Here is a 115,343-nt window from a genome sequence, read left to right on the forward strand (position 1 = left end):
CATAGATATTAGTGAGCTGGCCAAGCGCTCTGGGCTACCCGCCGCCACCCTACGCTTTTATGAAGACAAAGGTTTAATTCACTCTATAGGCCGCAACGGTTTACGCCGCGTATTCAGCAGTAAAGTGTTAGAGCAATTAGCGCTCATTGCTCTGGGACACAACGCGGGCTTTTCGCTAAGCGAAATCGCCGACATGCTCACCGCCAACGGCCCCGATATAGACCGCCAGCAACTTAGCCGCAAGGCCGATGAACTAGACCTACAAATCAAACAGCTCGGCGCCATGCGCAATGGCCTGCGCCATGCCGCCGCCTGTCCGGCACCGCAACATTTAGACTGCCCTAAGTTTCAGCAGTTGTTACGGGTAGTAGCAAAAAAGGTCATTCAGCCGCGGCGTAAAAGCCCAGCAACAAAGGTCTAGACTACACTCAGCTTGCTGCTCACCCATTGCCCAATAGACTATCAACCATGGCTACACTCACCCATTTGCTCAAAGACATACGCGCCTGCAGCCTCTGTGAGCCCCACTTGCCCTGTGGTGCTAGACCAGTACTGCAAGCTCATCGCAGCGCCAAAATTTTAATTGCCGGGCAGGCGCCGGGGCGTAAAGTACATGAGTCTGGCATCCCCTTTGACGACGCCAGTGGTGACAGATTGCGTGACTGGCTAGGGGTTAGCCGCCAGCAGTTTTACGACCCCAAACTTTTTGCCATAACCCCTATGGGCTTTTGCTACCCCGGCACGGGCCAGTCCGGCGACCTGCCACCGCGCCCCGAATGCGCCGCCACTTGGCGGCAGCAATTATTAGCCCAGCTACCCAATATAGAACTTAGCTTGGTATTAGGCCGCTATGCTCAGGCTTACCACCTTAGCCCTCAGCAGAAAAACCTCACTGCTACCGTGCAGGCCTGGCAGGTCTATTGGCCGCAGCAATTGCCCCTGCCCCACCCCAGCCCGCGCAATAACTTGTGGCTGCGCCGCAATCCTTGGTTTGAGGCCGAGGTACTGCCCGCATTAAAGCAACGGGTTAAACATTTGCTACAAGCGGGCTACTAATACCGCTACAATGGCGGCCTTATCCTAGATCATTACACAGCGAGTACAGTATGCGAGTTTGCGGCGTTGAACTAACCACTAGCGAGGCGAATATTTGCCTATTAGGCCAAGATAAGGGCGTGTTTGAAGTAGCCGACTGTCGCCAGCGCGTTTTCACCCTAGCCAAAACCGACAGCACTACCGCCATACGCGAGTTTCAATTTAGTTTTAAAAAGCTAATGGAAGATTACAAGGTGGATGAAGTAGTCATTATAGAGCGCGCCCCTAAGGGCAAGTTGGCGGGTAGTGCCATCAGCTTTAAATTGGAAGCCGCCATACAGCTGATTGATATACCGGTGACCTTAATGAACTACAGCACCATGAAAGAGCTGATCAAAAATAATAAAGTGGCGATAGACTTTAACAGCCTGGGCTTAAAAAAGTTTCAACAAGCGGCTTTTAATGTGGCTTACGCTTATCAAAACCAATTGCTGTATCCAGAGAAACCATAGGGCTGACAGCACCCTATAGGCTAGCCTTGGACACCGGCCTACGCCGGTGTGACCAGCGAGTAGCGTGTATTAACATTGCAGCATGTTTTCTACTCGCCGCTTTCAACTCCATATTTAATGTACTGCCGCCATTAACTCACAACAACACCAAATGATTAGGCAATTCATTTTTTTCTGCTGTGGCAGGGGCGTACTGCTTTAACAATGCACCACATTGTTCTATACAGCTGATAAACCCCTGCTGAGTATTACCGGCTTTAACCTGCGCAGTAAAAGCATCAATAATTTGCTGCCACTGTTTATCGTCTACCTGCTGCGCTATACCTCTATCGGCCAGTATTTCTACATAATGTTCAGCCTCGGAAACAAACACCAGCACCCCTGTTTCGCCTTTGGTGTGGTGCAAGTTATTATCCAAAAACTGCCGCCTGGCTAAACTGGAGGCACGCCACTGCTGTACTGACTTAGGCACTAAGCGCATTTTTATAAACGGTATACGAAAGACTAAAGCTGCGCAGGCAAAAGTCAGCCACTGAGCTTTGAGTAAATCTATGCCGTCCAACCACAGCGGTGTAAAGCGCAATAACACCGGCACTAATAAAGCGAGTAGCGCCGCCCACAAGGTGGGGATGTAGTAGTAATTGTCGGCCTGCTTAGCTAATACCGTGACTAACTCGGCATCGGTTTGCTGCTCTACTTGCTGTATCGCTGCGCTAATTTGCGCCAGTTGTTGTTCATTTAATGCTTTCATTACCAACCTCCCGACGCACCGCCGCCACCAAAACCACCACCGCCGCCAGAAAATCCGCCGCCGCCAAAGCCGCCGCCTCCTCTGTAACCACCACCAAAGCCGCCACTACCGTAATGGCTGCCATAGCGGCTGCTACTCATGCCGGTAGGTCGCATCATGCCTAACATAGGGCCGGCAATAATCAATAAGAAAATCAGCATCCAAAGTTTATCGGATTTTTTGCCGCTGCCTGCGCGTTTATTCATCACATACTTGCCTCCCAGGGCCTCAATAATGGCTTGCGCCCCCGCTTGTATGCCGCCGGGAAAATCACCTGTTTTGAATGCGGGCCTGATAATGCTGTAGATAATATTAGAGCTTATGGCATCGGTAAGCTGGCCCTCTAAGCCATAACCCACCTCTATACGTATCTTGCGCTCTTGCTGCGCGACGATTAGCAGCACGCCATTATTTTTATCTTTTTGGCCTATGCCCCAATGCCTAGCCAGCTGATAGCCAAAGCTTTCTATATCGTAGCCCTGTAGGTTGGGCAGGGTTACCACGACTACTTGGTTGCCATCGGCGTTTTCATGAGCCGTTAATAAGCTAGTTAAGCGCTGCTCATCGTCGGGGCTAAGTAGCTCGGCATTATCCACTACTCTGCCGGTCAATTTAGGGTAACTGATTTCTGCTAAGGCCAGAGTGCTTATCAACTGCGCAAGCGAAATCAGCGCGAGGTATTTGATGGACTTATAAATCCACATTAAAAGTTAACCTCGGGGGCTTGTTCAGCAGTTTCGTTGGTAGCCTGGTAGGTTTCACGTATGGGCATATCGCTGTATAAAAAGCTGTGCCATAAACGGCCGGGGAAGGTGCGGATTTCGGTATTGTATTTACCGACCGCCGCTATGTAATCACGGCGCGCCACACTGATACGATTTTCAGTACCCTCTAATTGCGACTGCAACGCTAAAAAGTTTTGATTGGCTTTTAAATCAGGATAACGCTCTACCACCACCATTAAACGGCTTAACGCGCTGCTTAACTGGCCCTGTGCTTGTTCAAATTGCTGCAAGGCTTGCGGGTTGTTAAGCACATCGGCATTGACCTGCATGCTACCCACTTTGGCTCTGGCCTCAACCACCGCCTGTAAGGTTTCGGTTTCATGAGCGGCATAGCCCTTTACCGTGGCTACTAGATTGGGCACTAAATCGGCGCGGCGTTGGTATTGGTTTTCTACCTGCGCCCAGCTGGCTTTTACCTGCTCATCAAAGGTGGGGATATTGTTAATACCACAGCCACTGAGTGCAATCATCATTAATAAGGCTATAAAACTTTGTTTTACAGTTTGTGTGTTCATGTGTGGTGCTCGCTATTCGCATGTGAATAAAAAACTATGTGGCACTACCTGCTTAACCAGTGTAGCTAAATGGCTAAACTAAATCTAAGCTTAATCGATACCGCCTTTATAAATCACAAACATAATACGCTATGCTTAAGCACTCTGTTAACCACATGATCAAACAGTGGCCTATATAATGACAATAAAAAAACACTGCCTCTTTATTTCGGCGCTTATTTGCCAAAACATGGCCTATGCCACTCCCTTGGAAGAAATAATTGTCACTGCTCAGAAACGCCCGGTCGCTATGCAGAAACTCGGCCTAAGCATGCAGGCCATTAGCGGCGAGCAGCTTACCGCCCAACGCATAGGCAGCGCCAGGGATATACTCAGCCAGTTAAGCAATGTTAGCCTCAATGAGGTCAACCCGGTTAATACGGGCTTTACCTTACGTGGCGTGGGCACTAATAATTTTCATGGCAACGTCAGCCGAGCGGTGGCAATTTACCAAGATGAAATAGTGGTCAACCACCCTTATAGTGGTGTTATCAGCTTATTTGATATGCAGCGGGTAGAGGTACTGCGCGGCCCGCAAAATGCCCTGTTTGGCCGCAATGCCATAGGGGGTGCGATTAATTATATTAGCGCTAGCCCTAAAACTGGCGCTGCGCCACAAGGCTATATCAACGCCAGCGTGGGTGAGTACGGTTTATTTGCCAGCCAAGGGGCTTTAGGCTTTACCCTTAACGATGAGCATGCCATGCGGCTAGCCTATGCCAGCGAGCAGCGCGATGGCCTGTTTCGCAACCAAGCCCCCGGCAGAGTTGGAGAAAAATTAGGCGGCGTCGATAAACAGGCCTGGCGCGCACAATGGCTAAGCGAGCCCAGCCCCCACACCGCAATACTGGTTAATTGGCATGGCAGCCGCATGCAGGGCTTAGGTATGGGCAATAAGGCCATAGGCCTAAGAGACCCAAACGATGCTAGCAGCCCCTGCTCAGCTGCCGAGCTTAGCCAACCCGATTTTGAAAGCCGGGTGAATTGTGTCAGCGCTAGCGGCAGTAATCCCTCCACCGATGATTGGCATACGCTGTATGACGTTTCACCCGCCAAGCAAGATATCGCCAGCCAAGGCGGCTATATCAAAGTAGTACATGATTGGCCGACTATGACCCTAACCAGCATCAGCGCCCTCGATAAAACCGAGGTAGAATTTTCTGAAGATTTAGCCGGTGACAGCAGCCTGCGTATGATTGCCTTTCAAGATTCCGAATTTGAGCAAATCAGCCAAGAGCTGCGCCTAGCTAGCAGCCACGAGCAAGCTTGGCAGTGGTTGATAGGTTTGAATTATTTTAAAGAAGACATCTTACAGGCCACTAATGTACGCAGAGTTATTATTGCCAATAACGCGCCAATTACCGCCTCTAATATTCTTGATCAAGATAATGAAGAATACGCACTATTTGGCCAACTCGATTACCATATCAACCCAAAAACGACTTGGCATATAGGCTTGCGTTATAGCCATGATGAAAAATTAGCTGATTCGCGCTTTGGCTTAGTGCTTACCCCCGAAGCCTTATACCCCGCCGACACATTTATTAGCCAAGCACTGGTACAAGAACTTAGCGGCCCCAATCCCGCCGCCTGCCAACCCGGGCTGTTGCCTTGTGTATTTATGCTCAATAATCTTAAACAACGCTTAGAGGAACTCGGCGGCAATATCAGCGTAGACCATCAATATAAAGACAATATTTTGCTCTATAGCAGCTATGGTCATGGCTATAAATCTGGCGGTTTTGATACCCGCGCCTTAGCGGCTTTTGCCGGTACCGCCAACACCCCGGTAGAGCCAGAATACTTAGACTCCATAGAATTTGGTTTTAAAGCCAACTCAGTTGATCAACAGTTGGCCATTAACGGCGCGCTGTTTTATTACCTATGGCAGGATTTACAAACCTTTGATGTGGTTAACGGCAGCCCGGGTTTTGTAAACATTCCCAAAAGCATTATCTATGGCTTAGAGCTGGAGAGCAGCTGGCAGGCACCTGCGCAGTGGTTAATACAAGGCTCCATAGGCTGGTTACACAGCGAAATTAAAGATGCAGGCCAGCTCAGCAATATAGATAAAGGCCACGAATTACAAAACACCCCAGAGCTAAGTTTTACTGGCGCTATCACTAAAACCATTAACGGCCATTATGGCGAGTGGCAAATTAGAGGCGAGAGCCGCTATGTTAGCAGCCAACTTGATAGCTTGAAGTTTTCCAACGACCTATTTAGCAAACGAGACAGCCAGCTTTACTTTAACCTTAGCACTAGCTTTAGCCCCTATAACACAGGGCTAAGAGTCAGTTTATGGGCCGATAATATCAGCGAAGAAAAAACCTGCATACAGCAAAGCAGCTTGGATAACCCGTTAGTGGCCAGCCCCACCGATCTGAGCTCTACCCTCACCTGCGGCCCTAGCTCTGGCCAGCGCTTAGTGGGCATGAGTATTTATTATGAACAATAACAAACTAGCCCACCCTTCAATATGAAAAGCCTTAACAACAAACTAATACTCGATAAACATAAAATTATTATCGGCACCGCCTTGGCGTGGGCAGGCATACACATTATCACTATGGTAGCCCGCTCCATTAAATTGGGTGTAGGCCATGTTTTTACTATCAGTCCTCTATCGGTACTGTTCTGCCTGGGTTTGTGCTACGCCTTAAAAAAAGGCGCTGCTGAAAAACTAATTGCCACGCTACTGCTAATCAATATAGCGGCCGTGCTGTTGTTATTCGCCTATAACTCCGCGGGCTTTAAAGGCCCGGTTATTTACTTGATTGCCATCTTGCCTTTAATGGCATTTTTATTAATCGACCAAAAATCAGGCTGGATATTTTCTTTTTTAACCATAAGCTGCTTCGCTATATTTGCTTATCTAAATGTTCAGGCCTACCCCTTTCCGGAACCCAAATTACAAGGCAACGCTTTATATATAGGGAGGGCCGTGTCCATCTCATTTTTGGTTTTTATTATTAGCTGGGTAGGTTGGTTATATCAAAAAACCTATCTGCAATTTATAGAGTCTATAGAAAATAAAAATAAAGAGCTGATTACAAAAGATCACTATAAGTCTCAGTTTATCTCCCATATATCTCATGAATTTAGAACCCCACTCAACGCTATTATAGGCTTTTCGAAAAAGTTGCTATCACTAAAAGACCAACAAGAAAGCAACCGAGAAATAGAGGCGCTTAAAGCCATTAATAGAGGCGGTAAAAACTTGCTTAATATGGTCAATAACTCTTTGGATTTAGCGCAAATAGAGTCAGGCGAGCTGACATGTATCAAGTCGCCACAAAATATCAGGCAATTAATTAATGAAACCATCAATGACATAGAGATTTTGGCTGAGCAAAAAAAACTCACCCTGCTTATTCATGACAGTAGCTATGATGAGTTAAAGATCAACGCCGACCCGCTTAAAATAAAACAAGTGTTAAATAATCTAATCGCCAATGCCATTAAATACACTGAACAAGGCGGAATCACAATCACACTGGGGAAAACCACTTTGGGCCCGCAAGCTAATCATGACTTTATCACTATAGCGATTAGCGATACGGGTTCCGGCATAGAGGCCAATGAGCTAGACTCACTGTTTAGTCGCTTTACTCGTTTAAAAAAACATGCCAATAGCGCCATAGACGGTGCGGGCCTAGGCTTGAGCATTGCCCATGAACTGGTCAAGCTACATCAGGGATTTATCGAGGTTGAGAGCCGGGTCAATAGAGGCAGTTGCTTCACAATATTTTTGCCACTAATAAATAGCAAGGAGCTGTAATGCTGAGTATTTTGCTGGTTGAGGACAACAAGGAAAACCAACTGCTAGCGTCTTGGATTATTGAAGATGCGGGCTACGCCCTGGACATAGCCGATTCCGCCGAAGCAGGCCTACAACAGATGAGCCTTAAACATTACGACCTAGTATTAATGGATATATCTCTACCCGGTATGAGCGGTAAAGACGCGGTTAGGCTAATACGCAAAAACCCAAAACTAAAACACATACCGGTAATCGCGGTAACTGCTCATAGCGCCCAAACAGAGCTTAATGAAATTAACCAGTGCGGCTTTTCAGCGGTGCAGTTCAAGCCTTTAGATGAAAATTTATTGCTGCAAGCGATTAAACAAGCAACAGCAAGTTAACTTTAACACTACTAGGAATGCACTTATGGCCTACCTCTTCTTGAGCACGGCCTACAAACCCTAAGCACCTTGCTAAATTATTATTTATCGCAAGGTCTAGTCACTGTTTTTTTGAACCTAATTTTAGGAATAATCATCGGGGCAGTTACTGCAACCATACTCAGCTTATGGCCGAACTCAAACGCTAAACCTTAAAATAACACGCTGTACTAATAAGCCAGTACCGCTTTAATCATCTCTATGTGATTATGCAGCCAGCGTTGGTTTACCGGCCCCCAGTCACTAATGCGGTAGTGGCCACTTTTATTAGCACCTACAAATTCACAATGTATATCTATTTCAGCTAAAGCCGCGACAGTATCTTGTGCAGTACGCCTGGGCATACCGGTATGGGCAGTAATGGCCGGCACCGTAGCTATGCCGTTTTCAATTAAATAAGCCACATATAAACGACGATAAAAACTGGTTTTGGTTTTACTGTGTGTCATGCTATGCCCTTAATGGCAAACCTATTTACATTGTTAATGTTTAAACGAACCATGGTTAAACACTGGCGAACTGCTATGCTGTAAATGGCCCGTTATACAATAAAAACTGATTTAAGGAACCACTATGCCCTATTCGCCAGACATTATTGCCGAACTTAATATATTGGCTCAGTTTAATTTACACTCTAACCAAGAGGGAATTAAAGTTCACTCTTCAGCAGGCCCAGAGGCCATTGCCGCCACTCAGCGTTTATATGCCAAGGGCCTAATTAGCCAAGCCGATGGCGGTTATTTAACTAGCTTGGGGCTAACCGCCAGTGAACATACACAAAACTTATTACAGATTTTAAAACCCGAATAAATCCCGCAATAGTTATTTTTGCACTGACTCCTTGTTAAATCTCTGTTCCCAAAAGTCAGCATTTTTTATACCCAAAGCTTTGGGGTTAAAGGTATAGGCTTTAACCCCTTGTTTTTTCTGACGCTCATAATCTCTTAGCGCTTGCATTGCGGGCTTAGCCATAAAGAAAATAATAAGAATGCCCACTATGTTCAGCCACGCCATTAAGCCCACCCCAACATCGCCTAAGGCCCATGCCAAATTAGCCGTTCTAACCGTGCCATAAAAAGTGGATGCCACAACCACAAATTTCAACACAGTTTTCAAACCTTTGAGTTTTAAATGGCGCTGCAAATAACTGACATTGGTTTCAGCGATATAGTAATACGCCAAAATAGTGGTAAACGAAAAGAAAAATAATGCCATCGCCACAAAGGGGTTACCCACACCAGGGAACATACTTTCTACCGCTGTTTGGGTATAGGCGGGGCTATTGGCAGCAATATCAATGGCAATATTAGTTACTAACATCATATCGCCAGCACCGTGCACATTATAAGCACCGGTAATTAAGATCATAAAGGCGGTTGCCGAACAAACAAATAAAGTATCTATATATACAGCAAAGGCCTGCACCAAACCCTGCTGCGCAGGATGTTGTACCTCTGCCGCGGCGGCAGCATGTGGGCCCATGCCTTGACCGGCCTCATTGGAATACACACCGCGCTTTACCCCCCAACCTATGGCTGCACCCACCCCTGCCATGGGGGTAAAGGCATCGCTAACAATCATACTGAAGATGGCAGGTAGCTTCTCTATATTGAGTCCTATAATCATACAGGCGATAACAATATAGCTGAGCGCCATAAATGGCACTACCACTTGGGTGAAGTGAGCGATACGTTTAACGCCACCAAAAATAATAAAACCCAACATCAGCACTATCAGCACACCAGTTAAACTTTTAGCGATGCTGAGGTCCCCCATAAAAGTACTAATGGTCTGGCCAGACCCAAAAGCAATATCTATAGCATTACCAATGCTGTTGGATTGCACCCCGGGTAATAACACGCCGCAGGCTATGATGGTGACTATGGCAAAAATCCAGGCATACCAGGTTTGGCCCATGGCTTTTTCTATATAGTAGGCGGGGCCGCCGCGGTACTGGCCCTCAAACTCTTCTTTATAAATCTGCCCTAAAGTACACTCTATATAAGAAGTAGCAGCGCCTAAAAAAGCCACCATCCACATCCAAAATACTGCGCCCGGGCCACCAAAACCTATAGCGGCGGCCACACCGGCAATATTACCTGTGCCGACCCTACCCGATAACGATACTGTTAAGGCTTGAAAGGATGATATACCCCGCTTAGAACTGTGCCCGGCCACTAGCAAGCGCAACATTTCTCCAAACTGCCGCACCTGCACAAAGCGTGTTAATACAGAAAAAAATAAACCTGCCCCCAGGCAAAGATAGATTAGTGCCGGGCTCCAAATAATAGTATTGAGCCCATCAACATAATTTTGCATACGGTTTCCAGTAGGTATCGTTGTTATTATTTTTCAGCTGGCACAGCTAGTACTTCGCGCAGTACGACGCTATGCAAGCGCATAAAGCCACTAGCGAGCAAGTTTATCAGTACTGGCCAGCCATCACTACCGGCTAGCGCCAGCCTAGATGGCTATGCTTCCTCATAATAGCTTAAGGCTGACTTTCCGCCTGCTCTATGGCTAGGCGGCAATGCTTTAAGGCCTGGCCTATATATTTTTCGACACTGGATACCGACACCTGCTTGGCAGCGGCGATTTCGCTGTAGCTATAGCCCTTAATACGCTGCCATAGCAGGGCCTGACTGCAATTTATAGGCAAGGCACTGAGCGCTTGGGTGAGCGCCTGCAGCTGCTTTTCTAGCTCTAATTGCCGCTCTGGGGTACGGCAATCCAGCGGCTCTATAGCCTCGCTGTCGGCAAACTTATGATATTCACCGTTAACATAATTGCGGTGTATGGTTTTTTGCCGCAGCTGATCTACCAATAAATTGGATGCGGTTTGATATAAATACGCGCTGGGCGTACGCAGCTCGCCTTTATCGATTAAGGGCTGCACCCGCATAAATGCGACCTGCGCTATATCTTCGGCATCCTCTCTAGCTTGGCCTTTGGCCATTAAAAAGCCTACCAGCTTATCGCGCTGCTCGCGGTATAAATCACTAAAAGCAGAACCTAGGGCTGGTGAGTTGAGTTGATAAATCACCGTAATGGCGACGGAAGGGTTATGACTAGGTTGTGAGTTTATCGCGTCCTGCGGCATGCACTGCTTTTGATTCGCTACTGCCATGGATAGACCTATTATTGTTGTTTTATCTAAGGTTTAAAATCACAACAAAGTCTACGGCTAGCGTTTGCCAGTATGAATGTGCAATCTGGCTGTTTTCTTTACAAATAGTTTGCAAATAGGCAAGCCCACCAGCAATTTGCCAAGCACCGACAAAAATGACAACTTAGCCGCTTTTAGCAGCATTTTTGGCCTTTATTCAGCCACAATGTCATGTCATTATGGCCAGCGCCGATAATAATAATGAACAAATCCCAGGGATTTCTATGCCTCATGCCAATCATGAAAGTGCCTTGCAGCTGCTGAACAGCCAGCAATTTGCCGAAGCCGAAAGCTTGTTACGCAAGCACCTACAGCTACACAGTGATGACCATATCGCCCTCACACTGTTGGGCCATAGTTTGATTAAGCAGCAACGCCTGGCGGGCGCTATACAACTATTTAAACGGGTGTGCGAACTTAAGCCCAACCTAGCCGATGCCTATGGCAATTTAGGCTTGGCCCTGCAACAGCAGCAAGACTTTAGCCAGGCCATTGCGATGCTAAAAAAAGCCGTAGCGCTGGATGACAATTACCACGACGCTTGGAATGCCTTGGGCAATCTATTGATGCATACCGGCCAGCAACAGGAAGGCGCAGCGGCACTGATACGCGCCGAACAAACCGACCCCTTTGCCCCTGCTATGGAGGCCGTCGCGCAAGCCATGAGCAAACAAGACTATGCTCAAGCCGAAGCGGGCTGCCGTGAAATTTTACAGCGCCACGGCCACCACCCCGGTGCCATTGCCATACTGGCGCAGCTGGCTACCCAGCAAAAGCAATGGGCTGCCGCCGAGCAAATGCTGCAACATGCTTTGGACTACTCACCGTTTAACCTGGGCTTGTGGCATAAACTAGCCGAGGTGTCCTCCCATGCGGGCAAGCATGAGCAGCGCGTATACGCCGCCCAACAATGCGTGAATATCGCCCCAGACCAAGCCCATTTAGCATCCATACTGGGCAGCAGCTTGGCTCACGCAGGTAAATACCAGCAAGCCTTGGACGCCTACGAGCGCGCCGCCCAGCTAGACCCCGCCGATGCCAATATACAAATACAACGTGGCCATATACTTAAAACCCTAGGCCGGCGCGAACAGGCCATACAAGCGTTTCGCCATAGCATCGCGCTAAGAGAGCAAAACGGCGTAGCCTATTGGGCGCTGGCAGATTTTAAAAACTTTGATTTTAACGCTGACGATATCGCTGCCATGCAAGCTATAGCCAAGGACGAAACCGCCGCTGCGGAACATCGCTCGCAAGCAGGCTTCGCCCTGGCCAATGCCTTAGAGCGCCAAGCAGACTACGCGGCAGCCTTTGAACACTACCTGCAAGCCAATAAGCTGCGCCCCAATGCAGACTTTGATGCCCAGCAATTGCAAAAACACGCAGCCGAAGGCCGCGAACTATTTGGCCGGGCGCTATTACAAAATAAAACCAGCCTAAGCCCCAACGGCCCACGGCCAATTTTTATCGTAGGCTTACCCCGCTCGGGCTCTACTTTGATAGAACAAATTCTTGCCAGCCACTCCGCTATAGAAGGCACTATGGAACTGCCTAACTTACCGCGAGTGATGGAAACCCTTTATCAAGACAGCCGCCAAAGCGGTATGAGCATAGAGCAGTTTTTTGAGCGCATACCCGCCGAAAACCTAAGCGCTTATGGCCAAAAATATTTAGATGACACCGCCATTTTTAGAAACGGCGCGCCCTATTTTATAGACAAGCTGCCCCCCAATTTTCGTTTAGTCGGTTTTATACACCTTATTTTACCCGAGGCGATTATTATTGATGCCAGACGCCACCCCTTAGACGCTGGCCTAAGCGCCTTTAAGCAACACTTTGCTGCGGGCCATGAATTTAGTTACGACCTGCACAACATAGGCGCTTACTACAATGAATATTTAAAGATGATGGATCACTGGGACCAGGTGTTACCCGGTAAAGTACTGTGCCAACACTACAGTGAGATGATTAATAACACCGAACAAAGTGTTAGGCGCTTATTACAGCATTGCGGGCTGGAGTTTGAAGCGGCCTGCCTAGACTTTCACAAAAACACCCGCGCTGTACACACCGCCAGTAGCGAACAGGTAAGGCAGCCCATCTATAAAACCGGCGTAGGCCATTGGCAAAACTTTGAACCTTGGCTGGGGCCTTTACTCGATAGCCTAGGCGAAGAAACCCTGGCTAGATTTGAATAGCTCAATAAAAAAACGGCGAGCAATGCTCGCCGTTTTAATTCAGCTTTAGTTAGTAAGTAAAGTCTAAACGTACGGTAAAGGTACGCTCATCACCGTAGTACACATATTGCTCCAGCCCTGCATCAGGGCTGTTTAAACGTGAACGCTTGTACTCGGTATATTCCTCATTGAATAAATTACTTACATACATGCTTATGGTCGCATTTTCATTGGCACTGATAGAACCCGACAGATCCCAAGTAGTATAGGAATCGGACTCATCTTGTTCCAGTGCTCTAAAATGTGATTTATAGGCACCATAACCCGTAGCGGCTAAGCGTAGGCTGGCATCTTTACCGTAGGCGGAAAACTCATAGTCTAATGCCGCATACCAGTTATACTCTGGCACCATGGTCATCTCATCACCTTTCTCCGCAGCTAACCAAGGTGCATCCGCGGTTAATTTTGAATCGGTTTGTGAGTAATTGAAGGTACCCGTAAGCTGCTCGGAGATAACATAAGTTGTTTCAATTTCGAAACCTTCAGACCTGGCCTGGGCAGCATTACCGTAATATGAAAAACCACAGGTAGCCATATAAACATCTGTCTGCACATCGTCCCAATCTATTCTATAGATTGCAGCGCTAACACTTAGACGCTTATCTAGAAACAAACCCTTAAGGCCCAGCTCTTGGTTTTCTATAGAATCACTGTCATACACGGGCTTAAAGTACTGGGCAACAGGATCATTCCTGCAGCTTTGCGGCACGTTAGATAAACTACTACCACCAGGACGATAACCTTCTGAATATAAGTAATAAACAGATATATCTTCTTCAGGACGATACGAGACGCTGTATTTTTGTCGATTACCATCAGCGCTGTCTTGATTGGAAGTTAGGGCTACATCCTCACCTACCCAAATACCTGATTCAATAAACTGCTCATCCCATTCAAAATCAAAAAAGCGAACACCACCGGTGAATTCCCACTCACCTATAGAGGTGTTTAGGGTATAGGTTAATTCACCAAATAAAGCGGTTTCCTTAAGCTCATTTTTAATGGTGTTGATGTTATAGTTTTTAGTGGGGTCGCCATATAAGGACTGGCCTAACTGATCAATAGTCTGGGGGTTGCCATTGGCGTCATCCCAAATATAACCCCAATAATTACTGCCCCATATGGCTGAAGCTATAGCTAAAGCTTCGGGGCTACCCTCATGATATTGAAACTGCTGATCGGGCGTTTTGCCTAACTTACTTTCATCATAGTAAAAGCCCACCGTCCAATCTATGGGGCTATCTTGATTTATGGATTGAAAGCGTAGCTCATGAGTAATGCGCTCGCCGGCAGGCATGTCTGCACCGGTATCATCATCAAAATCGTGATTAATAATCCAGGTTTTTACCAAATCGCCAGTATCGCTGCGGCTCCAATTATCCAAGCTTTGATCTTTTTTATCGCGCCATGACCCCACATAAGTCAAAGCAGCTATATCGGCAATATTGTCGTGGGTAAAATGGATATTAATCATATCCACTTCATCCTCTTCCCATTCGTCTACCCTTTCCCAAATAGTGAATTTATCGGGCTGGCCGCGGCCTAAAGTCGATGGTTGACGACAATCTGGCCGCGATTGACCCGCCTCGCAACTGCCCCCGTAATAGTCTATAGCCACATCGTAACCACTCATAGCGGCGGGGTTAGGAGTAAGCTCGGCGGTGTAATAATTTGCTGGCGCAGATGCATCGGCATACTCATAACCTTCGGTATACTCCTCTGAATGGGTGTAACCAACAATTAGCTGAGCCTCCTCACTGATGTTCCAAAGCAATTGCGCCCGCAACCAACTATCTTCCTCGTAGCCCGTATTACCGGTGGCGGCATTTTCGATTTTTCCCGGTTCATAGCTGGCATTAGCAACTATGCGCATGGCAACATCATCACTTAAAGGCACGTTCACACCTAAGTAAGCGCGATTACCGGTACCCTCAACATTTTTCTCTTTGCTTACCTGTATAGAGCCAAAAATTTCAAAGGCCTCAGTAGAAGGCTTATTAGTAATAACCTGTACTGTGCCACCTATAGCATTGGAGCCCCACAATGTCCCTTGCGGGCCGCGTAAGACCTCCACTCTCTCTGTGTCGTAAAGGTCGCCAAAATCAAAGGGCACACCATCATAGAACGTTGAGGTAGTGCCGGGGGAGCTGTCATTACCGCCACTTAACCCCCTTAAAATAAGTTGCGACCCCGTTGTTGCACCACCCGCAACCGTGCGGAAAAAATCTTCTTTATTGATTAGGTTGCGTTTTTGTATCTCGGCTTGACCAATGGTGCTTATATTCATGGGCACCTCTATCAGCGTTTCATCTCTTTTGCGCGCCGATACGATTACTTCTTCCAGCTGCATTTTTTTATCTTCTGCAAAGCTGGGCAAGCTAGCCCCGCCCGTGGCCACCAAACTGCCAGCTATCACGGCGCGTATCGCCGTGGTTAATTTCGGTGCATTCATGTATGTCCCCTTGTTACTATTTTTATAGGATTATGTGTTGGAGCCCCTAGCTCCTATCCATCCCTTAGATATTCAGCACAATCGCTGAGCGAAACAGGGGCTCCTTAGCTACATGACGAGCAGGATTTAAAACACCGTAAAAATCTTTTTAAGCAGGGAGGCAAACATCTGTAAGCCCACTAAAACCGGGCATAGTAGAAAATGAAATAACAAGCCGAAAAGCTATGCCAAATAAAAATGGCACGGCGTAGTCATTACATTGGCTAAATAAAGAAGGGGGAAAGCGCCTTATTAAACCTGGTTAATAAGGCACAAAATCCAAGGAGTAATTAACGGTGGTGGCCAAGACTTTTTCGGCACCAAAGTTAATCAGCCTAAGCCGGGATAGAATTTTTTTATTGAGCGCATCATCCCCCAGCTCACTGGAGACCAGTTTGATGGCAGTGATTTGGCCGCTGGGGGCTATCACCATTTCAAACACAAAGCGGCCTTGCAGGCTGGGGTCTGACCTTAGCGCGCGGTTATATATAGAGAAGATACGGCTTTTGTTTTTATCCATCACCCGCCGTATAGACTCATCGCTGCGGCCAGAGGCTTGCACCGCACCCGCTTGCGCCTGTTCGCTAACGGCTACCGCATCGGCATTGTCCACCTTGGTAGTTTCACGCCCCGATAAAGCGGCACCGCCGGTGTTGCGGCTGAGCTTGGCGGTGGCTATGCCACCACTGCCCTGCGCAGCCTTGCCGGTAATCACCGAGCGCTCTACTTTGGCGGCACTTTGTTCGCCGCTACTTACGGGCGTATTGTTAAGGTTTTGCACGTCTAAGCTGTCGCGCATATCCATTAAGTCATCTTGAAAGGCCAGCAGGCCCGACACCTGGGCTTGCTCGCGGGCTTTTTTAACCTCGTCCACTACCTTGGTTTTTAATTGGGGCTTTTCTTTAGGCAGCTCTTTAGGTTTGGTTTTGGGCTGCTCTTTTTTAGGCTCAGGTTTTTTCGGTTTAGGTGGCGGGGGCGGCGGTGGAGGCAGCTCCTTTTTTTCCATAATCACTTGCGCTAGCTGTGGTGGCAGTGCCTCTTTTTTCTCGCGGCTAATTTCTTTTACCGGCATAAAGGGCACGATAATCGCCACTAGGCATAAAGCAATCAAACCATTGCGTACAAAGCGCTTAAAGCGGGCATCATCGGCCTCGGTGGCCGACCAGGGTAGCTGTAGCTCTGGGCCTCTCATTAGGGCTGCAGTCATCTAACCCTCCACCGTGCTGTTTTCAACAGCCGCAGGGGCAATATGGTTAACAGCCAGGTTAATATCGCGGTAATCATTAGCCGAGCAGGTAGTCATGATTTTTTTTAGCAAGCTATAGGGCATGCCCTCGTCGCCCATAATAATCACGGCGCGGCCCAGTTTTTTCTCGCGCTCGCTTAAGTTAGCACGGCGCTGTGCTTGATATTGCAGCTCTTTTGCCAGGGCTGTGATGGTGGCTTCATTAATGCTGTCATCGGCATTAAAGGCGGCGCCCAAGCGCTGGCCTTGCATAATTATGTCTTTATCGCTGATTTTAATGGTGAGGCTAAGCTCGGGTTTTTTCTCGGCCACAGATTCAGGCAGGCTGATGTTTTTATCGCTGGACAGCACTTCTACATCGCCGCTGTTAACCATCAGGAAGAACACCAGAATGGTGAATATATCCATTAGCGATACTAGGTTTAATTTAGGCTGGCCACTGTGGCGCTTGTGGTTGCGGGCCATGCGCTTGGCGCGTAGTGAGCTTTTCATGATTCGGCTCCTACGGCTTTACTGGTATCTGTATTAGCTGGCGCATCCCCAAAGGAAATATCCGGAAACAAAGCTGCATCCACTACCGAGGCAGCGACTACCGCCTGATAAGAGCGCACGGTATCCATAGCGCTGATGATGGTTTGGTAGTCGGTATCGGACTCAGACAATATGGTGATATTTTTTTTCTCTATGCCTTTTTCAAGCAGCCTGCGCTTTACCTCCTGCAAGGTAAGGCTAAGCAGAGCAAAGTCGTGCTGCTTTTCTTCGGCTTCGTCGTCTACAGCTTTTTTATAGATAGTTTTAACCGGCACCCCTTGCGGGAAATTAACCAGTAAATAATCCTGCCGTATCACTAGCTCTACTTGGTGGTTTTTTTCATAATTGGCCGCCTCATTCAAAGCGGACTCCGGCAACTTAACATCCACCACCGTAATTTGTGAAAACACCATGCCCAACAACAGCACCGGCACCAGCACTATCATCAGGTTCATAAAGGCTGTGATATCGAGATCGGCATCGTCGATTTTTTTGCGCCTGAATTTTCTCATCATGAAAAACTCTTTTAGTCAGGCTTATTTATTATCGGCTTGGCGGGTGCGTACCACTTGTTTGTTGCCCAGGGCGTTTAACACTTTCACCCCGGCCATTTCTAAACTATCGACTATCTCTGAAGTTTTGGTTTGCAATAAGCTGTGAAACAACAATAAGGGTATCGCCGAGATCAAACCAAAGGCGGTGGTATTCATGGCCACCGAAATACTGTTGGATAATAAGGTCGCTTTTTCGGCGGGGTCGGCATTGGCCACCGCACTAAAGGCTGCGATCAAACCTATGATGGTACCTAATAAACCCAACAGCGTTGAAATATTAGCCAGCGTTGCCAAATAGGGTGTGCGCTTTTCTAAGCGAGGTAAGGCTTCCATGATGCCCTCTTCCATGGCGTACTCTACATCGTCGCGGCGGTTGCTGGTGCTAAAGCGGGCCAGGCCTGCGCCTACGATTCTATACATAGGTATGCTGGAGCGAGTAGAGCCCTCCACGATTTTAGCGTACTCACCCTTGTTTAAAGCGGGCAATAGCTGATCAAAGGCTTTTTTATTGGCCCCTTTGGCGGCGGTTAGCACTAACCAGCGCTCTATTGCTATAGCCACACCTATGACTAACACCACGGCTATAGGGTACATAAAGGCCCCGCCAGTCTGAAAAAAACGCAAAATTGTATCTAACATATCCATGATCAATCCTATTATGACTATCGCTGTAGCAAAAGAAGGGTAAAAAGTGAGGCGCTAGCTTTTTACGCTTTTATTATTAAATTATTAAAAATGCGGTCGCAAAACACCACCGCTGTTTGTTAAAACTGCTAACCCTATGGCATTTTAAGGGCTTTTAGCGGCGGCTTTGTCGGCTAATTGCTGTTTAAAGCGCAGCTCGCGTAAAAACTCTTCTCTATCTATGCGGCTAAACACATCGCTGGTAATGCCCTGCATAGGCTGATAATTAAGCTGCACTCTATCGGCTTTTTGCCAGGGCATAATATATAACACTTTCGGTTGCTCCTGGTTACCTTTGACGGTGCTTTGTAAGGTAACCACCGGCTGCTGAGCCAATGCCGACAAAGGCAACAGCAGCGCACACAATACTATCGCTGGATAATTTTTCATCCGGCAGCCTCCTGTTTTTGTAGTCGCCGCTCTACATCAATCACCCAACCCTGCACCTGTTTATAGGCCTTATCGGGGCTAAAGTCGGGCTGGGCTTGCTCGCGCAACTGTAAATACTGCTGATAATGCTGCTTGGCATCGGCTAAGCGCCCCATGTATAACTCATATAAAATGCCTAGGTTACGGTGGCTATCGGCATCATACTGCCATACCGCTATGGCTTTTTGATAATAGTTTTCGGCATCACTAAAACGGCCCTGCTGCCTAAGAAAAATAGCGTAGCGGTTGTAGGCGCTTAAATTATTTTTATTGACTTGTATAGCCTTGCGGTAATACTGCTCGGCCTGTTTCGGCTGGCCCTGTTGCTCGGCCACTATGGCCAGGTTTAATACTGGCCCTGAGTACTCGGGGTAGTGTGCAACTATCCACTGCAAATGCTGTTCAGCCTGCTGCCACTGTTCAGCCGCCATAGCCTCACGGGCAGCGGCGTAAACTTTTTTGGCCTCGCTGGCGGCAGGCTTGGCCTGTTGTTGATAAGGGCTGATTAGGGGTTGGGCTGCGGCCTGCTCTGTATTGGCCCCGGGGCTGACCTCTGAACTAGTCCCAGCCTGCTCTGTTAGCGAGCTACAAGCCGACAGCAGTATAAGCAGCGCTAAGCCGCAATAGTGAGAGTAGTTAGCCATTAGTGTATTGCCTCCATTAAATATTCTACGCTTTCTTCCTTGTTGTAACGGGCGGGCAATAGTTGTTTTAATGCGCTAAAGCTTTCTTTTACCCAGTCATCGTAGACACCGTTCCAGCTATTTTCTATGTTTTGCTCGTGTATGGCTATGGCTTTTTCTTCAAAGGGGTAGGCTTGTTCTTCCAATAGAATTTCGTATTGCTCTAACGCCAGCTCATCCAAATTACCGGGGCGCTCTGAATTAATTAAGTCACGACTAAGCTGACCATACACTGCCGCTAAACGGTATAGCGATAAGGTAGCAAAGTCGGCCACGCCATAGCTTGCCGTTTGCTGGTAACGCTCTAGTGCCAGATTTAGGGCCTTTTTCTTTTTTTGTAGCGAACGTTTAATGGGCAGGGTGAGCTTGATAGATTTAAAGGCTTGATAGGCATCATCGGCAAACACACTGGAGGCCATGGCCGCTAAATAACGTGAACGCTCGCTGCGCTGCTGTTGATCCGCTTTTATTATGCGCTTTAACCAAAAGCGGCGCTTGCTATCCTCACCTGCTGCCAAATACAAGTCATTAAGTTTGTTCATGGCTTCTAAATTAATAGCAACAGGTTGCTTATACCCGTGGGCATAGTCGCGGTAATGGCTGATGGCCTGGCTGGCATTGCCCGCTTTTTCGTATAGCTCTGCCGTTAAAAACAGTAGCTGGGCTTTTTGCGCTGGGTCTTGTTCGTTGTGATAAACCACGGCTAATTCATCGGCGGCCAAGCCCCACTGCTCAGTCTCTTGATAGATAACCGCCAGGGTCGCGCCCATGCTTGCGGTTAAAGAGTGCTGGGGGTAGCGCTGGCGAAAGTCCAGTAATAGTGCGGCGGCTTTATCCCAGTCCTTAATTGCATAGTAACTATTGGCGGCATCATATTGGGCGTTAAGCCTTATGCTGCTATCGGGCGCTTTAGCCATCACCCGGCTAAAATGCTGTGCTGCGATTAAATGCTGATTAGCGGCCAAGGCTTGCTCGCCCTGCTTGTAAATACTGGCGGCATAGCGCTCGTTGAGATCTTTAAGGCGTTTATCCTTGGTGGGTAATAATGCCAGCACTTCGCTATAGCTGGTTTCAGCATAAAAATAATCTTGGGTATCAAATGCACTTTGCGCTATCACCAGCCATGCGGAAATGACTAAATGCTTATCGCTGCTTGCTTGATAAAGTCTGTTGCCCGGCGTCAGCGCTAAGGCGGTATTGATTGCTTGTTGATGCTGCCCCAAAGCCAGCTGCGCCTGAGCGCTGTTAATTTGTATAGCTGGGCTGCGAGTATCGCTGGGGAAGGCTTGCGTAAAACGCAGGCTGCTATCAATTTTTGCTTGCGCGATAGCCTGCTGTGTAAGCGCGTAGCTCTCATCGTCCGATGCGGGCAGCGGTAATTTGTCATAGGCCAGTATGGCGGCATAGCCCGCCTCTGCAGCTTTATCGCTGTGGCTATAGTGATAGGCTACACGCTCATAGCTGTCTATGGACGCCTGATAATTACCAGACTCGTAGTAGGCCTCGGCCAATAAAAACAACATATCTGCAGCACGCTCATGGCGCGGGAAGCTCTCTACAAATAAGTCGTAGTAGTGAGCTGCGGTTTGATAATCTTGCTGCTCTTGCGCCTGCTGCTTGCTGTCGGCCTGTTGCGCCAGTGTGTGATAGTAAGAGGCCAGCTCGGTCATATAGTTTTGCAGTTTGTCATCAATGGCGTTTTTAATAGCGCCACTGCGGCTTTGCCAGTAACCACCCGCGTGTTGGTTATCGCCCACAAAATTAATTTTGCCCTGTAATACCTCTTGCCTAAAACCACCCTGCTGATACACCTCTATTTGGGCAATTTGATATTGGTAACGCTGATCCGCCTGGGGGTAACGTTCCACAAAAGCCTGATAGCTGTCGGCACTGTCTTTATAGCGCTGCAGGTTTAAATAATAACTGGCCAGGCTTTGGTATAGCTGCGCGGCATAATGGCGCTCACCCATACGGTCTAAGGTTTCGTTTAAGCTTTGTACGCCCTCTAGGGTAGAAAAACTCACGCTTAACATGCGCAGGCTGTCATTGACCATCTCTTGGTCGCCGCGCTCCCGGGCTATCCCCTCACCGGCATACTGCAGCATTAAATCCAGCGTTAAAACAAAGTTTTCTATAGCATCATCATAATGCGCTGACTTAAAGCGCGACCACGCCAACATATAGTGGGCGTTTTGATAATACAGGCCTTCGCCTCTGGCAATCACATTGCTATAGCCTTGAGCTGCCGCTTGATATTTGCCCGCCGAAAAATTACTTTCCGCTAAACGAAATTGTGACTCCACATAACGTGACGAGTCTTGGTGCTCAACTACCAAGCCATTTAAAATGGCCAGGGACTTTTCTTGCTCGCCGTTCATTTCATAGGCACGGGCCAGCTGGTATAAATGCTGATCGCGCTTAGCATCCTGCGGGTTATCTGCCAATAGGCTTTCATAGGCGGCAATAGTAGCGGCAAATAATTTTTGCTCACTGCTTGTGCTTTGCGCTAGCAAGGCTTCGCTGCGCTGCATTTCTATACCTGCCAAACGGCTATTAACTTGCCGTTTCACTTCGCGGTCGTCACTGGCCTGTAGCGCAGCTAAATATAGCTCACGTAATTCCTCAAGATTGGCGCTAGGTAATTGTTGGCTTTTGACTGGTAAATAGGCAGGTTGCAAATCGGCTAAGGTAGCAATTTGTTCAGCCTGCTCACCGCCAAACATAGAGCAGGCCGAGAGGCTAATACTGAGCGCCAGCAGCGTGGCTTTATTCATTGCTCTATTCACTACTCTATTCATTGCTCGCCCCCGACTGCGCGGCGGGCTGTTGCTGGCTACCCAAATCGTAAAGTCGTGCGATGGCTAAGGTGGCCCTGGCTAAATACTGTTGTAACTGCTGTTTTTGCTGCGCCAATTCGGTGATGGCCAGCTGCCTAATGCTATCGCTGGTTTTGCCAAGCTGAGTATCAATTTGTGCTTGCTGCTGGGCCAAGCGTTGTTGCAGTTGCTGTAACCTAGGGCGAAATGGCGATACCGCTTTTTCACCCACCGCTGCCTGTAAATGCACAATAGTGCTTTGCGTTGCGCTTAGGTGTTGATCCAACAGCGTTAACTGTTTGCTTAACTGCCAGCGATTATCGGCATAGCGCTCCTCTGTGCGCCACGACAAAACATCCTCGTAACGGCTAAGTAATTCACGTTCTACGCTAACATCCTGCCCTTGTTGGCTTAACTGCGCTATACGCTGATAGGCTCGGTCTACGATTTGCCACAATTCAAAATCATCCCCCTGGGCAACACTGCGCGCAGGATCAATAGTTTCGGCTTGTTGGATTTTTTCCGCCAAGCTATTACGCAAGGCTAATAATTGTTGATAGTGTGTTTGATAATTTTTTAATTGCCCACCCTCGGTAAGCTGCTGCCAGTAGTGTTGTTGTTCGCCATCTACCGCCAATAAATTCTCATGCCTTTTTTGCAACTGCAATACATGCTTTTTAAGTACGCTTAAATCGTAGTAGTCACGCAAGTTTGCTTGAAAACTATGCTTGGCGATTAAATGGGTAAGGTAAATACTGTTATTGCTAATAGGCGGCAACTCACGCTTGGACAACCAGCTTTTATTTAACCCCGTTAGTGAAAACAACTGCTCTAGTGGCTGCCCGCTAAACTGGCCTATCGCCGCATCTAATTGCTGAATTTCTTGTTGATACGCTTGCGCGGCCTGCTGGTATTCGCTTAAAGCCTCACTTAAGCCGCCCAGTTTTTCATAGGCATAGGGCAGTGCCAACATAACCTCTTGCACGGAAGGTAATAGCAGCGACTGTTTTCTTAAAGCCTGCCAAGGGGCCAGTGCCTGCGGGTAATTTTCGCGCTCACTTTCTGCCAGGCCATAACCTAATAAAGCCTTATCCACTACCAAGCTGTTTAAGCTGACCCGCCTAAAGGCTTTAACCGCATTAACATAATCTTGCTTCGCCATATAGGCGTAGCCTGCGGCGGTATTGGCTTTATCTTTTAGTGCCTGTTCGCCCTTGTGGTTTTGCATTAGGGTATGGGTTTGTTCATAAGCCGCTATGGCCGCTGGCCACTGCTGCTGCGCTGCGTAACTAGAGCCCAGATTAAAATAATAATAGGGCCAATAAATGGAGTGCTCTGGCACCGCCAACATACTTTGCCGCGCTAACTTAGGCTCACCCAAGGCTAGCAACATGGTGGCTTGTAAATAATGGGCTTGTATTTGTAACGGCGCGGGCTGTTCGCTGGTAAATAAACCGCTGGTTTTTACCGGGCTGATATAACTTAGCGCGTTTATGGCTCTAGCATAATCACCTTGTTGGTAAATGAGTTTACCCAAATAAAACCAAGCTTTATTTTTTTGCGCCTCACTTAATGTTATTGCATCGCGGTGTTGGCTTTGGCCACTTAACAACTGGCTAAAAATGGCTTCGGCCTGTCTATCCAAACCGTAGGACAAGCTAATGCCGCCCTTTAATAATTCGGCATTGCTTTGGTGATTGGGCAAAGCCTGTAAATGCTGCGCCGATATCAACTCTAGTAGCGCATTAAAATAGTCTTCTTGATAGAAATGGTACAGGGCTACGCCATAGCGCAAGTCTTTAACCGTTTCAGCTTGCAGGGAAAAAGGCAGCGACAATAAAATACCGGCCGCGCAGTAGCGAGCGGTTTTAGCCCATTGCTGTACTGTTGCCCATCGCTGGGCCAGGGAAATTATGTTCAAGGATTTAACTACCACTCTTTGACAACAAATTCCGGTTGCTGCAAGGCGGTGGAATCAATAATTTTTAGCTCTAGGTGTTTGGCGTCGCTGTCTTTAGTAAAAGTAATATCAGTGGCGCGTCTAAAGTTTTCACCTTGAGGGCCAAAGCCAGTAAACACCGCCACTACCTCGTGCTCACCACTGCGCACATTGCCTTGGTATAAACGCTGTATGGCTCCACGGCGCAGGGCATCTACCTGGCTGTCGGTGTATAAATAAGAGGACACCATTTCGCCATCAACCATTAATTTAACCGCATCCAGCTTAAAGTATTGCCCCACATCTAAAGACACATAAACCGACAGCTGCGTTTCTGCGGGGAATAATAATTCTTCTTCTAAAATAAACAGGTCTTTGTTGAGTTCTAACACCTGCTCTTTAATGCTTTGCACGTCATCAACCAACGCCTGCTCTGGCTGGGCGCTGGCGCTGCCAGCCGCGAACAGAATAAAGCTAAACAGCCAGCAAGCACTGGCTTTGCTGGCTGTTTTGCCAAATAAAACATTGAACATAGGATATAAACCTTGTTTGTTATTATCGGGTTAGGGTGGCGGGGTAATATAGCCACCTGACACACTGGCTAAAGGTTGAAAAGCGATATAGCGCTTACGCTCATCAACGGTGGCCCCTAAGCTTTGGCTGGGGAAGTATCCGGCATTAGCAAAACTGACCTCTTCTCCGTGTAAAGCCATGTAGTTGAGTATGACAGTTTCTACTAACAGATTCACACTGTTTGCGGCCGGGGTGGCACCGGTTTCTACCGAGGCATCGGAGCGCATCCAACCTATTTGTTGATGCATTAGCGGGTTGCTGGGCATTTGGTCTAATAGTGCTGGCCTGCCCCCCATGGGGTCTATCACCAAAAAGAAAGACGCAGCAGTAGAAGAATTATCCCCCGTCCACACGCCCTTCTCTATGCCATTGACCATTTCTATCATGCCGTTACTGGCCACCGAGCCATCGCTAAACACATACAGCATTAGCGGAGTGTTTTTTTGCATGGCGTACTCTATGCAAGCGCCTATGCAGCGGCCCGCGCGTAAATCCCGCGCCTCGCCGGTGCGCCTGTCGCCGGTGTGGTAGTCGTAGCCACCCATCTCTATGGTGCCAGCACCAGCGTGGCCGTCTATGACCAACTTCATCACCGAGGCGGTTTTTTGAAACTCTCGGTCACCATCAAACTCTGCCTGGCTAAAGATGCCGCTGCTGCCAACGATAATCGGGTCGGCCGAGGGGTCTATCACATTGGGATCGTTGTATTTTTCCAGAGTATCGGCGCTGCGCAGGTACTCGCAGCTGATACGCTCTTTTAATTGCGTATCTTGGCTGGTGAGGGTATTGCTCATATCCAATTTAAAATCGGTGATGTGTTTCATGGCCTCCATCACCGCCACCACGTCTTCGGGGTTATCCAATAACTGGTTGAGATCACCCACATCCACTAAGCCTCTAGCATCGCTGGCTCTGTCGATTTTGGTGGGGCGTATCTCAGGGTTGATATACATGGAAGGGGCCATGGAGTTGCCACCAGACTCGGTATTTTCTGAGCCTACCAATTGCACTAACTGCCCTCTTAAACCCGCTTGGTAAATCCCGTACATGGGGTTGTGGGGATTATTACCGGTGTCATTATCGGAGCGGCCGGGTATGACCGCGCCATTGGTGGCGGCCTGTGCCGCTGCTGAGGCGCGCTCTTGTATACCCCGCAACATGGCGCTTTCGCTATGAAACAGCAGGCCTAGGGAGTTATCACTAAAGTCACCGGCATCGTTAGGGGCAATATCCGGCGTTAAACCCAGCTTTTGGTAGCCCGCCGTGCTTAAAGGATCCAACTGACCACCGGGGCCGCCCACCAGTACATTAGAGCCCGAAATATTCGCCCCGCCCGCCAAATCGAAACAGATAAAGGGGATTTTTCTACCGGTTAAGTTGGAGAGCTCGCAACTGCTGGGGTTGTAATATTTATTCAGCAAGCCATCGGAGATGCCGTGCGCGCGCGAGCCCATTAAGCTAAAAATAGAGGTACCCAGCATCATGCCGCCACCGGCTTTAAAGCCCTGGGAGATAAACTCGCGGCGGGTTTTAGGACGGCTGTGATCGGGGTGTTTTAACGCCTCATCCAGGCCAAAAGTTTTTTTGTTACTCGCCATAATGTGTACTCGTTAATGTATGGTTAAGGCGCCGCTGGCCAAAACTGCGGTACAGGCCCCTTTTACCACCTCTGCCGTTTTTGCATCGGGGCAGGGGGCATTATTTAAACAATAGCGCAGGCCATCTTTTTTATTGTGCTTGCTCATGTCGGGGTCGGGTACATAATTACTGCCATCAAACACATAGGGGTGGTTGTCATTAATATCGGTTATTAAAGTGACCACTCTATCGTAAATACCGGTTCTGGCTCCGGCGCTTAGCAACCCCGTATTCATACTTTTATCAATTAAGGGGTCAACGATATTGCCGCCCCAGTAGGTCTCACCAATTATGGTTTCATCACTCATTTGTGGGTGGGTAGAAACGTTGCCACTAAAATCAAAACCGGGGAACAAGCTCGCTCTTAAACCGGCATCCTGCACCAAGGCATCACAATAAGCCGCCGCCAATTGCGTTACCGCCATTTGATGGGATGACATATAGGCCTGAAAACTATTGACCGAAGGCAGCTGCTCTTTTAAGGCCGTAAAGGTTTCAGACACGGTTTTACCGGTAACCGCACTGACCGCCGCACTGGCACTGGACACGCCGGTAATACTGGCAAAGCTTTGGTTAATTTGATCAAAGGTACGCACAATAATATCCGACACATCATCAATACCGGTGGCAGTAAACGCATAGCTGGCGGCATCATCGCTGCCATCATCAAACACACTGGTATTGCCGTTAATATTTTCAAAAGCTAAAAAGAACACATCGGGGTCGGGGCCGTTGGGGCCAAACTCTTTGGCGATTATGGTGCCCTGCTCCGACAACACCTGCGCCGGCTGGCTAAAGCCCACATCGCTAAAGGTGCTGCTATCCACAGTAACATTAAGGTTGCTAAAGCTCTGGCCCACTAGCGCCAGCTGGCCATTAATCCCTAAACGTAAACCCTGTAAGTTAAAGCTTAACGCCGAGGGGCTGGGGTTTAGGTTAATAAAGACTGGCCTGGCAAACAGGTAGCTGGCGTTGTCGTACTCGCTCACCTCAAACACGATATAACAGTAATCCACCCGGCTGGCACCGCTGCCCACATTGCAGTTGCCGGGGTCGTTAATATGCTCGGCTATGCTAAATAACATATAGTATTTTTGCCCCACCCCCACTGCGTAGTTGGCAGCAATTTGCGCCTGGGTTAAGGCGCGGTCATGCACGGCAGCCATACGCACTGCCCCCTGCCAAGGGCGGTTACCGCCCACGCTATTACCTATGGTGAGGGCAAAACCGGCATTCCAGTTGTTAAGCTGGCCGCCGCCCACAGGGTCAGTTAGGCCCATATCTACACCATTCACATAGAGCTTGCGGCCCTCTAAAGGAGTGTAAGTAGTTACTACATGCTGCAATGCGGCCTGCGCCGCCTCTTGGGCACCTAAGGTGGACAGTATAGGCTCGCCGCCATTGCCACTACCTACACTACTGCGCACCGCCAGGTTGTAGTTATACAGCGATTGCGACAGCATAAAATTGCGGCTGGTATTGGAGCCCGAGTAGGCCACTATCCAGGCATCTTCCTGGCTGACATTAAAGGGGACTACCCAGGTCTCTATAGTGTATTCGCCGGTTAGCGATAGCTGGCCACTAAGCTTGGTGCTGGTTTCCACCGCACCCTGGGCGCGACCGCCGTCAAAACGCATACCCCAACCGCTCATCCAGGTATGATCGCCGCTGGCGGTCAGTACGATGGCTGGGTCTACTCCGCTGGTGTCGGCTACGGTTATACCCTCACCCTCTCTAAATTCCCACTTGGCCAATAGCGAGCCTTCGACCCGGCCGCCGGTGCTGGCCACTATGCCATCGCGTACTAGGCCCTGGGCCGCACTGATTTGGGTGGTGGCTAAGTTGATGCCTACTGCGGGCACCAAAGCAGCAAGGCGGCTGATGGCATCGGTAAACTCGGTAGCGATGGTGCCACAATTGCTGCCACAGTTGTGGCGCTCCTGTGCCACCCGCACCACTATGCGTGACTCGCTAGGGCTGGACAGATTAATTCTGCCGCTTAGGGCATCGTAGGCGATGTCATTATCGGCACTGGCAAAGAAAGGGGATTGCGCCTGGGCACTGGTATCAGAGTGACAACCCGCACAATAACTGCGCAATAAGCCCATCAGTTCAGCACTGTCGCTTAATGGCAGCAAAGCCGCCGCATCCGCATAAGTGTCTGGCAAACGCTGGCTGGGGGCGGGAGCGTAATAGGTACGCGGCAATAGGGTGACACTGGTTACCCCCTCAGCCAAACCCGCCGCCCAACGCTCTATATAGGCCTGTATGGTCACCGCACAGGTGGCATCGCCACCGGGTATCCAGCAGTTATGGCCATTGGCCACCCGCTGCACCACTTTGGATTTGGCCGGGTCCGCTAAATTCACCACGGTGTTGGCGGCCTGCCAAGCCAGGTTAACATCGTCCTGATTGACAAAGTGGGTGGGCGCACCGCCGCCGGGGGTATGGCAGGAGCCGCAGCGGTTGTTTTTAACCAGCTGGTCGTAAAAATTAATTTTAAAGTTTTGTATCTTGCTGCTGGAAGGCGAGGGGCCACTGTAAACAAATTCGGGCTCGCTTAAGTCGCCACTGAGGTCGTTTTCTCTATCGCTACCGCCACCGCCGCTGCCGCCACTACAGGCTGCAAGCATGGCCGCTAGGGCCAGCAATAATAGAGACTGGGCTGAGCCTATGATGGTTTGTTTATTCTTCATGCCTCTAATCCCTGTTATAGATGGTTAGCGCAGGCCACGGCCACTTCAGCAAATACACGCTTCATATTGCCGCTGGCATTAAAGTTGGCGGCTATGCTGTTAACGTCGGCGCTATCGGCGGGGCCGGGCTCGCGGCCACAAACACTGCGGTAAGTTTTTTTCACCTGGCAGCTAGTAAACGCTTTGCTGTGGGCCAGCTCCCGACCTAAAGAGCTAGCCCCTATGCCTTCGGAATACTGCGGGTTTAAAGCCAGATTAGTGCCATCATCTATGGCGGGGTTAAGCCAACCTATGCGCTCGCTGTTATCACCTAGGCGCCAGTAGTTGGTCCAGTGGTCATTAGGGGTGACGTAGCCGGGGGCAAAGGTGGTGGCATTGATCAGGTATTTGGGCTGTACCGCACCGGGGGTGTATAGCAGTTGCCCCAGCTCTTCGCGTTGCTCTTGGCTGGCACCGGGCATATCCGCCTCCGTAGGGTAATCATATTGATGATAGGCATAGGCCTGCGCCATGGGGTCCATACCGCTGTGGCAACCCACACACTGATTTAAAAACAGCGTGCTATCTAAGCCGGGGCTGCGGGATACATCTTGGCGTATGCGGTCGGAGGGGCGAGTGGTGTCTTTAAGCTGCTCTAAATCCATGCACAGGTGGTTAACCAGGGTATACCTAAACATGGCCCTATTCGTACCGTCTATAAAAAAGGCTCTGGCGGCAGCACGGGTGGTTTGCACCCCTGCGATACCTGCGGTGGCTATGCCCGTCACCGAGGATTGCGGCTGATACTGTAATACGCTGTCGTCGCCCATATTGGCGGCGCTATTTTCTAAAAATTCGTAATGGTTGTTATCACTATTATTGTAAGCGGGGATGCCGGGTATATTGCCGGTGTAAATAATATCCCCCGATAATAGCTCTCTAAAATCCACCATGATGGAAGGCGTGTAGGTATCGGTAGCACCGCTGTCGCGCACCATGCCTATTACCGTGGCGCTATAGTCATTAAGCGGGGCAAAAGCATTAAAGCTCTGATTGGTGGCGGGGGTAATCCAGTTTTTCACCACCACATTGTAAAAGTTACCATTGGCCGCTTCAGCGCCGCTGCCTATATCAGGCGCTCCATCCATAGCGTATTCTGCGGCCTGTACGGCATTGCCGGCAGTAATTGCAGCCGTCATGCGGTTAAGCATATTTTCGCTGGGGGGGGTGCCCGTCAACCTATCGTGTATTCTGCGAGCCTGTTCGCGTGGGCCTGCCATGCTTAAGGACGGCAATATAGCCGCTACCATTAACATCGTTATCCAAGCTTTCATCTTCTCTCCCGAAGAATGTGGGGGCCAATAATCTATTGCTACTTATGCCAGCTAAACCGCTAAACTACTCCGCTTGCAGCATGGCGCGCGCATCATAGCGGCACAGCAGTAATAATAAAGGGTGCATGGGAAATAATCGTGACCGCCAGCACAAACCCTACAACAATGTTATAAATTATTACCCCTGGGCCAACACAGGGGATAAAATGCGGCCATTATTAATAAAGCTGGCGCTAGCAGGCCTATTTGAAACCTATAATCAGAAGGAACTCTGTAACCATGATAGCTTTCGCTTTACACCTCGCAACATCAGCGCAGGCTAATCACTAATCGCTTATGAATAGCCTATTGCGCCTCAGTGGCATTAGCTCACTAATATTACTGTGCGCCTGTACCGGTGGCGGTGGAGATAGCAGTGACACCATCTCAGCCGACGATGCCGACCCGGTTACTGTGACCCTACCCATAGCCTATGTAAAGCGCCCCCTGCCCAGCACCCCGCCTAATATTAAAAACCCCACCGCCTTTAACCCCGGCGCCGAGCTGATAGTGCGCAACCCTTCGGGCTTTAATGGTGAGGAGATTGAGCTCAACAGCAAAATACGCGCTATAGTGGCCGCCGAGCTTAGCGTGAACAGCAATAGTTTACGCATAGATATCAAAGACTTAGAAACCTCATACAACGGCAAAACCCTACTCTTTGCCGCCAGGGTAGTGCCCAGCCCCATAGCTACCAACCTGGAATTTACCACCTGGAACCTGTGGCAATACGATTTTGACAGCGAGCAAGTCAGCTATGTGATGGCCTCGCCGCTGCTGCGCAACGAGGGTATGGAATATGGCAGCGCCCAAGATACCGCCCCCCATTTTTTAACTGACGACCGCATCGTGTTTAGCTCTACCCGCCAATTTATAGAGCAGAGCAACCAGCTAGACGAAGGCCGTGGCCAAATCTATTCCACCTTTAGGCAGGGGCTGGCCGCAGGGGAAGAGGAACCTTCCTCGGTGCTGCATATTTTTGACCCCGATGACCTCGCCGACCCCATTACCCAAATCTCTTTTAACCGCAGCCACGACCTAGACCCTGTGGTGCGCAGCAGCGGCGAGATTGTTTACAGCAAATGGATAAGCACCCCCGGCAACGATCAAATCAGCCTGTTTAGAGTTAACCCCAGCGGTAGACATACTTCTTTATTGTACGGCTACCACAGCGGTGACAGCGGCTCCCCCGGCACGCAAATTGAGTACAGCCAAGCCCGCGAACTGGCCGATGGCCGCCTAGCCGCCATTATTAAAGTGGCCGACAGCCCCACCTTGGGGGGCAACTTAGTGGTCATAGATGAAGAGAACTTTGTCGACAACAATATAGGCGTTTGGCCCCAACTCAATCGCAGCGGCCAGGCCCAAAGCACCCTCACCGGCTTAAACGTACGCACCGATACCCTGCGCTCTACTGGCGGCCAGTTTGCTGCCTTTTACCCGTTAGATGATGATGAGCAACGGCTGCTGGTAAGCTGGAGCCCCTGCCGGGTCATGGTAGGCAGCACCCCCACCCCCTGTAACGTAGTGCCGCAAAGCAGCGGCGAAGTGCTGGCACCACCGCTATATGGGGTATGGTTGTACAACCCCAATAACGACACCCAGCAGCCGGTAGTACTAGGTGAAGAAGGCTATTACATCGCCGAAATCGTCGCCGGTGTTGAGCGCCCCTACCCCAGCATCGCGGCGGAATTAGGCGAGGTAAACAGTGACCTGGCCACCGACAACCAGGCCCTGCTAGTGATAGACAGCGTTTACGACCTGGACGGGTTGGATATTTCACCCGCTGGCATAGCCAACCACGCTACCCCCGGCAGTGCCGATTTTCTCAACCGGCCGGTGCGCTATATGCGCTTTACCAAACCCATACAAGACACTTTTGAAGATATTTTAGACCCGCCCAACTACGCCCTTGGGGTTAACAGCAACCAACCCATGCGTGAAATTTTAGGCTATGCCACGGTAGAGCCAGACGGTTCAGTCGCCGTGGCCATACCCGCCCATACCAACTTCACCTTTAATTTTCTCGACCAAAACGGCCATAAAACCAGCACCCCGCGCCATAACTACTGGCTGTATGCCGCCCCCGGCGAAGTCATACACTGCAGCGGCTGCCACGATGCCGCCAGCACCGTACCCCATGGCCGCAGCGACTCGCGGGTGGATTCATCCAACCCCGGTGCCAGCAATTTAGGCTCGCACTTGGGCTACCCGGTTACCAACCCCAGCTTATACGCCAATGCTGAGGGCCAAACCATGGCGCAAATTTACTTGCAGCATAACCCCCCTAGGCAGCTTACCCTCAACCCCGGCTACATAGATGTGTGGAGTGACACTAGCCTGGTGGCCGCCGAAACCGCCATAGATTACAGCTACCCCGCCGACTGGAGCGACGAAGACAGCCTACCCGCCGGCACAGATAATATCCCCGCGGGTAAATCCATGGTGCTTAAAAATCTGGATGAAGATAAGCCCAGCCGCATAGTGATTAACTACGAAGATCATATACAGCCCATTTGGGAGCGCGACCGAGTCGATGCCCTTAGCAACACCGTCACTTGTACCGGCTGCCACAAAGAAGCCAGCGGCGTGATCCCTCCCGGCCAATTGGATTTAACCGGCGTACCCTCAGACCTCAACCCCACCGAGCATATGCGCTCTTACCACGAGTTGTTTAGAACCGATATTAAACACGCGCTAGATGGCCCCGGCGGCAATGTCGTGAATAGAACCCGCACCTGTGTGGTTGATGTGCTCGATGCCGACGGCAATGTGATAGGCACTACCAACCAAACCGTTAACATCACCATAGGCGGCAACCTCTCGGCGGCGGGCGCCAGCAATAGCAGCCGCTTTTGGGGCTGCTTTAATGCCGGTGTCTGTGGCCGCAATAATATTGCCGAGCCAGCGCTGCCCGCTAACTGCGTTGAAGACCAAGACCCCAGCCTATCAGCACCTACTTCGGGTACTTATGACCACACAGGGCTATTAAGCAATGCCGAATTGCGGTTACTATCTGAGTGGCTGGACATAGGGGCGCAGTACTACAACAACCCCTTCGACCCTAGAATCGTGCCCTAAGCACCCAATAATAAAAGCGCTGTGATAAAACTAACTAGCTACACCACATTCTTATTTTTGCTACTAACACTGAGTGTTAGTGTTAAAACCTTAGCCGATAGCGAGTATTTTCAAGCGCAAATAGCCGAGCCCTATCTCAATATCCATCAAGGGCCAGGTAAGGGTCACACCGTGTTTTACGTGGCTGAACGCGGCGAAACTATTAGCATTATTAAAAGCAAAACCGACTGGTACAAAGTAGAAACCGCTAATGGCATACAAGGCTGGGCCCACGCCAGCGCCATAGCCCTCACCTTGGATAGCCGCCAACAACCCTTAGATATATCACTGCCCGACTTTGCCAGCAGCCAACACCGCACATGGGAAACCGGCCTACAAATAGGCGACTTTGGTGGCAGCGATGCCCTTAGCGTGTACGGCAGTTATTTTTTAACCGACAATCTTTCTATAGAGGCCAGCTACTTAGAAACCTACGGCCTCACTAGCAATGGCAGTGGCAGTTTTATAGGCATCAGCCACCAGCCCTTTCCGCAGTGGCGCATCTCACCCTTTGTGTCAGTGGGCGGCGGAAGATACCAAACCCAGCCCAAGTCCAACTTAGCGGCCACCAAAAAACGCAACGATAATGTGAGCTATACCGCAGCAGGGCTGCGTATGTATTTAGCGCAACGACTGTTATTGCGACTGCAATACAGCAATTATCTAATAATTTCTAACCGAGACGATGACGAAGAAATAGAAGCATGGACATTAGGCATAAGCGCATTTTATTAATTTTAACTTGGCTAAGTTTTTCCAGCGCAGCAGTAGCGCAGGACGATAACGAGCAGGTTATTATCCCCGACATAGATCGCCGCGAAATCGGTGTAGACGCCATAGACAGCGAAAACTTCGCAATCAGCGTACACGCCGGTGTGATTAGCATAGAAGATTTTGAGACCACCGACTTAGAGCTATACCGCTTTGCCTGGCATGTTAGCGAATATATCTTTTTTGAAGCCAGCTACAGCAAAGCGCAGGGCGATTTAACCAGCTACGAAGAGTTGGTCGGCGGCACCCCGCTATTTGTGGAAGACCAGCGCGAATTTACCCAAACCAATATTGCCATAGGCTTTAATATACTACCCGGCCATATTCATTTTAGTGACCGCTTTAATTTTAACTCCAACTTTTACCTCACCCTGGGTGCCGGTAATACCGAGTTTTTAGGGGATGACTGGGCCACTATTACCTACGGTGGCGGCTATCAATTATTACTGACTGATTTTTTAGCGGTGCATATCGACGTGCGCGATCATATTTTTGACCGCGAAACCTTTGGCCGCGAAGAAACCACCAACAATATAGAGTTATCTATGGGTTTGAGTTATTTCTTTTAAACACTAAGCAATACTAGATTTTGTAACAGCTACTGTATCGCCATATATAACGAGGCAGCACTATGAAAAAGTTTTTATTGATTCCACTGATATTATTATCTGCTCTGGGCCTGGCCCACGCCGAAAGCCTGAACAAGCCCGCGCCAGACTTCACCTTAAAAAGTAATCAGGGCAATAATATTCGCCTACAAGAATTAAAAGGCAATGTGGTATTGGTTAATTTTTGGGCCTCCTGGTGTGGGCCCTGCCGTAAAGAAATGCCCGAGCTGGATAAACTGCATAAAAAATATCAACGCCTAGGCTTTACCGTACTAGGTGTGAATGTAGAAACCGACAGCGCCGCTGCCAATGGTTTGTTAAAAGATAATCCGGTGAGCTTCCCCATACTCTACGACACAGAAAACCGCACCAGCGAGCTTTATAATGTTAATGCCATGCCCACTACTGTACTGGTAGACCGCGACGGCAATATGCGTTTTATACACCTGGCCTATCAGGCAGGTTATGAAAAAATGTACGAAAAACAAATCAAACAATTAATACGCGAATAATATGAGCCGTTTCATTTTACTGCTACTGCTAGCCGCTAGCGCGGGCTGTTCTATTCAGCCCTGGGTAAAACCTTATGAGCGCCAAAACATGGCCGACCCTATTATGAGTTTTGAACGCGACCCGGTGGCTGACACTTACACCCATCACGTATACCAAGCCCGTGAAGGTGCCCGCGGTGCCGAAGGCGGCGGTGGAGGTGGCTGTGGCTGTAACTAAACTCATCACACGCTGCGCCGCACTGGCGCTGGCAGCCTGCCAACTCAGCTATGCGGTAGTGCTACCCGAAGAGCGGGTAGATGCGCTATACCACAGCTACGATGGCGGCGGTGTCACCATAGACGGCCCCTCGGTATTAGTGCGTAAAAACTTTGCCGAAACAGTTTCGATTAGCGCTAACTACTATGTGGATAATGTCAGTAGCGCCTCTATAGACGTAACCACCAGCGGTGCCAGCAAATACACCGAGGAGCGCACCGAATACAGCGTGGGTGCCACTTATTTAGTCGATAAAAGTTTACTCTCGGCGGGCATTACCCGCAGTGATGAAAACGACTACCAAGCAGAAACCAGCTACTTTAGCATTAGCCAAGATATGTTTGGCGACTTAACCAATATCAGCTTTGGCTACGCCCGCGGTAATGACATCGTAGGCCAAAACGGCAATGACGATTTTGAAGAAAACATAGACCGGCAAAACTACCGCTTTGGCTTAAGCCAAATACTCACCAAAAATCTCATTATGGGATTTAACTATGAAAACATTAGTGACGAGGGTTTTTTAAACAACCCCTACCGCAACTACCGTTTTTTAATTAACCCCTTAGATGCCAGCCAAGGCTATCAATTATCCCAAGAGGTATACCCCAGTACTCGCACCAGCGACGCTGCCTCACTGCGCCTGGCTTACTACCTGCCCTATAGAGCCGCTATTAAAGCCGAATATCGATTTTTTACTGACGACTGGGGCATAGAGGCAAAAACCTATCAACTTAATTACACCCACCCCATAGGCGAGCACTGGGTGTTTGATATTAAGTATCGTACTTATGAACAAACTCAGGCCGATTTTTACAGCGACTTATTTTTATTTGCCTCGCAGGATGAAAAAGATTATCGCGCCCGAGACAAAGAGCTAAGCGACTTTGAAAACACCACTATAGGTTTGGGGATTAGTTATTTTTTACCCAGCTACAGCAAGCACATAGCAAAAAGTAAAATTGCCTTACAGTGGGATTATATAGAGTTTGACTATAACAACTTCACCAACCTGGACGACGACAGCGCCGCCATAGGTGAAGAAGAGCTGTATCAATTTGATGCCAATGTCATTAAATTTTATTTCAGCATTTGGTATTAGGGCGACAGCAACAAATCCGCTGAGTAATGCAGCAGGCCTTGGTCATCAATAATAATGGCATCTATGCCCGGTAATTGATTGATTAAGGCCAAACCTTTTTTTACCCCCAATACAAATACCGTAGTGGATAGTGCATCACTATCCACCGCCTTATCGGCCAATACGGTAACACTTTGTACTGCCCTAGCCGACTCTGCGGTTTGCGGATTAATAATATGGTGGTGGCGTATCTCACCCTCCATAAAAAAACGCTCGTAATCACCCGAGGTAGAAATAGCGGTATTGGCCAGCGGTATGCGCAGCGCGTGTTGATCTTTTTTACGCGGGTGCTGTATGCCCATAACCCAAGGCCGGCCATGTTTATCGCCCAACACGCGGCTATCGCCACCGGCACTGACTATGGCTGAATGTATGCCGTGACTTTGCAGCAGTGCTATGCCTCTATCTACGGCATGGCCCTTGGCTATGCCGCCTAAATCTATGCTGATGCGCGCGTCTTTAAAAAATAAACTGCGGTTTTTTTCATCCAATACTAGGTTGTGATAATTAATCGCCCCCTGCAATTGTTGCCGCTGTTGCGCACTGGGTTTTTTGGCGCTGCGAAAACGATAATACTGCGACACCGAAGCAAAGCTAATATCAAACGCCCCCTCACTTAAACGTGAATAATATAAGGCCTTGCTAATTAACTGCTGCAGCTCTTCAGAGATAAGCACCGGCGCTATTGCGGCCTGCCTATTAATCGCCGCTAGTTCGCTGTGTTCATCCCAGGGATTCATGGCCTTGTCTATACGGCGCATCTCGGTAAACACTGCCGCCATGGCGCGCTGGCCTTGTTGCTCATCCTCGGCCCACAGCTCCACCGACACAGTGGTGCCCATAATTGCTTGGCTATCGCTAAACCAGTCGGCACTGGCTACAGTGCTCAACAACGCCCATTGCAGCGCTAGGGCTGCGAGAAAATATTTGTTTTTTGGCACAGGCTAATCCGTTTCCGTTTTTTAACTAGCTGAAACTATAAATTAGCCCGGCGGTAGTGGCTATGCCTAATCCCACAGAAACGAAAAAATTCGAGATTAAATACCATAAAAAAACCCGGCGCCGATAAACGGGGCCGGGCTTGCTATTGACTAATAGCGATTACATCAACGTTTCGGCTTTATAGGGGAAGCCCTTCTCTACATACACATAGCGGTTAGAGGTAAAGCCATTAAACTCGGTGGCAGTAGACGAACCATAACCACCCATCAGACCAAACTCTATCCAATCGCCTTCGGCCACATCGGCAGGTAAGAGCGGTTGGTGAGCAAACTTATCCAGCGAGTCGCAGGTGGGGCCCCATACGGTAAAGGGCTGCTCGTTGCCGCTGTGCTCTTCGCCGTTTCTAAATACGCGCACCGGATGCACGATGGGGGAAAATAACTGCTCCATAAAACCACCGTAGATACCGTCGTTAAGAAACACGGTGTTATCGGCGCGCCTATGCTTAACTCTGGTTAGCAGCGAAATGCTAGAGTCCACTAAGGCACGGCCTGGCTCACATACCAGAGTGCAGCTGCGGCTATCGAAGTGCTCGTTAAAAGACTGGCCTATAGTGGCAAAAAATTCTTCTAAATTGGGCAGCTGTTCGCCTATGTAGCGGCTAGGGAAACCACCGCCCACGTTTAAAGTTTCTATAGCCACACCGGAGCGCTTAACTATGCTCGCTGCGGTTACTATGTACTCGCTATAGGAGCCAGTCTTGGCGCATTGCGAACCGGGGTGAAAGGTAAGACCACAGCGGTAGCCGGCAGCCTGTACTTTTTGCAGCAGGCGTATGGCCTCTTCTTCATCGGCACCAAACTTGGCACTGAGGTCGTACTTAGCATTATTGGTAGGGATTTTAAAGCGCAGGGTTAGCTCTACATTACTATCGTCACCAATGACCGAGCGTAATTTTTCAAACTCTAATTCATCGTCAAAACAAAAACTGCGTACGGCGTACTCATTGTAGGCCTGCTCAATTTCATAGCGCGCCTTAACGGGGTTGTCATACAGTAAGTTGGCTTCGGGCATAATGCCGCGCACTAAGGCGATTTCGGCAATCGAGGCAACATCGTAAGCGCCTACGCCGCTGGCGGCTAACTCTTTAACTAGCTCTGGGGTAGGGTTAGCTTTTACCGCATAGGCGATAACACCGGGGAAGCCCTCTAAAAAACGCTTAGCCTGTCTGGCTAAGGCCTCGGTAGATAGGCAGTAAAAGGACTCCAAGGGCGCGGCTTGCTGGATAAGCTGGGCGGTATCGCGGTAACGGTTAGACATTTTCAACTCCATCAACAGATCATCTCGGGGTAAGCTTAGCGCTAGTCATCAAAGCATAGCCCAAAACATTTAGGCTCAAACCACTGGATAATAAAAACACTACATAATTTAAGCTGCACTGTAACGCCTCCCTATAAATAGACAAGCCAAAAAATGTTAATGGCAGGTAAGGAATTGTAAATAGGCCATAGGGCATAAAAAAGCCACAGCGGCTTTGGCGGCTGTGGCTTTGCTGGTTAGTGGGTTGGCTTATTTAGAAGCGCTGGCCAAATCGCACCCCGATTGTTCTGGGCCTATTAACACTGGTCACCCCTTCATCTATAGAGGCATCATAACCGGCATAGACCTTATTCAGCTCTGCCCGTTCGTCGGTGGCATTATCAATAAAGAAATCAACGCTGGTATTATTGATAGTAAAGCCTGCCGCCAGATTTAACACCTCATAGGAGGACTGTTTAGAGCGCACACTGACATCTAGCTCACTCCAACTGTCGTCGGTGTAGGAAAACGCCGCCTGACCATAAACGTTAAACTCACCCACATCAGTCGCATAGCGAGCTATGGCCGTGTATTGAATTTCAGGGACAAAGGGCATTTGTGTTCCCGAAGGGGCCAGCACCTCACCGTCATTAATAATGTCATCGTCCAATTCAGCATCATTATAAGAACCGGAGAATTTCAAAATTAATTCATCGGTAGCAGCAAAATCAATATCAAACTCTAAACCGTTTACCGTAGCCTGACCGGCATTATAAATAATCGTTAGGTTTGAGACGTCAAAGTCTAAAATACTGTACTGGAAATCATCCCACTGCACTTGATAGATGGCACCATTAAAACGCAGGCGCTTCTCTAGCCAACTGGTCTTCCAACCAAACTCGTAGTTTTTGGTAAAGTCTTCCTCATAACCCGGTATGCCATCTACACGCGCACGGTTAACACCACCCGCCCTATAGCCTTCTGAGTAGGTGATATAAATCATCAAGTCATCGCTGATGTTATAGGTAAGGTTGCCCTTCCAAATAGAGTCTTCATTGGATTGTTTACCGTCTAATATCTTGGTATCAAAACAAGGGTACTGGGGCACATTAGCGCCAGCACCTTCTACAAACTGGCCGTTAATATAATCCCCCGTACAGTGACCAATAAAACCATTAAAACCATACAGTTTATTGTCATACTCATAATAACGCGCTCCCACTAGCGCGGTAATATCTTCAGTAATATCAAAGCTTACCTCACCAAATATGGCTTGATCTTGATCATTACGAACTTGATGAGTTTGCCAAGTGGTCTTGCCGCCGGGTATAACTGAATCAGCCGAGTTCATATCGGGGACTACCCACTGTAGGTCAAATTCATGCTCTTGCTCTTGATAAAAGATACCGGCGATAAAGCGCAGGCGCTCATCTTGGGAAGACTGTATACGTAGCTCATGACTGGTGCGATTAAAATTCTCGTCGCCATCTACATACTGGCTGGGATTGGCGCAGGTCGTGCCATCGGCCTGATAATAAAGACAGTCGTAACCATAGTAGGCATAAACATCTTCTAGATACTCGGCATATCCGGTGTAATCATATTCAGATATACGATCTCTATCCAAATAAGCTCCGGCATAAACCAAGTCTAAATTACCCACCTTACCCTCTACGGTGAGGCTGGCTTGATACCACTCTTCATCGTAAAAAGTATCAAAATATTCTTGGGTATTAAGGTCGCCCAATTCATCGGGGTCATGACTGAAAACACCGTTGGACTTCATTTCTTGATAAGTGATGCCGGGCGTTACCGTCCAGCGATCATTTAAGTCGACTTTTAATAAAGCCCGCATACCGGAAGTGGTGACATCATTAAAATTTTCTTCGGCTTTAGATGTTGCCGTAAGGCCGCTAGCAGCAAAAGTTACCGTTCTTTCAACATTATCAATATAACCGCCAGCTTTATCATGCCAGCCCACTAAACGCAGGGCGGTATTATCGGCTAAAGGAATATTCACAAAGCCTTCTAAGGTATAGCCCTCATCACCATGCTCAACTTTATTACCGGAGACATCGTAGCCTGCTTCAAACTCACCCATAACTGGCTTATTGGTGATGATTCTTAAGGTGCCTGACTGGCTGCTCGCACCGAAAAGCGTGCCCTGCGGCCCAGCTAATGTCTCTATGCGCGCAATATCATAAGCGTGCAGGTCTAAGACCTCATTGATTGTAGTGATGGGTTGTTCATCTAAATATACCCCCACACTAGGCATAGAGGCTGAATGGTTACCATCACCACCGCTGCTAATACCTCGCATATAGACTTGGGCTACACCGGGCCTAGTCGTGTCAAAAGATACTGTAGGTAAAAACTGAATATAGTCATCGAAGCCTTTCACATTGAGGTCACTAAGCGCCTCACCACCCAGAACCTGCACAGAAACAGCCGTATCCTGCAAATTAGCATCACGCTTTTGCGCGCTGACTATAACCTCTTCCAACACAGGTGCTGCGTTGATGGCATAAGTGGGCAGCAATAAGGCCCCGGCCAACAACTGACGACGGCGCTGCTGCATAAACGCAGCTAAGCGTGTTTTTGGTATTTTGCTCCAGTATTCATGTATCAATCCCCGTTATTGTTGTAGCTATTATTGTTAGAGAACTGAACAGCGGCCGCGTCCTTGCTTAATGCTATCGCAGCTCATAATTTGTACTCTAGACCGATTCCGTTAAGTTACAAGCCGCCTATAGAAGCCTTATCGGCACAAATGTAAATATAATGTAACATCCGCTGCGAACTTTGCAGTGTACCCCCTTATTAAGCGATACTATTAGCCGCCTGAGCGCAGTCACAATAATAAAACAGGAAGCCCTATGAGCACCGCCGCCAATAACCCCGATGCACCCACCATAGATAGTCTTAACCACAGTGATGCGGCCCTACCCGCCAGCGCTAAAAAACATCCTGAGCTAGTAACAGCCGCCGAGCACCTACAGCAAGGCGAGCTCTCCAAAGCCGAAACTCTAATTCGCGATGTTTTAAAAAAAGATCCTACAGATGTTTCAGCTATACGCCTGTTGGCGGATTTAGGCATACGCCTTAATCGTTTTGACGATGCCAAATTATTATTAGAGCGCTGCCTGCAACTGGCCCCCGATTTTCATTTGGCCAGGCACAACTACGCCTCGGCGCTAATGCGCAGCCAAAAATTAGAAGCAGCCTTAGAGCAAGCCGAAAAATTACTCAGCTTAGATGCCAATAACGCTAACTATTTATTGCTAAAGGCGACCATCTTGGTACGCATGGGTGATCATCTTAGCGCCCTGCCTATTTATGAGCAGGTGTTTGCACAATACCCTCATCAAGCCAAAGCTCAACTCAGCTATGGCCATATTTTAAAAACTTTGGGGCGGGTAGACGAAGCCATTAGTGCCTATAGAAAAGTCATCAAACTAAGGCCAGAGCTGGGCGAGGTGTACTGGAGCTTGGCGAATTTAAAAACCTTTAGATTTAGCGATGAAGACATAGCCGCTATGCGCCAGCAAGTTACCGAGCAGGGCGGTAATGCCGAGGATCAAAGCCACCTGGCCTTTGCCCTAGGTAAAGCATTGGAAGATAAAAAGGAGTTTGATGAATCCTTTAAGTTTTATCAGCGCGGTAACGCTATACGCAGCATAGGCCATGTGTATAGCCCTAAAAAAAATATGCATAACGCGGTAAGGCAAATTCACACCTGCAATGCAGAGTTTTTTAAGCAACGGCAAGGAGTGGGCTGCACAGCTAAAGACCCTATTTTTATAGTCGGCCTACCCAGAGCAGGCTCAACCTTATTAGAGCAAATACTGGCCAGCCACTCACAGGTTGAAGGCACCGCTGAATTACCGGATATTATTGCTATGTCGCGAATGTTAGGTGGCAAACTAAAAAATAATCCCGCATCAAAATACCCCGAAATTTTAGCCGACCTGCCCCCCGAACAATTTAAAGCGCTAGGCGAAAGCTATTTAAAAACGACTCGCATACAGCGCAGTGACACTCCGTATTTTATTGATAAAATGCCCAATAATTTTATGCACATAGGTTTAATCCATTTGATTTTACCTAACGCCAAAATTATTGATGCTAGGCGCCACCCTATGGCGGGTTGCTTTGCGGGCTTTAAACAATTATTTGCACAGGGCCAGACCTTTACTTATAAACTGGAGGATATAGGCCACTACTATCGCAACTATGTTAATGTCATGGACCACTGGGACAAAGTACTACCCGGCCGCGTATTGCGCGTGCAATATGAAGATATGGTGGCCGATGCCGAAACCCAAATACGCCGGCTATTAGAGTATTGCGAGCTGCCCTTTGAAGAACAATGCCTGCGCTTTTACGAAACCGATAGAGCCATACGCACCCCCAGCTCTGAGCAAGTGCGACAGCCTATTTTTAAAGAGGGCTTAGAGCAATGGCGTAATTATGAGGCGCATTTAGGGCCGCTCAAACAAGCCTTAGGGCCGCTGTTAGAGCGCTACCCCATATAAAAGCTGATTCGCAATACCCGCCATATTTGTAACAATTTTTTTACAAGCTTTTCAGGACAGCTTTAATATTATTGCATAGACTTAGCAGCCATCTTTTACAGCCCCTCTGCTGAATGGTGTGCACTATGCCCAACATGACTTTTGAACAATTACTGCGCAATGGCCAGCCTATTATTCTCGATGGCGGCTTAGCGACGGAGTTAGAGGCGCAGGGCTATACACTTAACTCTAAGTTATGGTCGGCTGAACTACTACTCAATCAACCGCAGGCAATTATCAACGCCCATCGCGCCTATTACGAAGCCGGTGCCAACTGCGCTATCACCGCCAGTTATCAGGCAACCCTTGCGGGCTTTATGAGCCTAGGCTTAAATGCCGAACAGGCGCAAGACTTAATACTGTCATCGGTGCGCTTAGCCATTACCGCACGCAGTGAATACTTAGCCCAGCACCCCGATAACAACAGACCGCTATTGGTCGCTGCCAGCGTAGGCCCCTATGGCGCACCTTTAGGCGATGGCTCCGAATATACCGGCAACTACGGCGTAAGCGATGCCAGCCTGGTTGAATTTCACCAGCAACGCTTGCAATGGCTGGATCAAAGCGGTGCCGATGTATTAGCTTGCGAAACCATACCCAGCCTACAAGAAGCCAAGGTTTTGCACTCGCTATTAGCCCAATGCCAAACTCCAGCCTGGGTGACTTTTTCCTGCCAAGATGGCCAACATTTAAATGACGGCAGCCCTATTGAAGCCTGCGCCCAACTCTTTGCTCAGCACCCCAAAGTGCGTGCTATAGGGGTTAACTGCAGCTCGCCACTGTTTATCAATGAATTAATTAGCCGTATCAAACAAACCGCGCCAGCGCTAGCCGTTGTGGTTTACCCCAACTCCGGCGAACACTATGAGGCCAGCACTAATAGCTGGCACGGAACAGCTAGCCCACTGGAGTGCGGTGAGGCCGCAGCCAGCTGGCAACAAAGTGGCGCGAGTATTATAGGTGGCTGCTGCCGTATGGGGCCTGAGCATATACGGCAAATTCAACAGCACTTACAAGCTTCTTCTCCAGTTTCCAAACTGTAAATTTTTAGGAATTATTTTATGTTTAGCAAAGCCATAGTTCGTACTCCCTGCCCCAATTTAATTGCGGGGATCAGCTCAGCTAATTTAGGCCAGCCCGATTATGCGCTAGCCCTAGAACAGCACCAGCAATATATAAAAGCTTTAGAGCAATGCGGTTTAGCAGTGACGGTATTGCCCGCTGACAATGACTTCCCCGACTCCTGCTTTGTAGAAGACACGGCGTTGTGTACGCCTAACTGCGCCATTATTACCAACCCCGGCGCAGCCAGCCGCCAAGGCGAAGTGATAGACATGGCAAGGCATATACCCAACTTTTACTCGGCCATAGAAACTATAGAGGCGCCCGGCACAGTAGAAGCGGGCGATATTATGATGGTGGGCAACCACTACTACATAGGGCTATCGGCTAGAACCAACCAACAGGGCGCTGAGCAAATGATTGCCCACTTAGAAAAGTACGGCCACAGCGGCTCGGTGGTTAGCTTGTCTGAAGTACTGCATTTAAAAACGGGGCTGGGCTATTTAGAAAATAATAAGCTCTTGGCCTGCGGGGAGTTTTTAACGAAGCCGGAGTTTCAACAATACACCTTGCTGGAAGTAGACCCCAGCGAGAGCTACGCAGCAAACTCAGTCTGGGTTAATGATACAGTGTTAGTGCCTGCCGGCTATCCAAAAACCCAGCAGTTGATAGAGGATCAGGGTTATAAAACCTTGGCGGTAGATGTATCAGAATTTCGTAAAGTGGATGGCGGCTTAAGCTGCTTGTCGCTGCGTTTTTAAGCTGCGCGCTTATGCCATGCAACACTTAGGGGCGGGCTTAAGAATATAGCCGCCCCTAAGCTCTTAGCTCAACGCCCATTTAATAGTGCTCGAATCTCTGCGAGCTGCTCTTGACCCTCTTGGAATATTTCATGGGTTTGCTCTGGGCTGAGAGCAATTTTTTGAAATGCCGGTATGCTAGAAGCCTCATCAGCAGCATCCATACTGCCACCGCTTTGGGTAGCATACAGAGAGGCGACTTGCACCAAACCACAATAATCCAGCTCATCCTCTCCTTCACGGTGGCGCAGCCAGTCGCCATACTCCCTGGCCACAGCGACTAACTCGGGGGCGAAATCCCATTTCTCTAACACCATGCCACCTACATGGCCGCTGAGTAACATAATCACCGAATCCAAATGTTGCTGGTCAGTACTTAAATCATAAAAGTGCTCAGCAAAGCTGATAATCACCAGTTCGCCTATGCGATGTAACACCCCGGCCAGCATAGCCTCGTCTTCATTAAAGGTGGGCAAGTGCTTGGCCAGTACAAAACTAAAAGCGGCCACTTCTATGCTCTGTTTCCACAGCCGCTCCATGCGCTCTATAGTGGTGTGGGAGTCAGATTTAAATAAAGATAAAACCGCAAAGCTGGTAACCAACTGTTTGGTGGTTATTATACCTAACCGCGATATCGCGGCCTGGGTGTTAGTACAACTGGAGACGCCTCGGTATAGCGGGCTATTTGCGGTTTTTAATAATTTGGCGGCAATCGCTGGGTCGGTATTAACCAAGGCGGCAATATCCGCTAGGTTACTATCTTTATCGTCGGCTTTTTCACGTATTTTCAACGCTGTCTCGGGCAAACTAGGCAACACAAAACGCCCAGCGGCCAACTCTTGCTGAAACTCGTGCAGCAATATGCGGCCATCTTCCCCGGCCTGCGACTTCATATCACCCACCACAAAGCCATTAGACTGGTCGTTCATGCCCCTTTGTAGCTCATCTAATACCGACTTGCTCAGTGAGAAATACAATATATCGCTTGCAGCTACGGCCCGGTACATTCTGGGGCGCAAGCGTGCAATAGGTAGCTTGGCGCGGCTGTCGCTAGCATTCAACATTTGCTTGCGGCCATCTTTGGCTTCCAGGCTAATCTCACCTTGCACCAGGTAATATTCATCTATATCGATATCGCCTACATCAAATAAAACACTGCCTTTGGCGGCGAGTTCTATATCGATATAGACTGCTATTTGAGCAAATAGCTCTTTATCTAAACGATCAAAAGGAGAGTATTGCGCAATTAATGCTAAATTTTTTTTGCTTTCCATAACTCAGTGTTATCACCTGTAGATTGCTATTCACTATAGATGATAATAACGGTTACGACGCCTATTCAAAACAAAAAAACCCGGGCATTGCCCAGGTTTTGTAGATTAATTAAAAACTAAGCTATAGAAATTAAGCTTTCGCTTTTTTGCGACCCCAAATTAAGCCCGCTAAACCTAATCCCAATAGGCCTAAGCTGCTAGGCTCGGGAGTACGAATAATGGTCTCCTGTACTTTGATGTCGACAAAAGCTGCGGTAAACGAATCCGCAGTTAAGCCACCGGCACGCAGTTGATTTAAATCCCATGCCGCACCACCAGTGCCAAAAGCTAATAAGGCATAATCGTTCCAGCTAGAGTTGCCGCTACCATAAGCCCCTGCACAGGTAGTAAAACCACCACTACCATCGGCCTTGTAGCCGGTACCATCACTGTCCATACCTAAGGCTACTGAGTTATCGCCACAGTATATGCTGGAGTTAATAACCGCATTTAATAGCGCTTTATCGCTGGCTAAATCGGCTGCCATAGAGGCATAGCTCAAACCTGCATCATGGGTATCGCGATCTTCGTCAGTGACTAAAATAATATTTCTTACTGAATTGGCTTGGCCGGTATAACCTAGAGCGGTATTAATGCCTGAGTAGCCATCCTCAAGAAAGCCATTGAGTAGTAAGCCCCCGGTAGCCGTATTAAACTCTGCCGCCGTACCAAACTCACCACCACCCACTAAATGACTATGACCGCCAGTGTGACCGCCACCACCGCCAAAACCGACTAATCCATATTGCGCGCTAAACGGATCAGCACCCGCCTCTGCGGCTAAGGCTGTATCCAGTGAGGTTATCATACCGCCTATCCATGCGTGCTCCCCACCCATCGAGCCGGACTCATCGACCACAGTTACGATGTCTGTCGTAATAGCTGTAGCGAATACCGGTAATGCTGTTGACGCTAATATAGCCACAGCTAACTTTGTGAATTTCATTTTATTGATCTCCCTTTAATAAATGTTTTTGCCAAAACAATACATTTCATTGCTGACTGGAGGTCAATATTTGCAATAACTAGACCAAACGGATTATTACAATAAAAAACAAAGGCTTAGTAATTCATCTAGCCGCTAGCGTAAAACTATCCGACACGGCAAAAATGCAGCGCTACTGTTTTTAATTAACTGTAGGAATATTAAAAACCCTGCTTATTTCTGAGCAGTTTTTACAAGGCTTTTATGTGATATAAGTCACAGTATTTATTTTGTTGGCCTATATATCCCCTTAAAATCGCTCAAAACAAGGTGATTATTTTTTCGACAGTCGCCAACTATTTTTTTAATAGCCGCTCTATGCCGTCCAACTGTATTTTCATGGCTGCAATTTGCTGCGCCAACTCTTCGCGCTCTTGATGCGCCTGCTGTACATCCTGGCTATTTTGCTCGGCGCTCATCACTTCTAAAATAGCGCCCACCATCATATTTAAAAACACAAAAGCGGTGAGAAAAATAAACGTGAGATAATAGACCCAGCTAATCGGGTAGACCGTCATGGTTTCATACATCACATCCGTCCAGTCTTCAAAGGTTGCAACCCTAAACAAGGTGAGCATGGAGATGCTGACATCATCCCATAGCACAGGGTTAATTTCTTGAAACATCAGCGAGCCTATAGCCGCATAGATATAAAAAATTATAAACATCAACAAGGCTATATAACCCATACGCGGTATGGCTTTAAGCAAGGAGTTAATTAAAAAGCGCAGCTCTGGCACTACCGATACCAAACGCAACACTCTAAACACCCGCAGCAAACGCCCCACCAACACGGCATCGGCATTGTCTAATGGTATTAAGCTACCGACCACCACCAAGGTATCGAACACATTCCAACCATCACAAAAAAACCGGCGCTTTTTTTCGCATACGGCAAACCGCAAACAAAGCTCTATTAAAAAGAATACGGTAACCGCCCAATCTAGCGCCCATAATATTTGTTCGGCAACGGGTGGGATATCATAGGTTTTGGCCCCTATCATCAAAGCCGATAACACAATAATAAAAATCACCAAGCCCTGAAACCATTGGCTGGATTCTAAAAACTGTAAATATTTTAAAAATTTCCATGAAGAGGGTGAAGGCATGGCAATATTTTTCATCGAGGGTCTACGCGCAAGATTTTAATTTAACAGCGCTGAGAAACAACGCCATAGAAAGACACTAAGAACAATTTGGTGTGGCGCGCCTGCTGGCTAACGCCACTCACATATTATTGTTTAAAAACGATTAACTCTATTCAAGCCATCCAGTGCCGCCACTCTATAAGCCTCTGCCATGGTGGGGTAGTTAAAGGTGGTTCGTACAAAGTATTTTAAGCTATTGGCTTCGCCTTCCTGGCTCATAACCGCTTGGCCTATGTGGATAATCTCTGAGGCCTCAGCACCAAAACAATGTATGCCTAAAATCTGTAAGCTATCAGCGTGGAATAATATTTTTAGCATACCCACACTTTCGCCGGATATTTGCGCTCTGGCGGTATCCTTAAAAAAGGCTCTACCCACTTCGTAAGGTACTTTTGCAGCGGTAAGTTCGTTTTCGGTTTTACCTATAGAGCTAATTTCAGGCAGGGTATAAATACCGGTAGGGGCCTCGGTAATAAAGCGGCTATTTTCGCCACAAATATACCTTGCCACTGAGCGGCCTTGGTCATAAGAAGCGCTAGCCAAACTGGGCCAGCCTACCACGTCACCTATAGCAAAAATATTTTCCACGTCGGTTTCATAATGCTCGTTAACCGATAGCTGGCCGCGATGATCGGCGTTTAAGCCTATAGACTCCAAAGCTAGGCTATCGGTATTACCGGTGCGGCCATTACACCATAGCAAAGCATCGGCATGTATACGCTTGCCCGACTCCATCACCATGGTAACGCCTTCGTCGGTAGCTTCTACTGACTTGTAAACCTCGTCGTGTCTTACGGTGACACCGCCTACCCGCAGGTGGTAACTCAAGGCATCGGAAATCTCGTCGTCCAAAAAGGACAGCAGCCTATCGCGGTTATTGATTAAATCGACCTTAACACCTAAGCCAGAAAAGATAGACGCGTACTCACAACCAATAACACCCGCGCCATAAATAATTAAAGTTTGCGGGGTATGCTGCATACTTAATATGCTGTCGCTGTCATAGACACGCTCATGACTGAAGTCGACATTTTGTGGATTATAAGGCCGTGAACCCGTGGCAATAATAATTTTATCGGCGGAGATTTTTTCAACTGCCCCCTCACCGGTTTTAACAATAATGGTGTTGGCATCTTCAAAGCTGGCCACACCTATATGCAGGTGTATGCGGTTATGTACGTAAAACTCCGAACGCATATCCACCTGCCTGGGGATCACTTGCTCGGCCTGTTTTAGCACCTCAGGGTAGCTGGGCCATAAAGCCTTGCCAGCGCGGTGAAACAGGGGGTTGCTGTTAAAACGTATAATTTGCTTCACCACATGACGCAGTGATTTAGAGGGGATAGTCCCTTTGTGGGTGCAATTGCCACCGACCATGCTATAGCTTTCAATCACGCCCACTTTCATACCCGCCTTGGCCGAGGTAATGGCTGCACCCTCACCCGCAGGACCTGAACCTATTACTAATAAATCGTACTTATAACTCGGCATATAAGGGAAATCTCTACTAATCAACAAAAATGAAAGGGGCAATTTTAACACAGCTGCCCATGTTTTTGAGCACTGTTAAGGCTAGGGCGCTAAGCGCTCTATAGCCCAGCTATCGTCGGCTTGCCTGGTGTACTGAAAGCGGTCATGTAAACGGTTGGCACCGCCCTGCCAAAACTCAATTTGCTGGGGCACCACGCAGAACCCCCCCCAAAAATCGGGCAGCGGAATTTTACCATCCGCAAACTTGGCTTTCATATTGGTAAACTGTTGCATTAACAGCTCACGGGTAGACACCGGCCGACTCTGGTGAGAGGCCCAAGCCGCTAATTGGCTTTCGGTGGGACGGGATAAGAAGTATTTAGCTGCCTGCGCGGCTGGCACTTTATGGGCCACGCCGCAGATTTTTACCTGCCGCTCTAACTCATGCCAGGGAAAATGCAGGCTAATGCGGTTGTTTTGCGCCAGGTCCTGAGCTTTGCGGCTGCCGAAGTTGGTGTAAAACACAAAGCCTGCCTGGGATACATCTTTTAGCAAGACTATACGCTGAGAAGGCTGACCTTGGCTGTCTACGGTTGCCACAGTCATGGCGGTGGGGTCTTTAAGCCCGGCAGCCACGGCCTGCTCTAGCCATAAGGAAAATTGATCGAAGGGGTTATCGCTAAGATCTTTGCGGTGCAAACCGCCCTGCAAATAATCACGGCGAATAGCGTCTATACCCATAATAACTCACCCAATACTCAAGAAATAATTGGGGGCGATTATACATGAGCGGACGCATTAATAAGTGAAATTAATACGCCCGCGCAACGCTTTGGGGGAAGGTTTACTCAATCACTACCGATACGGTATTTGACAGTGCGCTGCTCACCCCCGCGGTATCGTAGGAAGCGATGGAAAAATGATAGGTATCAGGCTGCTCAGGCCAGTAAATATGGGCCGTTTCAGAACCACTGGGGACGTTAATCACCTTATCCGCGCCAGAGGTTTCAGCCACCACATATATATCATAGCCACCCAGTTCACTCATGGCTAAAGCACTACCATCAGCGCGGGTAGTGGGGGCCTGCCAGGTAACCGTAATAGACTTAGCTTGCCATTCTGGAGCTGGATTTTCTGGCTCTAACTCCACCAAATTTACCGTCACCAAAAAGCTGGCGGCCACGGAATTGCCCGACTGATCCACCGCATTACACTGCACAGAGCTCTCACCTACAGCAAATAAGCTACCAGAAGCCGGCAAACAGCTCACCGCGGTATCGCCATCCACAGCATCGATTGCAAAGGCTTGATAAGTCACCGCTACGGGCTCAGCAGTCGTGGACTCAACCAGTCTATTTTCTGGCAATGTTAGTGTAGGGGCGATGCTATCCTGCACATTAACGCTAAAGCTAGCTTGGCTGCGATTGCCACTACTATCTACCGCACTACAATTCACCTGAGTCTCGGCTAGTGGGAATAAAGCCCCGGAAGCAGGACTACACGAATAACTGGGCTGGGCATCTTTATTATCGCTAACATTAACGCTATAGCTAACTACGGCACCCGCCGCAGAGCTAGCCTCTACCGTCATATCCCCAGGCACTTCTATAGATGGCGCAGCCCTATCCTTACCGCCCTTGCCACCACCTTTACCCCCTTTGGCGGCCATGGCCTGTTGACCCGACAAGATTAATATCACCAACAAACAAATAATACGCATAACAAACTCCAACAACTGTTACTACTGGGTTGGAGTGTATAGAGGCCAGCCCGCCTAACAACTTGTGTTAGCGGCAATTGTGAAGTCGCGCATAGCGGCTGAGAATTAACGTGATTAAGTCGATATTTTAAGCAATGACGGGATAAACCCTTATAGACCGGCAGCCCTTGCCAAGAGCAGGCTAAAGACGCTCAGCCCCGTAACCATAATCAATAATATGGCCAGTAATTTTAAAGGCTTAAAGGGTTTGCGCTCTACCGAGTTAACGCCACGCTGCAAAAAGCCATCAACCTTTAACTGGTCTTCAGGTGATAATTGTCGTTTATTATTCATCACAGTCTCTTGTTAAAAAGGCGGTTAAGTTGGCGATTATCGCAAATATTGTGGCTAAGCACACGGTTTAATGGCTGTAGCAAACATCGCTATCTCAGTAAAAAAAGTTTAGTCGTTGGCATAGTTAGGAGTTTTGAACCCGGCAATGGCACAAGGTCATTACCTGCCTATCGTGATGATATTAGAGCGAAGTTTTCTGAACTTTAAAATCGGCACTCGTATGATGCCAGAGGGATGAGCCGGGTGCTGTCGCGAAATATAAAAGGGCTGGCCGGGGTAGCGGATGAGACAGCGTAGCGCCTTAAGGCTCAGTAGCGGACGCGGGCGTCTTTTTAGATAAAGGGGGGAGGGGACAGGCCATGTAGCGATGGCACCCGGCTCAGTCATCGGGTTTAGTAAACCACAGTGCTGGCCTAAGCTTTTCCCAGCAAATGAAGAAGCATGCTCGTTGGAATACATAGTGAGAAGTTTCTAACCCGGCAATGGCACAAGGTCATTGCTCCATGATGGCGGCCCTCCGGGCTGCCTTCACTCCCGCCTGAGCCCGCCTCCCCTGCGGGGAAACCAGCCGGTCTCAGGCGCTCACTCAGCGCTCATCTTTTATATTCCGCAATAACCTTCTGCCATTACCTGCCTATCGTGATGATATTAGAGCGAAGTTTTCTGAACTTTAAAATCGGCACTCGCATGATGCCAGAGGGCTGAGCCGGGTGCTGTCGCGAAATATAAAGGGGCTGGCCGTGGTAGCGGATGAGACAGCGTAGCGCCTTAAGGCTCAGTAGCGGATGCGGGCGTCTTTCTAGATAAAGGGGGGAGGGGCCAGTCCATGTAGCGACAGTATCCGGCTCAGCCATCGGCGTAATTAAACCTCACAATCAGCAAAGATTTCTCAGGCAAAAAAAGCTCCTACCAAGGCAGGAGCTTTTTCATCATTAATTAATAAGCCCGAAGCTAAACGATTTGGTCTAACACCTGCCCCGGAGCATTGGCCCCAGAAACATTCTCTGGGGTGGACAAATTACTACTTAAAAAGTTACTGCTGCGCACCGACTCTATGCGGCTTTTGCGCTGCGCCTCTGCCAGCTCGCGCTCGCTTTTAGCCTCGGCTTTTTCAGCGGCCGCTAAACGCCTTTCCTCTGCTTGCTGGGCTCTGAGCTCCGCTCTGGCCGAGATGGCTACTCTTGCGGCACTGGCCGCTACCCGCCTATCTTGGCCAGAAGGATCTGCCGGTGCCAAAGCCGCTCTACGCACTTGCTCGGCGGCTTGTATGGTCTGTAGGGGGTTATCTGCGTTCGCAGGCAGTGAGATAGACACTTCGCCACCTACCGCGTACTTCACCCCATTGGGGCCGGTTTCATAACTATAGGAAGGTGCCCCCGCATACTGCCCGCCAACGCTAGCATGGGCCGCCTCATGAGCTCTGACTTCGGCATCTCTGGCTCTCAGCTCTCTTATTTGAGCGAGCTCACTTTCATCTAAATCGTCCTGCTCTGACCCCGCCTGCTGCTCACCTTGGCGGCGCGGCTCATCGCCTACCCGCTCTTTTTTATCGTCGTTTAATGCCGCTTCTTTTTTGGGAGGCTCTTCAACAGGGGAAAATAAATCGTCTTTGGCTTCTAGATTTTCTAAGCCTACAGCTTCCCGCCCGCTGGTCGCAAAGGGGGACACGGTATTGGCATTGGAGGGGAAAGTATTAACGCCTATGCTGCTAATCATGATTGCTTACATTCACGTTACTGTTTACGGGCAAATACGCTATTGCGGCTAAAGCTATCAGCCTATACAGCCACTAAACCACAGTATCAATAAGCGTGCCCAAGGTTTCATCTGCTGTTTGTACCACCGCCGCTGAAGCCTGTACTTGCTGCTCACTTCGCAGCAGCTCTACCGCACCTTCGGTAATCGCATCCAAGCCACTGCTGGCTGGCGCTGTCGCCTCATTGACGGCATCTACCGCCTCGGTATCGGTGGGGGTAGTCACTGATGCGCTAGCTATTTTTTGGGCGGCACTTTGTGCGCTGTTTTGGCCAGCCTGTATACCTGCTAAACCTGTGGATAGTACGGGGTTCATAATGACTCCTAGAAAGAACCGGTAAGTACGAGCTCGGTGAACAAACTACCAAGCGTCGTCAGCCTGCTCATAATTTAAGCAAAGTATCGCCGCAAACGCTAGCGCTATCTGTGATAGCCTGCACAGCAGCAAGACATAATAGCTATATAAAACAAGCGATTAGCCACTGGCGGTTCTTAGCCTTACCCACACGGGCTAGGCTAATAAGGAGATATCCAAGTATTGTGAAGCCACTTTGCCATTGGCATTGTCTAAATGTGGCACTGCACCTAGGCAAGGCGCGGGTATTAAATCCTTTAGGGTTGCGAAGTTTTCTTCATAACAACTCATCTCAGGGTCTATGCGATTGGCCACCCAGCCCGCCAGCGGCAGGCCATCTCTTTGTATGGCCTCTACAGTTAATAGGGCATGGCTAATACAGCCCAGCTTCATGCCCACTACTAGTATCACCGGGGTATTCAGCTCTTTGGCCAACCCGGCCAGCGTCTCCATCCTGTTTAAAGGCACTCGCCAGCCGCCGGCACCTTCAATAAGTAAAAAATCACTGGCCTGAGTCATCACACCGCGGCAATAGCCGGCCAATTGCGCCACTCTCAGCTGCTTGCCCAGTTGCTCGGCGGCTATATGCGGGGCGATGGCAGGCTCCAAAGCGATGGGGTTAACCTGCTCATAGGGTAAATCACCTGACATGGCCTGCTGCAGCAACAGCGCGTCACTATTGCGCAACCCGCCCTCACTGTGTTCACAGCCTGCCGCTACCGGTTTGATGGCTAGAGTTTTTAAGCCTTGTTGATTGGCCGCCTCTAACAAGCCAGTGGCGACTAAGGTTTTACCGGCATCGGTATCGGTGCCTGCGATAAAATATTTTTTACCCATGTTGTGACTCTTCGCTGGTTTCTAAAGGCTTGGCTACCACCCCGTACCACACCTGATAAGTGGCTGGCAGCATGCCCTGTGGATTGCGGTATTGCTCATAAGCTGCCAACAGCGCTTTAATGCGCTGCTTGCCGGTTAAGCCCGTAGGCCTGCCGGCATTAACATTGTGCGCACCCAAGGCTTTTAGCTCGCGGGTCAGCTGATTGAGCTTGCTGTATTGCAGCTCTACCGTTTGCTCTTGCCAGTGCTGCACGGCAAAACCGGCTCGCGCAATGGCTTGTGTGACTACGGCTTGTGCTAAGAATTGATTAACATGCACATAGCTGTCCACTTGCTGCCAGGCGCTGCGTAATTCTTTTAGCGTATCGGGCCCCAAAGTGGCAAACACAAAACGGCCGCCGGGTTTTAATACCCGAAAAATTTCGGCGAATAAATCTTGCGGTGCTTCGCACCACTGTATCGCCAAGCTGGAAAAAATTATATCTACGCTGTTATCGGCCAGGGGCATAGCTTCGGCATCACCGCATAAAAAAATGGTGGACTCTAAATCTCTGTGGCCGCGAGCAAATTGCAACATGCCTTCGGCCAAATCAAAAGCCACTAATTGCTGGGGCGCTAATTGCTGCTGCAGCTTAGGTAAAAAATAACCGGTGCCGCAACCTAAATCCAGCACCCGCTCTGCGCCTGTAGTTTTGGGCAGATAGCTTAATAGCTGTTGGCCTATATCTCTTTGTAAACCTGCCACCTCATCATAAGTGGAAGCGGCCTTAGCAAAAGATTTGGCGACCGAAAGCTTGTTGCGTTTTTTTTCGCAACAACTTTCGTGGCTAATGGCAACGGGGTGGCGCTGCATAAATGCGCTTATCGCTGCACAGCACTTTTGCGCGTCACTGACTAAGGGCACATGGCTGGCACCACTAATCACTTGCAGCTCTGTCGCCAGCGGTTCTAAATTACTGGCGCAAGCGACCGGTACCAATTGATCGTGCTCGCCTAATATGCAAAGCACTGGCTGCGGCAAATTTTTAAGTGCTGCGCGATTGTCGATGTCCACCAATAAACGCAAGGCCGCGGTTAAGCTATTAGCGCTAGGCACTTGCTCATCACTGAGCTCACGCAGTTTTTTGACCAGGTTTTTTTCATCATCACTGCCCTTGGCCTGTAATAATAAAAAGCGTTTTAAACAAGCCGCTGGCGAGCGCTCGGCCAGTTGATAAAACTGTTGAAAGATTTCATCCGCCATGGCCTGCGGCCAGCCCTCTTGCTGCACAAAAACCGCATTGCTAGCAATGCTAATCAGCCTTTGCACGCGCTGGGGAAACTGCGCCGCCAACTGCACCGCCAACATGCCCCCCAAAGAAAATCCCAACACCGTATAGGGCGCGGGCATCAGCTGATTAAGCTGCGCCAATAATACTGGCAAGGGCTGGCTGGGTACGTCAACACTACGGCCAAAGCCCGGCAAATCTACCAAGGTAATATGATAGTTTTCATTGAGCTGCGACAGGCAGGGCTGCCACACGCTGCTGGCTATACCCCAGCCGTGTAACAGCAATAAATGTTCAGCATCGGCCAAGCCATTGCGTGCGGCTAAGGTTTGATAATGCATTAGCACAACTCGGCCATGATTTGGGCCAAGGCCACTACTAAGTCGTTGATATGCTGCTCGCTATGATCGGCTGTTAGCGTAATACGTAAACGGGCCGTATTATTGGGTACTGTCGGCGGCCGTATCGCCCCCACCATAAAACCTTGCGCCGCCAGCGCTTGGCTAATGGCCAAGGCTTTGGCACTGTCGCCTATTAACAAGGGCTGTATAGCGGTGTCCGAAGGCATTAAAGCGATGCCTTGGGCCTGCGCTTGCTGTTTAAAATGGCCGATTAAATGCTGTAGTTTTTGCCTGCGCGCACGGTCATCACGTATAACCGCCAAGCTGGCTAGGGAGGCTGCCGCTACCGCTGGTGGCAAGGCGGTGGTATAAATATAAGGGCGGGCAAATTGAATCAAAGTTTCTATTAACACTTCACTGCCCGCGACAAAGGCGCCGAAGCTACCGGCCGCTTTGCCCAGTGTTGCCATTAAAATAGGCAGCTGTTGTTGATCTAGCTGAAAGTGTTCAGCGCAACCTGCGCCCTGCTCGCCCAACACACCAAAACCGTGGGCATCGTCCACCATTAGCCAGGCATTTTGTTGCTGCGCTAAAGCCGCTAACTCGGTAAGCGGTGCGCAGTCACCGTCCATACTAAACACGCCGTCTACCACTATAAGCTTTCTTGTGGCAGTGCTGGCGCTAAGTTTTTTCGCTAGGCTGGCCACATCATTGTGCAAAAAGCGTTGAAATTTAGCGCCGGATAATAAACCGCCATCTAATAGCGAGGCGTGATTTAATTTATCTTCAAACACCGCATCTTGCTTGCCCACTAAGGCATTAATAATACCCAGGTTGGCCATATAGCCGGTGGAAAACAGCAACACTCTATCGCGGCCGGTAAAGGCGGCCAGCTCTTCTTCTAACTGATGATGCAAACGGCTGTGGCCACATACTAGATGCGAGCCGCCACTACCTACCCCATAGTCATTAGCAGCTTGCTGAAAAGCCGCAATCACTTGCGGGTGATTGGCCAAGCCCAGGTAATCATTGCTGCAAAAATTGTGATAATTTTTACCATCCACGCACACGCGCGCGCCCTGTGCGCTTTCTAACAGGGGGCGTGATCGGTACAGGTGCTGCTGCTTGCGCTGGGTAAGCGCAGCAGCGAGGGAATCTAGCGGGCTCATTGCGAGAGGCTAAAACGGCCAGCGGTTTACGCGCTGGCGTCGTAGAAGAACTTATCGTTAGTGGCCTTTTCTACATCTTCTAGCAAACGGCCTTCTAACTCATCATCGCAGTGCTGGCCGTCTCTGTCTTCGGGCTTAATACCTAAACGATCAAACAACTGTAAGTCTTTGTTGGCTTCGGGATTGGGAGTGGTTAATAATTTTTCGCCGTAGAAAATAGAGTTAGCACCGGCAAAGTAGGCCAAGGCATGCATCTCTTGGTTCATGGCTTCGCGGCCCGCCGATAAGCGCACATGAGATTTGGGCATTAAGATACGCGCGACTGCGATGGTGCGTATAAAATCAAAATTATCCAAATCTTCTAAATCGGCAAAAGGGGTACCCTCAACTTTGACCAACATATTGACCGGCACCGACTCGGGGTGCACAGGCAAGTTGGCTAATTGTATTAATAAACCGGCGCGATCTTTGGCCGACTCACCCATGCCCACTATGCCGCCGCTGCACACTTTCATGCCGGCATCGCGCACATTGGCCAGGGTATTTAAACGGTCGGAGTAAGTGCGGGTAGTAATAACATCGCCGTAGTATTCGGGCGAGGTGTCTAGGTTGTGGTTGTAATAATCTAAGCCCGCTTCTGATAGCTCCTGTGCTTGATCGGAACTTAGCATACCCAAAGTCATGCAGGTTTCTAGGCCCATGGCCTTCACTTCTTTAACCATGGCGGTGACATAGGGCATGTCTTTTTTCTTGGGCGAACGCCAGGCCGCACCCATGCAAAAACGGGTAGCGCCGGTGGCTTTAGCGGCGCGAGCTTCGTTGATGACTTTTTCTATTTCCATCAACTTTTCTTTTTCTAGGCCGGTATCGTAGCGGTTGCTCTGCGGGCAGTACTTGCAGTCTTCGGGGCAGGCACCGGTTTTAATCGATAACAGGGTGCTGACCTGCACTTGGTTGGGGTCGAAGTTCTCGCGGTGTACGGTTTGCGCCTTAAACAACAAGTCGTTAAAGGGTAGGTCAAATAGGGCCTGTACTTCCGCTAGGCTCCAATCATGGCGTAATTCGGTCATGTTTATACTCGCAGGTTATTCCAACGTATCAACGCTATGGGTAAGATACTGGCCTATAGCGGTTATCTAATTATCTCTACTTAATAATCTCTTACTTATTAAATGCGCCTAGGGCATGCTCATCTAGGATACAGAGCCGCCTATCATAAGCATTCATCTAAAGCTGTCAACCTGAAAGGACTCTCATGGTTAACAAGTTATTTGCCCGTACGCTCGCCTTTATTAGCCCCCAGCACTGCATACTTTGCGACCAACACTGCCCAGGGCCGCTGGACTTATGTGCCCCCTGCCAGGCTGAGCTGCCCTATTTGCAAGCACCACTCTGCCAGCACTGCGCCTTGCCACTGGCTAATGAGGGCGAACTAAGCTGTGCCAGATGCCTAAAAAAGCTCCCTAGTTTCAGCACCTTAGTCGCAGGCTGGCGCTACCAGCATCCCATAGATGAGCTAATAACCGGCTTTAAATATCAAACCAAGCTTAGCCACGGCAGGGTGCTGGGCCAGCTATTGGGCGCGCGCATACGCCAGCTTTACGGCCATAGCCCACAGCCCGGCTTGCTAATACCCACTCCGCTGCACTGGCGGCGCTGGTGGCAGCGCGGCTATAACCAAAGCGAGCTTTTGGCACAACAGCTGAGCAAGCAGCTAAACATCCCCATACACCGTGGCCTGCGCAGGCAGTTGCACACCCCCAAGCAGCAGGGGCTGAATGCGGCGCAGCGCCAGCGCAATTTAAAACATGCTTTTAAGGTCAACAAGCAGCAAACGCTACTGGGCCAGTGTGTAGCCGTAGTCGATGATGTGGTCACCACCACAGCCACCGCCGAGGCCATGAGCCGCTGCCTGTTAGCCGCCGGTGCTGCCGAGGTGCATATCTGGTGCTTGGCGCGCACGCCCATAGATTTGTAAGCCATGGGCCGCGATTAGCGGTGTATAGGCGGGGTAACTTTAGTATCATCGCTAGCCTCCTAAGCCACAGCAATAACACCGTATGCGCTTAATTTTATTATTCATAGGCTGCCTGCTGGCCAGCCATAGCTGGTCGGGCAGCGCTCATATTGCGGTAGCAGCTAACTTTAAGCTCACACTAGAGCTGTTACAGCAGCGCTTTCAAGAAGTTAGCGAGCACCAACTTATTATCAGCGGCGCGTCTACCGGGGTGCTGTTTAATCAAATCACCCACGGCGCCCCCTACCATGTTTTATTGGCCGCTGATGAGCTGCACCCGCACAAGCTAGTACAACAGGGTTATGGCCTAGCGGCTAGCCGCTACACCTACGCACTGGGGCAATTGGTATTAGCCAGCCGCAGCACCGCGCTGGCTACGGCTGATGAGCACTTTATTCGCCAACAGCTTAGCCAGGCCCAAACCATAGCTATCGCCAACCCCAAGATCGCCCCCTACGGGCTGGCGGCGCAGCAAAGCCTTAGCCACTTACAACTGTGGCAGCCACTGCAGGGGCGATTAGTCAGGGGCAATAATATTAGCCAGGCGCAGCAATTTTTAATGACTGGCAATGTGGATTGGGCCTTTATCCCCCTTTCGCCTCTGCTGGCTGAACAGGGTATAAGTTACTGGCCCATACCCGCCCATTGGTATCAAGCCATACGGCAGCAGGCAATACTGTTACAATCGGGGCAAAATAATTCGGCCGCCTTAGCCTTTATGGCCTTTTTACAATCCGACGACGCGCTAGCCATTATTGCCCAACAGGGCTACCGGCTACCTGAGCGACCCTAATTTATGCTGCACGCCCATGACATCGCCGCCATAGTCCTCACCCTGCAGCTAGCCGCAGTGAGCACGGTGATTTTATTAATCCTAGGCACGCCTTTGGCCTGGTGGCTGGCCCACAGCCACAACCGAGCAAAACCATTGTTTGAGGCTATAGTGGCCCTGCCCTTAGTGCTGCCACCCACGGTTTTGGGTTTTTATTTGCTGCTGGCCTTTGCCCCCGACAGCCCTTTTGGCCAGCTGTGGCTGTCGGCTACCGGTCACTCACTAGCCTTTAGCTTTAGCGCCCTGGTAATAGGCTCGGTACTGTATTCGCTGCCCTTTGTGGTGCAGCCCCTGCAAGCCAGCTTTGAGCAATTGCCGGTTAAACTATTAGAAGCCGCCAGCACCCTGGGGGCCGATTTTAAAGACCGCTTTTTCAGCATCGTACTGCCCCTGTCGCGGCGCAGTTTTATTACCGCCGCCAGCTTGGGCTTTGCCCATACTGTGGGGGAGTTTGGCATAGTGCTGATGATCGGCGGCAATATACCCGGTAAAACCCAGGTGCTGTCTATCGCCCTGTTCGACCGGGTAGAGAGCCTGCAATTCCAACAGGCCCATATACTAGCCGCGGGGCTAGTAGTGTTTTCGCTGCTGCTATTAACGGTGGTTTACCGCATTAATAAACCCACAGTGCTAACGGCGGCGCGGCAATCATGAGTTTAGCCTTAGCTTTTAGCTTACAGCGCGATCGCCTGCAGCTACAGATCAATGCTGAGCTAGCCAATAGCGGCGTCACCGCGCTGTATGGCGATAGCGGTGCAGGCAAAACCTCGCTGCTGCGCTGCATAGCCGGGCTGGAGCAAAACGCCCAAGGCCGTATTAGTTTTAACGGCCACACGTGGCAGGATGAGCAGACCTTTACCCCCAGCCACCAGCGCCATATAGGCTATGTGTTTCAAGATGCGCGGCTGTTTCCCCACCTCAGCGTGCTGGGGAATTTACAGTACGCCTATCAACGTAGGCACAACAATGGCCAGCTGTTTAGCCTGCCGCAGGTATGTGACTTTTTAAAACTACAGCCCCTGCTCTCGCAAAATCCCAATACTTTATCAGGGGGCGAACAGCAGCGGGTGGCAATTGCCAGAGCTCTGCTCAGCCAGCCGCAATTACTATTAATGGACGAGCCGCTGTCAGCCTTGGACCAATCTAGCCGCGACGAGGTGCTGGCGGTGTTAGAGCAACTGCCGCAGCAAATCAATATACCGGTGATTTATGTCAGCCATAATATGGATGAGGTTAGCCGCCTAGCCGATCAGCTCTGCCTGCTGGAGCAGGGTAAAATTATTGCTCAGGGGCCGCTGTTAGATTTATGCCATCGTCTGGATTTAACACTCAATCAACAAGAGCAAGCGGCCAGTTTATTACAGGGCCAAATCACAGACCGGGACAGCAAATATCAATTGGCCGAATTCGCCCTTAACAGCTCAACTGAAAGCTCGACAGCCTCACTTTACTTGCACTGCGAACACGCCCTAGGCGAGCAATTGCGTTTACGCATACCGGCGCGGGATGTCAGCATTAGCCTCAGCCATCAACAAGACAGCAGCATACTCAATATTTTACCGGCTCAGGTGGTAGAGCTTATGCACCCCGCAGGGGCGGCTCACGCCATGGTTAAACTATTAGTGGGCGAGCAATACCTGCTGGCCAGAATTACCTATAAATCACTAGCACAATTACAACTCAGCCTAGGCCAAACTGTTTACGCACAAATAAAAAGCGTGGCCCTACTCAACAAAGCTTTGGACTATTAAATGGCCGACCATGACGAACAACTACATCCCTACCAAAAACTCACCCCCGAGTTAGTGCTGGATGCCATAGAAAGCACAGGACTAATCACCGACCTGCGCATCTACCCTCTTAACAGCTATGAAAACCGTGTTTACCAAATCGGCATAGAGGAAGGCGAACCCATCATCGCCAAATTTTATCGCCCCGAGCGCTGGAGCGATGCGCAAATTTTAGAGGAGCATCAATTTGCCCAGCAGCTAGTGGAGGCCGATGTTCCCGTCATCGCGCCGCAGCAAAACAGCGCCGGTGAAACCTTGTTAGAGTTTCAAGGCTTTAAATTTTCACTGTACGAGCGCCGCGGCGGTCGCGCCCCTGACTTAGGCGATTTAGACAGCCTGCATATGCTGGGCAGGCTGGTAGCGCGCATACACGCCGTAGGTGCTACCCAAGACTTTCAGCATCGCCCCCACTTAGACATAGATAGCTTCGGCACTCAGAGCTATCAATTTATTAGTGAAAATTTTATCCCCATGGAGCTGGCCACCGCCTACAACAGCCTGTGCGAAGATTTATTAAAAGCCATTAAAGAATTATTCTCGCAAGTGCCCTACACCCCCATACGCACCCACGGCGACTGCCATGCGGGCAATATCTTATGGCGCGATGACAGCCCACACTTTGTAGATTTGGACGATGCCCGCATGGCCCCGGCCATACAAGATATATGGATGTTTTTATCTGGCGACAGGCAGCAACAAACCGCGCAGCTGTCAGAATTAGCCGATGGCTATAATGAGTTTTATGATTTTGACCCGCGCCAGCTGCCCCTGGCCGAAGCCCTGCGCAGCTTGCGCATTATGCATTACAGCGCTTGGCTGGCGCGACGTTGGCAAGACCCTGCCTTCCCCCATAACTTCCCCTGGTTTAATTCTTTGCGCTATTGGTCGGATCATGTATTAGAATTACGGGAACAATGGGCCCTGCTCAACGAACCACCACTACAAGTCTTTTAAACGGCTCACTGCAGCACAGGTTTTAATGTGAAAAAATTTTTACTGTTATTACTATTTCTTTTTTTAGTTTTGCTATCACTGCCCCTAATAGGCTGGTGGATGAGTTTGCAGGCGCAGCCCAGTGTTAGCTTTGCCAGTGATCAATACTCAGGGCAAGAGCTAGGCCGCATACATCAATTTATCCAGCAGAGTGAATCTACCCCTACCCATAAGCGAGTGGAATTTAGCGAGCAGGATTTAAATGAACTGCTTAGGCACAGCAGCCAACAATTTAAAAAACATCTGGGTTTTACTGGCCACGTTAAGCTGCACCCCCAACGCAGCGAATTACTACTGAGTATTAACACCCACCTGCCTCTGCGCCCCTACCTCAATCTACGCATAGACTTTAATACCCAGGGCAAAAATCTTATTTTATTAGGCGGCCAAATAGGCAGCATAGAACTGCCCCAGCAAAGCGTAGAATTACTGGTCAATATGACTATGCCCTATGCCCAGCAGCATCCACAATACACTAGCGGCAGCCAGCTATGGCAAACCATAGAAGCCATCACTATTAGCGAAAAACATGTCGCTATAGATTTTAATATCGATGAAAAAGTACAAGCGCAATTACAGCACCAACAATTAGAATTATTTATAGGCAAAACCGCATTGCAACGGCTGCCCTTTTATCAACAAGCTATAGAGCAACAATTTGCCAATCGTTTAGGCCAGCGCATTAAGCTTTATGAAGTTATGCACGCCATGTTTAACTTAGCGCTAAGCCAACCCCAAGCCAATACGATTGACGATAGTATTGCCGACAATAAGGCCATCTTATTAGCGCTATTTTTACACACTGCCGACCGTGAAGATTTTGAGTTACTGAATCTCAAGCAACACGTTAACCTGCCCCAGCGCCCCATAGAGCTAACCATAGAGCGACGCAAAGATTTAGCCACTCACTTTTTAAGTACCGCGGTTATTACTCTGTTTGCTAACAGCTCTATCGCCGACGCTATAGGTTTGTATAAAGAGTTACAGGACCAAAATGGCTATAGCGGCTTTTCCGTTTCTGATTTAATCGCCGACCGCGCTGGCAGTTTATTTGCCAGCCAATTAATCGACCCGCAACGAGCACAAGCACTGCAAAAAGCCATAGCCCTGAGCCAGCAAGAGCACGACTTTTTTCCGGTCACTTATCCGCTGGCCTCACAGCTGGAGCAGCAGCTGCACAACCACTCGGGTAACCAACAAGCCATGCTGGCGCATATAGAGCAGCAAATAGACCAGCACGCCCGCAGCGTCGCCATTTACCAATCCGCCACCCTACCCTAAGCGAATCATTTGTGAGTTCAGAAATCATTAGCAACGCCAAGCCCGTGATCAGCAACCAAAACGGCCCCCACGAGCAAATCCCCCACTTGGTCGCCCGCCACTTGGCCGCGCCCTTTCGCAAGCCCTACCCGGACTTCAGCCTGCACGCCTTTGAAGAAGCCAATAACTGGCTGCAGCAATTTAACCGCCCGATTATTTTTGACTCCTACTGCGGCGTAGGCGAAAGCACAGTAGCACTAGCCAAGCTGCACCCCGAAGCCAGCGTAATAGGGCTGGATAAATCCCTGCACAGGCTCAATAAACACGACGAGCACTACCGCGCCAGCGGCGTGGATAACTATTACTTATTGCGTGCCGATGTCGATGATTTTTGGCGTTTAGCGGTGGATGCCCAGTGGCAACTCAGCCACCACTATTTGCTATACCCCAACCCCTGGCCCAAATCTGCTCATATCAAGCGGCGCTGCCATGGCTCACCACTGTTTAGCAGCTTGCTAGCCTTAGGTGGCCGCATAGAGCTGCGCAGCAACTGGCCGCTGTATGTAGAAGAGTTTGCCTGGGCATTAAGCTTGGCGGGCCACCCCGCCAGCGCGCAGGCCTTTGTACCCGACCCAGTGATCACCCCCTTTGAACGCAAATATTTAGCGGCCCAGCAAACACTTTATCACTGTATTTATAGCCTCAAGCGCTAGCTAGGCTACGCTTAGGTATAAATACCTAGTTTATCCAGCAGCAATACCCCCTAGTATGACTGCTTGATCGCGTAATACAGCCATAACAATAATGATTTTTAGCTTACCCGATGATTTAGACAGCGACACCTTAGCGGAGCTAATCACCGCCATTCATGAGAGCCTGGATGAGCTGGAGCCAGCCCTGGAGCATTTGGCTGCCCACCCCCAAGACGATGAGCAACTTAACGCGCTATTTAGAAACCTGCATACGATTAAGGGCAACCTGCGTATGTGCATGCTCAGCCCTTTCAGCGACTATGTACACGGGCTAGAAGAAAGTGTTTCCGAAGTGCGTGAAGGGCGCCTGAGCTTTAACAAATTATTCACCGCAACCTACATACTCGCGCTAGATCAGCTGCGCTATCACCTAGATTTACTGCAACAGCAATCCGCCTGTGATACCGCTGCGCTAACCGCCATTGGAGAAAGATTTTTAGCCATTGCCCGCTGCGGGCATAGCCCTGCCGCCCAAGAATCCATACAACAATTATTTATGGAATTAGAAACCGGCGATATAAACACCAGCCACCCGGCAATCTGCGCAACATTGGCCGACGACAGTGAGGCAAGCTTGCCGCAGCAGCAATTGCTTTTTTTCCGCGCTAGCGCCGAGCAACTGGCCTTAAAAATTAGCGGCAACCCTGCCCTGTATCAACAAATGGTAGAGCTGGCCGAAGCTGCGCTACCTCATCTTCCCAGCGATATTGATAGCCAACAGCTAGTGGCAGCCATTTATATGCATGACTTAGGCATGGACACTGCCGCCGGCGAACAAGCGCAAGCCCTAGACCAGCACCCATACACCGCTTATCACTATTTGCTTAAACAACAAGGCTGGCAGTTGGCTGCCGAACTATGCCTGCAACATCACGAAAAATGGGATGGCAGCGGCTACCCGCAACAGCTACAAAAAAAGAATATTCACATGGGGGCTCAGCTTATCGCCGCCCTAGACTATTTTTTTGCACAACAGGCGCTATATCCACACTTAGCCTGCGCACAAGCCAGCATCAATGCTTTAATCGCCTGTAACCGAGAGCTAGGTTTGAGCTTTTCACTAGCCGTAATCCACGCCCTCAACCTAGCCGTAAAACAGGTTTATCTTAGCCATAAAATCCCCCCGCTAAGCGCGGCATAAGCACAGCCCCGCTCAACAGACTTTGTGCTATAAAACCTCGCAATTGCAGCTATACTTTAGACTTCTATAGTTATACACAGCTCATAACAACCAGCATAATCACTACTGTCGCCAATGGCGACAACCTTGGACTATTTGATGATAAAAACGATAAGCACCAGCCTACTACTGTGCCTGCTCGCGGCCTGCCAAAGCAGCCCTGTGGCCACAGACTATGATACCAGCACCGACTTTAGCCACTATCGCTATTATCAATTAACACCCAGCAAAGCCGATGAAAACGCGTTAATGCAAAAACGCTTACAAGCTGCCATAGAGAAGCACATCTCACTGACCGGGCTGCAAAAATCCCAGCAACAACAAGATCACACCTTATTAGTCAGCCCACTACTGCGCTCCCAGCAACGCACTCAGGAGCCCAATTCCAGAGGCGGCATAGGACTAGGTAGCGGCGGTGGCGGCTCATTTTTTGGGGTTTCACTTAGCGTGCCGCTAAGCAGTGAAACCCTGGTCAATGATGTCAGCATTAGCGTCACCTTATTGGATGCCCAAACCAGCAAAGTGGTATGGCAGGGCAATTATGCCTTTACCGTCGATGCCGATGACCCCGCCGCTGCTGATGAAATGGTAGACAAAGCTGTCACTGATATTCTGGCCTCCTACCCCCCTAAACCTAGCGACTAAGCCACTATGAAGAAAGCTAAGCTTTACTGCTACTACCTCGTTAGCTTTTTATTGCTTAGCAACCTTAGCCTTGCCAATCTACCGCTAGAAAAAATTCGCATGCAATTGCGCTGGCACCATCAATTTCAATTTGCTGGTTACTATGCCGCTAAACAGCAAGGTTATTACCGACAGGCCGGCTTTGATGTGGAAATTATTGCCGGTAATAAAAACCGTCAGCCAGTCGCTGAATTATTAAATGGGCGTGCAGACTTTGCCGAGGGCAATAGCGAAGTACTACTGGCCCGATTAAAGGGCCAACCCTTAGTCGCCCTAGCCGCTATTTATCAACGTTCGCCCTCTATACTAATCACCCGCAAAGACAGCCAAATAAACAGCACCGAGGACTTAATTAACAAAACGGTGATGTTAGTCGATGGCGTGGACTCACAGGATGCAGACCTACTGGCTATGCTTTATGCCTCGCATAGTTCTTTAGAAAATATCAATATCATCCCCAGCTCGTATAACATCGCCGATTTATACCAAGGCAAGGTACACGCTTTTAATGCCTATATTTCCAATGAACCTTTTTATTTAGAAGAGCGCGGCATAGCCTATACCGCGCTAAAGCCTGAAGACTACGGTATAGATTTTTATAGTGATATTTTGTTTACCTCCCAAGCTATGGCGAAAAATAATCCTGACAAGGTACAGCGCTTTGTCAACGCTACCTTAAAAGGCTGGCAATACGCCTTAGACTACCCCGAAGAAATTATTCAGTTACTTAAACAACAATACCAAAGCCCAAAGTCGCTGAACCATTTACGCTATGAAGCCAATATGGTGCGCAAACTGATTATTCCGGAACTAATAAGCATAGGCCACATACACCCAGGTAGGCTTGAGCGTATGGCAACAACCTTTCAAGACTTAGGTATGATTGACAACACAGCTGCGCTGTCGGGTTTTGTTTTTAACCCCAGCACTTGGCAGGACCGCCTGTTTGGCTGGTGGCCCTATTTTGTCGCCATACTCGCCTCATTAATTGCAGCATTATTGGTACAGGCATACACCAATAAGCGTCTTTCTGGCGAAATAGAACGGCGAAAAAAAGCGGAGCAAGAATTAAAAAAATTAGCACTCACGGATCACCTCACCAAACTACACAACCCTCGCAGTTTTCACCAATTATTAAGCGCCGAACTCAAACGCTCACAGCGCAACCAAAGTAGTTTTTCATTAATTGCTATAGATATAGATTTTTTTAAAGCCGTTAATGACCAATATGGCCACCATATAGGTGATGAGGTACTGCAACATGTGGCCCAAATACTGTGCACTAATCTACGCGAATCCGATATGTGCAACCGCGTGGGCGGCGAAGAATTTATTATTATTTTACCTGACACCCCCGAGCAAAGGGCTTTAGAGCTGGCTGAACGCAGCCGATTGGCCATAGAAAAATCCCCTTTTATTAAAGGGGAAATTTATATAGGGCTAACCATGTCCTTTGGCGTCACCCAGTGGCAGCCGAAGGACGAAATAAACGACACGCTGGAAAGAGCCGACCAAGCGCTATACTACGCCAAGCGCCACGGCAGAAATCGCGTACAGTTATTTAAGCCTGAAATGGCTGTTGCCCATGCTAAAGAGAAACAGCAAAGCAGGCCCCGTGTTACTGCCGATAATGGCGCTGGCACTACTGGTGATACTGCGCCGATAGTTCATGCACCGCGTTAATAAATACGCCGGCATGCTCTGGGTCTACTTCAGGGGTAATACCATGGCCTAAGTTAAACACATGGCCATTACCCTTACCAAAGCCGGCTAAAATATTTGCCACCTCTTCGCGTATACGCGCAGGCGAAGCGTACAACATACTGGGATCCATATTGCCCTGCAGGGCGACTTGATCACCCACTCGGGCTTTAGCCTGAGCAATATCCGTAGTCCAATCCAAGCCCAAAGCATCGGCACCGGTTGCAGCCATAGACTCCAACCATTGGCCGCCGCCTTTGGTAAATAAAATCACCGGTACTTTACGGCCTTCGCGCTCACGTATTAAACCATCGACTATACGCTGCATATAATTCAGCGAGAATTCTTTATAAGCGGAGTGTGATAAAGCACCGCCCCAGCTATCAAAAATTTGTACCGCTTGCGCACCCGCTTCGATTTGCGCGTTTAAGTAAACGATTACCGAGTCGGCCAGCTTAGTTAACAGTTGATGAAAAACTTCTGGCTGGTTGTACATCATTTGCTTGGTGCGGCGATAATCTTTGCTAGAGCCGCCCTCTACCATATAAGTGGCCAAGGTCCAGGGGCTGCCAGAAAAACCGATTAGCGGTACGCGACCATTGAGCTCTTTGCGTATGGTGCTCACCGCGTCCATGACATAGCCCAGGTCTTTATGCGGGTCTATAACTTGTAAAGCCGCTATGGCTTTTTCATCTTGGGTAGGTTTTTTAAAACGCGGGCCTTCGCCGGTTTCAAAATACAAGCCCAAGCCCATGGCATCGGGGATGGTTAAAATATCTGAAAATAAAATGGCCGCATCTAAAGGATAGCGCTCTAAGGGCTGCAGAGTCACTTCACAAGCCAGCTGCGGGTTCATGCACAGCGACATAAAGTCACCCGCTTGCGCGCGCGTGGCGCGATACTCAGGCAGATAACGACCAGCTTGGCGCATCATCCATACCGGAGTAACATCCACGGGCTCGCGGTTTAGGGCGCGAAGAAAACGATCATTTTTTAATTCAGACATAGTTGTTTACACTTCTAAAAAATCTAAAATTCCTTCGGCGGCTTGTCGCCCCTCCCATATAGCGGTTACCACTAAATCGGAGCCGCGCACCATATCACCGCCAGCAAAAATTTTGGGATTGCTGGTTTGAAATTTATAAGGCTGTTGCTCGGGAGCAACCACACCCTGCCAATCATTGAGCTCTACTTCATGCTCTGCCAACCACGCGGGCGGGCTGGGCTGAAAGCCAAAGGCCACTAAGACTACATCGGCAGCAATAATTTCTTCGCTGCCTGGCACCACTTCTGGGCGACGGCGACCATTTTCGTCGGGCTCACCCAGCTGGGTACTCACCACTTTTACGCCTTCGACTTTACCGTTGCCTACGATTTCTACCGGCTGACGATTAAACAAAAAGGCTACGCCTTCTTCTTTGGCGTTGGCAACTTCACGGCGCGAGCCGGGCATGTTTTCTTCATCGCGGCGATACACGCAGGTTACTTGGCTGGCGCATTGGCGTATGGCGGTGCGGTTGCAGTCCATGGCGGTATCTCCACCACCCAGTACCACAACCCTTTGCCCGCGTACGCTAATATAGTCGCTGGGGTTTTTCTCAAAGCCCAAGTTACGATTTACATTGGCCACTAAAAAAGGCAATGCATCGTAAACACCGGGCTTATCTTCACCAGGAAAGCCGCCCTTCATATAGCGGTAGGTACCCATGCCCATAAACACGGCATCGTACTCAGCCATTAATTGCGCCATTGTAACATCAGTTCCCACCTCGGTGTTGAGTTGGAAGCTAATCCCCATACCCTCAAACACCTCGCGGCGACGGGTCATTACCGATTTTTCCAACTTAAACTCGGGTATGCCAAAGGTTAATAAACCACCAATCTCCGGGTATTTATCAAACACTACGGGTTTGACGCCGGCGCGCACCAGCACATCGGCACAGCCCAGCCCCGCAGGACCAGCACCGATAATGGCGACTTTTTTGTCGGTCCATACCCGCTGGCTTAGGTCTGGCCGCCAGCCCATGGCCAAGGCGGTATCAGTAATATATTTTTCGGTGGAACCTATAGTCACCGCACCAAAACCATCGTTAAGGGTACAAGCCCCTTCGCACAGTCTATCTTGCGGGCACACTCGACCGCAGACCTCTGGCAGGGTATTGGTTTGATGGGAGAGCTCGGCCGCTTCAAATAAATTGCCTTCGGCCACCAGCTTTAACCAGTTGGGTATAAAGTTGTGTACTGGGCACTTCCACTCACAATAGGGGTTACCACAGGATAGGCATCGATGAGCCTGCTGTTGCGCCTCGGGCTGCTGGTAGGGTTGGTAAATCTCTACAAACTCCTGGGTGCGAGCTGTCATCGCTTTTTTAGCAGGGTCTTGTCGACCTACATCAACAAATTGAAATACATTGTTTAAACGTTCTGTCATGGTTTTACTCACTCTATAATTCGGTATTGGCCTGTGCGGTTTTACTCAGGCCGTTGTTTGGTGCTGGCCAATAAGGCATCCAGGCTGGCCGCTTTTGGGCTCACCATCCAAAACTTACCGATATAGTCTACAAAGTTATCCAGTATGTACTGCCCCCACTGTGAACCGGTTTCGTCTACAAACTCCCTGATATTGCTACGCAGGTGATGCCTATAGGCCTCCATAGATTCGACATTTAAACGCTGGATTTGCACCAACTCGCTGTTGTATTTATCTACAAAGCTGCGGTCTTCATCTAACACATAGGCAAAGCCACCGGTCATACCGGCGCCAAAGTTAACGCCAGTAGCACCTAACACGGTGACATTACCGCCGGTCATATATTCACAGCAGTGATCACCGGCACCTTCTATAACCGCATGGCAACCGGAGTTGCGCACCGCAAAGCGCTCACCAGCACGGCCAGAGGCAAACAATTTGCCACCGGTAGCACCGTATAAGCAGGTGTTGCCCATAATAGGGGTGTCTTGCGAGCTGTACTGTACGCCAGCAGGTGGGCGCAAAATAATTTTGCCGCCCGCCATGCCTTTGCCTACGTAGTCATTGGCATCACCCTCTAGGTGCAGCTCTAAACCACCGGCATTCCACACTCCAAAACTTTGCCCGGCCGTGCCGCTAAGCTTAAGTGTTATGGGCGCATCGCTCATGCCGTCGTTGCCGTGATGCCTGGCAATTTCACCGGATAAGCGCGCGCCTATAGAGCGATCGCAATTATTAATGGTAAAAGTAAATTCACCGCCGCGCTTTTCAACAATGGCTTGCTGCGTTGCCGCCAACATAGCCTCTGCGGTTAAGCCTTGATCAAAGGGCTGATTACTGGCTACCTGGCAAAACTCTGGCTGCTGGGTTAAAGCTTGGTCTTTATGCAGTATGGCGGAGTAATCTAAATGCTTATGCTTGTCGGTATGGCCCGGCAATTTAACCAGCAAATCGGTGCGGCCAATTAAGTCGGCCAATGAACGCACGCCCAACACCGCTAACCACTCGCGGGTTTCCATGGCGATAAAATTAAAGAAGTTCATTACCATTTCTACCGTGCCTATAAAATGTTTATCGCGCAGATAATCATTTTGGGTGGCGACACCGGTAGCACAATTATTGAGGTGGCAAATGCGTAAAAACTTACAACCCAAGGCCACCATAGGTGTGGTGCCAAAGCCAAAGCTCTCAGCCCCTAATATTGCCGCTTTAACAACATCTAAACCGGTTTTTAAACCGCCATCGGTTTGCACCCGCACCAAACCGCGCAAGCCATTAGCACGCAATGCTTGCTGTGCTTCCGCCAAACCCAGCTCCCAAGGAGAGCCCGCATAACGTATGGACGCCAAGGGGCTAGCGGCCGTGCCGCCATCGTAGCCGGAAATAGTAATTAAATCGGCATAGGCCTTGGCCACACCGGCAGCGATGGTACCTACCCCTGGCTCAGAGACTAACTTGACCGATACCAAGGCACTGGGGTTGACTTGTTTTAAGTCAAAAATCAGCTGCGCCAAATCCTCTATGGAATAAATATCGTGGTGGGGCGGCGGTGAAATTAAGGTTACCCCCGGCACCGCATAGCGCAGGCGCGCAATGAGGGCGTTGACTTTACCACCGGGTAATTGCCCGCCTTCGCCGGGCTTAGCCCCTTGAGCGATTTTGATTTGCAGCACTTCGGCATTCACTAAGTAATGCGGTGTTACCCCAAAGCGGCCTGAGGCTATTTGTTTGATTTTTGAATTGCGCTCGGTGCCGTATCTTGCCGGGTCTTCACCGCCCTCGCCAGAATTGGAACGACCGCCCAAACGGTTCATGGCCATGGCCAAAGCCTCATGGGCTTCGGGGCTTAGTGCCCCCAAGGACATGCCAGCGGAATCAAAACGCGGCAGTATGTTTTCTATAGGCTCTACTTCGTCCAAGGGTATGGGCTTAATATTTTCAGCAAAACCTAATAAATCTCGCAAGGTTGCTATAGGCCGCTTGTTAACGCTGTCGGCATATTTACCCCATAATTTATAGTCGCCAGCTTGCACTGCTTCTTGCAGCTGATAAATAACATCGGGATTAAACGCATGATACTCCTGGCCATGCACATATTTTAATAAGCCGCCTTGCTCCATGGGTTTGCGTGTTAGCCAGGCCGTTTTTGCTAGCAAGATTTGATCTTGCTCTAGGTCGGCAAAACCAGCACCGCTAATGCGACTGGCAACGCCACAGAAACATAAATCAATCACCTCTTGCGCTAAACCTACCGCTTCAAACAATTGCGCACCACGATAAGAGGCAATAGTCGCTATGCCCATTTTCGATAGTATTTTGAGCAGCCCCTTGTTAACACCGCGACGATAGTTGCGATGCATTTGTATAGGGTCACCTAAAATCTCGCCACTGGCTAATAAATCATCCAGCACGCTGTAGGCCATATAGGGATAGACTAAGGTAGCGCCAAAACCTATTAGGCAAGCAATTTGGTGGGAGTCCCGCGCCGAGCCTGTTTCTACGATGATATTGGCATCGCAACGCAAGCCCGCTTTAATCAAGTGATGATGTACTGCCCCCGTCGCCAATAAACTGTGTATGGGCAGGCGCTGTTTTGCCAGCTGCCTATCACTCAATATGATCAGGGTGTGGCCCTGCTTAACCGCCGCTTCGGCCTGCTGGCATAGTTCCTGTATGGCCTGTTGTAAATTTTTTGCTGCAGGCTCATAGCATAAGTCTAGGGTTACCGCGCTATAACCCGGGCGCTCTATGTTGAGTAGGGCTTTAAATTTATAGGCCGATAATATAGGCGAGTTAATAACAATACGTTCGGCATGCGCAGGCGATTGCTCAAAGACATTTTTTTCTGCCCCTAGGCAGCTTTCTAAACTCATCACTATAGATTCGCGCAAAGGATCTATAGGAGGGTTAGTCACCTGAGCAAATTTTTGCCGAAAATAATCGTAGAGGCCGCGCTGTTTTTGCGATAACACCGCCATGGGCGTGTCATCCCCCATAGAGCCCGTAGCTTCGTTACCACTATCCGCCAAGGGCCGCAGCACTTGCTCGCGCTCTTCAAAGCTGACCTGAAACATTTTTTGATACACCGCTAACTGCTCATTATTTAACAGTGCGTCGGCCTTGGCGCCACCCAGTGTTGATTCTATTCTGGCGGCACCATCGCGCAGCCATTGTTTATAGGGGTGAGCTGATTTTAATTCTGTTTCTATGGTTTCATTATTTAATAACTGACCGGTTTCGGTATCGACTGCAATAATTTGGCCCGGGCCTACTCGGCCTTTTTCTACTACTTCTTCGGGCTTGTAGGGATAGGTACCCACTTCGGAAGCCAAGGTAATAAAGCCATTGTTGGTAATGATATAGCGTGCCGGACGCAGGCCGTTTCTATCCAACATACACACGGCATAACGTCCATCGGTAAGTACTATACCGGCCGGGCCATCCCAGGATTCCATATGCATGGAGTTGTATTCGTAAAAAGCCTTAACATCGGTATCCATCCTATCCATGTTTTGCCAGGCCGGTGGCACCAACATGCGGGCGGCCCTAAATAAGCTCATACCGCCTGCCACTAACAGCTCTAACATATTATCTAAGCTGGAGGAGTCGGATCCGCTTCTATTAACCAGCGGTGTGATACTTTCTAAATCAGGCAAGCGCTCACTGATAAATTTATAGCGGCGGGCTTCGGCCCAGTTTCTATTACCCTCTATGGTATTAATTTCACCGTTGTGGGCTAGCAAACGAAAGGGTTGTGCCAAGGGCCAACGGGGCAGGGTGTTGGTAGAAAAACGTTGGTGGAAAACACAGATGGCGGTTTCTAAACGCGGGTCGGCTAGGTCCAGATAAAACTTGGGTAAATCTACCGGCATTACCAAACCTTTGTAGGATATGACTTCGCAAGAGAGGCTACACACGTAAAAATTTTCATCGCTGGCCAGCGCTTTTTCTATTTTACGGCGCAATAAAAATAGCAATAAGGCAGCTTGCTCTTTGCTATGGGCCTGCATATCAATAAAGCACTGCATAATGGTAGGCATGGTGGAAAGGGCAATATCCCCACAGACACTGCTATCCACTGGTACAGTACGCCACGCCAGTAGCGGTAACTGATCTTGAGCGGCCAAATCGGCAATTACTTTTTTACTGGCCTCAGCTAATACCGGGTCGGCACTTAAAAAGATTTGCCCTACGGCATATTGCTCAGGCAGGGCTACGGCCTGCTCGGCCTGCAACGCGGCCCGCAAAAAGCCATCGGGCTTTTTCATCAGCAAGCCACAACCGTCGCCGGTTTTACCATCAGCGGCTATGCCGCCTCTGTGGGTCATGCAGGTTAGGGATTCTATCGCGGTGGCTAATAGCTTATGGCTGGGCTCACCTTGCATATGAGCAATAAGACCAAATCCGCAGTTATCACGAAATTCATCCGGTCTATAAAGGCCTACAGTCATACTTCTCACTCTCTACTGATTATCATCCAATTTTTAAACGCCCAACACACAAAGCCCCAATACTTAAAGGTTCGATACCTGAAGACTTGATGCTTAAAAGGTCGATACTTATTGCGGTGAAGCATGGGCTTTTGGCCCAGCTTGTTGGCGCGGGGCTAGCCATACTACACATTAAGTGGGAGACAAACAAATTTAAAACAGTTGAAAACTCTGTTTTAAGTCTTTAAAAAGGCTTTTCAACTGCTGTCTAGCGAATTTCTGCCTGTATGCCCGACAGGCTTCTAGCCCAGGGCTTTTGCCGCTGCAAGGCAGCGGGGAGACGCTTAATTGCAGCCAGGGCTTGCTCGCGGCTATCGTAGGGACCCACTAACACCACGTACCAAGGCTGCCCCTTGAGCGTGGTGGTTAAGTAGGTGATGGGTAACTGCCCCTGATAAGGGCTACTAAAGTCTTTGGCGCTCTGCTCTTTGCGGGTGCCCAATAACTGCAGCATATAGGCGCTGCTAGGCATATCCAATAGGCGCTGCTCTTTGGCGGCAATGGGTTTGCTAGTGGTTACGGGCCGCTGAGCAACTGCAGGCGAGGCAGGCGTGTTACTGGCTTGTGGTTTTGGCGCTGCCTGAGGAGCAACGACGGCACTCTGCTCTATTGACTGCTGCTTACTGGGCTCCGCTGCTGGCGGGCTCTTGGACGCTATTATGGGCCGTGGGCTGCGATCTATGACCTGAGCTGGCTCTGCTTCTACCGCCTCAAGTTTTGGCTCAGGCTCCGGGCTAAGCTTAGCCGCAGGCTGTTGCACCGCTACGGGCTGCTCTGGCAGTGCGGGCTCTTCACCCTGATAGAGGTAAGCTATCACTATAGCCACCGCCAATATGGCAATTGCTGCTACATGGGTAATGGGCACGGGAAAGCCGGCACCAGTGTTTGCAGCCAATTCATTGCGCATTAACAAACTAGGCACTAGCTGATGCATAGCGGCAAAATTACCCTGCGCCGCCTTATGTAAACGCTCTAGCTGATGCTCATTGAGAGGGAACTCCCCGGCATAGCCTACCGATTGCAATAACAGCTGCAGATACTCCGCACTCTCTTGCTGAGTCAAAGGCCTTAGCGCCACAGTTTTGAGAGATTGCTGCTGTAAAAACTGCTTATGCTTATTGGCGTTTTCTGTTTCACTGGCCACCAATAATAAATGTATGCCGCCCTCCGCTGCCTGGTGCATATCCAATAAAAAGCTGACCTCTGCCTGCTCTAACAATTGGATATTTTCAATAATTATTAACACCGGGTCAGGCTCTTCAGCTGAAGACACGGTAAAGTCCAACGCATTGATAAATGAGCTTAAGCTATGCTGCTGATCCAGCTTTAAACCTAACCTATCAGCCAAGGCTGCTAAAATAGCATCCTGATCCGCCAGGCCTGCAACATCGACGCGGCAGCAGTCCATCACCGCATGCAGCTGTTCATGCACTTCTTGCAGCAGTCTTTTTTTACCGCTGCCAGCATCTCCGTAAAACAATACCGGCTGCTTACTAAAACGGCCGTAGTGCACTAGTTGCTCTAGTACCTTTCTGCGCTCACCGCCTTGGTAAAAAAAATTAGCCTGAAAACCTTCAGCAAAAGGATCTGCGCCTAAGTCCAAACGATAAACATAGTGTTCGCTAAAGGTATTTACGGTTTTTTTTGGAGACAACATACGCGCCCCTACAATTATTTTTAGCCTACTTAGGCTGGCACACCTGCATTGGCCAGTACTTTTTTAACATCGTCTATAGTGATATCGCCGGTGACTATAGCCTTGCCTATGCGCTCTAATAACACTAGGCGCAGCTGGCCATCCAGCACTTTTTTATCCACCATCATTAACTCTAAAAACTGCTGCTGGCTCATTGCTGGCGGAGTTATAGGTAAATTCACTGCCCGCAGCATGCGCTCTAGGCTATCCACATCGGACTGCTGAACCCAGCCCAGCTGGGCCGACAGTTTTATTGCCAACACCATACCGGCCGCCACTGCCTCGCCGTGCAACCAATTACCATAACCCTGTGCAGTTTCTATGGCATGGCCAAAGGTGTGCCCCAGATTTAAGATAGCTCTAATACCGGACTCTTTTTCATCTTCAGCCACCACCTGCGCCTTGTTTAAGCAGGAGCGGTAAATCGCCTCAGCCAGCACTGATTCATCTCTTGCCAATAAGGCAGAGGCATTCTCATCTAACCATTGATAAAATTCAGCATCGCAAATAAGCCCGTACTTAATCACCTCTGCTATACCAGCGGACAATTCTCTATCGGGCAGCGTCATTAATGTATGGGTATCGGCAATCACACATTGGGGCTGGTGAAAAGCGCCTATCATGTTTTTACCTAAGGGGTGATTAACACCGGTTTTCCCGCCCACGGATGAATCTACCTGTGACAATAAGGTGGTGGGTATTTGTATAAAGTTCACCCCACGCTGGTAACTGGCCGCCGCATAGCCGGTCATATCGCCGACCACACCACCACCCAAAGCGATTAGCGTAGTGCTTCGATTATGCTTATCTTTAAGCAGCTGATCGTAGATGGTCGCCAGCACTGTTAGAGTTTTGTGCTGCTCGCCGTCGGGCAGTATCACCTCAGAATATTGCAGGCCCTGTAAGCTTTGACGGACTTTTGCTAAATAGAGTGGCGCCACGGTTTCATTAGTCACCACCAACACCTGCTTGCCACTAATGTGCTTTAACAACAATTCAGGCTGCTCGATTAGGCTTTTGCCTATATAGATAGGGTAGCTTCTATCGCCCAAGTCCACATGTAAGGTTTGCATTTATCAATATCTCATTCACGTTTTGAGTGTTAAATGCATTATAAAGACCATTGATAGAACTTACTATGCAGCCGGCAGAGAGAATCTTACCCGACCCTTAACCAGCAATACTGCGACTAATTTCTATAGCTACGGAACGTGGACTACGACCATCGGTATCAATAATATAATCGGCGATTTCCTCATACAGCGGGTGCCGCTCTGCCATCAAAGCTGTTAAGACGGCGCGAGGATTATCGGCTTGTAACAAAGGCCGTTTAGTATCTCTACTGGTGCGTTTAACCTGCTCGTCTATAGAGGTTTTTAAATACACCACCTGGCCCCGACTCGCTAATAGCTTACGGTTTTCAGGTTTAATAACTATGCCACCTCCAGTCGCCAACAGGATTTTATCCTGCTGACTGAGTTCATCCAGCATGGCTGACTCACGCAAGCGAAAACCCTCCTCGCCTTCCATATCAAAAATCCAGGGGATATCGACGCCACTGCGGTCTTCTATCTCCTTATCGGTATCCTTGAACTCAAGACGAAGCTCAGCCGCTAATAAGCGGCCGATGGTAGATTTGCCGGCCCCCATGGGGCCGACTAAAAAGATATTACCTAATGCTTTCATAATTTAGTCGATAAGCGTGTCGGCTAAAATACGCGGCGTGATGAAGATTAGCGTTTCGGCTTTGACTTGGCGTATGGAAGTCTGTCTGAACAAGCGACCTAAGTAGGGGATGTCGCCCAGTACGGGAACTTTACTTTCCGACTTCACATCCTCAGTACGGAATACACCACCTAAGACCACGGTTTCACCATTACCCACCAACACTTGTGTTTCCAACTGTGTCGTATCAATGGTTGGTATGGTTCCACGCCCGCCAGGCAACTGTATCAAATCCCCCAAGGAGTCTTGATTGATCACTAAGTCCATAATGATTCTATCGTCCGGGGTAATGCTGGGGGTAACTTCCAGCTTTAACACAGCTTCTTTAAACGCAATAGTTGTAGCGCCATTACCTGAGGACTGCTGATAAGGAACCTCAGTACCTGACTTGATCACAGCTAACTGCTTATCACCCGTAATCACTTTGGGTTGCGAGACTATCTCACCTCGGCCCTGTGACTCTAATGCAGACAGTTCAAATGACAGCGCCACATCAGTACCAATATACCCCAAAGAAAATGAACCTACAGGATTAGAGACACCTAAATCCACGCCTAAGGCGTCATCCCAATCTATAGTTTCGCCGTTAGCCTGCTCCACAAAGGTATTATTGCTACCACCAGCAATTAGGCGATTACCACCACTAGCGCTATTCGCCTCACTTTCATAAACGCCACCCCACTGTATACCTAACTGCTCATCAAAGTCAGAATTAGCAATCACTATTCTAGCCTCAATCAACACCTGTCGAATGGGCACATCTAATAATTTGATAACGCGACGGAAGTCTTCTAATTTTTGCGCCGTTTCTGTTACCAAGAGCGAGTTTGTTCTCTCGTCTACAATGATACTACCGCGCAGCGATAACATAGTACCAGAGCCACCAGAGTCACCTTCGTCCTCAGTGCCACCATCTTTAAATAATTCGAACAAGGCTTTAGCATCAGCGTAACGTATGCGTATATATTCTGTTTGCAGCGGCGCCAACTCTTCGACCTGTTTATTATTCTCAATTTCCTGGCGTTCACGCTCGGCTATTTCTGCCGCCGGAGCCACCATTAGAACATTTCCTACTTGGCGCTTATCCAAACCTTTCGTCTTGAGCACCAACTCTAGAGCTTGATCCCAAGGCACATTTTGCAATCGCAGAGTGATTTTGCCAGAAACCGTATCGCTAGCCACCAAGTTCAAACCAGTAAAGTCAGCAATTAATTGCAATACCGCTCTAACTTCTATGTCTTGGAAATTAAGTGATAACTTCTCACCTACATAAGCAAATTCTTTTTGGCGCTGCTCGCTTTCCGCTTTGGTTAAAGGCTTAACACTAACCACATAATCATTATCAGTTTGATAAGCAAGGTAATCGTACTCTCCTATTGCTCGTAGCGCGAAAATAGCACCGCCCTCATTGGCCGCAGCCTCCACCTGCTGTACCGGCGTTGCAAAATCACTTACGTCGTAGCGACGCTGCAATGATTCAGGAATAGAAGCGCCTTTAAAATCAATTTTAATTTTTTCGCCTTCAACAAAAACATTAATATCAGCTTTTGGGTTATCCAGAGTGATAAGCAGCTTACCTTCACCCAGTTCGCCACGTTTAAAGTCTATGCTGCGTATTTCATTACCTCTAGCCTTAGATACTTTTTGCGTAGCTGCTACCAATTTATCTTCACGGGCAGGTTTTAAATAATCCCTCGCGCCAGCATCACCCACTTCTACATAGAGGGAATTACCTTCAACGCGAGTAGTATAGGGTGCTAGCTCCACAAGATTTAAAATCATGCGGGTGCGACCAGATGACTCTAACACCACCGCACTGCTGGCATTACCAAAAGACAGGGGATGTTTTTTCTGCTTGAGCTGGCTAGATACGCCAGCAAAATCCAAGGCAATGCGAGCGGGTTTTTCTATGTTGTAACCCTTAGGTTCAGGGGGAGTACCGTCAAAATCTAACTTAACCTGAAAACGGCCGCCTTGCTTAGAGCTAAAATCTATACCTGTTAAATTAACGCTAGCCAATGACAGGCTTGAAATTAATAAACAGCTTAGCGCCAGAACAATTCTCAGCGGCCTTTGCAAGTTAGCACTGCAGCCTGATATGCCCCGCTGCAGCTGTTGTGATCGATTTGCAATATCCATTGACTTCTCCGCTCTCATTATTCTTTCACTTGTAGCTTAATGGTTCTAGGACGCTCTATCCAACCATCAACGCCATTCGGCACTATTTCAACAACCGCAACATAGTTCTCAGCTGTTTCTACAACTCGACCATGATTGCGCCCCATATAATTTCCATTCTTAACGCGATTGACACCGCCATCGCTATCTTGAATCAAAGCCCATAGCGTACCGCCCTGCTCAAGAGTACCCACCATGCTCAAGGCATCGATACCGTATTTTTCTAAATATTCTTTGGTTCTATTTTCGTCTGGCTTAACATTGCTGCTGGCCTGTAGGCGAGTAATTTCGCCCACCTCTACCGGCTTCTCAAAAGGGCTGCGCAAACCGGTAGCACTGTAGGAAAAAGCTTTATACGTTTTAAACGGCGGAATAGGTTTGATAGGGCGTTGCGGCTTGGCTTTCTCTTCCGCCATAAAATCATCTAGATCACTAAAATCTGAATTGCTGCAAGCCATTAAACTTAATACACAAACACTCAGTATTATTTTTTTTGATTGCATAAATATCCGTCTCAACATTATCACTACCCCTCATCTATTTCTATATAGCGATAAGTTTTCGCAGTGATATTCATTTCCAGCTTACCAGACCCCAGATCTTGCAAACTAAAATCATGCAAGGTGACAATACGGGGCAGACCCGCTATACCACTCACAAAAGCACCTATGTCGTGATAAGTACCAACCACGGAAATAGAGATAGGCAGCTCAATATAAAATTCTAATGTTCTCTCCGCCTGCAATTTAATAGCTTTTATTTCCAGGCCATTTTCGCGCCCTTTGTTGGTAATATCTTCCAACAACCCAGGCACCTCTGTATCACTGGGCAACTGGCTTACTAAGGCGCCAAAAGACTCTTCCATCTCCTGCATTTGACTACGGTAAGCTTCTAGATTGGTTGCCTGGCCAGCTTTACGGCTAAACTCTGTGCGCAACTCAGTTTCTTTTTGCGCGGCCCTTAGCTGCTCACTCTGTAAATCTGAAATATCCTGGGTATACCCCAAGGCAATCACGGCCGAAAAAGCAATAACCCAAACCACCGCTTTGACAATAATGGGCCAAGACCCCATATTCTCAAAGTCGAGGTCGTTAATATCGAACCCTTCTAACTCTTTAAGTGCATCCTGTAAGGTCATTTGCTGTCACCTCCGTCTACAGCTGAAGGCATGCTGATTTTAAATGACAATTTAAATGAGCTGGCCTGCTCACCATATTCAGGGCTAGCCGTTACTGCGCTTAAATTCGGGCCAGCAAACCAGTCGGAACCTTCCAGTTTTCTCATTAAGCTGGAGATACGGTTGTTTGACTCGGCATTACCATCCAAGGAAATAACAGAATCTTTCCTAGTTAAGCTTTTATAAAAAACACCATCCGGTAAGGTTCTCACCATCTCGTCAAAAATTCTGACTATGATAGGCCTATTACCTTGCAGCTCTTGAATAACCTTCATTCTATCCAGTAGCTCTTGTTTCTTTTTTTCCAGCTCGCGTATTTCTTTAACCTGATTATTCAAGTCGTTAATATTCTGCTGCAGATAAGCATTTCTAGCGTTCTGGCTTTCTATCTCACTGCGCACCTGTGTATCAGCCAGCCAAACCAGCAAACCGGCAAAAACAGCTACCGCAATAAGTACTGCGATAAATTCTTTTTGCAGTTCTTGCCGGCGCTCGTCCCGCCAAGGTAGTAAGTTAATATTCGCCATTAGTCAAAACTCCTCATTGCCAAGCCGCAGGCAATCATCAATGAAGGAGCATCATTACTTAAAGCCATTGCATCTACCGAAGGGGTTAAGGCCATATTGGCAAAGGGGTTGGCCACACTAGTAGTGGTACCTAATTTATTTTGCACCAACTCCGCCAGGCCATTCATAGAGGCCACACCGCCAGCTAAGACGATATGATCGACATCATTGTATTGGCTGGAAGAGAAGAAGAACTGCAAAGAGCGAGTCACCTGTTGCACTACAGCCTCTCTAAAAGGATCTAGTACTTCGGGTTCATAGTCGTCGGGCAAACCGCCTTGCTTCTTGGCTAGGCCCGCCTCTTCTACCGACAAGCCATAACGGCGCTGTATTTCTTCCGTTAACTGCCTGCCACCAAATAACTGTTCACGGGTGTAGACTGTCTCCCCGCCGACCAACACGCTAAGTGTGGTCATGGTAGAGCCTATATCGACGATGGCAACTGCCCCATCCTCTTCTATATCAATTTGCGGCGCGATTAAGGTGTAGGCTCGCTCAATGGCATAGGCTTCCACATCAACCACCTTGGCGGTTAACTCAGCCATTTCCAACGCATCGGCCCTTAAATCAACGTTTTCGCGCCGGCAAGCCGCCAATAGCACCTCAACCTGCTCGGGATTGCGCTCCGAGGGCCCCTGCACTTCAAAGTCTATAGCGACTTCATCCAAGGGATAAGGGATGTACTGGTCAGCCTCTAGAGTGATTTGCGACTCCATGGCATCGTCATTCAGGTCGGCGGGCATGTCTATATGCTTGGTGATAACCGCCGAACCGGCCACTGCCACCGCCACCGTCTTAAGCTTGGATTGGCTGGACCTATGTACCTTGGCCACAGCCTCAGCTACCGATTCCAGCTCGACAATATTCTTCTCCACCACCGAATTCGGGGGCAGAGAGGACACTGAATAGCTCTCGACCTTGTAGCTATCGCCACTTTTACTGAGTTCCAATAGCTTCACAGAACTGGAACTAATATCCATTCCCAGCACCGGAGTTTTCTTTTTATTTCCGAATAAACCGCTTAGCACAGCATTTTTCCTATTTGCATCCGTAACTTACAGCGAACTTTTATAGATTACATTAAATATCACGATTAACAATTACGCAAATATATATCTATAAAAAAAACGCTTATAATTTCACACTTTAGATAATATCTTTCATGTAAAGTGTATCTTTTGCCTTTAAGCCAACTGGAAAAGTATGTCTCAAATCACCAAATTTGCCAGAATTGCCTTGTGGTTAGCCTTAGCTGGCTTTGCTGGCGCCACCCTAATTATTGCTAGCGCCTTCTTATACCTCAGCCCCAACTTACCGCCAGTGGAGGCCTTGCGCGATGTAAAGCTGCAAACGCCGTTGCGCATTTATACTCAAGACCACGCCCTAATTGGCGAATTCGGTGAAAAACGTCGTACCCCAGTGGACTTTGAAGATATTCCGCCGCTACTTATTAGCGCTGTTTTAGCGGCAGAAGACGACCGATTCTACGACCATCATGGCGTAGATATCAAAGGTTTACTCAGAGCCGCTTCACAATTATTGATGACAGGCTCCATCCAAACCGGCGGCAGCACTATTACCATGCAGGTGGCAAAAAACTATTTTTTAAGCCATGAACGGACTTTTTCCCGCAAATTTAATGAAATATTCCTCGCCCTGCAAATAGAGCAGGAACTCAGCAAAGAAGAAATCTTAGAGCTATACCTCAATAAAATTTTCCTAGGCAAAAGAGCCTATGGCATAGAAGCCGCCGCGCAAGTCTACTATGGCAAAACCATTAAAGACCTAGAGCTAAACCAGCTCGCCATGCTAGCAGGGCTGCCCAAAGGCCCCTCCAGCCTTAACCCCATTGCCAACCCCAGCCGCGCCATCATACGCCGCAACTGGATACTGGGCCGCATGCTAGAACTGGGCTACATCAACAATCAGGATTATCAAATCGCCATAGCCAAACCCATTAGCGCCTCCACCCACGGCACCCAGCTAGATGTCAGCGCCGCCTATGTGGCCGAACTGGCCCACCAAGAAATGTTAAAGCGCTATGGCAGAAACGCCTATACCGAAGGCTATTCGGTATACACCACCATTAAAGCCCCTCTACAAAACAAAGCTCAACAGGCAGTGGTAGATGGCCTCTTGGCCTATGATGAACGCCACGGCTACCGCGGCCCAGAGCAGCAACTCATTCCTAAAGAGGGCGAGGACAGTCTCAGCTTATGGCAAAAAACCTTGAGCAATACACCTGCTCTAGGCGGCTTAATACCCGCTGTCATTATTCAAGTAAACGACGAAGGTTTTGATGCCCTATTAAACAGCGGCGAAACCGTTACCGTTGCATGGCAGCCGCAACTCGCTAAAACCCGCAGCTATGTCACCGTCAACAGCCGCAGCGCCCCTTATCAATCGCCACAGGATTTTCTCGCTATAGGCGACCTTATCCGCCTTAAAAAAGGCGATCACAACCTATGGCAGCTCAGCCAGCTACCCGCCGCACAGGCGGCACTGGTCTCATTAGATAGCAGCAATGGCGCCATACTCAGCTTAGTCGGGGGCTTTGACTATCAACAAAGCAAGTTCAACCGCGTTAGTCAGGCGGCGCGCCAACCCGGCTCTAACTTCAAACCCTTTATCTATACTGCGGCATTAGAAAAGGGCTACACACCCGCCACCTTGATTAACGACGCCCCCATTGTGTTTGAGGACGCCAGCCTAGAAAACACCTGGCGCCCCACCAACTCCAGCGGCAAGTTTTTAGGCCCCACCCGCCTGCGCCAGGCGCTGTATCAGTCCCGCAACCTAGTCTCCATACGTTTGCTGCGCAGCTTGGGCATCAACCACACCATAGACTATATCAGCCGCTTTGGTTTCGACACCGAGCAACTCCCCAGAGACTTATCTCTGGCCTTGGGCAGCCATTCCGTAACCCCCATGTCAATAGTGAGTGCCTACTCCGCCATTGCCAATGGCGGCTATAAGGTAAACCCCTATATAGTAGAGCGTATAGTGTCGCTAGATGGCAGCATCTTATTTGAAGCCAAACCCGACACCGTATGCACCAGCTGCGAGAAGGAGAAAAAGCCCGCCGCTACCGAAGAGCTGGCAACACTAGAAGACATATTGCAGCAGGACGCACCGCTGCCCCCTGCGCAACGTATTATAGAGCCGCGCACTGCCTATTTAATCGATAGCATGATGCGCGACGTGGTAAAAAAAGGAACAGGGAGAAAAGCACTGGCCCTGCGCCGCAACGACCTAGCAGGTAAAACCGGCACCACCAACGGCCCCACTGACGCCTGGTTTTCAGGCTACGGCGGCGGTGTAGTAACCACCGCCTGGCTGGGCTTTGATAACAACGCTCTATTGGGCAGGCGCGAATACGGCGGTTCGGCAGCGCTGCCTATATGGATAGACTTTATGTCACTAGCCCTAAAAGGGCAGCCCGAGGTCAACCCCGTACAGCCCGAAGGCATAGTCACGGTCAAGATAGACCCCGATACCGGCCTACTCGCCAAGCCCGGACAGAGCAACGCCATTTTTGAATACTTTAGGGCCGAAAATACTCCCAAACGTGGTAGCGAAGATAACTCAAGCCCCAGCGACATCTTCAACGAAGCGCTGCGTGAGGATATTTTTTAAGCGCCCTCACTGACCACGGGCGCTCTACAGCGCCTCCAAAGCCTCGGCCAATTTACTCACCCCCACCACCGTCATGCCCGCTATGGGCTGGCGGGGCATATTAGCCTTGGGCACGATGGCGCGGCGAAAGCCGTGTTTGGCCGCCTCAATAATCCGCTCCTGGCCGCTAGGCACGGGGCGTATCTCACCCGATAAACCCACCTCACCAAACACCACCAAATCTTCGGGCAGGGGCTGATCTCTAAAGCTAGAGACTATGGCCAGCAACAAGGCTAGATCGGCACTGGTTTCCAACACTTTAACGCCGCCCACCACGTTCACAAACACATCCTGATCACCCACATGCAGGCCGCCGTGCCTATGCAATACGGCCAGCAACATGGCCAAGCGGTTTTGCTCCAAGCCCACCGCCACACGGCGGGGGTTACCTAGGGAGGAATCATCTACCAAGGCCTGTATCTCTACCAGCAAAGGCCGCGTCCCCTCCCACACCACCATCACCAAGCTGCCTGAAGAAACTTCATTGGCACGCGACAAGAAAATAGCCGAAGGGTTTTTGACCTCCTTCAAACCCTGCTCGGTCATGGCAAACACGCCCAGCTCATTCACCGCACCAAAGCGGTTTTTTTGCCCGCGTAAGGTTCGAAAGCGGCTGTCTTCTGAGCCCTCCAACAAGATCGAACAATCAATCATATGCTCCAGCACTTTGGGGCCAGCTAAGCTGCCATCTTTAGTTACATGGCCCACCAATAGCAGCACCGTGCCGGTCTCTTTGGCAAAGCGAGTCAATAACGCGGCGCATTCACGCACCTGCGACACACTGCCCGGCGCCGAGCTAATGCTCTCCATGTGTACTACCTGTATGGAGTCCACCACCAACACCTTGGGCTTGTGTTGCTGCGCCTGGCTGCAGATTTGATCAATATTGGTTTCCGACAATAATTTCAGTTTATCCGTGGGCAAGCCCAACCTGTCGGCGCGCATAGCCACCTGCTGCAGCGACTCCTCCCCCGTCACATACAATACTTCTTGGGTTTGCGCCAAGTGACACAGGGTTTGCAGCAACAGCGTACTCTTGCCCGCACCGGGGTGGCCACCCAACAACACCGCCGAGCCGTGCACCAAACCGCCGCCCAACACCCGGTCAAACTCCTCGGTGCCGCTGCTAATTCTGGGCATACTCTGCAGGTCTATCTCATTAAGCGTCTGCACCTTGCCGCCAGCCGCACCGGCATAACCTTGAAAGCGAGCATCGTTAGAGGGCTTGGCCGCCGCCAAGGTAATTTCACTCAAGGTATTCCAAGCGCCACAATCATTACACTGGCCCTGCCACTTGCTGTAGTCGGAGCCGCAGTCATTGCAGACATAGGCGGTTTTTCGTTTGGCCATGGGGATAATCTCTTAAAGCGGCTAAAATTATAAATAGGGTTAGCAATAGTGAGCATGCTATCAGCGTAAAAGGACTGGTGACAACGTAAGAGTCACCGTACAATAACAAACCGTTAAGCAATCAAAAGTCGTACTACCCAGCCATGAGCAATAAAAGGCCTACATACCACACCAACTTTGATGATTTTTTGTCCTCGGGCAATCTTATGATCAGCTATAACTGGCAGCCCGCCGCCAGAACCGTGTCGGCCATCAGCGCCCTAGGTATGCAAGAGTACACCGTCAAAACCGACTTTCGCCGCGAGTTTATTCTGTACTGCCAACAACAAGAGCTGCGCAACCAGTCAGGCGACTGGGATCAACTATTTCTCAACTACGCCCAACAACGCTTACAAGCCCCCCAAGCCACAACTGCTGCCGCCACTCGCAGCGAAGCGGCAATAAAGCCCTTTTCACCCGATGAGGTGATAGGCAGCAGCAATATTATGAGCGACGATTGGCAGCCCAGCGCCAATATGTTGGAATACATTATTGCCATGGTCTGCCCCAACCTAGATTATATCAATGCCCAGCTGATCAGCTTTACCAGCCACTACCACGGTAAAAGCCACCCCAATTGGGATCAGCAGTTTAAGAAATGGATAAATCAGGGCTGGAATGTGTATCAAAATAAAAACAGCTTCAAAGAATCCAAAAACAAAGATTTTGTTGAGCAGCACACCGACACCAGCTGGAGTGATGGGCTTTAAATCATCAAGGTAACGACATGCACAATAACAACTTAGTCGAACAAGTAGGCAAACAAATTAGCAAGGGCCAGCCCGCCGCCCAAGCTAATAAACAGCAGCAAGCACCACTAAATGCAGAGCAAAAGCAAAATCTCACCAATGCGATTAACCAGCTGTTCGCCGAATTTGAGCTCACCTATCACAACCAATACCTCAAAGCCTTCTCCTCAGCCGAAAAGCTAGGCTATGCCAAAAAGCTATGGTTTGACTATTTAAAAGACTTCGCCCCCGAGCGCATATTACAAGCTTGCCGCAAAGCCACTCGCGAGTCCGAATACCTGCCCACCATACACACCGTAATCAAATACTGTGAAATGAGCAGCCAAGAACTGGGCCTGCCCGATAGCTACCAAGCCTATGTAGAAGCCTGCCAGGCCCCCTCACCCAAAACCGAATACCAGTGGTCACACCCGGCCGTGTATTGGGCCGGCAAAGCCTCAGATTGGTTTTTCCTTAGCAATAATATAGAAGCCAAGGCGCTGCCGGTGTTTAAGCGCCACTACGAAGCCCTGTGTGAGCGCATCAAAAACGGCGAAAGCCTAGCGCCACCAGAACCCTTAGCCCTGCCCAATGACAAGGCCAAGCCACTAAGTTCCGAGCAAAAACGCGAGCGCCTAGCGCAGCTGCGCAAAGACATAAAGCTTTAATATTCAACCTAACAAGCATATGCTGCTTCACTATACTAAAGTCTTATAGCTAACCCGCTTTGTAGTAACAGGAATTTCTTACCCTTTATGGACGCGACTAACACAGACAACCCTGATTTAGTTTGGGACCTAGCCAGCATCACCCATAAAAATCAGGCTATAGATTTTCTCAACCGCTTTGAAAGCTCTCTGTGCGTATTCTCCAGCGCCGTATCACAGCTATACGCCAACTATAAAATTCAGCCCATCAACAACGCCGAAAACCTCATTATACTGCCCGATCCCTACGCCTGGCACGATACCTTTCAATCGGTACCCGCCAACTGCGTCAAAGGCACCGGTTTATTTATAGTACCCGGCAAAGCCATAGGCGGCAGCGAAGAGCTATACCTCTTACAGCGCAGCCGTAAAACGGGTAAGTACAACACCATGGAGCTGGACAAAGGCATAGCCCTAGCTCGCAAAGCCTCCGGTGAAAACAGACCTTTTTTGCCCGTTATTATGAATCAAGACCTGCGCCAACTACCCAATCGCGCACCGCTACTACACCTACACCGTGTCGACACCAGCAAGCTGGAGCACCTCTCCAGTTTTCAAATTGACGATATAGCCCGCACCATAGCCACCAAAATAGATACCCACCTGCTTAAACTCAACAGCTAGCGCGACAGCTGACAGCCCGCTTTAACTCTGTTTTTTTAATAAAGAACCGCTACAATAGCCCGCATCAAAACTATAGGGCCAACCATGTCGGATCAAAACACCACCCACTTTGGTTACAAAACCGTTAATAGCGATGAAAAACAAGGCCTAGTGGCCGGTGTTTTTCATTCCGTAGCCGCCAAGTACGACCTGATGAATGACTTAATGTCGGCGGGCGTACACCGTATTTGGAAGCGTTTCACTATAGAAGTTTCAGGGGTGCGCAGCGGCCAGCAAGTACTAGATATCGCAGGTGGCACCGGCGACCTAGCCGCTAAATTCAGCCAAATAGTCGGCCCCGAAGGCCGGGTAGTATTAGCCGATATCAACGAATCCATGCTGCGCGTAGGCCGCGATAAACTCACCGACCGCGGCCTAGTGGGCAATATAGAATACGCCCAAGCCAATGCCGAAGCCCTGCCCTTTCCCGACAATACCTTTGATTGCATCACCATCGCCTTTGGCCTGCGCAACGTCACCGACAAAGACAAAGCCCTGCGCTCTATGCTGCGGGTATTAAAACCCGGCGGCCGCTTATTGGTTTTAGAGTTTTCCAAACCGCAAAACGAATTACTGAGCAAAGCCTACGACGCCTACTCTTTTAATTTATTACCGGCTATGGGCAAACTCATTACCAACGATGCCGACAGCTATCGCTACTTGGCCGAAAGCATACGCATGCACCCCGACCAAGAGACCTTAAAAGGCATGATGGAACAAGCAGGCTTTGCCCGCTGCGAGTTTCACAATATGACCGGCGGCGTAGTGGCCTTGCACAAAGGCATTAAGCCCTAATGATTAGCCCCACCCTACACACTGCGGGGCTGGCAGGTTTAGAGGCGGCGATTAATAAAGCCCTAAGCCTAGACCCCGCCAGCCAACAAAAACTCAGGCTACTTAACGGCCATGTTTTTCAATTACAACTTACCTCGCCTGAACTGAGTTTTTATTGCATACCCGGCAGTCATGGCTTGCGCCTATGCGGCTATTATGAAGACGCTGCCGACACCAAACTCAGCGGCACTGCCAGCGAATTTTTTAAGCTAGCCACCGCCAGCGACCCCGCCAATGCCCTGATTAACGGCAAGCTAGAATTACACGGCGACAGCAGCGCTTTAATCGAATTACAAAAAATTGGCCAGCAGTTAGAGCTGGATTGGGAAGCCCCCCTAGTCAATGTGTTTGGTGACGTTGCCGGCCATATGCTCGCCGACAACCTGCGCAAAGGCTTTAGCTTTGCCAGCCAGGCCTTTAAAAGCTTTAAGCGCCAAACCGAAGAATACATTAAAGAAGAAAGCGACTTATTAGCGCCGCGCTGGCAGGTAGAACAGTTTTATCGCGAAGTAGAAAACCTACAATTGCGCAGTGAAAGGCTGGCCGCACGCATTAATAAACTTACCCAACAAAAAACACAGGGCTAGCCGTGTCACGCATACAACGCATTATTAAAATTGCCAGCATCGCCCTACGCTATCGCCTAGATACTTTTTTTAAACACGACGCCATACCCGCGGCCATACGCATACCCTTATTACCGCTGCGCTTACTGCCCGCCCCCAAACAAAGCCGCGGCGAACGCTTACGCTTAGCCCTGATTGCACTAGGTCCTATTTTTATTAAGTTTGGGCAAATGCTTTCCACCCGCCGCGACTTACTGGCCGATGATTTAATTGATGAGCTGGCCAAACTACAAGATCAGGTACCGCCCTTTTCCGAGCAACAAGCCATCGCCATTATCGAGCAGGCCTTAGGCCAGCCGGTAGCCGAATTATTTGCCAGTTTTGACAGCCGCCCACTGGCTTCGGCCTCTATCGCGCAAGTGCATACCGCCACCCTACCCAGCGGCGAAGAGGTGGTTGTTAAAGTCGTGCGCCCCGGCATAGACAAAATCATCAAACAAGATACGCGGCTAATGCTGGGGCTGGCCAAGCTGATACAAAAATACTCCACCGATGGCCGCCGCTTGCGCCCGGTAGAGGTGGTAGAGGATTATCAACACACTATTTTTGACGAGCTGGATTTACAACGTGAAGCGGCCAACACCTCGCAGCTACGCCGCAACTTTTTAAACAGCGGCAAACTCTATGTGCCGGAAGTTTATTGGGATTACACCCGCAATAATATTTTAACCATGGAGCGCATACACGGCATACCGGTTACCGATGTCGCCGCCTTAAAAGCGCAAAGCACCAACTTAAAAGTATTAGCCGAACGCGGGGTAGAAATCTTTTTTACGCAAGTATTTCGCGACAGTTTTTTTCACGCCGATATGCACCCCGGCAATGTCTTTGTCTCGCGCAAGCACCCCCAGCAGCCCGAATACATAGGCATAGACTGCGCCATCATAGGCAGCCTCAACGACTTTGATCAGTATTATTTAGCCCGCAATTTACTGGCTATATTCCAGCGCGACTACCGCAGCGTCGCCAAGCTGCATGTGGAGTGTGGCTGGGTGCCACCCGAAACCCGGGTCAACGATTTTGAAGCCGCCATACGCAGTGTCTGCGAACCCATTTTTGAAAAACCCTTAGGTGAGATTTCTTTTGGTCAGGTGCTGCTTAACCTGTTTCGCACCGCCCGCCGCTTTGATATGGAGGTGCAACCGTCTTTAGTCTTGCTGCAAAAAACCATGCTCAATATAGAAGGCCTAGGCCGCGAGCTATACCCCGAACTGGATTTGTGGGCCACCGCCAAACCCTTCTTAGAGCAATGGCTAAAAGACCGCTATTCACCCGGTGGTTTATTCAAGCGCCTACGTCAGGACTGGCCAGACCTAATCGAGCAACTACCCAAGGTACCGCAAGCACTGCTTAGCGGCTTAGAACAAAGCCAACAACTCACAGAGCTATGCCAACAACAGGGTCAGCAATTAAATGCCCTGCAACTACAACTCAAACAACAGCGCCGCAACAAGCGGCTGGGCAATGCCGCACTGATACTGCTAGCTGCCGCCGCCGTTACCGCCAGCCCCAGCCTCAGCCAGCATATGCAGGCCATGCCCCCCAGCAGCTGGCTATTACTCTTTGTTGGCGCACTACTGTGGCTGCGGCACTAACGCTTCTATGCCATAATGGCGGCCATACAAGCACAGCAATAGAAACAATATGAAACCACACAACGATTTTCTTGAGGCCCTGCGCTGGGACAGCAACGGTCTGATTCCTGTAATTGCGCAAGACCACCAAAGCAACGATGTCTTAATGGTCGCCTGGATGAACCGCGAAGCACTGGCGCTCACCGTGGCCGAAAACCGCGCCGTGTACTGGTCGCGGTCACGACAAAAGCTGTGGCGCAAGGGCGAAGAATCCGGCCATGTGCAGCAGGTGCATGAAATACGGCTGGACTGCGACGAAGATGTACTCATACTGAAAATCGAACAAGTAGGCGGCATCGCCTGCCATACCGGCCGCCGCAGCTGCTTTTATCGCAAACTGATCGATGGCCAGTGGCAAAGTGTAGAAGCGGTGATCAAAGATCCCAGCGACATCTATCAATAGTCATTAAACGAGTACACTATGAGCGACATTCTTAAAGCCTTGGGGCAAGTACTAGAGCAGCGCAAAAATGCCGCCGCCGAAGACTCCTATGTGGCCAGCCTGCATCATAAAGGCCTCAACAAAATCTTAGAAAAGGTCGGCGAAGAGGCAGTTGAAGTCGTTATCGCCGCCAAAGATGCAAAAAATAGCGGCGATAATGAGAATCTGATTTATGAAACCGCCGATTTGTGGTTTCATAGCTTGGTGATGCTTTCGCACCTAGGCGAAAGCCCAGAGGCGGTGCTAGACGAGCTAGCCAGGCGCTTTGACTTGTCTGGCTTGGTAGAGAAAGCCAACCGACAACAATAATAAATCGTTTAAGGTAGTGGAGTAAGTTATGGGTATAGGCGGAATAGGTATTTGGCAATTACTGATTATCTTAGTAATTGTAATCATGTTATTTGGCACCAAGCGGCTTAAAAACCTAGGTGGCGACTTAGGCGGCGCTATCAAAGGCTTTAAAAAATCCATGCAGGCCGATGAGGAAGAGGATAAAACCTTAACCAAGGACGACAAAACTCAAGACAAAGCCGACAGCGATAAGCCCGACGCCAATAAAAGCTAGGCCCTAAACCGCTTAGCTGCCGCACTTCCAGCTTGTAGATACCCTATGTTTGACATTGGTTTTCAAGAGATACTCATGGTTTCGGTTTTGGCCCTGCTGATTATGGGGCCGGAGCGTCTACCCGGGGCTATACGCACCGGCAGCCTGTGGCTGGCCAAACTCAGGCGCAGCTTTGCTCAAATGAAAGACGAAATCGAAAAAGAAGTGGGCATCAACGCTGACGAGATACGCATGCAGCTGCATAATGAAAACGTGCTCAAAAGCATAGAGCAAAGCAAACAACAGCTTAAAGAAGGCGTAGAAGACCTCAACATCAAAGGCAATCTAGAAGAGCTAGCCAAAGCCATAGACCCAGCCTCTGATGCGACCCCGCCCGAATTCAGCCGCGCCGCTCAGCAGGCCAAAGCCGCTAGGGAGCAACTCGCCAACCAAGCCCAGCAAACAACCGAGCACGACAACAGCGAAGCCGACGGGCAAGAGCAAGCCACGGATACTCAAGCCCCGCCCGCCAGTAACAAGCCTGAATCACCATGAGCGAACTCAATGACGCCAGCCAATCACTGATAGGCCATCTCACCGAATTGCGTGATCGTTTATTGCGTTGCGTATTGGCGATTTTATTGGTTTTTATCTGCCTATTTGCTTTTGCCAACGACATCTATGCCTTTGTCTCCGAGCCTTTAAGAACCCTGTTACCGGCTGGCACCACCATGATAGCCACCGATGTAGCCTCGCCCTTTTTAACCCCTTTTAAGCTCACCCTAGTGGCCTCACTGGCGGTAGCTATGCCCTATGTGCTGTTTCAAGCTTGGGGCTTTATTGCGCCGGGCATGTATCAACATGAAAAGCGCATCGCCATACCCATGTTTATCTCCAGCGTACTGCTATTTTATGCCGGCCTGGCCTTTGCCTATTATGTGGTGTTCCCACTGGTGTTTGGCTTTTTCAGCGCCGTAGGCCCAGAGGGCGTGGCCTACACCCCCGATATCGCCCGATTTTTAGATATAGCCTTAAAACTGTTTTTTGCCTTTGGCATCGCCTTTGAGATACCTGTAGCCACCATGCTGCTAATCTGGGCCGGTGTTGCCGAGCCCCGCGCATTGGCTGAAAAACGCCCCTACGTTATCGTTGTCTGCTTTATTGTGGGCATGTTTTTAACCCCACCCGATGTTATTTCCCAGGCCCTGCTAGCCATACCTATGTGGTTGCTGTTTGAGCTGGGTTTATTTTTTGGCCGCTTTATACAAAAAGATAAAGCCGCCGCCGCAAATGGCGACCCCGTCAACGACGAGTAAGTAACAACTTAGCGATTTTATTCCAGCTTTGCGTTACAAAGTCAGTAGTTTCCGCTAGGCTATGCGCTTTTAATTTGGCGGTTATTTAAGGCCTGACAATACTGCTCTGCGCCTTGTTTCCTCCCCTTACTGGCACCCTTTGTGCAACCGGCTACCTTATGTTTGATGTAAACACCCTCTCGCAACTCAAAGATTTAAAAAAGCAAATTGAAGACGCCAAAGAGTTTGCCACTGGCATAGTCAAAGGCACCGAACGCCGCTTTGGTTTTGTGGTATTAGACGATGAGCGCGAGATTTTTCTCGCCCCCGAGGAAATGGACAAAGTATTCCCCGGCGACAAGGTCAAAATTCAAGTACACACCAGTGCCGAGGGCAAAGTCAGCGGCGAGCTGATTAAGCTCATTAACAGCCCGCTAAAAACCTTTACCGGCCGCTATGTGGTAAAAGGCAAGGGTCACTTTGTAGAGCCAGACTTACCGCGCTTTAAACGCTGGATATTTATCCCCCCTGCGGCTCGCAACAACGCCCAAAACGGTGACTATATACACTGCGCCATTAGCCGCCACGCCTACCCTGCGGCCAAGCCCCAGGCCAAAGTACTGGCAGTCATAGGCAATGATGACAGCCCCGGTATAGAGGCAGAATACAGCTTATACAAATTTCAATTAGAGCAGCCGCTACCCGCAGACTGGCAGGCTAGCCTACAAGACGTAGACCTAAGCCAACGGGTAGACCTCAGCGCGCTAAACTTCGTCACCATAGACGCCCCCAGCACCCAAGATATGGACGACGCCCTCTATATAGAAGCCAAAGAACAAGGTTGGCAATTAAGCGTGGCCATAGCCGACCCCAGCGCCTATATCAGCGAAAATTCGGTACTGGATAAAGAGGCCCAGCGCCGCGCCAGCTCAGTCTATATGCCCGGCCGCACCGTCACCATGCTGCCAGAGCAATTGTCGCTGGAGCATTGCTCACTGCACCCCGAACAAAATCGCGCAGCCTTGGTGTGCCGCATGGACATTAGCCCCGAGGGCCAAATTAGCGACTACCAAATTTTGGAAGCCAGCATCTGCTCCAAAGCGAAACTCAGCTATTACGAAGTGGCCAGCTACCTGGACGGCGAAGCCAGCGAGCACCCCCAAGCTGAATTGCTAGGCCTATTACAACAAGCCAGCAACGCGCTATTAGCGCATCGCCAACAAGCACATCTAGTAAGCAGTGGCCGCCCCGAGTTTCGCATACGCCTAAACGAGCAGGGCAAAATCGACAGCATAGAGCCCAGCACCAAAACCAGCGCTCACTTATTAGTAGAAGAGTGTATGGTTGCCGCCAATAGCTGTGCCGCCGACTTTATGGCCGAACAAGGGCTATTCCACGGCCATGTAGGCTTTAGGCCAGAGCGCTTGGAAGGAGTAAAAAAATTAATCGACGAGCAACTAGGCCTCAGTGATTTAGACCTAGCAAGCGTGGCCGGCTATCGCCAACTCAGCAATAGCATAGAGGACGACAAGCTAAGCTTTCCCGTGCGCAGCGTACTCAGCCGCATGCTAGAGCGCGGCCGCCTATACACCCGCCCCACCCCGCACTTTGGCATGGGCATGGAACGCTACACCACGTTTACCTCGCCCATCCGCAAATACAGCGACTTACTGGTGCACAGAATTATTAAAGCCAAGCTCGCTGGCAAAACCCTAGCGCTAAAAGAGCAGGACCTCAGCGCCCTGCAAGACAGCCTAGACCGCGCCAGACAGGCCCGTTGGCATATGGAGCAATGGCTCAAGTGCCAGTATCTGCACGCCTTTAAAGGCCAAGAGCTCAGCGGCAGCGTATGCCAAATCAATAGCAATGGTTTTACCGTACGCTTAGATAACACAGGCATAGAAGGCATAGTGGACACCCGCAAGCTAAAAGAAAAATACAGCTTTGACCCGCTGCGCCTGCGCTTAAGCAGCAAAGATGTGGTGATAGAGTTAGATCAGGCCGTCACCGTGACCATCGCCCAACTTGATGTTAAGCAGCGCAGCATACAGTTTGCTTTAGTGAACAAGGCTAGTGAGGCCGAAGCCAAAACCGAGCCTGAGGCTAAACCCACAGCCGATTAAAGCCAGCGCCACTTATCGCAAAGCCCAAAAAAAAACGGCCCTGTCACCACGGCCGTTTTTTTATAACTATCTATTGGGTTTAGCGACGATTAGCTAAGACCTTAGCACGTCGCTCCATACGCTTGATATGTAAGCTCAAATCCATTTTACAACGGCCACAGGCGGTAGCAAAAGCCTGCTCATGACCACAGCGCGGGCAGCTAATGCGGTCGCCAGCGGGTGCTGCGGCGGGAGTATCTGCTGGCGCAGCCGCTACTGGTTCGGGGCTGGGCGCTGGGCTTAGCTCTGGCTCAGCTGCTGCAGTTTCGGCCGCTGCTGCTTGCGGCTCAGCCGCAGCGGGTGTGGCTGTAGGCTCCGCGGGTTCATCCATACTCGCTACAATATCGGTAAATACTGGTTGTGGCTTAGCAGGTGCAGGCTCAGCAGCCGGCTCAGCTTTGGCGGCGGTGGCTTTGATCACCGCATGGGCCCCCAGCTGCTGCAAACGGGTACTTAAACGCACGGCTTGTTTTTTATCCAAACCCCGTTTCAAAGCTACCGGCTTACCGCCAAATAATTTATCTACCTGTGGCGCACTCAGTTTAAAAGCCGCCCCCACATTAGCCTTAACCTCGTCCAAAGACTCACTATTGAGTAATTTACCGGTAAGAACAACGCTGTATGTTTCTGACATTTCTGGCCCTATTTAAATAGTGGTACGCAAGATGACGATCGTAAAGGCTGATGTTGCTTGGTTCGCCTGAGCAAGCTCTTACATTACCCTTGTTATTATTCGTTTTTATAGTGGTAGTAAAATATTGTGATCACGAAATAATACCGACCATGAAAAAATTCGCAAGCACCATGTGCAGCAAGTTTCGCATTAAAGGATGCTGACTATGGCGGGCTTGGCCGATGAGAAAATAGACTAGTAGGGGAATTTAGTGGCGTAATAAAGGGGAATGTAAATAGTGCTTGGAAAGCAATATCAGCTGTTGCTGCTCATATTGCTGTTTAACGCTGGCCACCACCGCTATCATTTCGCGCACATCCATGGCCCGTAAGTATTCGCTAATATCTACGCGGCTGGCCGCGGCGAGACTGGCGTCACTGTGCTGTAATATCGCCAGCACTAGCTGATCCGACTCATCCAGCACCGCATCGGCATCAAAAATCAGCCGTGTAAATAGATCGACTATAGCCATCTCACTGATGGAGTCGCTGTCTTCGCCTTGTGTAACCATACATACCCCGTGCCTGCTGCCTTACGACTCTTTCCTAAGCCCTCACAACAACAGCGGAGAAATAGGAACTTGACCCTAAGTATGGCCAAAATTTTGCTTTTTGCACAAAAATTAGCCTCCATTTTGTGATGATGTAGGTATTTTGACACGTCCCAAGCTACCGCTTTAGTCATCTGCATGATCAGGGTGCGGGCAAAGGGAACCACATCGCAAATATTGCCCTTGCCGGCAATGTCATTTAGCAGCCGCTCAAAGCCCAAGCCAAAACCGGCATGGGGCAGGCTGCCGTAGCGCCGTAAATCTCTATCCCCCCCTAACTGGCCACTTAGACCCAGTTCCGCCATGCGCTCACCCAATACTTCCAGCCGCTGCTCGCGCTGGCTGCCGCCTATAATTTCACCTATGCCCACTGCCAGCACATACTTGGCCGCAACGGTATTGCCCAGGCAGCTCGTCGGCCGCTAAAACGGCTTTTACGCTCTATGCTTTTTTGTTCGTGCATCTCTTAGCCTATAATGGTTCAATAAATCCAGCTAGCAGTATGTTATAGCGTACGTCCAGGCACCATATAGCCCATGCTATCGCAGATATAGTTACACTCTGATACAGGTACCCAATAATAATGAAAAAGATTTTAATTGTTGAAGACAGCTCAACGGTTACCAAAATATTACGCCATTTGGTTAACCAGCAGCCTGACATCGAAGCCTACTTTGCCGGCAGCCTGGCCGAAAGCGAGGAAGTCTACCAAGCTCATAAAGATGAAATTTTTGTCGCCATCGTCGATCTTAATTTACCAGACGCCCCCAATGGCGAAAGCGTTGACCATTTTTTAGCGAAAAAAATTCCCGTCATAGTGTTAACCGCCAACTACAAAGAAGAAACCCGCAGCGCTCTGCTGGACAAAGGCATAGTCGACTATGTCATAAAAGAGAGCCGTTACTCCTATAATTATGTTTTTAAACTAGTACGCCGACTCGACAAAAACCAACACATTAAAGTTTTGATCGCCGAGGATTCCAGGCCTACACGCGCCTTTATACGGTTACTCTTGCAAAAGCATTTATATCAAGTTTTAGAAGCCAACAATGGCCTGGAAGCTCTAGACGTATTAAAAGATAACCCCGACGTTAAACTGTTGATTACCGATTATCACATGCCTGAAATGGACGGCTTTGCGCTGGTCAAAGCCATACGCCAAAACGTCGACAAGTCTGACTTAATTATCATCGGCCTATCAGGAGAGGGTGAAAGCTCACTATCCGCTAAGTTTATTAAAAATGGCGCCAATGATTTTTTGCAAAAGCCTTTTTTTCACGAAGAGTTCCACTGTCGCATTATGCACAATATAGAAAGCCTGGAACTTATCGAACAAATCCAAGATGCCGCCAACCGCGACTACCTCACCAACTTACATAACCGCCGCTATTTTTTCAGCAAGGGCGGAGCACAATATCAGCTGGCAGTAAAAAATGGCTCACCCATCGCTGTCGCTATTTTTGACGTAGACAAATTTAAAAAAATTAATGACACCTACGGCCACAAAATAGGTGATGATGTATTGCGCTTTTTGGCAGAAGAAATACAGCATAATCTACTGCATTTTTTAGTTGCCAGAATGGGCGGCGAACAATTTTGCGCCATCTTCCCCAACCTAAAAAATGAGCAAGCTGTCACCTTAATGGACAGGTTAAGAAGTGTAATTAGTAACACCAGCATACCCATAGATCATGAAGATCAAGATTTAGATATTACTATTAGTGTAGGCGTGACCAACTATGTGCACGACAGCCTGGAGCAGCAAATCAACTATGCTAGCGAGCTTTTATTTCGTGCCAAAGACGCCGGCAGAAACATTGTCATAGGCGACGATGACGATTAAGCCAGCAATTATTATTGAAACAATTGTTTAAAGTCTTGTTTCATACTAATGCTTAACCAGTGTTTATCCGCAGCCATTTTATGGCTGCTTTCCGCACCATCACTATAAGCATACTCACGAGCGGCATCATCATGTTTCACCAACATTAACAACGTTTTATAGCGATTGCCTGCCGCATAGTTCAACATAGCAATATCACTATCGTCATTACCCACCGCAATAATGGGGCGTCGTCCTATATGGCGCTCTATATTCACCGGTTTGCCCTCATCATTATTAATGGGAGCAACAAATTCATTGCCTCTTATTAACTCGCCGCTGCTTTGCCGCCACATCAGCATAGCGCTAGAGCCTATAACATTTGCTATAGGCACATTAAACAACTCTAGCGATAAGGCACGCACAAAACGACTATCACTGCTATCAACGATATAAACCTGGAAATCATAAGCCTGTAAGTAAGCAATTAGCTCCCGCATAGGTTGATAGGCTAGCTGCAAATAGCTTTTTTTATAATCTGGATGCTGTGCCTGTTTTAAAAATTGACGCACAAAAAAATCATAGTTTTGCTGCGGCTGGCCTTCATGTGCTTTTAATAACATGAGGTATAGCGTGGAATAGTTAAGCTTTTGTAAATACCCCTCATCACCTCTAGCTACTGATTTCCAGGGCTGCTTGGCTTTTAAGGAGGGCTGCCGTTTTAGCTGCTTCAACAATTCTTTGTGGATAAAGGCCATCATAGGTTTTTGTGGGCGCTCCACCCACAGGGTGCCATCCAAATCAAATACTGCAACTCTATCGGCCACTGGCACATAAGCCTTGCTATCCTCATTGGCCGATTGCTGTACAAAATTGACTATGGCTTGTTGATTTGCACCAGCCTGCCAACTTGCCAATATATTTTCTAGCTTATTATTAGCAACCGCTGCTGCCGTTTGCGGTATTAACATGGGCTTAGGCTGGCTGAGCACAGTTCTATCGCTGCGCTGTTGCTGGGCGCCGGGCTTAATTGCAGGAGCGCAAGCCGCCAAGGCAGCTGCACATAAAGCGATCATTATCCATTTATTTATATGGAATGCTTTCTTAATCGTCTGCCGTTTCAATCTTGACCGCCTTATTAATATATCGTTTACTGATTTAACCCACCCTAGTGTAGCAATTGCAGGCAGATAAACCGCTGATGATACCATCACTTTCCACAACAGAATTTAGCCAACGTTTAGTGGCTCATCGCGGCTGGCCGCAGCGCTACCCAGAAAACAGCTACGCCGGTATTAAAGCGGCATTAGAGCTGGGTTTGCAACATATAGAAATCGATATACAGCTCACCGCTGATCATGTACCGGTATTGTGCCACGACCACCATTTAATGCGCTTATGCGGGCAAGATAGCGATATACGCCACTGCAGTTTAGCGCAGGCGCAAGGTTTTAGTTTTCATGAGCCGCAACGCCTGCAGCAACAACACTACCCCAGCCCATTACTCACCCTGGCTGGTTGCGCCGAATTAATCGCGCAATACCCGCAAGCCAGTTTGTATGTAGAAATAAAACGCAAAAGCCTTTATCACTTTGGCCGCAGTACGGTATTAGCAGCTGTCGCCCAAGCTTTAAGCCCTATCGCCAAGCAATGCAGTTTAATTAGTTTTGATATAGATGTATTACAACTGGCCCAAGAGCAAAGCCTGGGGTTTCCCGTAATCCCCGTACTGCTCAATACCCAGCAGTGGCACCATGAGCAAATAAAACGCCTGCAGCCCCCCTGTGTGTTTTGTGATTTCGATGATTTGCTGCCACAACAAAATCTACAGGCCATACCTTACCCGGCCGTGGTATACGAAGTTGCCGACTATCAGCAAGCTATCGCTTTACTGGCCAGAGGCGCACTGCGCATAGAAAGTTTTTGTTGCGGTGAATTAATCGCAGCCCATGCGGCAGCAAGCTAGTGCTGCAGCTGTTGCATTAAAGCCGTAGACCATTGCCTATAACGCTGCCGCAGTGGGTGATTATCCTGCGGCTGAAACACCCGTTCAATAATGCAGGGCCAATGTGCGGGCCGGCCAGCTAATAAATATGCCGCCCCTCTAGCGCTGGCTTCCACTACCGAGCTGCGCTCTACCCTCAGCCCGCTCAAATCGCTCAAACGTTGGCACAGTGCGTCGCTATGGCTAAGGCCACCGCTAACCGCCACATATTGCAAAGCCGGTTTTTCCCGCAACATGCACTCTAAGTTGCGCTGCAATAAAAACACAATACTTTCGGCTACGGCCGCTACACGCAGACTGTGATTGGCCAGCTCATGGCCAATAAACCTTGGCGCTATGCCACTGCGCCAATCGGGGGAGCCCAAACCACTCACCGTATTAATAAATAAGGGCAGGGTTTGGGCCAAGGCATCAGCTTGCTTATCGGCTAAATGCAGGCAGGCATCCAGAGGTAGAGCGTCATCTTTTAGCTCTCCCTGTTTGGCAATATATTGCAGGGCCACCCCGGCGCCATTCACTGTCCCCTCTAAACAATAAACCGGTAACTCAGCCCAGTGCACTATGCTATTGAGCAGGCCATTGCGACATTGGGGAGTGGCCACCGGGCTTAATAAAAAAGCCCCTGTGCCCATATTGATACTCACTTGTTGTGCTTGCAGCTCGCCCTGAGCAAAAGCCGCCGCGCATTGATCGCCCGTTAATAAACGCATAGGCAAACTAATATCGTCCAACTCTAACTGCCCTATTATGGCATCGCTGGCGACCAGGCTGGGCAAGTAGCAACGATCCAAGCCCCACAGCCCTAACATCTGCGGGCACCACTGGCCCTTAGCCACATCGACTAATAAAGTGCGGCTAGCATTACCCCTATCTACCAGTATGGGCTTGTTGGCTAATAAGCTATGCGCCAAATAACAGGCCAGTGGCGCTAAGATTAATTGCTGTTGCTGCGCTGCTTTTTTTACCGCGTCATTATGCTGCAGCAACCAACACATTTTACTGGCAGAAAAATGTGCATTGGCCATTAAGCCAGTGTGCTGATAAATAAGTTGTATATCATCTGCGCTGCTGGGTAGGTGCTCGGCAGCGCGGGTATCTTGCCAGCTCAACACCGGGCTAAGCAGCTCTTCAGTTACCGGATTAAAAGCCACTAAACTGGAGCGCTGGGTTACCAAACCACAGGCGCTTAAGGCTGCGCGCTGCGGCCAGGTTAATTGCGCCACCGCGGCATTGGCACAGCTGCGCAAGCTGGCTACCAACTGTGCTGCATCCTGCTCTACTCGCTCGCCCTGTCGGTGCTCAGCTACAGCTAACTGGCTTTGCGCCAAACACTGGCCCAGGCTATCAAATACCATGGCACGGCTGGAGCTGCCGCCCTGATCCAAACATAAATACAATGCATCGTTCATGGTTTTACTATAGCCATCAATTACTAGAGAGGAAAATCGCCGCACAATGTTATAAGCTTGGCTAGCAATCAATTTTCACACAAGAGGTTAAAATGGACTGTTTATTTTGTGCCATTAACAATAAAACCATACCCGCCGAAATAGTTTACGAAGATGAGCTGGTCACGGTCTTTAAAGATATACAGCCGCAAGCGCCCCTGCATATGCTCACCATACCCAAAAAACATATCAGTACCATTAATGATATAGGCGAGGAAGATAAAGACTTGCTAGGACATATGATTTATACCGCCAAAACTATTGCCGCCCAACAAGGTTATGCCGAAGACGGTTACAGGTTGGCGATGAACTGCAATGAGCAAGGTGGCCAAACCGTCTACCACATACACCTGCACATGCTAGCTGGCCGCCAAATGACTTGGCCGCCCGGTTAATCTTGTTGTTACACAATGCTGCCCTATAACAATATAGTCGTGCTAACCGGCGCGGGCATTTCAGCCGAGTCGGGTATACGCACCTTTAGAGCCGCCGACGGCCTGTGGGAGGATCACCGCGTAGAAGATGTGGCCACCCCCGAGGCTTTTATCCGCGACCCCGAGTTGGTACACCGTTTTTACAATCAACGGCGTCAGCATTTGCTGGGCGACATCAGCGCCAATGCCGGTCATATCGCCTTAGCTAGATTGGAGCAGGGTTTGCTACAGCGAGGCGGCGAGTTTTTACTCATCACCCAAAATATTGATAACCTGCACGAACAGGCTGGTAGCAAAAACCTGCGCCATATGCACGGCGAATTATTAAAAATGCGCTGCCAACACAGCCAGCAAATTTTTGATTGGCTGGAGGATAGCCACCCACAGCTAGCCTGCCCCTGCTGCCAAACCCTAGGCGCATTAAGGCCTCATGTGGTGTGGTTTGGCGAAATGCCTTTATATATGCAGGAAATAGAGCAAGCGCTTAGCCGCTGTGATTTGTTTATCTCTATAGGTACTTCGGGCAATGTCTATCCGGCGGCGGGATTTTTTCAAACCGCAAAACACTACGGCGCCCACACGGTAGAGCTAAATTTGGAGCCCTCGCAGGCGGGCAGCTATTTTGATGAGCAGCAATACGGCCCCGCCACCGAGTTATTACCTAAGTATGTACAGGCCTTGCTGAACCACCCAACTGCTGACGATGAGCAGACATAATACTGCTTATCGCCTGGTTAAAAATCCCCACCCAATACTCGCTTAATTGCTTGCCGGCACAATCATTAATCGTTTTTACCGCGCGTATAATAGGCCGCTTTTGTTCGCTGCTGTAGGCACGCTGATGAGTGAGCGCGTCAAAGGTATCGGCTATGGCAAGTATTTTGGCACCGTCGCATATCTTCTCTTCGCGCAAGCCATTGGGATAGCCAGTGCCATCTACCGCCTCGTGATGCTGCGCCACCATGGTTTTGGCGGCCTGCCAGCGAGGCATGTTTTTTAATAATTGCATGCTGCTTTGTACATGTGCGCGCAGTAAAGCAATCTCGTCGTTTTCTAAGCGTTGCTCTTTATGCAGTAACTCGACAGGTATAGCCGCCATACCAAAATCATGTACATACACCGCCACCGCTAGGCTCATAGCATCTACCGGTTGGCCAGCTAGATGATTTAAGCTCAGCGCCATGGTTAAAATTCTATCACTGCGCCCAGCCCAAAATTTTGAACGCGCCTCTACCGGCATCATTAAAGCGCGGTAAAAAGCTAATTCTTCTTGCTCGCTAAAAGCATAGGCTGATAAAAAATCATCAGTATCACTATCAGTATTACCATCGCTTAACTGTGCCACTGCTGGGTCTAACAGGCGTATGGTTTTGGCAATCAGTTGTTCTCGCTCGCTATGGCTGCTGTCTTTTAGGCGCTCAATATTAGCGGTAATTTGGCTGATAAAATCCATATCGTAGGCGACTGAGCCATCACGCTGATAATCCTCCACAAAGGTTTTGGCATCATCTAGTAACAACAGCATTAGGTCGCCCAGCAAAGGGCTATAGGCCATGCGTTGCTGTCTGACTTGCAGCAGTAAATCATCCAGCGCGGATAACAAGGGCATTAAAGGGGTAAAAGCCACTATACCTAAATCACTTTTAATATTATGCACGGCACGGTATAGCTGCTGTATCAGTTCAGGCTTATGGGGCTGGCTATCGAGCTGCAATAGGGCTTGCTCACTGCTTTGATAGTGTATGGCGATGGCATCGACTAACTGCTGGGTCAGTGTGGGCTCTAAAATATCAGACTCAAATAAAACCATAGTGTTGTTCCAGCGCAGCGCTCAGCGTCACGCAGTTTTATTTACTAAGTTGCTGCTTACTAAGTTGCCAGTCACAGTTATGCATCTAAATCGGGTATTAGGCGGCAGCGCAAGCGCGTAATCAAATCTTTTAGCCTGAGCTTTTCTCGCTTTAAGCGCTGCAGTTTAAGCTGGTCGGCGTAGACACTGGCATGCAATTTTTCTATCTCTTCATCTAATGTTTGGTGTTGGCTTTGTAAGTCCAACAGCTCTAGTGTTAAATCACAGCTGTTATTATCGCTCATAAAGTTAATGCTCTGGCTAAGACTTTAGCCGCTAATCATATTGTCGACAAAACGTTTAATGCTTTGCTGGCCAGCTAGGTCCATGGTGGTAAATTCTAAGCTACAACGAAAACCCTGGCCCACGGATTCGCAATGTAATACCCGTGCATATATTTCACTGGTATCCGTCGCCAATAAGTTAAGCGACACTTCTAGTTTTATTTCCGAAAAATGCTCCAAGGGCACTGGGCTTAATATCAAAAAACCGTGGTAGCCTATATCGATAACCTCGGCCTTGCAGTGTTGGCTTTTTACCTGCTTGCCTTTTACTACCTGAAAATAACAGGGCATGCTAACCGCAACTCTGGGGCTTTTACGAATTTCACGCCTGGGCACAGTCATGGTCCGTGGCTGGGTGGTGCCTAATAGCTCATACAACAGCACCGGTTTACGCCGCCCTTTTACCTGTACGCTATTCGATTGCCCCACCAAGGTGTAACTCTGTGCCAGTTTAAAAGTGGCCTCGCTCATGAGTATTTGGCCGCGCAGGCTTTGCGCCTCTATACGCGAAACTAAATCCACCGCATCGCCTATGACGGTATGCTGCTCCCCACCCAGCTCGCCAGCCAGTACCGTGCCGGTGTTAATGCCTATACCCATATAGAGTTCGGGGAAGCCCAACTCTTTATTTTGTTGATTGTAATCATTCATGGCGTGCTGCATGGCAATAGCGCAGGCCAGTGCGCACTCCACATCATTGCTCTTGCTTTGGCTAAGCCCAAACAGCACTCGCATGGCGTCACCCATGGGTCTATCGATATAACCACCGTAACGCTGTACCACGCCAGCCATTAGGCTGTAGAAGCGGTTGAGCAGGTTCATTAGCATTTTTGCGGAATAGGTTTCAGCCAAGGTGTGAAAGCCGCGTATATCTGCCAGTAATAGGGTTACGGTACGTGACTCGGCACTAGCTTCAGGCTCTTGCTCTGAATCAGCTGGTTTGCTGGCGGCTAGGCTGGCATTAAGCCAGGGGCTATCGGCCAATACGGCGGCTATGCGCTGTTGTAGCTGCTGATGCGCTGCGCTGCGCTCAAACTGGGTAGGTAAGTAGGATTCAACAACGGTTGATATCTTAGCAGCCAGGGCTTGATGCTCACTGATAGGCTGGTTCATTGATTGTTACCTTAAGGGGTTTTAGCTATCCCTAAAGTAAAGCCTAATAGCGTCGATTAAACCACTTTTTTAGCGACCTATTTACCCACTGCTGCGGCCTAGCTGTAATGAATAACACTTTAAATTCAAATAGTTATAAAAACTACAGCCAGCCTTAATGCAAACAGCATTTAGCAAATACGGCGCCGCTGCCACAGGGGCAAAGCTCATCGCGCGCCACCGGCTCTAGTGCTAAAAATAGCTGGTCGGCATCATGGCTGGCCTTAAAAGTCTGCCACTGCATACGCACATCAGCATAAACCGAGAGCACTTCGTCAAACCATTGATAGGCCTCTTGCAATTGCTGTTTTTCAGCCTTGTCGCCAGCAGTATGGCTATGATCAAAGCCCTCATCAAACTGTAGTTGCTCATTGGCCAATACATCGGTAAAGGCGCTGGCTAAATTTAAGGCAGCGGTTACGGCGTCATCTATGGCCTCGCTATCTATATCCATCAGTGCCAGCTCCCATAACTCCTCTAAATATTGATGCGCCAGTAAAAAGCCTTCGCACCACTGACCCAGCTGGCGCCGCTGATCTATACCCGTGGGGCAGAAAAAGGGCAGCAACTGGCCCTGCTCCAGGCCTTGTTCTAACGCCGCCATATCCTCAACCAATAGCGCTAAAAAGCGCTTGGCCTCGGCCTCGGTATCAAATTGCGGCTCGTCATCCAGCCAAATGAGCTCAAACCACTCAGAGGGTTTAACCGGCTCGGGTGAACAGGCAATGGCAAATAAAAAACCTTGTAAACGCTGGTAATCCAACACAGCATCACCTAGACGGTGTAAAAAATTTTGTAACTCTTTGTCGTTAGCTGACAGGGTAATCATAAAACTCGCTTCTAAATTAGGCTTTGTTTAGCAAACCCGCGAACAATTCGGGCTGAGAACTCAACACACGCTCCACCGTATCAACGATGGTTTGCGTTTGCCTATCAATTTCTATATTCACTTTATCGCCTATGTGCTTGTCGCCATGGGTGGTAACTCTTAATGTTTCCGGTATATAACACACGGTAAAACTATGTTGGGCTCTATCCACTTTCGCCACCGTTAAGCTGCAGCCATTGATGGCAATAAAACCCTTTTCAAAAACATATTTCATTAGCGGCGCCGGTAGCTGGTAAGTCACAAAACGATTGTTTTCCGGCTCCTCTATAGCCACTACCAAGGCCGTGCTATCTATATGGCCAGACAGTATATGGCCACCTACTTCTACCCCCTGCTTAGCTGAGCGCTCTATATTAACGCTATGGCCTATACATAAATCAGCCAAGGTGGTGACATCCAAAGTCTGCTGCATAATATCAAAACGGACTTGCTCACCCTCTATGTGGGTAACGCTTAAACACACGCCATCGACAGCAACGCTGGCGCCTATTAATAAATCCTCCAGCAACTCGCTGTTAAGTTGCACGGTAACACTGATTAAACCCGGTAACCGCTGTAACTGGGTAACGGTAAACGCCCCCTGCACTATTCCTGTATACATATAACCTCTGTGTTCTCTTTGCTGCACACTGGCTACAGCTTGCTAGCTACCGCCTTGGCAAAAAAGTTTTGGTACTATTTCACAAACACCCTCAGGATTGCATTATCCGCCAGCATTTTCGATTATCATAGCGCCAGGTTAGGATAACCATTCAACATTAGGGAAGTTTAGCCCCAACAGATTGCAGTCGTTGCACCCATATTTTCTATGTATGAACTAAGCTTCTCTACTCACCCCGTGGCCTTGCTGGCCCAAGTCGCGCTAGTGGCGCAAGCCTCCATCGTTTGTTTGCTGGTATTGGTAAATTTGCCCCCTCAAACCATCATAGGCTTATTGGGTCGAGTGTCTATTGTATGCGTATGGCTGGCGGTTACCATTAATCTTTTTATCGATTTGCCCGATAACCTCGACCTGTGGCTCAATAGTTTTGCGCTGTTTTTAATCGTGGCCCACATCAGCAAGTGCTTGTGGCTAACGCCAGCAATTAAACGCCATTCATCACAGCCCATTAAAAGCTATGCCTTGGTTTTATTATTTGGGGTGTTACATCACGAGCCATGGCAAATGCAGCATGAATATGAGTAACAGGGGTATTAATAGCAGTGTTTTTTGCGGTGACGGGGCCAAGCAACGCTGCGAAAGGGGCGTTGTACGCGGCTTTAAAGCCTATTAACTATGGTGAACGGTGTGAATTTAGGCGGTGTAGCTAGCCAATAAACACAAACCAATCACTAAAGCTAACAGGCCCGGTAATATCGAATCCTGCGACACGTATACTCCAAAACATAACAAAATATCGTGGATATTGTGCATGCAAAGCGGCCCAACCCTGCCGCTCTAATCAACAGTATATGCACTAAATTGTGATACGCCAGCCGTAATAATGGCGCTAAGCACTCGCGTAAAATAGATTTTTGCATAAACTACTTTACTACTGACCCAGCAGCTTTACTTGTGGTCGCAAAAAGCATACATTTTAGCGGGTATAAAGCACCATCATTTACGCAGCCCAGGCGTGATAGCTAAGCAGTATCGCTGCCACAATAACGAGATAGACAACGAAAGGAACCGATATGAAAACCTTGAAATTAGCCACCCTAGGCCTTGCAGCTAGCGTTTTACTCACCGCCTGTGGCGGTACCCCCAGCAAAGAAGATTTAGCCCAAGCCGACCCTTACCCAGAGTGGTTTTATAATCCCACGGTTGAAAACGGCATCGCTGCCGCTAGCTGTGTACCCATTCCTGGCAGCAATGTATCGGTAGCACAAAAACAAGCCACTGCTAATGGCCGCGCTAACCTAGCCTTCCAAATTGATACCAAAGTTAAGGCCATGGATAAAACCTATGACCGCGTCACCACCACTAACGCGGGCTCGTCCACAGGCGGTACTTTTGAGAGTGTCTCTAAGCAAGTCACCCAACAAAGCCTCTCAGGCTCAAGAGCGATTAAATTTGAACGGGTATTAGACGATGGCAAAAAAATGATGTGTGCCTTAGTCGCCCTAACCCCCGAAGCCACCAACCAACTATTTAAAAACCTAGTGAAATCAGCCGAGGTTAACCTATCACCCGATCACGAGTCGGTATTAAAAGAGCAATTTATGGCTTACAAGGCTCAACAAGAGCTAGATCAAGAATTGATGAAGTAAACACTAGCAATTTTAACCATTAGGCAGCTTAGGCTGCCTTTTTTATATCAAAAAATTAACCCGCCAGTTTTTTATAAAGCTCAAGCATAAAAATCAACCACAACACTAGCGCCGCAATTAAACGATAGGGCTTAGGCTTAGCGGCCTCAGCTTGCGGCGCATCGGGCTGGGAGCGCTTAATATTATTAGAGCCACAGGCAGGGCAAGCTCCGCTGTTAAAGGTTTTACCTTTATAACTACAGTCTGCGCATTGATAAAGCATAAAAAAACCCCGTTGTTCGATTGCCTAATAGCATAGCGCAAAACAACGGGGTTTTAATTTTTCTGTTTGGCTATTAAATCTCGGCCAAATCACCTTTATTTTCTAACCAGACCTTTCTATCGCCGCTGCGTTTTTTAGCCAGCAACATATCCATCATTTGGTTGGTGTCGTCACCGGCATCCAAGGTTAGCCTTACCAGGCGACGGGTGTCGGCATCCATAACGGTTTCGCGCAATTGCAAGGGGTTCATCTCACCCAAGCCTTTAAAGCGCTGCACACCTATCTTGCCGCGTTTTTTCTCGGCCTCTATGCGATCCAGCACGCCTTGCTTTTCGGCTTCGTCTAGGGCGTAAAATACTTCTTTGCCCACATCGATTCTATACAGCGGAGGCATGGCCACATACACATGGCCCGCCGTTACCAAGGGGCGGAAGTGGCGTAAAAACAAGGCGCAAATCAACGTAGCGATGTGCAAACCATCGGAGTCCGCATCCGCCAATATACAAATTTTATGGTAGCGCAGGCCGCTTAAATCATCAGAGGCGGGATCTACCCCTATGGCCACGGCGATGTTGTGCACTTCCTCGGAAGCCAGTATCTCTTGCGAATCCACTTCCCAGGTATTTAAGATTTTTCCGCGCAGCGGCAGTATGGCTTGAAACTGTCTATCGCGCGCCTGCTTGGCAGAGCCGCCCGCCGAATCACCCTCTACTAAAAATAACTCGCCGCGCTCAGGTTCGCCGCCGGAACAGTCTGCCAACTTACCGGGCAGCGCCGGGCCGCTGGTAACTTTTTTACGAGCGACTTTTTTCGATTTTTTCATCCGCGACTGGGCATTGTTAATACACATGTCGGCAATTTTTTCGGCTTCTTCGGTGTGATGATTTAGCCATAAGCTAAAGGCATCTTTGGCCACACCAGAAACAAAGGCCGCCGCTTCGCGCGAGCTTAACCGCTCTTTGGTTTGGCCAGAAAACTGCGGGTCAGCCAATTTGGACGACAGTATATAACTACACTTATCCCAAATATCGTCAGGTGCTAACTTCACGCCGCGGGGCAATAAGTTTCTAAACTCACAAAACTCACGCAGCGCCTCTAATAAACCGGTGCGCAGGCCATTTACATGGGTGCCGCCCTGAGCGGTGGGAATAAGGTTTACATAGGACTCGGTAACTAGCTCGCCGCCCTCGGGCAGCCATTGCACCGCCCAATCCACCGCCTCGGTAGAGCCGCTAAAGCTGCCTATAAAAGGGTCGGCGGGTAAGGTTTCCCAGCCTTGGGTATTGGATAGCAAATAATCTTTTAAGCCATCTTCATAATACCAAGCTTCTTTTTCACCGCTGGCTTCGTCTAAAAAATTAACCTGTAGGCCGGGGCATAATACCGCCTTGGCTCTTAATACATGTTTTAAACGCAGTATGGAAAACTTAGCCGAATCAAAGTAACTGCCATCGGGCATAAAACGTATGCTGGTGCCGGTATTGCGTTTGCCGCAGCTGTCTATCACTTTTAAGTCGCTGCTTTTTTCGCCATTGGCAAAAGCAATGTGGTAGACCTGACCATCGCGACGTATGGTGACATCCAAGGTTTTCGACAGGGCGTTAACCACTGACACCCCCACCCCGTGCAAACCACCAGAGAACTGGTAATTGTCATTGCTAAATTTACCACCGGCGTGCAAGGTGCACAGTATTACCTCTACCCCTGGCAGGCCTTGCTCGGGATGTATATCTACTGGCATGCCGCGGCCATCGTCGGTACAAGTGAGTGAGCCGTCTTTGTGTACGATCACATCTATTTTGCTAGCGTGACCGGCTAGGGCTTCATCGACACTGTTATCGATAACCTCTTGCGCCACGTGGTTGGGGCGGGTGGTATCGGTGTACATGCCCGGGCGTTTACGCACGGGGTCTAGGCCTGTTAAGACCTCTATGGATTTTGCGTTGTATTCACTCATATTTTATCTGTCGTCGCTAAACGGTGGGCTTAGTGGCCATCAGTTAATTCTAAAAATTCCAGCACCGCGGGTAAATGTTGTTCAAAGTTTTCGAAGCGGTGGTTGCCGCCCTCTTCTATATGCTGCGGGCTTTTACTGTAATATTTTTTGGCCCAGCGATAATTCAATGTTTCATCGCCGGTTTGCAACATCAGCCAATAATTTTCGGGGTATTGCATGCGCTCGCATTCAATTTCAACTAACTCTTGTAAGTGATCTTGAGTTAGTAAAAATTTTTCACCGGTATGAAAGTTGGTATTTTCACCCAGCAGCACCGGCATGAGTTTAGAAGGCTTAACCGCTGGGTTTACCAGCACGGCTTTAAGTTGATACAACTCACCTACCATGGTGGCCATAAAACCGCCTAGGGAGCTGCCTATCATGCCAATTTTTTCACGCCCCTGAGCCAGCTCGGACTCTATAATTTCTTTAATGGCGTTAAAAGCTGCCGCGGGGTAATTGGGAAAGCTGGGAGCTAAGTAATCCATATGAGGGCAATGCTGCTTAACGAACTCACCTACGGCAAGCGCTTTTTCTGACTGACCTGAACTACTAAAACCGTGTATATACAGTAACAAGGGGCGCATACATCGAGCCTGTTTAATTTTTAACCAAAGCTATTATCTAAGAAGCACGAGCATACCCGTTGCCACCGCTTTGGGAAAGGCTTGCCCTCAAAAGTTAGGGAAAAAGTTTCGGCGGCTAAGCGCTTACGCTAATCAGCACTACAGCGTGCGGCAATTTCGGCGCTTGGCTAAGGCTGTAACTATGAAACTGCACAACACTAGGCTAATAACCATCCGCGTTATCGTAGTGTATATCAAAGCTTAGCGTTACCCGCGAG

Annotated in this window: 106 protein-coding genes and 1 pseudogene (2 of these 107 cut by a window edge); 46 read left to right on the top strand and 61 right to left on the bottom strand. The window is 49.2% G+C overall.

Translation table 11 applies throughout. The features are described 5' to 3' along the window. The 3 genes in view from NO559_RS06165 to NO559_RS06175 are tightly spaced (at most 50 nt apart) and all read left to right on the top strand, a layout consistent with a single transcriptional unit that may run on beyond the window. A protein-coding gene (locus NO559_RS06165) for a helix-turn-helix domain-containing protein (RefSeq protein WP_258330930.1) crosses the window boundary here: on the top strand, positions 1 to 421 show its 3' portion. The gene continues 32 nt to the left of window position 1, outside the view; the window shows 421 of its 453 coding nt (coding positions 33-453); its start codon lies beyond the left edge, outside the window; it ends in the stop codon at positions 419 to 421. A 47-nt stretch (positions 422 to 468) separates the two neighbouring features. Further along, on the top strand, positions 469 to 1,056 hold the full coding sequence (locus NO559_RS06170; RefSeq protein WP_258330931.1) for a uracil-DNA glycosylase family protein: 588 nt from the start codon (positions 469 to 471) through the stop codon (positions 1,054 to 1,056). 50 nt (positions 1,057 to 1,106) lie between these two features. Next, entirely contained in the window at positions 1,107 to 1,547 is a 441-nt protein-coding gene (locus tag NO559_RS06175) for a DUF3010 family protein (RefSeq protein WP_258330932.1), read from the top strand. Positions 1,548 to 1,683: 136 nt separating this feature from the next. Here the strand turns inward: NO559_RS06175 and NO559_RS06180 are convergent, their stop codons facing one another. From NO559_RS06180 to NO559_RS06190, 3 genes are read right to left on the bottom strand one after another with little or no spacing between them, the layout of a single operon-like run. Further along, positions 1,684 to 2,298 carry a TPM domain-containing protein gene (locus NO559_RS06180; protein ID WP_258330933.1) on the bottom strand — a complete coding sequence of 205 codons (615 nt, stop codon included), beginning with the start codon at positions 2,296 to 2,298 and terminating at the stop codon, positions 1,684 to 1,686. Continuing rightward, positions 2,298 to 3,041 (bottom strand): YgcG family protein, encoded by a 744-nt coding sequence (locus NO559_RS06185; protein ID WP_258330934.1) that lies wholly within the window; start codon positions 3,039 to 3,041, stop codon positions 2,298 to 2,300. Before NO559_RS06185 ends, NO559_RS06180 begins: the two co-directional genes overlap by 1 nt. Continuing rightward, positions 3,041 to 3,637: a LemA family protein gene (locus NO559_RS06190; protein ID WP_258330935.1), complete on the bottom strand. Its 597-nt coding sequence runs from the start codon at positions 3,635 to 3,637 to the stop codon at positions 3,041 to 3,043. Before NO559_RS06190 ends, NO559_RS06185 begins: the two co-directional genes overlap by 1 nt. Before the next feature lie 178 nt (positions 3,638 to 3,815). On the opposite strand from NO559_RS06190, the gene NO559_RS06195 reads away from it, so the two are divergent. Genes NO559_RS06195 through NO559_RS06205 form a run of 3 tightly spaced genes read left to right on the top strand, consistent with a single transcriptional unit; the run spans position 3,816 to position 7,822 of the window. Then, entirely contained in the window at positions 3,816 to 6,134 is a 2,319-nt protein-coding gene (locus NO559_RS06195) for a TonB-dependent receptor (RefSeq protein WP_258330936.1), read from the top strand. A gap of 21 nt (positions 6,135 to 6,155) precedes the next feature. Next, positions 6,156 to 7,457 (top strand): sensor histidine kinase KdpD, encoded by a 1,302-nt coding sequence (locus NO559_RS06200; protein WP_258330937.1) that lies wholly within the window; start codon positions 6,156 to 6,158, stop codon positions 7,455 to 7,457. Next, positions 7,457 to 7,822 (top strand): response regulator, encoded by a 366-nt coding sequence (locus NO559_RS06205; RefSeq protein WP_258330938.1) that lies wholly within the window; start codon positions 7,457 to 7,459, stop codon positions 7,820 to 7,822. The genes NO559_RS06200 and NO559_RS06205 overlap by 1 nt, the downstream gene beginning before the upstream one ends. A gap of 209 nt (positions 7,823 to 8,031) precedes the next feature. On the opposite strand, the gene NO559_RS06210 is transcribed toward NO559_RS06205, so the two are convergent. Then, entirely contained in the window at positions 8,032 to 8,310 is a 279-nt protein-coding gene (locus NO559_RS06210; RefSeq protein ID WP_258330939.1) for a winged helix-turn-helix domain-containing protein, read from the bottom strand. Positions 8,311 to 8,434: 124 nt separating this feature from the next. Here NO559_RS06210 and NO559_RS06215 point away from each other — a divergent pair, with 124 nt between their 5' ends. Further along, positions 8,435 to 8,671 carry a TIGR02647 family protein gene (locus tag NO559_RS06215; protein ID WP_258330940.1) on the top strand — a complete coding sequence of 79 codons (237 nt, stop codon included), beginning with the start codon at positions 8,435 to 8,437 and terminating at the stop codon, positions 8,669 to 8,671. 12 nt (positions 8,672 to 8,683) lie between these two features. On the opposite strand, the gene NO559_RS06220 is transcribed toward NO559_RS06215, so the two are convergent. Further along, on the bottom strand, positions 8,684 to 10,180 hold the full coding sequence (locus NO559_RS06220) for a sodium:alanine symporter family protein (RefSeq protein ID WP_258330941.1): 1,497 nt from the start codon (positions 10,178 to 10,180) through the stop codon (positions 8,684 to 8,686). Between the two features lie 172 nt (positions 10,181 to 10,352). After that, positions 10,353 to 10,988, bottom strand: coding sequence for an RNA polymerase sigma factor (locus NO559_RS06225; protein WP_258330942.1), 636 nt, complete (start codon positions 10,986 to 10,988; stop codon positions 10,353 to 10,355). 185 nt (positions 10,989 to 11,173) lie between these two features. Here NO559_RS06225 and NO559_RS06230 point away from each other — a divergent pair, with 185 nt between their 5' ends. Continuing rightward, on the top strand, positions 11,174 to 13,225 hold the full coding sequence (locus tag NO559_RS06230) for a tetratricopeptide repeat-containing sulfotransferase family protein (protein WP_258330943.1): 2,052 nt from the start codon (positions 11,174 to 11,176) through the stop codon (positions 13,223 to 13,225). A gap of 49 nt (positions 13,226 to 13,274) precedes the next feature. Here NO559_RS06230 and NO559_RS06235 read toward each other — a convergent pair whose 3' ends face one another. The 13 genes from NO559_RS06235 to NO559_RS06295 form a co-directional block, all read right to left on the bottom strand. After that, on the bottom strand, positions 13,275 to 15,716 hold the full coding sequence (locus NO559_RS06235) for a TonB-dependent receptor (protein WP_258330944.1): 2,442 nt from the start codon (positions 15,714 to 15,716) through the stop codon (positions 13,275 to 13,277). Between the two features lie 301 nt (positions 15,717 to 16,017). Next, positions 16,018 to 16,962: an AgmX/PglI C-terminal domain-containing protein gene (locus tag NO559_RS06240; protein WP_258330945.1), complete on the bottom strand. Its 945-nt coding sequence runs from the start codon at positions 16,960 to 16,962 to the stop codon at positions 16,018 to 16,020. After that, positions 16,963 to 17,493, bottom strand: a complete 531-nt coding sequence (locus tag NO559_RS06245) for a biopolymer transporter ExbD (protein WP_258330946.1) — start codon at positions 17,491 to 17,493, stop codon at positions 16,963 to 16,965. It lies immediately after the preceding gene. Next, a complete protein-coding gene (locus NO559_RS06250) occupies positions 17,490 to 18,044 on the bottom strand; it encodes a biopolymer transporter ExbD (protein WP_258331128.1) in 555 nt (184 codons plus the stop codon). The genes NO559_RS06245 and NO559_RS06250 overlap by 4 nt, the downstream gene beginning before the upstream one ends. 24 nt (positions 18,045 to 18,068) lie before the next feature. Beyond that, a complete protein-coding gene (locus NO559_RS06255; RefSeq protein WP_258330947.1) occupies positions 18,069 to 18,731 on the bottom strand; it encodes a MotA/TolQ/ExbB proton channel family protein in 663 nt (220 codons plus the stop codon). Positions 18,732 to 18,875: 144 nt separating this feature from the next. Continuing rightward, positions 18,876 to 19,160 carry a hypothetical protein gene (locus tag NO559_RS06260; protein ID WP_258330948.1) on the bottom strand — a complete coding sequence of 95 codons (285 nt, stop codon included), beginning with the start codon at positions 19,158 to 19,160 and terminating at the stop codon, positions 18,876 to 18,878. Further along, positions 19,157 to 19,843 carry a tetratricopeptide repeat protein gene (locus NO559_RS06265; RefSeq protein WP_258330949.1) on the bottom strand — a complete coding sequence of 229 codons (687 nt, stop codon included), beginning with the start codon at positions 19,841 to 19,843 and terminating at the stop codon, positions 19,157 to 19,159. Before NO559_RS06265 ends, NO559_RS06260 begins: the two co-directional genes overlap by 4 nt. Continuing rightward, positions 19,843 to 22,680 (bottom strand): tetratricopeptide repeat protein, encoded by a 2,838-nt coding sequence (locus NO559_RS06270; RefSeq protein WP_258330950.1) that lies wholly within the window; start codon positions 22,678 to 22,680, stop codon positions 19,843 to 19,845. The genes NO559_RS06265 and NO559_RS06270 overlap by 1 nt, the downstream gene beginning before the upstream one ends. Continuing rightward, positions 22,673 to 24,619, bottom strand: coding sequence for a lipopolysaccharide assembly protein LapB (locus NO559_RS06275; RefSeq protein WP_258330951.1), 1,947 nt, complete (start codon positions 24,617 to 24,619; stop codon positions 22,673 to 22,675). The genes NO559_RS06270 and NO559_RS06275 overlap by 8 nt, the downstream gene beginning before the upstream one ends. A gap of 8 nt (positions 24,620 to 24,627) precedes the next feature. After that, entirely contained in the window at positions 24,628 to 25,170 is a 543-nt protein-coding gene (locus NO559_RS06280; protein WP_258330952.1) for an AraC family transcriptional regulator, read from the bottom strand. 30 nt (positions 25,171 to 25,200) lie between these two features. Beyond that, positions 25,201 to 26,808 carry a general secretion pathway protein GspF gene (locus NO559_RS06285; protein WP_258330953.1) on the bottom strand — a complete coding sequence of 536 codons (1,608 nt, stop codon included), beginning with the start codon at positions 26,806 to 26,808 and terminating at the stop codon, positions 25,201 to 25,203. A gap of 12 nt (positions 26,809 to 26,820) precedes the next feature. Further along, on the bottom strand, positions 26,821 to 29,544 hold the full coding sequence (locus NO559_RS06290) for a LamG domain-containing protein (protein WP_258330954.1): 2,724 nt from the start codon (positions 29,542 to 29,544) through the stop codon (positions 26,821 to 26,823). 14 nt (positions 29,545 to 29,558) lie between these two features. Further along, complete coding sequence (locus NO559_RS06295) at positions 29,559 to 30,857, bottom strand: hypothetical protein (protein WP_258330955.1); 1,299 nt, start codon at positions 30,855 to 30,857, stop codon at positions 29,559 to 29,561. Between the two features lie 336 nt (positions 30,858 to 31,193). Between NO559_RS06295 and NO559_RS06300 the strand changes: the two genes are divergently transcribed. The 6 genes from NO559_RS06300 (at position 31,194) to NO559_RS06325 (ending at position 37,265) form a co-directional block, all read left to right on the top strand. Beyond that, positions 31,194 to 33,977, top strand: a complete 2,784-nt coding sequence (locus NO559_RS06300; RefSeq protein ID WP_258330956.1) for a hypothetical protein — start codon at positions 31,194 to 31,196, stop codon at positions 33,975 to 33,977. 21 nt (positions 33,978 to 33,998) lie between these two features. Further along, complete coding sequence (locus NO559_RS06305; RefSeq protein WP_258330957.1) at positions 33,999 to 34,751, top strand: SH3 domain-containing protein; 753 nt, start codon at positions 33,999 to 34,001, stop codon at positions 34,749 to 34,751. Further along, positions 34,721 to 35,356, top strand: a complete 636-nt coding sequence (locus NO559_RS06310; RefSeq protein ID WP_258330958.1) for an outer membrane beta-barrel domain-containing protein — start codon at positions 34,721 to 34,723, stop codon at positions 35,354 to 35,356. Before NO559_RS06305 ends, NO559_RS06310 begins: the two co-directional genes overlap by 31 nt. Before the next feature lie 62 nt (positions 35,357 to 35,418). Continuing rightward, positions 35,419 to 35,907 carry a TlpA disulfide reductase family protein gene (locus NO559_RS06315; RefSeq protein ID WP_258330959.1) on the top strand — a complete coding sequence of 163 codons (489 nt, stop codon included), beginning with the start codon at positions 35,419 to 35,421 and terminating at the stop codon, positions 35,905 to 35,907. 1 nt (position 35,908) lies between these two features. Further along, positions 35,909 to 36,124, top strand: coding sequence for a DUF4266 domain-containing protein (locus NO559_RS06320; protein WP_258330960.1), 216 nt, complete (start codon positions 35,909 to 35,911; stop codon positions 36,122 to 36,124). Continuing rightward, positions 36,111 to 37,265, top strand: a complete 1,155-nt coding sequence (locus NO559_RS06325; protein ID WP_258330961.1) for a DUF3570 domain-containing protein — start codon at positions 36,111 to 36,113, stop codon at positions 37,263 to 37,265. The genes NO559_RS06320 and NO559_RS06325 overlap by 14 nt, the downstream gene beginning before the upstream one ends. On the opposite strand, the gene NO559_RS06330 is transcribed toward NO559_RS06325, so the two are convergent. The 3 genes from NO559_RS06330 to NO559_RS06340 all read right to left on the bottom strand — a co-directional run bounded on the left by NO559_RS06330 (position 37,262) and on the right by NO559_RS06340 (position 42,123). Then, the gene (locus tag NO559_RS06330) at positions 37,262 to 38,245 is read right to left on the bottom strand and encodes an FAD:protein FMN transferase (protein WP_258330962.1); all 984 of its coding nucleotides are present in this window, start codon (positions 38,243 to 38,245) and stop codon (positions 37,262 to 37,264) included. The two genes, NO559_RS06325 and NO559_RS06330, sit on opposite strands and share 4 nt — an antisense overlap. A gap of 160 nt (positions 38,246 to 38,405) precedes the next feature. Beyond that, positions 38,406 to 39,566 (bottom strand): type III PLP-dependent enzyme, encoded by a 1,161-nt coding sequence (locus NO559_RS06335; protein ID WP_258330963.1) that lies wholly within the window; start codon positions 39,564 to 39,566, stop codon positions 38,406 to 38,408. Positions 39,567 to 39,819: 253 nt separating this feature from the next. After that, positions 39,820 to 42,123: a TonB-dependent receptor gene (locus NO559_RS06340; protein WP_258330964.1), complete on the bottom strand. Its 2,304-nt coding sequence runs from the start codon at positions 42,121 to 42,123 to the stop codon at positions 39,820 to 39,822. A gap of 298 nt (positions 42,124 to 42,421) precedes the next feature. Here NO559_RS06340 and NO559_RS06345 point away from each other — a divergent pair, with 298 nt between their 5' ends. The 3 genes from NO559_RS06345 (at position 42,422) to NO559_RS06355 (ending at position 45,942) form a co-directional block, all read left to right on the top strand. After that, a complete protein-coding gene (locus NO559_RS06345; RefSeq protein WP_258330965.1) occupies positions 42,422 to 44,080 on the top strand; it encodes a tetratricopeptide repeat-containing sulfotransferase family protein in 1,659 nt (552 codons plus the stop codon). 125 nt (positions 44,081 to 44,205) lie between these two features. Further along, a complete protein-coding gene (gene mmuM, locus NO559_RS06350) occupies positions 44,206 to 45,162 on the top strand; it encodes a homocysteine S-methyltransferase (protein WP_258330966.1) in 957 nt (318 codons plus the stop codon). Positions 45,163 to 45,180: 18 nt separating this feature from the next. Beyond that, positions 45,181 to 45,942 carry a dimethylarginine dimethylaminohydrolase family protein gene (locus tag NO559_RS06355; protein WP_258330967.1) on the top strand — a complete coding sequence of 254 codons (762 nt, stop codon included), beginning with the start codon at positions 45,181 to 45,183 and terminating at the stop codon, positions 45,940 to 45,942. Between the two features lie 68 nt (positions 45,943 to 46,010). On the opposite strand, the gene NO559_RS06360 is transcribed toward NO559_RS06355, so the two are convergent. The 13 genes from NO559_RS06360 to bioB form a co-directional block, all read right to left on the bottom strand. Continuing rightward, positions 46,011 to 47,255 (bottom strand): HDOD domain-containing protein, encoded by a 1,245-nt coding sequence (locus tag NO559_RS06360; RefSeq protein ID WP_258330968.1) that lies wholly within the window; start codon positions 47,253 to 47,255, stop codon positions 46,011 to 46,013. A 130-nt stretch (positions 47,256 to 47,385) separates the two neighbouring features. Continuing rightward, positions 47,386 to 48,240 (bottom strand): PEP-CTERM sorting domain-containing protein, encoded by an 855-nt coding sequence (locus tag NO559_RS06365; protein ID WP_258330969.1) that lies wholly within the window; start codon positions 48,238 to 48,240, stop codon positions 47,386 to 47,388. A gap of 335 nt (positions 48,241 to 48,575) precedes the next feature. Continuing rightward, on the bottom strand, positions 48,576 to 49,403 hold the full coding sequence (locus tag NO559_RS06370) for an ion transporter (RefSeq protein ID WP_258330970.1): 828 nt from the start codon (positions 49,401 to 49,403) through the stop codon (positions 48,576 to 48,578). Positions 49,404 to 49,520: 117 nt separating this feature from the next. After that, entirely contained in the window at positions 49,521 to 50,918 is a 1,398-nt protein-coding gene (gene sthA / locus NO559_RS06375; RefSeq protein ID WP_258330971.1) for a Si-specific NAD(P)(+) transhydrogenase, read from the bottom strand. A gap of 81 nt (positions 50,919 to 50,999) precedes the next feature. Then, entirely contained in the window at positions 51,000 to 51,638 is a 639-nt protein-coding gene (gene pdxH / locus NO559_RS06380) for a pyridoxamine 5'-phosphate oxidase (protein WP_258330972.1), read from the bottom strand. Between the two features lie 103 nt (positions 51,639 to 51,741). Further along, a complete protein-coding gene (locus NO559_RS06385; RefSeq protein WP_258330973.1) occupies positions 51,742 to 52,617 on the bottom strand; it encodes an HYR domain-containing protein in 876 nt (291 codons plus the stop codon). A 150-nt stretch (positions 52,618 to 52,767) separates the two neighbouring features. Continuing rightward, a complete protein-coding gene (locus NO559_RS06390; RefSeq protein ID WP_258330974.1) occupies positions 52,768 to 52,950 on the bottom strand; it encodes a DUF3094 domain-containing protein in 183 nt (60 codons plus the stop codon). A 951-nt stretch (positions 52,951 to 53,901) separates the two neighbouring features. Continuing rightward, entirely contained in the window at positions 53,902 to 54,666 is a 765-nt protein-coding gene (locus NO559_RS06395) for a putative metalloprotease CJM1_0395 family protein (RefSeq protein WP_258330975.1), read from the bottom strand. Between the two features lie 73 nt (positions 54,667 to 54,739). Beyond that, positions 54,740 to 55,021 carry a hypothetical protein gene (locus NO559_RS06400; protein ID WP_258330976.1) on the bottom strand — a complete coding sequence of 94 codons (282 nt, stop codon included), beginning with the start codon at positions 55,019 to 55,021 and terminating at the stop codon, positions 54,740 to 54,742. A gap of 195 nt (positions 55,022 to 55,216) precedes the next feature. Beyond that, on the bottom strand, positions 55,217 to 55,897 hold the full coding sequence (bioD, locus tag NO559_RS06405; protein ID WP_258330977.1) for a dethiobiotin synthase: 681 nt from the start codon (positions 55,895 to 55,897) through the stop codon (positions 55,217 to 55,219). Continuing rightward, positions 55,890 to 57,506 carry a malonyl-ACP O-methyltransferase BioC gene (gene bioC, locus NO559_RS06410; protein WP_258330978.1) on the bottom strand — a complete coding sequence of 539 codons (1,617 nt, stop codon included), beginning with the start codon at positions 57,504 to 57,506 and terminating at the stop codon, positions 55,890 to 55,892. The genes bioD and bioC overlap by 8 nt, the downstream gene beginning before the upstream one ends. Beyond that, positions 57,506 to 58,675, bottom strand: coding sequence for an 8-amino-7-oxononanoate synthase (gene bioF / locus NO559_RS06415; RefSeq protein ID WP_258330979.1), 1,170 nt, complete (start codon positions 58,673 to 58,675; stop codon positions 57,506 to 57,508). Before bioF ends, bioC begins: the two co-directional genes overlap by 1 nt. A 26-nt stretch (positions 58,676 to 58,701) precedes the next feature. Beyond that, complete coding sequence (gene bioB, locus NO559_RS06420; protein WP_258330980.1) at positions 58,702 to 59,745, bottom strand: biotin synthase BioB; 1,044 nt, start codon at positions 59,743 to 59,745, stop codon at positions 58,702 to 58,704. 185 nt (positions 59,746 to 59,930) lie between these two features. Between bioB and NO559_RS06425 the strand changes: the two genes are divergently transcribed. The 10 genes from NO559_RS06425 to NO559_RS06470 all read left to right on the top strand — a co-directional run bounded on the left by NO559_RS06425 (position 59,931) and on the right by NO559_RS06470 (position 69,866). Then, positions 59,931 to 60,653, top strand: a complete 723-nt coding sequence (locus tag NO559_RS06425) for a ComF family protein (protein WP_258330981.1) — start codon at positions 59,931 to 59,933, stop codon at positions 60,651 to 60,653. Between the two features lie 82 nt (positions 60,654 to 60,735). After that, entirely contained in the window at positions 60,736 to 61,485 is a 750-nt protein-coding gene (gene modA, locus NO559_RS06430) for a molybdate ABC transporter substrate-binding protein (RefSeq protein ID WP_258330982.1), read from the top strand. A gap of 3 nt (positions 61,486 to 61,488) precedes the next feature. Then, positions 61,489 to 62,178: a molybdate ABC transporter permease subunit gene (modB, locus tag NO559_RS06435; protein WP_258330983.1), complete on the top strand. Its 690-nt coding sequence runs from the start codon at positions 61,489 to 61,491 to the stop codon at positions 62,176 to 62,178. Beyond that, complete coding sequence (gene modC / locus NO559_RS06440; RefSeq protein WP_258330984.1) at positions 62,175 to 63,275, top strand: molybdenum ABC transporter ATP-binding protein; 1,101 nt, start codon at positions 62,175 to 62,177, stop codon at positions 63,273 to 63,275. The genes modB and modC overlap by 4 nt, the downstream gene beginning before the upstream one ends. Continuing rightward, on the top strand, positions 63,276 to 64,268 hold the full coding sequence (locus tag NO559_RS06445; RefSeq protein ID WP_258330985.1) for a serine/threonine protein kinase: 993 nt from the start codon (positions 63,276 to 63,278) through the stop codon (positions 64,266 to 64,268). A gap of 27 nt (positions 64,269 to 64,295) precedes the next feature. Further along, a complete protein-coding gene (locus tag NO559_RS06450) occupies positions 64,296 to 65,588 on the top strand; it encodes a hypothetical protein (RefSeq protein WP_258330986.1) in 1,293 nt (430 codons plus the stop codon). An 11-nt stretch (positions 65,589 to 65,599) separates the two neighbouring features. Continuing rightward, the gene (locus NO559_RS06455; RefSeq protein ID WP_258330987.1) at positions 65,600 to 66,280 is read left to right on the top strand and encodes a tRNA (guanosine(46)-N(7))-methyltransferase TrmB; all 681 of its coding nucleotides are present in this window, start codon (positions 65,600 to 65,602) and stop codon (positions 66,278 to 66,280) included. Positions 66,281 to 66,371: 91 nt separating this feature from the next. Continuing rightward, positions 66,372 to 67,460: an HD-GYP domain-containing protein gene (locus NO559_RS06460; protein WP_258330988.1), complete on the top strand. Its 1,089-nt coding sequence runs from the start codon at positions 66,372 to 66,374 to the stop codon at positions 67,458 to 67,460. A 138-nt stretch (positions 67,461 to 67,598) separates the two neighbouring features. Further along, positions 67,599 to 68,144: a DUF4136 domain-containing protein gene (locus tag NO559_RS06465; protein ID WP_258330989.1), complete on the top strand. Its 546-nt coding sequence runs from the start codon at positions 67,599 to 67,601 to the stop codon at positions 68,142 to 68,144. Positions 68,145 to 68,150: 6 nt separating this feature from the next. Next, positions 68,151 to 69,866, top strand: coding sequence for a GGDEF domain-containing protein (locus NO559_RS06470; protein ID WP_258330990.1), 1,716 nt, complete (start codon positions 68,151 to 68,153; stop codon positions 69,864 to 69,866). Here the strand turns inward: NO559_RS06470 and hemE are convergent. The 11 genes from hemE to NO559_RS06525 all read right to left on the bottom strand — a co-directional run bounded on the left by hemE (position 69,826) and on the right by NO559_RS06525 (position 85,214). Next, on the bottom strand, positions 69,826 to 70,890 hold the full coding sequence (gene hemE, locus NO559_RS06475) for a uroporphyrinogen decarboxylase (RefSeq protein WP_258330991.1): 1,065 nt from the start codon (positions 70,888 to 70,890) through the stop codon (positions 69,826 to 69,828). The genes NO559_RS06470 and hemE overlap by 41 nt on opposite strands. Positions 70,891 to 70,896: 6 nt before the next feature. Continuing rightward, positions 70,897 to 72,315 (bottom strand): FAD-dependent oxidoreductase, encoded by a 1,419-nt coding sequence (locus NO559_RS06480; protein WP_258330992.1) that lies wholly within the window; start codon positions 72,313 to 72,315, stop codon positions 70,897 to 70,899. A 41-nt stretch (positions 72,316 to 72,356) separates the two neighbouring features. Next, positions 72,357 to 76,805, bottom strand: a complete 4,449-nt coding sequence (gene gltB / locus NO559_RS06485; protein WP_258330993.1) for a glutamate synthase large subunit — start codon at positions 76,803 to 76,805, stop codon at positions 72,357 to 72,359. Between the two features lie 247 nt (positions 76,806 to 77,052). Next, complete coding sequence (locus NO559_RS06490; protein WP_258330994.1) at positions 77,053 to 78,501, bottom strand: SPOR domain-containing protein; 1,449 nt, start codon at positions 78,499 to 78,501, stop codon at positions 77,053 to 77,055. A 29-nt stretch (positions 78,502 to 78,530) separates the two neighbouring features. Next, a complete protein-coding gene (aroB, locus tag NO559_RS06495) occupies positions 78,531 to 79,613 on the bottom strand; it encodes a 3-dehydroquinate synthase (RefSeq protein WP_258330995.1) in 1,083 nt (360 codons plus the stop codon). Between the two features lie 97 nt (positions 79,614 to 79,710). Next, positions 79,711 to 80,226 (bottom strand): shikimate kinase AroK, encoded by a 516-nt coding sequence (gene aroK / locus NO559_RS06500; protein WP_258330996.1) that lies wholly within the window; start codon positions 80,224 to 80,226, stop codon positions 79,711 to 79,713. Positions 80,227 to 80,229: 3 nt separating this feature from the next. After that, complete coding sequence (locus tag NO559_RS06505; protein ID WP_258330997.1) at positions 80,230 to 82,404, bottom strand: type IV pilus secretin PilQ; 2,175 nt, start codon at positions 82,402 to 82,404, stop codon at positions 80,230 to 80,232. A gap of 17 nt (positions 82,405 to 82,421) precedes the next feature. Then, a complete protein-coding gene (locus tag NO559_RS06510; RefSeq protein ID WP_258330998.1) occupies positions 82,422 to 82,964 on the bottom strand; it encodes a pilus assembly protein PilP in 543 nt (180 codons plus the stop codon). A 5-nt stretch (positions 82,965 to 82,969) separates the two neighbouring features. Next, on the bottom strand, positions 82,970 to 83,581 hold the full coding sequence (locus NO559_RS06515; protein ID WP_258330999.1) for a type 4a pilus biogenesis protein PilO: 612 nt from the start codon (positions 83,579 to 83,581) through the stop codon (positions 82,970 to 82,972). Beyond that, positions 83,578 to 84,147, bottom strand: a complete 570-nt coding sequence (locus tag NO559_RS06520) for a PilN domain-containing protein (RefSeq protein WP_258331000.1) — start codon at positions 84,145 to 84,147, stop codon at positions 83,578 to 83,580. Before NO559_RS06520 ends, NO559_RS06515 begins: the two co-directional genes overlap by 4 nt. Next, positions 84,147 to 85,214, bottom strand: coding sequence for a pilus assembly protein PilM (locus NO559_RS06525; RefSeq protein WP_258331001.1), 1,068 nt, complete (start codon positions 85,212 to 85,214; stop codon positions 84,147 to 84,149). The genes NO559_RS06520 and NO559_RS06525 overlap by 1 nt, the downstream gene beginning before the upstream one ends. A gap of 175 nt (positions 85,215 to 85,389) precedes the next feature. Here NO559_RS06525 and NO559_RS06530 point away from each other — a divergent pair, with 175 nt between their 5' ends. Next, complete coding sequence (locus tag NO559_RS06530) at positions 85,390 to 87,822, top strand: penicillin-binding protein 1A (protein WP_258331002.1); 2,433 nt, start codon at positions 85,390 to 85,392, stop codon at positions 87,820 to 87,822. 24 nt (positions 87,823 to 87,846) lie between these two features. On the opposite strand, the gene radA is transcribed toward NO559_RS06530, so the two are convergent. Next, on the bottom strand, positions 87,847 to 89,211 hold the full coding sequence (gene radA / locus NO559_RS06535; protein ID WP_258331003.1) for a DNA repair protein RadA: 1,365 nt from the start codon (positions 89,209 to 89,211) through the stop codon (positions 87,847 to 87,849). Positions 89,212 to 89,354: 143 nt separating this feature from the next. Between radA and NO559_RS06540 the strand changes: the two genes are divergently transcribed. The 12 genes from NO559_RS06540 (at position 89,355) to NO559_RS06595 (ending at position 98,846) form a co-directional block, all read left to right on the top strand. After that, on the top strand, positions 89,355 to 89,960 hold the full coding sequence (locus NO559_RS06540) for a DnaT-like ssDNA-binding domain-containing protein (RefSeq protein WP_258331004.1): 606 nt from the start codon (positions 89,355 to 89,357) through the stop codon (positions 89,958 to 89,960). Positions 89,961 to 89,977: 17 nt separating this feature from the next. Continuing rightward, the gene (locus NO559_RS06545; RefSeq protein ID WP_258331005.1) at positions 89,978 to 90,646 is read left to right on the top strand and encodes a replication protein P; all 669 of its coding nucleotides are present in this window, start codon (positions 89,978 to 89,980) and stop codon (positions 90,644 to 90,646) included. An 87-nt stretch (positions 90,647 to 90,733) separates the two neighbouring features. After that, positions 90,734 to 91,309 (top strand): hypothetical protein, encoded by a 576-nt coding sequence (locus NO559_RS06550; protein WP_258331006.1) that lies wholly within the window; start codon positions 90,734 to 90,736, stop codon positions 91,307 to 91,309. Positions 91,310 to 91,393: 84 nt separating this feature from the next. Further along, positions 91,394 to 92,143 carry a bifunctional demethylmenaquinone methyltransferase/2-methoxy-6-polyprenyl-1,4-benzoquinol methylase UbiE gene (ubiE, locus tag NO559_RS06555; protein ID WP_258331007.1) on the top strand — a complete coding sequence of 250 codons (750 nt, stop codon included), beginning with the start codon at positions 91,394 to 91,396 and terminating at the stop codon, positions 92,141 to 92,143. After that, positions 92,143 to 92,769 carry an SCP2 domain-containing protein gene (locus NO559_RS06560; RefSeq protein ID WP_258331008.1) on the top strand — a complete coding sequence of 209 codons (627 nt, stop codon included), beginning with the start codon at positions 92,143 to 92,145 and terminating at the stop codon, positions 92,767 to 92,769. The genes ubiE and NO559_RS06560 overlap by 1 nt, the downstream gene beginning before the upstream one ends. Positions 92,770 to 92,771: 2 nt before the next feature. After that, positions 92,772 to 94,403: a ubiquinone biosynthesis regulatory protein kinase UbiB gene (gene ubiB, locus NO559_RS06565; protein ID WP_258331009.1), complete on the top strand. Its 1,632-nt coding sequence runs from the start codon at positions 92,772 to 92,774 to the stop codon at positions 94,401 to 94,403. Positions 94,404 to 94,452: 49 nt separating this feature from the next. Continuing rightward, complete coding sequence (hisI, locus tag NO559_RS06570; RefSeq protein ID WP_258331010.1) at positions 94,453 to 94,845, top strand: phosphoribosyl-AMP cyclohydrolase; 393 nt, start codon at positions 94,453 to 94,455, stop codon at positions 94,843 to 94,845. Between the two features lie 18 nt (positions 94,846 to 94,863). After that, positions 94,864 to 95,193, top strand: a complete 330-nt coding sequence (locus NO559_RS06575; RefSeq protein WP_258331011.1) for a phosphoribosyl-ATP diphosphatase — start codon at positions 94,864 to 94,866, stop codon at positions 95,191 to 95,193. 28 nt (positions 95,194 to 95,221) lie between these two features. Next, positions 95,222 to 95,449: a twin-arginine translocase TatA/TatE family subunit gene (tatA, locus tag NO559_RS06580; RefSeq protein ID WP_258331012.1), complete on the top strand. Its 228-nt coding sequence runs from the start codon at positions 95,222 to 95,224 to the stop codon at positions 95,447 to 95,449. Positions 95,450 to 95,494: 45 nt separating this feature from the next. Next, positions 95,495 to 95,983 carry a Sec-independent protein translocase protein TatB gene (gene tatB / locus NO559_RS06585; RefSeq protein WP_258331013.1) on the top strand — a complete coding sequence of 163 codons (489 nt, stop codon included), beginning with the start codon at positions 95,495 to 95,497 and terminating at the stop codon, positions 95,981 to 95,983. Further along, positions 95,980 to 96,744, top strand: coding sequence for a twin-arginine translocase subunit TatC (tatC, locus tag NO559_RS06590; protein WP_258331014.1), 765 nt, complete (start codon positions 95,980 to 95,982; stop codon positions 96,742 to 96,744). Before tatB ends, tatC begins: the two co-directional genes overlap by 4 nt. A 158-nt stretch (positions 96,745 to 96,902) precedes the next feature. Next, entirely contained in the window at positions 96,903 to 98,846 is a 1,944-nt protein-coding gene (locus NO559_RS06595) for a VacB/RNase II family 3'-5' exoribonuclease (RefSeq protein ID WP_258331015.1), read from the top strand. Between the two features lie 79 nt (positions 98,847 to 98,925). Here the strand turns inward: NO559_RS06595 and NO559_RS06600 are convergent, their stop codons facing one another. The 3 genes and pseudogenes from NO559_RS06600 to NO559_RS06610 form a co-directional block, all read right to left on the bottom strand. After that, positions 98,926 to 99,519 carry a hypothetical protein gene (locus NO559_RS06600; RefSeq protein ID WP_258331016.1) on the bottom strand — a complete coding sequence of 198 codons (594 nt, stop codon included), beginning with the start codon at positions 99,517 to 99,519 and terminating at the stop codon, positions 98,926 to 98,928. A 247-nt stretch (positions 99,520 to 99,766) separates the two neighbouring features. Further along, a complete protein-coding gene (locus NO559_RS06605; RefSeq protein WP_258331017.1) occupies positions 99,767 to 100,069 on the bottom strand; it encodes a hypothetical protein in 303 nt (100 codons plus the stop codon). Between the two features lie 185 nt (positions 100,070 to 100,254). Beyond that, a pseudogene (locus tag NO559_RS06610) lies at positions 100,255 to 100,506 on the bottom strand (amino acid--tRNA ligase-related protein); the annotation flags it as partial. Between the two features lie 185 nt (positions 100,507 to 100,691). Between NO559_RS06610 and NO559_RS06615 the strand changes: the two are divergent. Then, complete coding sequence (locus NO559_RS06615; RefSeq protein WP_258331018.1) at positions 100,692 to 101,951, top strand: diguanylate cyclase; 1,260 nt, start codon at positions 100,692 to 100,694, stop codon at positions 101,949 to 101,951. Positions 101,952 to 101,962: 11 nt separating this feature from the next. On the opposite strand, the gene NO559_RS06620 is transcribed toward NO559_RS06615, so the two are convergent. Further along, entirely contained in the window at positions 101,963 to 103,006 is a 1,044-nt protein-coding gene (locus NO559_RS06620) for an HAD family phosphatase (RefSeq protein WP_258331019.1), read from the bottom strand. Between the two features lie 125 nt (positions 103,007 to 103,131). Here NO559_RS06620 and NO559_RS06625 point away from each other — a divergent pair, with 125 nt between their 5' ends. Next, complete coding sequence (locus NO559_RS06625) at positions 103,132 to 103,896, top strand: glycerophosphodiester phosphodiesterase family protein (protein ID WP_258331020.1); 765 nt, start codon at positions 103,132 to 103,134, stop codon at positions 103,894 to 103,896. On the opposite strand, the gene NO559_RS06630 is transcribed toward NO559_RS06625, so the two are convergent. Then, positions 103,893 to 105,344: an FGGY family carbohydrate kinase gene (locus NO559_RS06630; RefSeq protein WP_258331021.1), complete on the bottom strand. Its 1,452-nt coding sequence runs from the start codon at positions 105,342 to 105,344 to the stop codon at positions 103,893 to 103,895. The genes NO559_RS06625 and NO559_RS06630 overlap by 4 nt on opposite strands. 92 nt (positions 105,345 to 105,436) lie before the next feature. On the opposite strand from NO559_RS06630, the gene NO559_RS06635 reads away from it, so the two are divergent. Both NO559_RS06635 and cobB read left to right on the top strand, forming a co-directional pair. Continuing rightward, entirely contained in the window at positions 105,437 to 105,778 is a 342-nt protein-coding gene (locus NO559_RS06635) for a histidine triad nucleotide-binding protein (RefSeq protein WP_258331022.1), read from the top strand. A gap of 15 nt (positions 105,779 to 105,793) precedes the next feature. Further along, entirely contained in the window at positions 105,794 to 106,534 is a 741-nt protein-coding gene (cobB, locus tag NO559_RS06640; protein ID WP_258331023.1) for a Sir2 family NAD+-dependent deacetylase, read from the top strand. Here the strand turns inward: cobB and NO559_RS06645 are convergent. The 5 genes from NO559_RS06645 to NO559_RS06665 all read right to left on the bottom strand — a co-directional run bounded on the left by NO559_RS06645 (position 106,479) and on the right by NO559_RS06665 (position 110,592). Then, positions 106,479 to 107,627, bottom strand: coding sequence for an HD-GYP domain-containing protein (locus NO559_RS06645; protein ID WP_258331024.1), 1,149 nt, complete (start codon positions 107,625 to 107,627; stop codon positions 106,479 to 106,481). The genes cobB and NO559_RS06645 overlap by 56 nt on opposite strands. A gap of 77 nt (positions 107,628 to 107,704) precedes the next feature. After that, on the bottom strand, positions 107,705 to 107,911 hold the full coding sequence (locus NO559_RS06650; RefSeq protein WP_258331025.1) for a YdcH family protein: 207 nt from the start codon (positions 107,909 to 107,911) through the stop codon (positions 107,705 to 107,707). Positions 107,912 to 107,935: 24 nt separating this feature from the next. Continuing rightward, complete coding sequence (locus NO559_RS06655; RefSeq protein WP_258331026.1) at positions 107,936 to 109,063, bottom strand: adenylate/guanylate cyclase domain-containing protein; 1,128 nt, start codon at positions 109,061 to 109,063, stop codon at positions 107,936 to 107,938. Between the two features lie 154 nt (positions 109,064 to 109,217). After that, a complete protein-coding gene (locus tag NO559_RS06660) occupies positions 109,218 to 109,931 on the bottom strand; it encodes a UPF0149 family protein (RefSeq protein WP_258331027.1) in 714 nt (237 codons plus the stop codon). 16 nt (positions 109,932 to 109,947) lie between these two features. Next, the gene (locus NO559_RS06665) at positions 109,948 to 110,592 is read right to left on the bottom strand and encodes a riboflavin synthase subunit alpha (protein ID WP_258331028.1); all 645 of its coding nucleotides are present in this window, start codon (positions 110,590 to 110,592) and stop codon (positions 109,948 to 109,950) included. Between the two features lie 207 nt (positions 110,593 to 110,799). On the opposite strand from NO559_RS06665, the gene NO559_RS06670 reads away from it, so the two are divergent. Continuing rightward, positions 110,800 to 111,177, top strand: coding sequence for a DUF1145 domain-containing protein (locus NO559_RS06670; RefSeq protein WP_258331029.1), 378 nt, complete (start codon positions 110,800 to 110,802; stop codon positions 111,175 to 111,177). Positions 111,178 to 111,665: 488 nt separating this feature from the next. Continuing rightward, positions 111,666 to 112,241 carry an LPP20 family lipoprotein gene (locus NO559_RS06675; RefSeq protein WP_258331030.1) on the top strand — a complete coding sequence of 192 codons (576 nt, stop codon included), beginning with the start codon at positions 111,666 to 111,668 and terminating at the stop codon, positions 112,239 to 112,241. Between the two features lie 55 nt (positions 112,242 to 112,296). On the opposite strand, the gene NO559_RS06680 is transcribed toward NO559_RS06675, so the two are convergent. The 4 genes from NO559_RS06680 to cpdA form a co-directional block, all read right to left on the bottom strand. After that, positions 112,297 to 112,503, bottom strand: a complete 207-nt coding sequence (locus NO559_RS06680; RefSeq protein WP_258331031.1) for a hypothetical protein — start codon at positions 112,501 to 112,503, stop codon at positions 112,297 to 112,299. Between the two features lie 73 nt (positions 112,504 to 112,576). Then, positions 112,577 to 114,460, bottom strand: a complete 1,884-nt coding sequence (parE, locus tag NO559_RS06685) for a DNA topoisomerase IV subunit B (protein ID WP_258331032.1) — start codon at positions 114,458 to 114,460, stop codon at positions 112,577 to 112,579. 29 nt (positions 114,461 to 114,489) lie between these two features. Continuing rightward, on the bottom strand, positions 114,490 to 115,086 hold the full coding sequence (locus tag NO559_RS06690; protein WP_258331033.1) for a YqiA/YcfP family alpha/beta fold hydrolase: 597 nt from the start codon (positions 115,084 to 115,086) through the stop codon (positions 114,490 to 114,492). 202 nt (positions 115,087 to 115,288) lie between these two features. Next, a protein-coding gene (gene cpdA / locus NO559_RS06695) for a 3',5'-cyclic-AMP phosphodiesterase (RefSeq protein ID WP_258331034.1) crosses the window boundary here: on the bottom strand, positions 115,289 to 115,343 show its 3' end. 749 nt of this gene lie beyond the right edge of the window; only the last 55 of its 804 coding nucleotides appear in the window; its start codon lies beyond the right edge, outside the window — the gene reads right to left on this strand; it ends in the stop codon at positions 115,289 to 115,291.

This window comes from Dasania sp. GY-MA-18 (genome assembly GCF_024734385.1).
Classification (GTDB): domain Bacteria; phylum Pseudomonadota; class Gammaproteobacteria; order Pseudomonadales; family Dasaniaceae; genus Dasania; species Dasania phycosphaerae.

Excerpts from the sequence above, each read along its gene's own strand:
- NO559_RS06170 (WP_258330931.1), top strand. The coding sequence starts at position 469 with ATGGCTACACTCACCCATTTGCTCAAAGACATACGCGCCTGCAGCCTC.
- NO559_RS06175 (WP_258330932.1), top strand. The coding sequence starts at position 1,107 with ATGCGAGTTTGCGGCGTTGAACTAACCACTAGCGAGGCGAATATTTGC.
- NO559_RS06180 (WP_258330933.1), bottom strand. The coding sequence starts at position 2,298 with ATGAAAGCATTAAATGAACAACAACTGGCGCAAATTAGCGCAGCGATA.
- NO559_RS06185 (WP_258330934.1), bottom strand. The coding sequence starts at position 3,041 with ATGTGGATTTATAAGTCCATCAAATACCTCGCGCTGATTTCGCTTGCG.
- NO559_RS06190 (WP_258330935.1), bottom strand. The coding sequence starts at position 3,637 with ATGAACACACAAACTGTAAAACAAAGTTTTATAGCCTTATTAATGATG.
- NO559_RS06195 (WP_258330936.1), top strand. The coding sequence starts at position 3,816 with ATGACAATAAAAAAACACTGCCTCTTTATTTCGGCGCTTATTTGCCAA.
- NO559_RS06200 (WP_258330937.1), top strand. The coding sequence starts at position 6,156 with ATGAAAAGCCTTAACAACAAACTAATACTCGATAAACATAAAATTATT.
- NO559_RS06205 (WP_258330938.1), top strand. The coding sequence starts at position 7,457 with ATGCTGAGTATTTTGCTGGTTGAGGACAACAAGGAAAACCAACTGCTA.
- NO559_RS06210 (WP_258330939.1), bottom strand. The coding sequence starts at position 8,310 with ATGACACACAGTAAAACCAAAACCAGTTTTTATCGTCGTTTATATGTG.
- NO559_RS06215 (WP_258330940.1), top strand. The coding sequence starts at position 8,435 with ATGCCCTATTCGCCAGACATTATTGCCGAACTTAATATATTGGCTCAG.
- NO559_RS06220 (WP_258330941.1), bottom strand. The coding sequence starts at position 10,180 with ATGCAAAATTATGTTGATGGGCTCAATACTATTATTTGGAGCCCGGCA.
- NO559_RS06225 (WP_258330942.1), bottom strand. The coding sequence starts at position 10,988 with ATGGCAGTAGCGAATCAAAAGCAGTGCATGCCGCAGGACGCGATAAAC.
- NO559_RS06235 (WP_258330944.1), bottom strand. The coding sequence starts at position 15,716 with ATGAATGCACCGAAATTAACCACGGCGATACGCGCCGTGATAGCTGGC.
- NO559_RS06240 (WP_258330945.1), bottom strand. The coding sequence starts at position 16,962 with ATGACTGCAGCCCTAATGAGAGGCCCAGAGCTACAGCTACCCTGGTCG.
- NO559_RS06245 (WP_258330946.1), bottom strand. The coding sequence starts at position 17,493 with ATGAAAAGCTCACTACGCGCCAAGCGCATGGCCCGCAACCACAAGCGC.
- NO559_RS06250 (WP_258331128.1), bottom strand. The coding sequence starts at position 18,044 with ATGAGAAAATTCAGGCGCAAAAAAATCGACGATGCCGATCTCGATATC.
- NO559_RS06255 (WP_258330947.1), bottom strand. The coding sequence starts at position 18,731 with ATGGATATGTTAGATACAATTTTGCGTTTTTTTCAGACTGGCGGGGCC.
- NO559_RS06260 (WP_258330948.1), bottom strand. The coding sequence starts at position 19,160 with ATGAAAAATTATCCAGCGATAGTATTGTGTGCGCTGCTGTTGCCTTTG.
- NO559_RS06265 (WP_258330949.1), bottom strand. The coding sequence starts at position 19,843 with ATGGCTAACTACTCTCACTATTGCGGCTTAGCGCTGCTTATACTGCTG.
- NO559_RS06270 (WP_258330950.1), bottom strand. The coding sequence starts at position 22,680 with ATGAATAGAGTAGTGAATAGAGCAATGAATAAAGCCACGCTGCTGGCG.
- NO559_RS06280 (WP_258330952.1), bottom strand. The coding sequence starts at position 25,170 with ATGTTCAATGTTTTATTTGGCAAAACAGCCAGCAAAGCCAGTGCTTGC.
- NO559_RS06285 (WP_258330953.1), bottom strand. The coding sequence starts at position 26,808 with ATGGCGAGTAACAAAAAAACTTTTGGCCTGGATGAGGCGTTAAAACAC.
- NO559_RS06290 (WP_258330954.1), bottom strand. The coding sequence starts at position 29,544 with ATGAAGAATAAACAAACCATCATAGGCTCAGCCCAGTCTCTATTATTG.
- NO559_RS06295 (WP_258330955.1), bottom strand. The coding sequence starts at position 30,857 with ATGAAAGCTTGGATAACGATGTTAATGGTAGCGGCTATATTGCCGTCC.
- NO559_RS06300 (WP_258330956.1), top strand. The coding sequence starts at position 31,194 with ATGAATAGCCTATTGCGCCTCAGTGGCATTAGCTCACTAATATTACTG.
- NO559_RS06310 (WP_258330958.1), top strand. The coding sequence starts at position 34,721 with ATGGACATTAGGCATAAGCGCATTTTATTAATTTTAACTTGGCTAAGT.
- NO559_RS06315 (WP_258330959.1), top strand. The coding sequence starts at position 35,419 with ATGAAAAAGTTTTTATTGATTCCACTGATATTATTATCTGCTCTGGGC.
- NO559_RS06320 (WP_258330960.1), top strand. The coding sequence starts at position 35,909 with ATGAGCCGTTTCATTTTACTGCTACTGCTAGCCGCTAGCGCGGGCTGT.
- NO559_RS06335 (WP_258330963.1), bottom strand. The coding sequence starts at position 39,566 with ATGTCTAACCGTTACCGCGATACCGCCCAGCTTATCCAGCAAGCCGCG.
- NO559_RS06340 (WP_258330964.1), bottom strand. The coding sequence starts at position 42,123 with ATGCAGCAGCGCCGTCGTCAGTTGTTGGCCGGGGCCTTATTGCTGCCC.
- NO559_RS06345 (WP_258330965.1), top strand. The coding sequence starts at position 42,422 with ATGAGCACCGCCGCCAATAACCCCGATGCACCCACCATAGATAGTCTT.
- mmuM (WP_258330966.1), top strand. The coding sequence starts at position 44,206 with ATGCCCAACATGACTTTTGAACAATTACTGCGCAATGGCCAGCCTATT.
- NO559_RS06355 (WP_258330967.1), top strand. The coding sequence starts at position 45,181 with ATGTTTAGCAAAGCCATAGTTCGTACTCCCTGCCCCAATTTAATTGCG.
- NO559_RS06360 (WP_258330968.1), bottom strand. The coding sequence starts at position 47,255 with ATGGAAAGCAAAAAAAATTTAGCATTAATTGCGCAATACTCTCCTTTT.
- NO559_RS06365 (WP_258330969.1), bottom strand. The coding sequence starts at position 48,240 with ATGAAATTCACAAAGTTAGCTGTGGCTATATTAGCGTCAACAGCATTA.
- NO559_RS06370 (WP_258330970.1), bottom strand. The coding sequence starts at position 49,403 with ATGAAAAATATTGCCATGCCTTCACCCTCTTCATGGAAATTTTTAAAA.
- sthA (WP_258330971.1), bottom strand. The coding sequence starts at position 50,918 with ATGCCGAGTTATAAGTACGATTTATTAGTAATAGGTTCAGGTCCTGCG.
- pdxH (WP_258330972.1), bottom strand. The coding sequence starts at position 51,638 with ATGGGTATAGACGCTATTCGCCGTGATTATTTGCAGGGCGGTTTGCAC.
- NO559_RS06385 (WP_258330973.1), bottom strand. The coding sequence starts at position 52,617 with ATGCGTATTATTTGTTTGTTGGTGATATTAATCTTGTCGGGTCAACAG.
- NO559_RS06390 (WP_258330974.1), bottom strand. The coding sequence starts at position 52,950 with ATGAATAATAAACGACAATTATCACCTGAAGACCAGTTAAAGGTTGAT.
- NO559_RS06395 (WP_258330975.1), bottom strand. The coding sequence starts at position 54,666 with ATGATTAGCAGCATAGGCGTTAATACTTTCCCCTCCAATGCCAATACC.
- NO559_RS06400 (WP_258330976.1), bottom strand. The coding sequence starts at position 55,021 with ATGAACCCCGTACTATCCACAGGTTTAGCAGGTATACAGGCTGGCCAA.
- bioD (WP_258330977.1), bottom strand. The coding sequence starts at position 55,897 with ATGGGTAAAAAATATTTTATCGCAGGCACCGATACCGATGCCGGTAAA.
- bioC (WP_258330978.1), bottom strand. The coding sequence starts at position 57,506 with ATGCATTATCAAACCTTAGCCGCACGCAATGGCTTGGCCGATGCTGAA.
- bioF (WP_258330979.1), bottom strand. The coding sequence starts at position 58,675 with ATGAGCCCGCTAGATTCCCTCGCTGCTGCGCTTACCCAGCGCAAGCAG.
- bioB (WP_258330980.1), bottom strand. The coding sequence starts at position 59,745 with ATGACCGAATTACGCCATGATTGGAGCCTAGCGGAAGTACAGGCCCTA.
- NO559_RS06425 (WP_258330981.1), top strand. The coding sequence starts at position 59,931 with ATGGTTAACAAGTTATTTGCCCGTACGCTCGCCTTTATTAGCCCCCAG.
- modA (WP_258330982.1), top strand. The coding sequence starts at position 60,736 with ATGCGCTTAATTTTATTATTCATAGGCTGCCTGCTGGCCAGCCATAGC.
- modB (WP_258330983.1), top strand. The coding sequence starts at position 61,489 with ATGCTGCACGCCCATGACATCGCCGCCATAGTCCTCACCCTGCAGCTA.
- modC (WP_258330984.1), top strand. The coding sequence starts at position 62,175 with ATGAGTTTAGCCTTAGCTTTTAGCTTACAGCGCGATCGCCTGCAGCTA.
- NO559_RS06445 (WP_258330985.1), top strand. The coding sequence starts at position 63,276 with ATGGCCGACCATGACGAACAACTACATCCCTACCAAAAACTCACCCCC.
- NO559_RS06460 (WP_258330988.1), top strand. The coding sequence starts at position 66,372 with ATGATTTTTAGCTTACCCGATGATTTAGACAGCGACACCTTAGCGGAG.
- NO559_RS06465 (WP_258330989.1), top strand. The coding sequence starts at position 67,599 with ATGATAAAAACGATAAGCACCAGCCTACTACTGTGCCTGCTCGCGGCC.
- NO559_RS06470 (WP_258330990.1), top strand. The coding sequence starts at position 68,151 with ATGAAGAAAGCTAAGCTTTACTGCTACTACCTCGTTAGCTTTTTATTG.
- hemE (WP_258330991.1), bottom strand. The coding sequence starts at position 70,890 with ATGTCTGAATTAAAAAATGATCGTTTTCTTCGCGCCCTAAACCGCGAG.
- NO559_RS06480 (WP_258330992.1), bottom strand. The coding sequence starts at position 72,315 with ATGACAGAACGTTTAAACAATGTATTTCAATTTGTTGATGTAGGTCGA.
- gltB (WP_258330993.1), bottom strand. The coding sequence starts at position 76,805 with ATGACTGTAGGCCTTTATAGACCGGATGAATTTCGTGATAACTGCGGA.
- NO559_RS06490 (WP_258330994.1), bottom strand. The coding sequence starts at position 78,501 with ATGTTGTCTCCAAAAAAAACCGTAAATACCTTTAGCGAACACTATGTT.
- aroB (WP_258330995.1), bottom strand. The coding sequence starts at position 79,613 with ATGCAAACCTTACATGTGGACTTGGGCGATAGAAGCTACCCTATCTAT.
- aroK (WP_258330996.1), bottom strand. The coding sequence starts at position 80,226 with ATGAAAGCATTAGGTAATATCTTTTTAGTCGGCCCCATGGGGGCCGGC.
- NO559_RS06505 (WP_258330997.1), bottom strand. The coding sequence starts at position 82,404 with ATGGATATTGCAAATCGATCACAACAGCTGCAGCGGGGCATATCAGGC.
- NO559_RS06510 (WP_258330998.1), bottom strand. The coding sequence starts at position 82,964 with ATGTTGAGACGGATATTTATGCAATCAAAAAAAATAATACTGAGTGTT.
- NO559_RS06515 (WP_258330999.1), bottom strand. The coding sequence starts at position 83,581 with ATGACCTTACAGGATGCACTTAAAGAGTTAGAAGGGTTCGATATTAAC.
- NO559_RS06520 (WP_258331000.1), bottom strand. The coding sequence starts at position 84,147 with ATGGCGAATATTAACTTACTACCTTGGCGGGACGAGCGCCGGCAAGAA.
- NO559_RS06530 (WP_258331002.1), top strand. The coding sequence starts at position 85,390 with ATGTCTCAAATCACCAAATTTGCCAGAATTGCCTTGTGGTTAGCCTTA.
- radA (WP_258331003.1), bottom strand. The coding sequence starts at position 89,211 with ATGGCCAAACGAAAAACCGCCTATGTCTGCAATGACTGCGGCTCCGAC.
- NO559_RS06540 (WP_258331004.1), top strand. The coding sequence starts at position 89,355 with ATGAGCAATAAAAGGCCTACATACCACACCAACTTTGATGATTTTTTG.
- NO559_RS06545 (WP_258331005.1), top strand. The coding sequence starts at position 89,978 with ATGCACAATAACAACTTAGTCGAACAAGTAGGCAAACAAATTAGCAAG.
- NO559_RS06550 (WP_258331006.1), top strand. The coding sequence starts at position 90,734 with ATGGACGCGACTAACACAGACAACCCTGATTTAGTTTGGGACCTAGCC.
- ubiE (WP_258331007.1), top strand. The coding sequence starts at position 91,394 with ATGTCGGATCAAAACACCACCCACTTTGGTTACAAAACCGTTAATAGC.
- NO559_RS06560 (WP_258331008.1), top strand. The coding sequence starts at position 92,143 with ATGATTAGCCCCACCCTACACACTGCGGGGCTGGCAGGTTTAGAGGCG.
- hisI (WP_258331010.1), top strand. The coding sequence starts at position 94,453 with ATGAAACCACACAACGATTTTCTTGAGGCCCTGCGCTGGGACAGCAAC.
- NO559_RS06575 (WP_258331011.1), top strand. The coding sequence starts at position 94,864 with ATGAGCGACATTCTTAAAGCCTTGGGGCAAGTACTAGAGCAGCGCAAA.
- tatA (WP_258331012.1), top strand. The coding sequence starts at position 95,222 with ATGGGTATAGGCGGAATAGGTATTTGGCAATTACTGATTATCTTAGTA.
- tatB (WP_258331013.1), top strand. The coding sequence starts at position 95,495 with ATGTTTGACATTGGTTTTCAAGAGATACTCATGGTTTCGGTTTTGGCC.
- tatC (WP_258331014.1), top strand. The coding sequence starts at position 95,980 with ATGAGCGAACTCAATGACGCCAGCCAATCACTGATAGGCCATCTCACC.
- NO559_RS06595 (WP_258331015.1), top strand. The coding sequence starts at position 96,903 with ATGTTTGATGTAAACACCCTCTCGCAACTCAAAGATTTAAAAAAGCAA.
- NO559_RS06600 (WP_258331016.1), bottom strand. The coding sequence starts at position 99,519 with ATGTCAGAAACATACAGCGTTGTTCTTACCGGTAAATTACTCAATAGT.
- NO559_RS06605 (WP_258331017.1), bottom strand. The coding sequence starts at position 100,069 with ATGGTTACACAAGGCGAAGACAGCGACTCCATCAGTGAGATGGCTATA.
- NO559_RS06615 (WP_258331018.1), top strand. The coding sequence starts at position 100,692 with ATGAAAAAGATTTTAATTGTTGAAGACAGCTCAACGGTTACCAAAATA.
- NO559_RS06620 (WP_258331019.1), bottom strand. The coding sequence starts at position 103,006 with ATGATCGCTTTATGTGCAGCTGCCTTGGCGGCTTGCGCTCCTGCAATT.
- NO559_RS06625 (WP_258331020.1), top strand. The coding sequence starts at position 103,132 with ATGATACCATCACTTTCCACAACAGAATTTAGCCAACGTTTAGTGGCT.
- NO559_RS06630 (WP_258331021.1), bottom strand. The coding sequence starts at position 105,344 with ATGAACGATGCATTGTATTTATGTTTGGATCAGGGCGGCAGCTCCAGC.
- NO559_RS06635 (WP_258331022.1), top strand. The coding sequence starts at position 105,437 with ATGGACTGTTTATTTTGTGCCATTAACAATAAAACCATACCCGCCGAA.
- cobB (WP_258331023.1), top strand. The coding sequence starts at position 105,794 with ATGCTGCCCTATAACAATATAGTCGTGCTAACCGGCGCGGGCATTTCA.
- NO559_RS06645 (WP_258331024.1), bottom strand. The coding sequence starts at position 107,627 with ATGGTTTTATTTGAGTCTGATATTTTAGAGCCCACACTGACCCAGCAG.
- NO559_RS06650 (WP_258331025.1), bottom strand. The coding sequence starts at position 107,911 with ATGAGCGATAATAACAGCTGTGATTTAACACTAGAGCTGTTGGACTTA.
- NO559_RS06655 (WP_258331026.1), bottom strand. The coding sequence starts at position 109,063 with ATGAACCAGCCTATCAGTGAGCATCAAGCCCTGGCTGCTAAGATATCA.
- NO559_RS06660 (WP_258331027.1), bottom strand. The coding sequence starts at position 109,931 with ATGATTACCCTGTCAGCTAACGACAAAGAGTTACAAAATTTTTTACAC.
- NO559_RS06665 (WP_258331028.1), bottom strand. The coding sequence starts at position 110,592 with ATGTATACAGGAATAGTGCAGGGGGCGTTTACCGTTACCCAGTTACAG.
- NO559_RS06670 (WP_258331029.1), top strand. The coding sequence starts at position 110,800 with ATGTATGAACTAAGCTTCTCTACTCACCCCGTGGCCTTGCTGGCCCAA.
- NO559_RS06675 (WP_258331030.1), top strand. The coding sequence starts at position 111,666 with ATGAAAACCTTGAAATTAGCCACCCTAGGCCTTGCAGCTAGCGTTTTA.
- NO559_RS06680 (WP_258331031.1), bottom strand. The coding sequence starts at position 112,503 with ATGCTTTATCAATGCGCAGACTGTAGTTATAAAGGTAAAACCTTTAAC.
- parE (WP_258331032.1), bottom strand. The coding sequence starts at position 114,460 with ATGAGTGAATACAACGCAAAATCCATAGAGGTCTTAACAGGCCTAGAC.
- NO559_RS06690 (WP_258331033.1), bottom strand. The coding sequence starts at position 115,086 with ATGCGCCCCTTGTTACTGTATATACACGGTTTTAGTAGTTCAGGTCAG.